Genomic DNA, 109292 nt, shown 5'->3' with positions numbered 1-109292 from the left:
GGTCCATCTCTTCCTGGGCGACGAATTCCGCCTCACCCCAGTATACGGTTTCTGACTGCTCTTCCGGCGTCACCGGCTGGGCAGCTTCGCCGATCTTGCCGGTCCACAGCCGCCGTCCGCGCACGAATGAGACATAGCTGCCCTTGGGGCTCAGCGCGGGGTTGAGCTCGTCTTCCTGGGTATCCGAGAGGCGCTGGATAGTCCCGTCGAGCTTGGCCAGGTAAAGGTCGCCATCAAGCGGCACGAGGATCGCCTTGCTGTCGGCCGCCCACTCATAGGTCACGATGCCCTTGAGGTCGCCGATCCGCAGCCGCTCACGCTGCATCTTCTCGGCCTCGGACAGGTCCTTGCCCGAACCCAGTTTCAGCGAATCGACCAGCATGGTCCATTGGCCAGTGGTGCGATCAAACCCCCACAGATCATAGCGCTCGCGGTCATCGGCCCGGTTGCGCAGCAGGGTCAGGTAGCGGCCATCTGGCGATAGCTTGACCCCGCGCGGGACCGTCCCGTTCAGACTGGGGCTGGCAAAGACGCGTTCGATGGTCAGCGGCTGGACGGCAGGCACGGGGCTCTCCGAAGAAGTCTGGGCAAGAAGCGGGGCGGCAGGAACGAGCGCGGCGAGCGCGCAGGCGGCAAGCAATCGGGCAATCGGCGACACAGCAAACTCACGCAGCGAAAAGGGCGCCCCGGCCAGCCGGGACGCCCCTCTCTAACCAGCTTTGCGGCCAGCGCCAGAGGCTGGATCAATCCACCACCGGCAGGCGCCGGAAGGGCTGCTTCTTGCAATAGGCCAGGCTGCGCCACAGCCACTCAAGCGGGCCGCTGGCAAACCAGCGCATCCACAGATTAGCCAGGATCAGCTGGAACAACACCACCGCGCTGGCAAGGCCCGCCAGCCAGGCCCAGCCCGGCGCCATTGGCCAGTGCAGGCCAGCCGGCGAGTAGAGGATATGGACCCCGATCACCTGCTGCATCAGGTAGAGCGTAAACGCCATCTGCCCGGCCGCCAGGAACGGCCACATGATCTTGCGACCGATGGCGCCGCGCATCAGCAGGTTGATCAGCGCAACATGACCCACGGATACTGCAATCCGCGCCAGTTCGCTGGTCATCCAGATCGTTTTCGGGATTGGCATGAAGGTCATCCGTTCCAGCCCGCCGACATAGCGCGCGGTCAGGCCGAAGCCATAGGCAACAATCAGCGCAATCCAGTAATCGCGGGTGGAGCGCTGCCCCTGGATGAAGCCCAGCTTCCAGGCGGCGATCCCCAGCAGCATCACGCTGAAAGCCTCAGCCACTCCGCCCAGCAGCGATCCCTTGCCGACGATCATGATATAGGTCGAGATCAGGAAGCCGGCATAGTCCATGAACGAGCCGGACCGGGCCTTGACCTCATCCTTCGTCAGCTTCTCGACGACCGGCTCCTTGCCGTTGATCCGGTCGATTTTCTCCTGCCATTCCTTGACGGCTTCGCTTTCCGCCTTGGTCAGCTTTTCGCCCTTGGCCTGCTTTTCGGCGGCCACGGCCTGGGTCTGCTGCATTTCGGTGCGGCTGGCATATTCGAACGCCCCACCGACCACCTGGACCGAGGCAAGCAGCAGCCCCAGCGGGATCAGCCAGCGCACGCCGAGTTTGCGGAACGGAAACAGCGCCAGCGCGCAAAGCGCATAGACGTGCAGGATATCGCCCGGCCAAAGCAGGACGAAGATGTTGATCAGGCCAAAGGCCAGCAGCCACAGGTTGCGGCGGATATAGAGATCGGCCACGGCCACCGGACCATCGGGCTCCATCGCCTTGGCTGCGGTGACCATCAGCCCGGCCCCGAACAGCATTTCCAGCATCCCGCGCTGGGTGCCTTCCAGGAAGGTGGTTGTGAACAGCCAGACCTGCTGGTCCAGCGGGGCCCAGCCCATCGCCCGGATATCGCCGAGGAAAGCCGAGATCGGCCCCGACATCGCCGGCACGTTCATGTAAAAAATGCCCAGAATGGCAAATCCGCGCAGTGCATCGAGCACGGCGATGCGGTCCCTGCCGCGCACGGGCGCCAGGGCCGGTACGGCCCCCTGTTGGCCTGTCATCATAGTTCTCCCCATCCCAAAGGATGGAGTGAACCTAGCACGGTGTATGATATATGCAATACACTTCGGCAGTCACCATGCAGAAGGGGCCCCAACCGCAGTTGGAGCCCCTTCGCAATTCAGCGCTGGTCCGACGCTTAGGCGTCGTTGCGCACGTCGCGGCGCTCGGCGATGCGAGCGCGCTTGCCGGTGCGGCCGCGCAGGTAATAGAGCTTGGCCCGACGCACCACGCCCTTGCGGACAACGGTGATGCTGTCGATGGTCGGCGAGTAGAGCGGGAACACGCGTTCCACGCCTTCACCGAAGCTCATCTTGCGAACGGTGAAGTTGCTGCCGATGCCCTTGTTGGCGCGCGCGATGCAGACGCCTTCAAAGGCCTGCACACGGCTGCGATCGCCTTCGATCACCTTCACGCCGACGCGGACGGTGTCACCGGGGCGAAACTCCGGAATATCCTTGGCGGCCTTGGCAATTTCCTCGGCCTCGATCTGCTGGATCAGGTTCATGATCCTCAGTCCTTCTTTTCACGCCGCGCGCCAGAGGCAGACAGGACCCGAGCGCCCTCATGACGCTCCCAAAGATCCGGCCTGCGTAACCGTGTATCGATCTCGGCCTGTTGCTTTCGCCAGGCCGCGATCTTCGCATGATCCCCCGATCGCAGCACTTCAGGGATCGTGCGCCCTTCCCACGCAGCGGGTCGGGTATAGTGGGGATATTCCAACAAACCGTTCTCGAACGATTCCTCGGACCCACTGGAAGGCGCGCCCATTACGCCGGGAAGCAGGCGAATGCAAGCGTCGAGCAGCATCAGTGCCGCCGGCTCTCCGCCCGATAGGACGATATCGCCGATCGAGACTTCCTCAACCTGGCGTCCGGCGAAAATCCGCTCGTCAAATCCCTCAAATCGGCCGCACAGCGCGGTAACGCCCGGCCCTGCCGCCAGCTCGCGCACCCGGGCCTGGGTCAGCGGCTTGCCGCGCGGGGTCATGGCGATCACCGGGGCGTTCGGACTGAGGCTGCGGGCATGGTCGATTGCGGCAGCCAGCACATCGGCGCGCAGCACCATCCCGGCCCCGCCGCCAGCCGGCGTGTCATCAACGGTACGGTGCTTGTCGATCGCAAAGTCGCGGATCTGCACGGTAGCGAGCGACCACTTCCCCTCCTCGCGCGCGCGTCCCGCCAGGCTGACGCCAAGCGGGCCGGGGAACATCTCCGGGTAAAGGGTCAGGACGGTGGCGGCGAAAGTCATGGCCTGCGCCTTTCCCAGATCGCCGCGCCTCGTGCAATTGGACTCTTGCCTGCGCAGCGCTGGCGGGGAACACTGCGGCAATGAAGCTGCTGCTGGCCCTCCCTCTGCTCCTCCTTGCCACCCCAGCCCAGGCCGAGGAAATCGGCGAATGCCGGTTCAGCCGCGAGACGCTGACTTTTGCGGGTAGCCGCGTCGAACAGGCGGAGTGCCTGCTGCGCAAGATCGAGCTGCTAGCGGTGCGAAAGCCCCAGCCCTTGCCCAAGGTGATCCGCCACTTGATGGAGCGCGAGGACGGACCAAGCGCCGCGCAGAAGGCCGCCGCGCTGGCCGCCTTCCCCGAACCCTATCAGACTTTCGCAGAGCAATGGGCCGACACCCCGCTATCGCGCACCGAGGAAGGCCTGCCCGCGCTCTATTTCGTGATCCACGATACCTCGACGCCGTTTTACGCGAACGATCCGTTCCCCAAGCGGCTTAACCAGGACCTCAGGGTCAACGACTTTGCGCCCTACATGGACGGCACCCTCGCACGTGAGCCGGTGGCGCATATCTTTCTCAACCGGGTTGGGCAGATCTGGGCCGGACACGATTTCCAGGAAGGCTGGCGCGCGACCAAGCTGGAGAGCCGGGTGGTCGGTCCGCGCGCGCGGGGGCGGATGGTCCATATCGAAACGGTCCAGCCGCGCCGCTTCCTGCCCGGTGCCACCAGCCGCGGGCAGACGGAAGGACCCAAGCCCGGCTTTACCAAGGAGCAATACCGGATGCTGGCCGCGCTCTATGTTTATGCCAGTGCGCGGGCCGGGTACTGGCTGATCCCGGCGCAGCACAACACCGTCGATGCCGGCATTCCCGATGCCCACGACGATCCCCAGAACTTCGAGCTTAAGCAGTTTGCCAAGGAGCTGGAAAAGCTGGTGGGCAAGCCGCGCTAGGCGGGAAAATCGCACCGCGTGGCGCGGATCGCGACCGGCAGGCCGACCAGCAAGGCAATCAGCACGCCAATCAGCAGGATCGCGACCACGGCGATCAGGCCTTCGGGGTATTCCACGTCAAGCACGGAGATGAGCGGAACGGTAACCGGCAAGAGGCCTGCCAGGACGGCGGCAAGCGCCACCCGGCGGCGCCGGCTGCTTGATGGGCTCAGCACCCGCATCCCGCTGCAGATCCCCCAGGATAGCGCGGCCGGCAGCAGCACACAGACGATCAGACCGAGGACAATTCCCATAGCCTCAGCCTAACGCATTAATCCGCTTCGGCAAACTGTGCGGCAATAACCACCCGTGCCGCATCCCACTCCGGCACGGCCTCGATCCGCATCGGCACCATGAAGCGCTTGCCGGTCGGTCGCTTGATCTCCAGCACGTCGCCCGCGCCGTAGTTCTCAACCGCGATGACTTCTCCCAGGTCCGTGCCATCAGTCGAAACGGCGGGCAGTCCAAGCAGGTCGGCGTGGTAATACTCACCCTCGTCAAGCGGCGGCAGGGCCGAGCGCGGCACAGTCAGCAGCGTGCCCCGCAAAGCTTCTGCGGCATTGCGATCGGTCACTTCGGCAAAGCGGGCAACCGCCCCGCCTTTGCCATCATCGCGCAGCTTCGAAAGCGTCAGCGCGGAATCGTTGAAGGCGCGGAACCGCTGGAGCGATTCCACGCCTTCACCGAACAGTTTCAGGCGGACTTCGCCCGTCACCCCATGCGCGCCGACAATGGCGGCGAGAGTGACAGGCTTGTCGCTGGCCAAGGCGGCTTAGCCTTCGGCCTGTTCTTCGCTGGCTTCGGCAGCCGGAGCTTCCTCGGCAGCAGCTTCTTCAGCCGGAGCGGCATCTTCAGCGGCCGGGGCTTCGACAGCAGCTTCTTCGGCAGCCGGGGCTTCCGGAGCGGCTTCTTCGGCCACTTCTTCAACCACCGGAGCGGCGGCAGCGGCAGCAGCAGCTTCTTCAGCTTCGCGGGCCTTTTCGGCCTTTTCTTCGGCGCGCTCCTTGGCCTTCTTGCCCGGCTCACCCTTGTTCGGGTTCACGGTCGGGGCGCGTTCCTTGATCCCGGCCTTGTCGAGCAGACGGGCAACGCGGTCGGTCGGCTGGGCGCCAACGCCGATCCAGTACTTCACGCGGTCTTCGACCAGACGGACGCGGTTTTCGTCGTCCTTGGCGAGCAGCGGGTTGTAGGTGCCAACCTGCTCCAGGAACTTGCCGTCACGCGGAGCGCGGCTGTTGGCAACGACGATCTTGTAGTACGGGCGCTTCTTCGAACCACCACGCGAAAGACGAAGGGAAACAGACATTTGAACTACCTTTCAAACAAATTAGATTAAAATTCGAAAATCACTTTTTCTTGAGCAAATCGTTGAGGTTGGATGGCAGGCCGCCGCCCGCTCCAGGTCCGCCCAGCCCCGGCATGGCAGCGCCCAGGCCGCCCCCGCCGAACAGCTTGCCCAGACCGGCCAGGCCGCCCATCTTCTTGATCTGCTTCATCGCGCGCTCCATTTCCTGGTGCATCTTGAGCAGCTTGTTGACGTCCTGAACCTGGACGCCCGAACCCTTGGCAATGCGGATCTTGCGCTTGGCATTGAGCAAGTCGGGACGGATCCGTTCCTTGGGCGTCATCGAACCGATGATTGCATCCATCCGCAGCAGCACGCGGTCGTCCATGCCGGACTGTTCCATCGCCTGCTTGGCCTTCTTCATGCCCGGCATCATGCCAGCGAGCGCGCCGAGGCCGCCCATCTTCTGCATCTGGCGCAGTTGTTGGCGCAGGTCGTTCATGTCGAACTGACCCTTGGCCATCCGCGCGGCCATACGCTCGGCCTCTTCCTCTTCGATCGCAGCGGCGGCGCGCTCGACGATCGAGACGACATCGCCCATGCCGAGGATCCGGCCAGCAACGCGGCTGGGCTGGAACACCTCCAGCGCATCAAGCTTTTCGCCGGTGCCGGCAAACTTGATCGGCTTGCCGGTGACCGCGCGCATCGACAGTGCCGCACCGCCGCGGGCATCGCCGTCCATCCGGGTCAGCACCACGCCGGTCAGCGGGACCTGCGCGGTAAAGCTCTGCGCCACGTTAACGGCATCCTGGCCGGTCAGCGAATCGACAACCAGCAGCACTTCCTTGGGGGTCGAGATCGCGGCCACGGCCTGCATCTCGTCCATCAGCTGCTGATCGACATGGAGCCGGCCAGCGGTATCGAGCAGCAGGACGTCGATGGCCTGCAGCTTCGCCGCCTGGAGCGCGCGAGTAGCGATATCGACCGGCTGCTGGCCGGCAATGATCGGCAGGGTGGCAACGTCCACCTGCTCGCCCAGCACCTTGAGCTGCTCCTGCGCGGCCGGACGGTTGACGTCGAGCGAGGCCATCATGGCCTTCTTGCCGTGCTTTTCCTTGAGCAGCTTGGCGAGCTTGGCGGTCGTGGTGGTCTTGCCCGAGCCTTGCAGGCCGACCATCATGATCACGACCGGCGGCGCGGCGGCAAGATCGAGACCCGGGACATCGTCCCCGCCCAGCATCTCTACAAGAGCGTCGTTGACGATCTTGACGACCTGCTGGCCCGGCGTGACCGACTTCAGGACCGACTGGCCAACCGCCTGCTCGGTCACCGAATCGATGAAGCGGCGAACTACCGGGAGCGCAACGTCAGCTTCGAGCAGGGCGATTCGCACTTCGCGCATCGCCTCGCGCACGTCCGCCTCGTTCAGCGCACCGCGCCCGCGCAGCTTGTCAAAGACGCTGCCTAGCCGGTCTGAAAGACTGTCGAACATACGGTCCTAAACCTCGAAACGCGAAAAAAGCCGGTGGGCGAAACCTCGCCGACCAGCTTGCCGCTCAGATACTCAAACTCTTCAATGATGGTGGAGCCTAGCGGGATCGAACCGCTGACCTCCTGCATGCCATGCAGGCGCTCTCCCAGCTGAGCTAAGGCCCCTTATCCATCATCCAGCAAGCCCCGGGAGACTTGCCTTTCCCGCCCGACCAGCGAGCGAGGCCGCCCCTCTAGTGGCGGCTCCCGCTCTTGGCAAGAGCGTTTTTGCGTCGCTTAGTTCTCGTCGCCGTCGTCGTCGCCAACGCCCACGCCAAGGTCATCGTCGCCGCCCAGATCGACGTCGTTGTCAGGCGAATCGCCATCTTCGTCGATATCCAGATCCGGATCGGCCAGATCGACATCCTCGACCTCTTCGACCTTGGCCTTCTGGACTTCTTCATAAGGGATCGGCTGCTTTGACTTCAGCACCGGATCGGCATGCCAGGCATAGCCGCATTCGATGCAGGTGATCGGGTCATCCTTGCCCAGATCGTAAAAGCGGGTGCCGCACTTTGGGCAACCGTGCTTGGCGCCCCATTCAGCCTTGACCATGTCAATTCCTCAATGCTGCCCTTCGCCGCGGCGACGGGCTGAAAACTCTTCATACGTATTGGAGACGGCTTGCGCCTGTCCCAGCGCGGCGCGCGCCTTGCCATAGCCCGCGCCCGCTGTCAAAAGCCGCGCGCAATTGCCGCTCTATCCGTGAAAGTGCCGCCGTGTCCAACGCCGATCCCGCTGCGATGAAGCCGCGCCGCTTCATGCCATCCGGCCCGCTGCGGGGCACGATCCGCGTGCCGGGCGATAAATCGATCAGCCACCGCTCGATCATGCTGGGGGCACTGGCCGTGGGTGAGACGCGCGTGACCGGTCTGCTGGAAGGTGAAGACGTGCTCTCCACCGCCGCCGCGATGCGGGCGATGGGGGCATCGGTAGAGCGCCTGGGCAATGGCGAATGGTCGGTCCACGGCGTGGGCGTCGGCGCGCTGCTGCAGCCACAGAACCCGCTCGACATGGGCAATTCCGGCACTTCTACGCGGTTGCTGATGGGCCTGGTGGCCAGCCATCCGATCACCGCCACCTTCATCGGCGATGCCAGTCTCTCCAAGCGCCCGATGGGCCGGGTGATCGAACCGCTGAGCCAGATGGGCGCGGCGTTCGAGGCATCCGAAGGTGGCCGTCTGCCGCTTACTGTGCGCGGTGCCCTCCCCGCCGTGCCAATCGAATACCGCCTGCCGGTCGCCAGCGCCCAGGTCAAAAGCGCCTTACTGCTGGCCGGTCTGAACGCCCCCGGCATAACGACCGTGATTGAGCCCGTTCCTACCCGCGACCATTCCGAACGGATGCTGCGTGGTTTCGGCGCTGACCTCTCAGTCGAAATCGCCGCCGATGGCGCGCGGGTGATTCGCCTGGTTGGCGAGGCCGAGTTGAAGCCCCAGACGATCGAGGTACCGGGCGACCCTTCTTCCGCTGCCTTCTTCATTGTCGCCGCGCTGGTTGTGCCGGGGAGCGAGCTGACCATCCAGAATGTCGGCCTGAACCCGACCCGCGCCGGGCTGATCGAAGTGCTGCGCCAGATGGGCGGGCAGATTGACGAAGTGGACCGCCGCGAAGTGGGCGGTGAGCCGGTGGCCGATCTGGTGGTGCACCATTCCGCGCTGAACGGCATCGAAATCGACCCGGCGGTGGTCCCCAGCATGGTCGACGAGTTCCCGGTGCTGTTTGTTGCCGCCGCCCTCGCCGAAGGGACTACGGTGACCACAGGGCTTGAGGAACTGCGGGTGAAGGAAAGCGACCGGATCTCGGTCATGGCAGCGGCCCTCGCTGGGGCCGGAGCGCGCGTTACCGAAACCGAGGACGGTCTGACCATTGAAGGCTCTGGCGGCGGGCCGCTGCGCGGGACCAGCAACTCGCGAACCAAGACCCACCTCGATCACCGCATTGCAATGAGCATGGCGGTCGCCGGCCTTGCCAGCCGCGACGGGGTGGAAGTCGATGACACGCGTCCCATTGCGACCAGCTTCCCGATGTTTGAGGCCCTGCTCGACGGGCTGTCCCGGTGACGGTCACGCTGATCGATGCGGTTGGCTTTGCCGGGATGGCCTGCATCATCTTCGCCTATGGTTACGTCACCCAGGTTGAACGCCCCAACCCCTTCCTCCAGCACGGCGTGAATCTGGCCGGCGCTGTCCTGCTGACAATCTCGCTCTTGGTGAATACAAACCTCGCATCGCTGGTGCTCGAAGGATTCTGGGCAGCCATAGCGATCTGGGGGTTGGCCAAGGCCATCAGGGCAAGGAAGCAGGCGCAATGATCATCGCCGTCGATGGTCCGACCGCATCGGGCAAGGGCACGATTGCCAAGGCACTGGCCGCGCATTTCGGCCTGCCGCACCTCGATACCGGACTGCTCTATCGTGCGGTCGGACGGCAAGTGGCGCTGAATGGCGGCAATCCGGACGATCCGGCTGATGCCCTTGCGGCCTGCACCTTCCACGAACACCTGCTTGACGATCCCGAATTGCGCAGCGAAGCGACTGGTGGCCTGGCCAGCCGTGTCTCGGTCCATCCTGGCGTGCGCCAGGCGCTTTACGAACGCCAGCGCGCCTTTGCGGCGCAGCCCGGTGGCGCCGTGCTCGACGGGCGCGACATCGGCACGGTGATCGCGCCAGAAGCCGAGGTGAAGCTGTTTGTCGTCGCCTCGGTCCCAGCCAGAGCCGAGCGGCGCTTTAGGGAAATGCAGAACCAGGGTCGCGCTGTTGCGCTGGCGGAAATCGCCGCCGATTTGGAGGCCCGTGACGAACGCGACCGCACCCGGGCCGAAGCGCCGCTGGTGGCTGCCGCTGATGCGGTACTGCTCGACACCAGCGACCTTGGCCGCGACGCAGCGATTGCCGCAGCGATTGCCATTGCCGAGGAGCGGCGCTGATCATGCCAAGGCTTTACCTTGTCGCCCTCGCCGCACTGGCCGTTGCCACGGCTGCATTCAGCCAGCCCAAGCCTGTCGAGGAACGCCGGATGGCCGAAGCCGAGCGCGGCCGGGTCGTGGCGGAAGCCCGCTGCGCGGCCTGTCACGCCGTGACTGTCAACAGCAGCTCACCCAATCCGGAAAGCCCGGGGTTCGAGGATATCGCCAACCGCAAGGGCCTGACCAGCGCCACCCTGCGCCAGTATCTGCGCAATGCGCACAACTATCCTGATGCGATGCAGTTCAAGCTCGACCGTGGGCAGGTGCGCGATCTTTCGGCTTACATCGTCACGCTCAAGCGGAGCGGCTATAAACCGGCGATCTGAACCCGCATCCGGTCGCAAATTCCTTGCTTTAGCGGTCTCTTGCGCCTAAGCGCCGCCGGTCCCGGAGGGCTCAAGCCCAAGGGGATGTTGTGGACGGCATTCGGCCCCCATGACGCTCGGCCCACTTTTGGCCCGCCAAGGCAATGGTGCTGCGGCGGAGAAAAGACCAGCGGATACAACCGCTTGGCCGGAAACATCGATAGACAGGAAACTGTACATATGGCTTCTGCAGCCAACCCCACGCGCGACGATTTTGCCGCGCTGCTCGACGAATCCCTCGGTGGCGCCGCTGATGGCGGCTTTGAAGGCCGGGTCGTCAAGGGCACCATTACCGCGATCGAAGGCGACAAGGCCGTGATCGACGTCGGCCTCAAGAGCGAAGGCCGCGTTCCCCTCAAGGAATTCGCCATGCCGGGCCAGCCGCATGGCCTCAAGGTCGGTGACGAAGTCGAAGTCTTCGTTGACCGCGTCGAAAACGCCGATGGCGATGCCATGCTCAGCCGCGACCGCGCCCGCCGCGAAGCCGCCTGGGACAAGCTCGAAGAAGAATTCGGTGAAGGCAAGCGCGTCGAAGGTGTGATCTTCGGCCGCGTCAAGGGCGGCTTCACGGTCGACCTCAACGGCGCCGTTGCCTTCCTCCCCGGCAGCCAAGTCGATATCCGCCCCGTGCGCGACGTGCAGCCGCTGATGGACGTGCCGCAGCCGTTCCAGATCCTGAAGATGGACCGCCGCCGCGGCAACATCGTCGTTTCGCGCCGCGCCGTGCTGGAAGAAACCCGCGCCGAACAGCGTTCGGGCCTGATCATGAACCTGGCCGAAGGCCAGATCATCGACGGCGTCGTGAAGAACATCACCGATTACGGTGCCTTCGTCGACCTCGGCGGCATCGACGGCCTGCTCCATGTCACCGACATGAGCTACAAGCGCGTCAACCATCCGAACGAAGTCATCAATATCGGTGACACCGTGAAGGTGCAGATCATCCGCATCAACCAGGATACCCAGCGCATCAGCCTGGGCATGAAGCAGCTGGAAAGCGATCCGTGGGAAGGCGTTGCCGCCAAGTACCCGGTTGGCGCCAAGCTGCGCGGGACCGTCACCAACATCACCGAATACGGCGCTTTCGTGGAGCTGGAAGCCGGAATCGAAGGCCTGGTCCACGTTTCGGAAATGTCCTGGACCAAGAAGAACGTCCACCCCGGCAAGATCGTCTCGACCTCGCAGGAAGTCGACGTGCTGGTGCTGGAAGTCGACAGCGACAAGCGCCGCATCAGCCTGGGCCTCAAGCAGGCCCAGCAGAACCCCTGGGAAGCCTTCGCCGAGAAGCACCCGGTCGGTTCGACCGTGGAAGGCGAAGTCAAGAACGCGACCGAGTTCGGCCTGTTCATCGGCCTCGATGGCGACGTCGACGGCATGGTCCACATGTCGGACATCGCCTGGGGCATCTCGGGCGAAGACGCGCTGGCCCTGCACCGCAAGGGCGAGCAGGTTTCGGCCATCGTGCTCGACGTCGATGTGGAGAAGGAGCGCATCTCGCTCGGCATGAAGCAGCTTGAAAAGGGCGCTCCGGCCGCTGGCGTGGCTGCTGCCTCTTCGGGCCTGAAGAAGAACGAAGTCGTCACCGTCACTGTCCTCGAAGTCCGCGATGGCGGCCTCGAAGTGCAGGCCGGCGAAGATGGCGCCACCGGCTTCATCAAGCGTTCGGACCTGGGCCGCGACCGCGACGAGCAGCGGACCGACCGCTTCCAGGTTGGCCAGAAGCTCGACGCCATGGTGATCGGTTTCGATCGTTCGAAGAAGCCGAACTTCTCGGTCAAGGCACGTCAGCTGCACGAAGAAAAGGAAGCCGTGGAACAGTACGGTTCCTCGGATGCCGGCGCTTCGCTGGGCGACATCCTGGGCGCCGCGCTGAAGGCCAAGAAGGACTAATCCTCCTTCGCCAGCCTCAGGCTAAACCAACAAAGGCCCGTCCGGAGCAATCCGGGCGGGCTTTTGCTTTGCCCATTTTGCTTTGGGGGGCGAATAGGTTTATCCTCGGTCGATGCTCGAAATTCATCAGTTCGCCTGCCTGTCCGACAACTATGGTTACCTGCTCCACGATCCGGACAGCGGGGAAACCACCTGCATCGATACCCCTGATGCCGATGCCTATCTGCGCGAAGCCGGGCGCAAAGGCTGGCAGATCACCCATATCTGGAACACGCACTGGCACCCGGATCATGCCGGCGGAAACGCCGCGATCAAGGCGGCGACGGGTTGCACTGTGATCGCACCCGCGGAAGTTGAGCGGATCGCTGCGCCGGACCAAGTGGTGACGCATGGCAGCAAGGTGACCCTGGGTGCCTATACTGCCGAGGTGATCGACGTATCAGGCCATACCAACGGCCATATCGCCTTCCATCTCGCCGAAGCTGGCGCTGCCTTCGTTGGCGATGCCGTCTTTGCGCTGGGCTGCGGGCGGATGTTCGAAGGCCAGCCGGACCAGTTCTGGGCCAGCCTCTCGCGGATCAAGGCGCTGCCGCCGGAAACCCTGCTCTACTGCGCGCACGAATACACGGCATCGAATGCCCGCTTCGCCCTCCATGCCGATCCGGACAATGCTGCACTGCAGGACTACGCCGCCCAGATCGAGAAGGCGCGCGCGGCCGGCAAGCCAACGGTGCCGACGCCGCTATCGCGTGAGCTGGCCACCAATCCATTCCTGCGGGCCGACGATCCCGCTTTGGCAGCCCGTTGGGGCGGCGGCGATGCCGTGTCCACCTTTGCCGCGCTGCGTGCCGCCAAGGACACCTTCTGACCGCAATGCAGGCGCTCCAGATTCAGACGCTTTCGACCGACCTATCTGGCTGTGCGCTGGTCGATCTGCCCATTCCGAAGCGCGAGCCGGGCGAGGTGCTGGTCAAGGTCCACGCCGCCTCGCTCAATTTCCCTGACCTGCTGATGACGCGCGGGGAATACCAGTTCAAACCGGAAGTGCCGTTCATCGCTGGCCTCGAATTTGCGGGCGAGGTGGTCGACGCTGATCCCGACAGCGGCTTCAAACCCGGCGACGGGGTCTATGGCGGCAACAAGACCGGTGCCTTTGCCGAATATGCGGTGGTGCCGGCCCGCGCGCTCTCGGCCATGCCGTCGGGGATTGGCATGGTCTCCGCCGCCGCCCTCGGCGCGGCCTATGGCACGGCCTATACCGCCCTCGTCGAAATCGGCGCACTGAAGGCCGGGCAATGGGTGCTGGTCCACGGTGCCAGCGGCGGCGTGGGCCTGGCCGCAGTGGAGCTGGCCAAGCGGCTGGGTGCCCATGTCATTGCCACTACCGGCTCGCCTGCCAAGCTCGCCGCCCTGCGCGCAGCCTGCGATGCCGAGGCCGTGATCCTGGCCGAGGGCCGGTTCCGCGAGCAGGTGGCCGAACTGACCGGCGGGCGCCTGTGCGATCTGGTCTATGATCCGGTCGGCGGTGACGTGTTCGATGAGAGCACCCGCTGCGTCGCCTTTGGCGGCAAGCTGCTGGTGATCGGCTTTGCCAGTGGCCGAATTGCCGAAATCTCGACCAATATCCCGCTGATCAAAGGCTTCTCGGTGGTCGGCGTGCGCGCGGGTGAATATGCCCGCCGCTTTCCCGAGCGCGGCAAGGCCATCCGCGAGGCCGTGGCGACACTTGCCGCCGATGGCCGGCTCAATCCGCACATCGACCGGATCCTGCCGCTCAGCCGCTGGGAAGAGGCCTATGCAGCGATGGCGACGCGCGGGATAGTCGGCAAGGTCGTGCTCGAACCCGGCAAATGAAAAGGGCGGCTGTTAGGCCGCCCTTTGCAAGTGCAAGTCTGAGAGCCGGGATCAGATCCCGCCAATCGCCTCGTCGACCAGGCTCTTGTCGGCCTTGGCGTTATGGTTGGCAGCAATCAGCTGGCGCGCGGCGCTGGCCGCGGCATTGGCCGCCTTGGCGCGCAGTTCGGCAATTGCACCGCGTTCGGCAGCGGCGATCTTGTCTTCGGCCATCTTCTCGCGGCGCTTGATCAGCGCCTTGGTATCGACCTCAGCCTTGGCGACGATCGCGTCGGCTTCCGACTTGGCGTGCTCGATCATCGCGGCGGCATCCTTTTCGGCGCCCGCGATCTTGTCAGCATATTCCTGGCGCAAGGCTTCTGCCTCGGCACGCAGGGCCTTGGCTTCGTCGAGCTGCTTGCGGATCTCGGCAATGTTGTTGTCGAGACCCGAAGTGATCATCGCCGGGACCTTCTTCCAGATCGCGACAAGGATCAGCACGGTCATCGCCAGAGCGACCCAGGTGACCGGGCCCAGGCCAAAGGCCTCTGGGGCAGCGTGGGCTGCGCCGTGCTCGGCCGCTTCGGCAGCTTCGGCCGCAAGAACGAAGAGATTAGCCATTGAGCGCTTCCTTCACCGCAGCCGTGGCGGCCTTGGCATCGACCTTAAGGCCGCCAGCCACGCGGGCAACGATATCCCCGGCAGCTTCGGCGGCGACCTTTTCGATTTCCTTCAAGGCACCGCTGCGCGCAGCGGCAATCGCAGCTTCGGCTTCGGCCAGCTTGGTATCCAGCTTGGCATTGGCCTTGGCCAGACGGGTTTCGCTGGCCTTGGCCGCTTCGAGCTTGGCCTTGGCGATCAAGGCCTGGGCTTCGGCACGCTGGCGGTTGGCCTGGGCGCGCCAGGCCTCTTCCTCGGCATCGGCTGCCGCGCGGGCAGCTTCGGCCGCGGCCAGATCGCTGGCGATCTGCCGGTCACGCGTCTCGACGGTCGCCATGACCTTGGGGACCATGCCCCGGCCAATGACGAAGAAGATGAAGCCGAAGAAGATCAGCATCCAGAAGATCTGGCTGGACCAGGTTTCGGCAAGTTGCGCGATTTGAGGCATTGGGGCGTCCGCAGTCTGCCCGGCCAGCCCCGTCCAAAGGACGGAAGCCAGCCGGTCGGTCAGTCAATCGTAGGTCTTAGGCGACGAAGATCAGGATCATCGCGACGACGAACGAAAGCAGGCCCAGAAGTTCCGCGGCGGCGAAGCCGATGAACAGGCGGCCCTGCTGGCCGTCAGCCGCGCCCGGGTTGCGCAGCGCGCTTTCCAGGAACGAACCAAAGACGTTGCCCACGCCGATGGCGGCCATGCCGGCGCCGATGGCAGCGAGACCAGCACCGATCAGCTTGGCGCTTGCAGGTTCCATTTCGATAACTCCTTTTACGAATATTCGTGTGGTTGGATTGGACTTAGTGAAGGTTTTCGGCGTCGTTGAGATACAGCGAAGTCAACAGCGCAAAGACGTAGGCCTGGATCCCGGCAACCAGGATTTCCAGGGCGCAGATCGCGATCATCAGCGCGAAGCTGAGGATCGAGACCACCGGGCCGATGCCGAGGCCGGCATTGACACCGTTGATCACGAAGCCCGACAGCACTTCCAGCAACACGTGCCCAGCCATCATGGCCACAAACAGTCGCAGGCCGAGGCTGAAGGGCCGCACCAGGAAGGATACCAGCTCGATCGCGAAGATCAGCGGGATCATTACCAGCGGGGTGCCATGCGGCACGAACAGCGAGAAAAAGTGCAGCTTGTGCTTCCAGAAGCCGACGATCAACACGATCGCGAAGCTCATCACCGCCAGCACGCCGGTGGCGGTGAAATGGCTGGTGAAGGTGAAGGGGTGCACGCCAACCAGGCCCAGCGGCATCAGGCCGAGGATGTTGGCAAACAGGATGAACATGAACAGCGAGAAGATGTAGGGCACATACTTCTTGCCGGCCGGGCCGATATTGGCGGCCAGCAGGTTGTCGATGAAGCCGGTGAAGCCTTCGACCGCCATCTGCCAGCGGCCGGGAACCAGCTCCCGCTTCATCCCGCCGGCGACGAAGATCAGCAGCGCAACGGCCGCGATCGCCATCCACAGCGAGGAATTGGTGAAGGCAATATTGTAGCCCGCGATCTGCCAGTGATCGGTGCCGAACATCGGCTCGATCGTGAACTGGTGCATCGGATCGACTTTAGCCGCTTCGGCCACGCGACGTACCCTTCTTGCTCAATTCATATGCAACCAGCGCCCCTCTGGCCTAAAGCAAGGTCAATCAGGGCGCCGGGACGAAATCCGGATGATGTTCCTGAAGGCGACGAAGATCCCGAGGGACATCACCGCCAACAGACCCCAGGGGGTGGTTCCGGCAAACTGGTCAATGACCCAGCCGATAAACGCACCGCCACCGATTCCCCCGATCAACTCAGCCAGGACACGGTTGCCAAGGCGATAATTCGCATCGGTTTCCGTGCCCAGACCTGGCTTGTTGCGCTGCTCTTCCCGCTCGCGTGCAGCCTTGAGCCGCGCTTCGAGCGCGTTGACCCGCGCATCTTCACCAATGGGGTCTCGGGCAGGTGGCTCGTCGTTCATGCCAGTCTCCTAATGCGGGAGCGATGGACAAGGGCAACGGCTGCCCGCCGAGGGCACCGGCCCCTTAGGTGGGGGCAAGCCCTGAGTCAACCGCCGCCGAAGGCGGTATAACCGGCTCCGGCGGCTTAAAGTTTAGCCCTGTGGCGAGGCCGAGACAGAATCAGGGACAGCGGGGGTCGCGCAAGGGCGCTGCAGCGGTACGGGTCTGCCAGGATCCGTCCGGTGCCTGGTACTTTTCACCCGCGACGGTGCGAGCAATCGCCTGGCAGCCGGCCGAGAAGGCATATTCCTCGATCGTGGCGCCGTTAGCCTGAGCGCGCTCGGCATAGACGGCCTTGCGCTTGATGTTGATATCGTCGGCCAAGCGGCGCACTTCTGCGCTTGGCGCGCTGGGGAAGCCAAGATAGCCATCGACCTTCTCACCCACCTGGCCGCTGGCGCGTGCCGCGGCATAGGCCGGGTCGCGCTGCTGTGCAGAAGCGGGCGCGACCAGCGCCAGTGCGGCAAGCGCGGCCCAGCCCGCCCCGGCCAGGGCGCTGCGTTCGATACGGGCTGCAATCTTGATCATCATAAGGTCCTTAGAAGATATTGGGATTGTCCTTGATCGTGTTCCCGGCATCGGCCGCGAGACGATAGACAACCTCCTGCTTGATATTGATATTCAGCTCGATGACGATCGGCTTGTCCGGCGCATTTACCGAAATGCAGCCCGCCAGCGTCATCGCTCCGCTAATCAGCATCAATCCTTTCATTCCGGCAGTCCGGACCATTCCGAACAGCCCTGACCGCCCCTGCCGTGATGCCCCTTGTTCCATCGCGGAACTTGTCGCAGCCCGGACCGGCTTGGTCAATTGTTGTGGCTTCATGGCACTTTCCTGCTGTCTGGGGGCTGAATATCGGGAGGTAACGGTGGGGGAATTACAGGCTGGGTTATCGGCTTGCCATCCTTGTCAACCAGCCCCAACTCGCGCGGATCGCGGACATAGGTCGGGTCGTAAAGCGAGCGGAACGAATGCAGCAGCCGCTGGAACGGCGCGCGGATGTTGATGTTGAAGCGGATCGGCAAGCGCCCCACCTCCCGCGTGACGAAGTTGCGCTTGGCTCCCTCGCCCTGCGTCACCCCGTCAATTCGCAGGCGCGTGAAGATTTCGCCATCAAGTTCGCCGTCGAGCCCGATCGTCATGCCCTTGAAATCGAGCGAGCGCAGCGACTGGAAGGCGAAATTGGCCATCGCGCCCATGTCCTTGTAGGTCAGCGCACCAATGTAAGACAGGTTCCCGCCCGGCGCGCGGGCAACCAGCAGTCCGCCTTCGATCCGCCCGCCATCCTCGTCGAACACCAGCGGCAGCTCGCCATCGAAGACTCCTCGAGCCGCCATGTTCGACATTTCAAGCTGCTGGACGAACTGGGCGGCATCGGCCCCCACCACCTTCAGCGTAAAGCGCCGCTGTTCGGCAGCGCCCAGCGTCAACCGGGTTGGCAAAAGGTGCAGCTCGCCATCAACGAATGGCCATTCGGCGCCATTGACCACCAACAGGCCATCAGGTTCCAGCTGGAAACTCAGCTCGCCTTCGAAAACCTCGATCCCGGGATTGATCGAGGCGATTTTGAGCCGTTGGTTGGGCGCGGTCACCAGTCCCAGCAGATCGGTGAATTCAACCGTGCCGCTGACCCCGTCAACCGGGCCAAACGCGGCCGCGAAATTGAACTTGTCGGTCGTGAAGCGCCCGGTCGAGGTCACGCCGTCGCTGGTCCAGTCGATCCGGCCAGCCCCGTTGACCAGGCCCTCGGCATTGGCAATCACACCCAGCGCCAGGTAGGTTAGCGTGTCGGGTTGGAGCTTTTCGTCAAAGACCAAGTTGCGAACCGCGAGATCGGCATGGCCGCGCCCGCTCGTAAGGTCATGGGCAATGATCGCCTCGGTCACCACTCGGTCGGACTGAGGTTCGCGCAGCGCGGCGAAGGCGGCGATGCGGTTGTTCTCAAGCGTCAGCGTGGCGTCCCGAGCGATGACGGGGCGGAAGCGGTCATCGACCTGCCGATCCTCAAGCCGGAACAGTCCCTCGCCCAGGCTGAGCCTGCCATCGGCATAGCGCCAGGTTCCACTGGCAGCGAGAATGTCGAGCGGCACGGCGGCCAGGCGGGCCTCAGCCCCGGCGAACGTGCCTGACTGGACATCGCCGAGGCGACCCGTGAGCGACGCGATGGTGAACCGGTTCGCAGCGCTGATCTGGCCTAACGCAACATCGACATTGCGCGCCACCAGCGCACCCGGCCAGGCGAACCCGACCGCGGCGGAATTGAGCAGGATCGGGGTCTGGCCAAGCCGGCCCGACAGCGCCAGCCGTGGGACCCCGGCGGCGAAGCGGGTGCCGGCCGCATTGCTGGTCAGGATTGCGCGACCGGGCGCCGGGCACAGCGTCAGCGCCTTGGCGTCAAGCGTCAGACTGGCATAACGCAAAGTGTCAAACCGCAGCGGCGTGCAGCCACGCCACAGGGCCAGGCCCCGACGCGACGACCAGTTGCCGTCGACCGGCAGGATCAGCCCATCAACCCTGCCCCCCGGCAGCGCGCCGGAAACTGTGGCCCGGCCCGCCAGCCCGGTCCCGCCGTCGGCGCGGCGGACCACGATCAGTTGCGGCAAGGCGACGGCAGCATCGCCGTCGCGGTATTCCGCCATTGCCAGCCGCGCCTCAATCACGCCGCCGGGTCGACGTTCGACCTGGCCCGACAAGCGCGGCAAGCCCTGCCCGCCCGTGCGCAGGTTGCCGGTCATCCGCAGGCCGCCCCGCCCGCCCAAGGAAAGTTGCCCGCGCGATAGGACCAGCAGATCCTGCCCGCTGGTGCCGGTTAGCTCCAACTCGGGCACGATCAGGCTGGTCAGATCGCCGTTGCGGCGGAGCGTGAACTCAGCAGCGAGCCGGCTGTCAGCCCCTTCACGGCGCAGCCCGGCACGAAGCCTGGCCAATAGCGGCGCGCCCAAGGTTCCTGCGGCGGACTGCTCCAGCTCGACAAGCATGCGTTCCAGTGCCGGTCCCGGTCGCAGCCCCTGGCCGCCAAACTGCCCCTCGCCCTCGAAGCGCCCCAGTGTGCCGCGACTGCGGGCTGAACCAGCAAGCGTCAGCCTGCGCGCTGCGAGCTGCCCGCTCAGGTCGCTCGCCTGCAGGTCGTATCTTGCCGCTAGCGCCGTGGCACTGGCCGAGAGTGCAAGGTCTCCGCCGAGCCGGGCGACCCGTTGCCCTGCCCAGTCAAGCGGGCCGCCCGCCAGTTTGCCACTGGCGGTCAGGCTGGAAAGATCGGCTGGCGCCTTGAGCTCCGCCTGCAGTGCCAGTTGGCCAATTGCCAGATCGCTGCACCGGGCCCCGCCCAGCCGCAGCGGACCGCTGAACTGCGGCACGCCGGCATCGCTCATCACCTTGCCAAAGGCGCTGACATTCGTGAGCCGACAGCCGTCCAGCCGCAATTCGGGCGCGATTGCCGCCAGCTCCCCGGCAAAGGCCTTGCGCAGGTTCCCGCGCCCCTCTGCCTTGATCCCTATGGGGCCATAGTCGGAGTCGATCCGCGCGCGGCCATCTTCCAGCCGCAAGTCGAAGTCCGGCAGCCCCGGCGCGCGTTGGGGGCCAGGCGCGAACAGCACCTTGTCGAGACTGCCGAAGCTGAGTTTCCCGGCCTTGTAAGATCCGTAGAGCCGTGGCTTGACGAGCCGGACCGAGCCGATGGTGGGCAGGCCCAATGTTGGGACGATATGGATCTCCACTCGCTCGGCGGTGAAGTCCGGCTGAGCTGGATCGCCGACGACTACGCCGCTGATCACCTGGGTTAGCGGCCCTACCTTCTCCAGCTTATAGGTGGCCGGGAGACTATACTGTTCAAGCTGCTTGCCGATGATTCGGTGGGCCAGGTTCTCGCGCTGCAGCCAGAGCGCGACGAGGCCAAGGGCAAGCACGGCAAGAACAATTGTCAGGATCAGGGGCCGGCGCCGGGTTCTGGACGCCGGGGCAGCTTCCGCCGCATTTTCCGGTAGTTCGTCCTCGGCCGTCGGCATCGTTCCTGCTTGCGCGTTCGGGCAGCGAAAGGCAATGCAGCATCGACAAAGGGAGATGGCGTGAGCGACGAAGAGTCCGCCGAACCGCATCACGGTACCGGCCACCGGGCCCGGCTGCGCGCGCGGCTGCTGGGTGGCGGGGCCGAGGCGCTCGCCGATCACGAGGTCATCGAATACCTGCTCATGCTGGCGATCCCGCGCAAGGATGTGAAGCCGCTGGCCAAAAGCCTGCTTGCGCGGTTCGGCAGCCTGGCCGGCGTGCTCAATGCCGATGCCAAGGCCTTGGCACTGCATCCCGGCATGGGTGAAACCAGCGCGGCGGCGCTGAAGATCGTGGCGCTCGGCGCCCGCCGCCTCGCCCGCGCCGAGCTGTCCGAGGCGCCGGTGCTGGCCAGCTGGCAGACCCTGATCGACTACCTGACGATCGACATGGCGCACCTCACGCATGAGCGGGTGCGGGTGCTCTATCTCGACACCCGCAACAGGCTGATACTCGATCATCTGGAAAGCGAGGGCGCGCTCGATGAGGCGGCGATCCACCCGCGCAATGTGGTCAAGCGAGCGCTTGATGTCGGGGCAGCGGCGCTGATCCTGGTCCACAACCACCCGTCCGGCTCACCCGAGCCGAGCCGCGCAGATATCCAAATCACCAATCGCATCGCCGAAGCCGGGCGGCTACTCGGGATCGTGGTCCATGACCACGTGATCGTCGGCCGTCACGGCCATACCAGTCTGCGCGCCAAGGGACTTGTTTGAAGCGATGCCTGAGAATGCTGCTCTACCGATGCTGACGGGCGTCAAGGTCGTCGATCTGACCACCGTGGTCTTCGGCCCCTATTGCACCCAGATCCTGGCCGATCTGGGGGCCGAGGTGATCAAGGTGGAAACCCCCAGCGGCGACGTGCTGCGCTGGGCGGCAAAGAGCGCCAAGACCAAAGGCATGGCGCCGATCTTCTTTGGCTTCAATCACGGCAAGCAGTCGATCACGCTCGACCTGAAGCAGCCGGAAGACAATGCCGTGATCAAGGCGCTGCTGGCCGATGCCGACGTGTTTGTCGCCAATGTCCGTGGCAAGGCGCTGGAGCGGCTTGGGTTGGACTACGAGGCCGTCAAGGCGATCCGGCCGGACATCGTCTATGTTCACTGCGTCGGCTTTGGCCAGGACGGCCCCTATGCTGATCTGCAGGCCTATGACGATGTGATCCAAGCGGCAGGCGGGGTCACCAGCTTGCTGCCACTGGTCGATGGCAATCCGCAGCCGCGCTTCATGCCATCGCTGATTGCCGACAAGGTCTCCGGCCTCCACGCGGCTTATGCGACAATGGCCGCATTGTTCCACCGCGAGCGGACTGGCGAAGGGCAGAAGGTTGAAGTGCCAATGCTCGAATCCTTTGCCAGCTTCATGATGAACGAGCATCTGGGCGGACTGACCTTCGATCCGCCGGTCGGCCCGCCCGGCTATGCCCGCCAGCTCGACCCGGAACGCCAGCCGTTCCGGACCGCGGACGGATATATCGTGATCGTCGCCTATACCTATGAGTCCTGGGACGTGATCTTCGCGATCCTGGGTGAGCCAGACTATATCATGGACCCGCGCTTTGAAGGGCCGGCCAATCGTGCTGCCGCCATGCCCGAACTCTATCGTCATATGGCCGAACTGACCCCGAATTTCACCACGGCCCATCTGCTCAAGGCCTGTCATGCCGCGCAGATTCCAGCCCAGCCGGTCAACGACATTGCCGGCGTGCTGGCAGACGAACATCTTAACGCGGTTGGCCTGTTCCGGCAGCGCGAGCACCCCACTGAAGGTACCTATCACGAGATCGGCCAACCGGTCCGGTTTGGCGCGATGCCCAAAACCAAGCGCCGTGCGCCGCCGCGGCTCGACCAAGACGGTCAGGCGATCCGCCGAAAGCTGGACGGCAAGGCCGACTGACCATGTGCGTCGCCGCTCTTTCCTGGGCCGCGCATCCGCGTTGGCGGTTGGTCGTGACAGCCAACCGCGACGAGTTTCACGCGCGCCCAACCGCGCCGCTGGCTCGCTGGGACAATGGGGTAATCGCCGGGCGCGATCTGGAGGCAGGCGGGACCTGGCTCGGACTGAACGAGGCCGGGCGGCTTGCACTGGTTACGAACTTCCGGCTGCCGGGTTACCCCAAGCCAGGCCTGGCCTCGCGCGGCGGGTTGGTAGTGGACTGGCTGCTGGACCGGCCGGATCCCGATGGTGCAAGGCTGAACCCGTTCCACTTGCTGCGGATAGGACCGGGCGGGGCCAGTCATGTCACCAACCAGCCGCAAGCCGGCTCCCAGGCCCTTGCGCAGGGCCTGCACGGGGTTTCCAACGGGCACTTCGATCAGCCTTGGCAGAAAACCCAGCGGTTGACTGGTGCGCTGGGCGATTGGCTGACAGCGGGGAGCGATGATCCTGCCGGTCTTTTCGCCGCACTGGCCGACGAGACCGAGCTCCCGCCCGAGGTCGACAGCGAAGGCCCAACATCGCCCTTTAGCCCGGTGTTCATCCGCAACGCAACTTACGGAACGCGCTGCTCAACCGTCGTTCTGGTTGATGCTGCCGGGCATGGCACGATCATTGAGCGCCGCTTCAGTGCCGATGGCGAAAAATGCGGTGAAACCGCGCTCGAATTTCTCTGGCCCTAGGCGAAGTGCAAGCGGCGGTACTTGCCGCGGAAGTACAGCAAAGGATCGCGGCGCGGTTCGAACTGGGCGCGGACCACTTCGCCAACCAGGATGAAGTGATCGCCGCCATCGTGGATCGCATGGCGCTTGCACTCGAAGGCGCCCAGCGCCCCGTCGATCAGCGGCATGCCGGTTTCGCCTTCGGTCCAGGCAGTGGCGGCGAAGCGGTCCTCGCCCTTGCCGGCAAAGCGGTTGGAGGTGGCCTGCTGGCTGACTTGCAGCATGTTGACCGCAAAGTGCTCGGCCTCGCGCAGCACGGGCGCCGAACCGGCCGTATTGGCCACGCAGACCAGCAGCAGCGGCGGATCGAGCGAAAGCGAGGTGAAGCTGTTGGCGGTGAGGCCGATCGGCGTGCCATCCCCGTCGCGCGAGGTGATGATAGTGATGCCGGTGGCAAAACAGCCCATCGCATCGCGCAGGGTGCGGGCATCCGATCCGGCGCGGAATTCCGGCGCGGCGCGCGGTTGCTTGCGGTCCAGGAAATCGAGCAGGTGCGAGAGGAACGCCTCGGTCCGGTCGGTCACGACCAGCAGGTCGGCATCGGCCACCTCGACGCTTTCGGCATTGGGCAGCGCCGCGTCGAAGGCCGCGCTAGCGGGGGAGCGCTCCATCCACGGCAGGCCGCCACGCACGACCAGGGTCGGCAGGTTGAGCTTGGGTGCGGCCTCGGCCAGGCGGTTCTCCAGATCGTCAAGGTCGATCTGGCCAAGCACCCGCTCATCCCACAGCTTCTGGTCATGCCCGCGCAGCGCCGCCAGCCGCTCCGCAATCGCCTTGGCCAACCCCGGATCGCGCCGCGCTGGCATGTCCACCAGCACCAGACCGGCCGCGAGGTTCGCCGCATCGGTTGCAAGCGCGACCGTTGCGATCCAGCCGCTGCTGGTTGAGGTGACGACCACCGGCCGCGTGCCGAGCTGGGCGAGGACAGCGCGCAGGTCCTCGATATGGGATTCCAGGTCATAGCGCCCGCTCTCCGGCCACTCGCTGCCGCCATGGCCGCGCAGATCGAGCGAAACGACGCGGCGCCCCGCCTGGACCAGGGCTTCGGCCACGGTGCTCCATTCGCTGCGGGTCTGGCCGGCGCCGTGGACTAGCAGGATGGTCGGATCATTCTCGTCGCCGATCGCTTCGGCCTCAAGCCGGACGCCGCCGAAGCCCTTGAAGGTCAGGATTGTCATTGCGGGTCTCCGGTTCGGCCCTGCCAACGGGGCGGGCGTTTTTCGGCAAAGGCGCGCGGGCCTTCGCGGGCATCGTCGCTGCTGCGCCAGGCGGCAAAGGCGGGATAGTGTTCCTGGCCAGACATGGCCGCGGCCAGGCTTGGCTCTTCAAGCCCGCGCAGCACGGTTTCCTTCGAAGCGCGGACCGACATCGGCGAGCACTTGAGGATCTCACCGCACCAGCGGCGCGTAACATCCAGCAGCTCTGCATCGGGCACGACTTCGTTGACGAAGCCCAGCGCCAAGCCTTCCGCCGCCGAAGCACGCTTACCGGTCAGGATCATGCCCATCGCCGGCTTCATCCCGATCTGCCGCGCCAGCCGGTGCAGCCCGCCGCCCAGCGCCACGGCGCCGACGAGCGGCTCCGGCAAGGCAAAGCTGGCGCTCTCGGCAGCGATGATCAGATCGCAGGCCAGCGCAATCTCGAACCCGCCGCCCATGGCCACGCCGTTGACGGCCGCGATGAACGGCTTGGGGCAATCGAACCGTTCGATCAGCCCGGCATAGCCATGCGCCGGGTAGGAACGGTGCCCGCTCGCTGCGACGGCCTTAAGGTCGGACCCGGCGCAAAAGCCCCGCCCCTCCCCCGTGATCACGCAGATCTCCTGCGCGGGATCGGCGGCAAAGGCGTTGAAGGCCGCCTCCAGCTCATCATGCATGTCGGGCGTGATCGCATTGAGCGATGCCGGGCGCGCCAGGGTGACCGTAGTCACGCCGCCTGCCCTGTCGATCCGGATGTTCTCCATGTCCGCTCCGATGCAGCGCCGTTTGACCGGGAGCAAGCCCGGACAAGGGCGGTCCTCTCAATTATCTCTGTCCAGCGGTGGACATATGCCCGCAATTATCGACAAGGGCAATCTCCTGCGGCTATCGCACCACAAACTTCAGGAGCTTGCCGCATGACCTCTGTCCCCCAGTTCGATCTGACCGGCCGCGTAGCGCTGGTGACCGGCGCGTCCTCGGGCTTTGGCGCACATTTCTCGCGCCTGCTGGCAGCTGCTGGCGCGGCCGTAGTGATGGGCGCGCGCCGGGCAGACCGGCTGGCCGCGCTGGAGGCCGAGATCAAGGCTGCGGGCGGCAAGGCCCTCGCCGTATCGCTCGACGTCGCCGACGAAGCCGCCACTATCGCCGCCTATGACGCTGCCGAAGCGGCCTTTGGCACGGTCGATACGATCGTCGCCAATGCGGGCGTCGCGGATGACCAGATCGCGCTGAAGGTCGACATGGATTCGTTCGATAATGTGGTCGCCACCAACCTGCGCGGCCCCTTCCTGACCGTGCGCGAAGGGGCCAAGCGGCTGATCGCGGCGGGCAGCGCCGAAAAGGAACACGGCCGGGTAGTGATCATCGGCTCGATCACTTCCAAGAAGGCTTTCCCCGGCTCTACCCCCTATTCGGCGACCAAGGCCGGGGTGACCCAGATGGGCAAGCTGATGGCGCGCGAATGGGCGCGCAAGGGGATCAACGTCAACGTGATCGAGCCCGGCTATTTCCCGACCGAGATCACCGGCGATCTGATGGAGAGCGATATGGGCGGACTGCTGCTCAACACTTTCGTCCGCCGCCGCTGGTGCGAGATTCCGGCGCTGGACGTGCCGCTGCTCTACCTCTGCTCGGACCACTCGCGCTACGTCACCGGCAGCACGTTCACGGTCGACGACGGGCAGCTGCTCTAGATTTTCGCCAGCGCTTCAAAGACCGGCTGGGCCCATTCCTGCCGGCAGATCAGCAGATCGGGCAGGTAGGGGTTGGCCTGGTTATAGACCAACGGACTGCCATCCAGCCGCGAGACGTGGAGACCATGCGCCTGGGCCACGGCGGCTGGCGCGCAATTGTCCCACTCGTACTGGCCGCCGTTGTGGAGATAGATTTCGGCCTGGCCCAACACCACGGCCATGGCCTTGGCCCCGGCGCTGCCCATTGGCACCAGTTCCGCCCCCAGCAGTTCGGCAACGGCCAGCGCCTCGCGTGGCGGGCGGGTGCGGCTGACCAACATCCGCGGCGGGTCCTGCAGCGGTGGCAGCGGCAGCGGCGCGCCGCTCGACAGGGTCACCCCCTGCCCCGGCAGCGCCACTGCGCCGACCGTCGCCACGCCATCGACCGCCAGCGCGACATGGACCGCCCAGTCAGTGCGGTTCTCGCCATATTCGCGGGTGCCGTCGAGCGGATCGACGATCCAGACGCGCGACCTGGCAAGTCGCTCCGGATTGTCCTTTTCCTCTTCGGACAGCAGTCCATCATCCGGCCGCTCGCGCCGCAGCGCCTCGACCAGCAGCGCATTGGCCAGCCGGTCGCCTTCGGCCCCGATCTTGAAGCCCAGTTCAGCCCGGTCCAGCCCCATCAGCAATTCACCGGCCTGCGTGGCAAGCGCGGTTGCGAGTTCGGCGTCGGTCATTTGAGCGGCAGGATCGCGCGGATGATCGCATCCGCGGCTTCATCAACTGTCATCTCGACCGTGTTCACGCGGATCTCCGGATGCTCAGGCGGCTCATAGGGGCTGTCGACCCCGGTGAAGTTCTTGAGCGCGCCGCTGCGGGCCTTCTTGTAGAGCCCCTTCACGTCGCGGGCCTCCGCCACTTCGAGCGGCGTGTCGACGAAGATCTCGATGAACTCACCCTCAGGCAGCATGGCGCGGACCATGTCGCGTTCGGCGCGGAACGGGCTGATGAAGGCAGTCAGCACGATCAGTCCAGCATCGGCCATCAGCTTGGCCACTTCGCCGACGCGGCGGATGTTCTCGATCCGGTCCGCCTCGGTAAAGCCCAGGTCCTTGTTGAGGCCATGACGAACATTGTCGCCATCAAGCAGGAAGGTGTGGCGGTTCATCAGGTTCAAGCGCTTCTCGACCGCATTGGCGATCGTGCTCTTGCCCGATCCCGACAGCCCGGTGAACCACAGCACGCGCGGCTTCTGGTTCTTCAGCGCGGCGTGATCCTCACGCGTAATGTCGGTCGGCTGCCAGTGAACATTCTGGGCGCGGCGCAAGCTGAAATTCAGCATGCCGGCCGCAACCGTGCGGTTGGTCAGCTTGTCGATCAGGATGAAGCCGCCCAGCGCCTTGGACTGGACATAGGCTTCGAACACGATCGGCTTGTCCGTCGCCAGTTCGGCCACGCCGATGCCGTTGAGTTCAAGCGTCTTGGCCGCAAGGTGCTCCAACGTATTGACGTTGATCGTATATTTTGGCTGCTGCACCGTCGTAGAGACAGTCTGCGTCCCAAGCTTGAGCCAATAGCCGCGGCCGGGGATTAAGGCCTGGTCATCCATCCAGACCAGCGTCGCCTCGAACTGGTCGGCCACTTCGGGCGGCGCATCGGCTGCCGCGATCACATCGCCGCGCGAACAGTCGATCTCGTCGGCGAAAGTTAAGGTAACGGATTCGCCAGCGACTGCCTGGTCTAGGTCCCCGCCAAGGGTCACGACCCGGCTGACCGTAGTCGTCCGGCCCGAGGGCAGCACCCGCACCGCATCGCCCGGCCGCACTGTGCCGCTGGCGATCTGGCCGGCAAAGCCCCGGAAATCGAGGTTGGGCCGATTGACCCACTGCACCGGCAGCCGCAGCGGCGCAGCCTGCTCAGCCGCACGGTCAAGTGACACGGTTTCGAGCTGATCGATCAGCACGGGTCCCTTGAACCAAGGCGTATTCGCCGACAGGGCCGTGATATTGTCGCCCTTGAATCCGGAGATCGGGATCGCCGCAAAATGATCGATGCCGATCGAAGCGGCGAAGCGCTGATAGTCAGCCACGATCTCGTCGAACCGGTCCTGGCTGTAATCGACCAGGTCCATCTTGTTCACTGCCAGCACGAAGTGGCGGATGCCCAGCAGCTTGCACAGGTACGAATGCCGCCGGGTCTGGACCAGCACGCCTTTGCGCGCATCGATCAGGATCACGGCAAGGTCGGCGGTGCTCGCGCCGGTGACCATGTTGCGGGTGTACTGTTCGTGCCCCGGACAGTCGGCGACGATGAACTTGCGCTTTTCGGTCGTGAAGAAGCGGTAGGCCACGTCGATCGTAATGCCCTGCTCACGCTCGGCGGCCAGGCCATCGACGAGGAGGGCAAAATCGATCTCCTGCCCTTGCGTGCCGACCCGCTTCGAATCCGCTTCAAGCGCGGAAAGCTGATCGTCGAAGATCATCTTGCTGTCGTAAAGCAGCCGTCCGATCAGCGTGGACTTACCGTCATCAACCGAGCCGCAGGTGATGAAGCGCAGCAGCTCCTTGTCGCGGTGGCTGGCGAGGTAGCCCTCGATATCCTCGGCAATTGCGGCTTCGGGGGTGTAGGCAGGACGGGTCATCAGAAGTACCCCTCCTGCTTCTTCTTCTCCATCGAGGCGTCACCGCCGTCCTTGTCGATCACCCGGCCCTGCCGTTCGGACGTGGTGGTCAGCAGCGTTTCGCGGATTACGTCGCTCAGGGTCGCCGCCTCGCTCTCCACCGCGCCGGTCAGCGGGAAGCAGCCAAGCGTGCGGAAGCGGATCGAGCGTTCGGTGGTGGGCAGCTTGCGGCCGAGCACCCGTTCAAGCCGCTCAAGGTCATCGGCCATGAACAGCTGCCCATCCCATTCATAGGTCGGGCGCGGCGCGGCGAAATAGAGCGGGACGATCTCTATCCCCTCCTGCTGGATGTATTGCCAGATATCGAGCTCAGTCCAGTTGGAGATCGGGAAGACCCGGATGCTCTCCCCCTTGTGCTTGCGCGCGTTGTAGAGGTTCCACAGCTCGGGCCGCTGGTTCTTAGGGTCCCAGGCATGGCTGGCCGTGCGGAACGAGAAGATCCGTTCCTTGGCCCGGCTCTTTTCCTCATCGCGCCGCGCGCCGCCAAAAGCCGCGTCGAAACCATAGTGGTCCAGCGCCTGCTTCAGCCCTTCGGTCTTCCACATGTCAGTATGAAGCGGACCGTGGTCGAACGGGTTGATCCCGCGCTCCCTGGCTTCCGGGTTCTGCCAGACATGCAGTTCCATGCCCGCTTCATCCGCCGCCTTCTGGCGCAGGCCGTACATGTCGCGGAACTTCCAGGTAGTGTCGACGTGCAGCAGCGGGAACGGCGGCGGCGCGGGATAGAAGGCCTTCTTCGCGAGATGCAGCATCACCGCGGAGTCCTTGCCGATCGAATAGAGCATTACCGGCCGCTCGGCCTCGGCCACCACTTCGCGCATGATGTGGATCGCCTCGGCCTCCAGCCGATCGAGGTGAGTCAGGGACTTGGTCATGCCGGCTCCCCTGTCAGAGCCCCTGGGCCCTAGCAACGAAGATCATCTTTGCCCCTGCCTATCGCCATTTGCCAGCCCGGTTGCATGGCGCTCCACAACCGGGCAGTCTTTCCGATCAAGGGAGAGAGAAGCCAGATGATGGATCCACTGTTCGATTTCACCGGCAAGGTCGTGCTCGTTACCGGGGGCAGCCGGGGCCTAGGCTACCACATGGTCAAGGCCTTTGCCCAGCGGGGCGCCGATGTGATCATTGCCAGCCGCAAGCTGGAGAACTGCGAAAAGGTGGCGGAGGAATGCCGCGCGCTGGGTCGCCGGGCCATGGCCTTTGCCATGCATGCGGGGCGCTGGGCCGATTGCGATGCCCTGGTCGAGGCAGTCTATGCCGAATTCGGGCGGATCGACATTCTGGTCAACAATGCCGGGATGTCACCCGCCTGCCCCAGCCACGAAATGTCCGAAAGCCTGTTCGATTCGGTGCTGAACCTCAACTTCAAGGGGCCGTTCCGGCTTGCCAGCCAGGTCGCGCACCGGATGAACCAGGGCGAAGGTGGCTGCATCATCAACATCAGCTCGATCGCTTCGCTCCAGCCCGCGCCGCAAGTGGTGCCTTATGGCGGCGCTAAGGCCGCGCTAAATCAGATGTCGGTATCACTGGCGCGCGAATATGCGCCCAAGGTGCGGGTCAACACGATCGCCCCCGGCCCCTTCCTGACCGACATCGCCGAAGCCTGGGCCGAGGAAAAGCGCGTGAAGCAGCCTGTCGCGATGGGCCGCCCGGGCTATCCGGAGGAAATCGTCACCGCCGCACTGATGCTGGCCAGCCCGCATAGTTCCTATACCACCGCCGCGCTGGTCCGCGTTGACGGGGGGCAATAGCGCATGAGCGAAGCCGCCCTGCCCAAGCACCACGCCGCCACCCAAAGCGAACGCAAGGTGATCCTCGCCTCGTCGCTCGGCACCGTGTTCGAATGGTATGATTTCTACCTCTATGGGCTGCTGGCGACGGTTATCTCCGCCCAGTTCTTCTCGGGCGTCAATGAAACGACCGGATTCATCTTCGCCTTGGCCGCCTTTGCCGCCGGCTTTGCCGTGCGGCCGTTCGGGGCGCTGGTGTTCGGGCGGATCGGCGATCTGGTGGGGCGCAAGAATACCTTCCTGGTGACCATGGGGCTGATGGGTCTGTCCACATTCGTGGTTGGCCTGCTTCCGTCCTATGCCGCGATCGGCGTGGCCGCTCCGGTGCTGCTGATCGTGATGCGACTGATCCAGGGGCTGGCGCTGGGTGGCGAATACGGCGGCGCGGCAACCTATGTGGCCGAACATGCCCCCAACGAGAAGCGCGGGCTCTATACCAGCTTCATCCAGACCACGGCCACGCTCGGCTTGTTCGCGGCGTTGCTGGTGGTGATCGGCACCCGGATGCTGGTGGGCGAAGAAGCGTTCAAGGACTGGGGCTGGCGGGTGCCGTTCCTGGTCTCGATCCTGCTGCTGGCCGTTTCGATGTGGATCCGGATGCAGCTGGCGGAAAGCCCGGTCTTCCAGAAGATGAAGGATGAAGGCACCACCTCCAAGGCTCCGCTGACCGAGGCTTTCGGGCAGTGGCGGAACGGGAGATGGGTGCTGATCGCGCTGCTGGGCGCCGTCGCTGGCCAGGCGGTGGTCTGGTACACCGGCCAGTTCTACGCGCTGTTCTTCCTTGAAAAGACGCTGAAGGTTGATGGTGCCACGGCCAATATCCTGATCGCTATCGCGCTGGCGATCGGCACGCCGTTCTTTATCTTCTTTGGCTGGCTGTCGGACCGGATTGGTCGCAAGCCCATTGTTCTGGTCGGCTGCGCACTGGCCGCGCTGACCTATTTTCCGGCGTTCCATGCGCTGTCCGAGGCCGCCAACCCGGCGCTGACAGAGGCCCAAGCGCGCGCACCGGTGACGGTTAGCGCCGTGCCGGAGACCTGCTCATTCCAGTTCGATCCCGTCGGCAAGCAGAAGTTCGACCAGACCGGGTGCGATATCGCCAAGTCGGCGCTGGCCAAGGCCGGCATTCCCTATTCCAGCGTCGAACTGGCGGACGCTGGAACCCAGGCCGTGGTCAAGATAGGCGCTGAGGAGCTGGTAATCCACCCCGGCGCCGAAGACATCGCCAAGATCGGCCCGGCGCTTGAACAGGCCGGCTATCCGGGCAAGGCTGATCCGGCGAGGATCGACAAGCCCAGGGTAGTCATGATCCTGACCTACCTCGTCTTGCTCGTGACTATGGTCTACGGCCCGATCGCAGCACTGCTGGTGGAGCTGTTCCCCAGCCGGATCCGCTATACCTCGATGAGCCTGCCCTATCACATCGGCAATGGCTGGTTCGGCGGCTTCCTGCCAACCACCGCCTTTGCCATGGTAGCGGCGACGGGCGATATCTACTACGGGCTATGGTACCCGATCGTGGTCGCCGCGGCGACTGTCGTGATCGGGCTGCTCTTCCTGCCGGAAACTTTCCGGCGCAATATCGACCAGTAAGCCGGCCTCGGCCGCAACCCGAGGACAACCCGCGAATGCGTCTGCGCCAGATCACTGATTCGATCGTCCAGAAGTTCAACGAGGCGCTGCGCTTCCTGTTTGTCGATCTGCTGAAGTCGAAGGCCTTCGTCGACTTTTACCTCCATGAATACCGGTCCTACGAGGATTACCGCGAGGTCCAAATTTATCACAATTACCGCAAGCTTGGCCGGGTCTGGGCCGATGCCGGGACGATGGACCTGCTCGCCGCGTCGCTTCGCGAACTGTTGGGTGCGGGCCCGATCACAGGCATCTGCCATGGCACGCGCAACGGATTCGAACAGAACCACCTCAATGACCAGCACGCCGGGTTCGCGGTTATCGGCACCGACATTTCCCCCAGCGCGCGGGACTTTCCCAACTCGGTCGAATGGGACTTTCACGATGTGAATCCCGAATGGCAGGGCCAGTTCGATTTCGTCTATTCGAACTCGCTCGACCAGTCGTGGCAGCCCAAGGTGGCGCTTGAGGCCTGGCTTGATCAGGTCCGACCCGGCGGGGTGGTCGTGATCGAATACAGCGAAGAGCAGAGCCCACTTGCCGCTGGCGAGATGGACCCGTTCGGAGTGCGCCCGGTTGCCGTGCCCTATGTCCTCGCTGACTGGTTCGGGCACAATGTCTCGGTCTCGTTCCGCCAGAGCTACAAGGCAAACATCAAGAAGCCAAACTGGCTATTCTTCATCCGCCGCAATACCGCCACGGTCGCTCCCGCCTGACGGAACCGCGCCTGCAGATCCAGGTTGGCTGCTCCTGCTTCAACCAGGAGAGCACACATGCCCGCATCCGCCATTTTCGATAGCCACGCCGAAGCCGAGCGCGCCGTCAGCGAACTGCGCCGCCTCGGCGTTGACGACGCCCGCCTTTCCGTAATTGCGCACCACGGCGGCACGACTACTACCACCAACGCTGATGGCGACGTCACCGACGAGGAACACCGCAATGTCCTGCGCGGCATCCTGGGCGGTGGCGCTCTGGGAGCGGGCCTGGGCGTTGCAGCCTTGGCTATTCCGGGGGTAGGCCCGCTGGCCGCCGCCGGCGCGATTGCCGCCTCAGCCGTGCCTGAAGCAATGGGCATCGGTGCGGCAATTGGCGCGATCGGCGGAACGCTTAACGAGACCCTGACCAAGCACGGGATCAGCGACGAGGACGCCCATTACTATAGCGGCCGGATGAAGGATGGCGCGGTTGTGGTCACCGTTGAGGACGAGCTGGCCGACCAGGCTCTGCAAGACTTGCTCTACAAGGCCGGCGGTCACAACGCCGCCAGCCCGCGCGACGGCATCGGCTAACCGTTCCGGCACGGGAAAACCCTTGTTGCTATGGGGGGCGGCGTATAGTCTCCCCCCATGACATCAGGCCAGGCAACCGGGGCGGGGGGCAAACCGAGCACCGTTTTCGTCAGCTACTCGCGTGCCGACCAAAAACGCGCGCTACCGGTTATCGAGTTGCTGGAGCAAGCCGGGTTTGCCGTCTGGTGGGATGGCCTGATCGGAGGTGGAGAGCGGTTCTCCCGCACCACCGCAACGGCGCTTGAAACGGCCCGGGCCGTGGTGGTGCTTTGGTCCCAGACATCAGCAGAATCGCACTGGGTTCACGATGAGGCGACCAGCGGCCGCGACCGGGGTGTGCTGGTGCCGCTCTCGCTTGATGGAACCGAGCCGCCCCTTGGTTTTCGCCAGTTCCAATTCATCGACATTTCCAAGGGCCGACTGCGGGCCGAAAGCGAGCGGATCATCCGGGCGGTCGCCGCACTCCACGATGCGCCTCCACCGACGCCAGAGGCCAAACCGCGACAGGTCGACCGCCGCATGGTGCTGGTTGGCGGCGGCGGACTGGTACTGGCCGGAGCGGGGGCTGCCTGGTGGAGCGGACTGATCGGGGGCTCCAGCGCGGAAGCGAACAGCGTCGCGGTGCTACCCTTTACCAATATGAGTGGCGATCCTGAACAGACCTATTTTTCCGATGGTCTGGCCGCTGAAGTGCGCGCCGAGTTGGCCCGCAATTCCCTGCTGCAAGTGGCCGCGCAAGCCTCGTCCAACCAGTTCCGTGAGCGGACCGAAGACGCCAAGACGATGTCGCGGAAGCTGGGCGTCACCTATCTGCTCGACGGCAATGTCCGAAAGTCTGCGGATTCGGTCCGCATCGCCGCCGAACTGATCGATGGCCGCACCGGCTTCAGCCAATGGAGCCAGAGCTTTGAGCGGCCGTTGACCAATGTCTTCGCCGTCCAGGACGAGATTGCCGAAACCGTCGCCGCCGCGCTGACTGCGCGGGTGGCCAATCCGGGCAGGCGCAGGTCGGCCGAACTAGGCGGGACTACCGATGTGGCCGCCTATGATTCCTTCCTGCGCGGCAAGGACCTGTTCGATCAGGCAGCCAACGAAGCCACTGATCGTGCCGCACTGGGACAGTTCGAAGCTGCAATTGCCCGCGATGCGAAGTATGGCGCGGCCCACGCCTACCGGGCGCTGGCATTGGCGGTAATCGCCAACCAGTATGTCCCGGCCGCACAGCGCCCGGCGCTGTTCAAGGAAGCCACCACGGCGGCGCGGCGTGCGACCGAGCTGGCTCCGAAGCTGGCCCTGGCTTTTTCCGCGCTGGGTTTCGTGCTGCACAGCGGCTTGCTGGACTGGAAGGCTGCACGTGCACCCTATGACCAGTCCTATGCGCTGGGCGCCGGCGATGCCGACGTGCTGACCCGATTTGCACTGTTCTGTGCCCGTACTGGCCGCTTTGACGAAGCCGCCAGCGCGATGGATCGGGCCATAATGCTCGACCGGCTCAATCCCCGCACGTACCGTCAACAGGGCCAGGTCGCTTATGCCGCGCGGCGCTATGCTGATGCGCTTGCCCCGCTCGACCGGGCGCTGGAACTGAACCCTAGGATGGGCACGGCCAATTCGGTCAAGGGTTCCTGCCTGCTGTTCCTGAACCGACTGGACGAAGCCCGGGCTGCATTTGAACGCGAACCATCGCTTGTGGTCGGCCTGCCCGGCCAGGCCGTGGTTGCCCTGCGGCAAGGCCGCCAGGCCGATGCGGAGCGGCTGTATAGCCGCCTGGTCAGCGATTTGGGCGATATTGCGCTTTACCAGCAGGCTCAGGTCCTGGCCCAGTGGAACAAACCCGCCGAGGCGCTTGCCACGCTGGAGCGAGCGCGGGCCCAGAACGATGCCGGCCTGATCTTCATCCGCAACGATCCATTCCTGGATCCGCTGCGCCAGATGCCCGAATTTTTGCGATTGCTTAAGACGCTAGGCTATGCGTAGTTTTGCGCACTGCAACCGAGGGGACATTACAATGCGCAAACTCACCATCGCTGCGGCTGTGGCTCTGCTGGGCCTGACTGCCTGCCAGAAGGCCGAAGCGCCCCCAGCCGAACCGGCCACCGAAGCCGCGTCTACTGAAGCAGCCGCCACCGAAGCAGCCACGGGCACAGTTGCTGACGATGCAGCGGCAACGGCGACCGACGAGGCCAAGGCTGGCGATGGCGCTGATCGGGCGAATACTGATCGGGCCAACACTGATCGTGCAAATACCGACCGTGCGAACACCGATCGGGCCAATACCGATCGCAGCACGACCGAACGCTGAACCTTATTTGACGCGCGCCACCTTGCCGGGTGGCGCGTTTTTCTTTGCGCGCTCGATCCATTTCTGGATCGCCGGTTCAGTAACATTGGCGTAAAGGCCCGGGCGGCCTTTGATGCCGCAGCCGACGCCCCACGATACCAAACCGACCAAAACGCGTTCGCGCCCCTGCATTCGCGTCATCGGGCCGCCGCTGTCGCCAGAGCAACTGTCCTTGCTTTCGTTGGCCCCGGCCCCGGCGCAGATCACGCCGCTGCCCAGCCCACCGCGTGACGCGGCACCGGCCACCTTCTCGCGGCAATCGGCCTGCGGTTTCACCTGCAGCCCAACCTCCAACAGCTCGGGCGAAGCGCGCAGGGGCCGTTTGGCGAGGTCCCGGACGTCGCCATCCTCATGCGCCCCGGTAATGCCCCAGCCGGTCACCGTGACCTTGTCCTGCAAGGCCAGCGGGCGATCGCCAGCCTTGGAGCCAAGCAACCGGATCGGCTGGGCGCGGGCGGCAATCGCAGCATTGGTTCGGCCGGGGATCTGTTCGATCTTGACCAGCGCCACGTCGTTCTTCTTGCTGCCTTTGCGGCTATAGCTGCCGAACACGGCCACCCGCTCGATCCGCATCGGAGTGGTAAAACGCAGGTCCTGGCCGCCAAGGTTTACGGCGCGTTCATTGAGGGCGCGCAAGCCGTCGTTCTTGTCAACAAAGCAATGCGCTGCAGTGAGCACCCAGCCCGGCTCGATCAACGCGCCGCCACACAGGTGCTGGGTTTCCCAAAGCTGTCGCTTGATTCCCAGCGCGCGGTCCTCTTCCAGCTCGGTCGGGGTGATCGCATTCGTGGTCACGATCTCGACCTGCCAGGGCACGGTGCCAGGCAGTGCGGGAGTCCCGCCAACGATCCGGCCGCCATCATCGGCTTCGGCTGTGGCTTCGGTTGCTTCCGGCTGATCAGGCGGAGGAGATGGAGGAGCCTCTTGGGCAATGGCCGATCCGGCCAGACCAAGCGCGAGCGCGGGTAGGATATATCTCATTTGACCTCCGCCAGAGTGAGAGTTGCCGCCCAGGCGCTGACCCAGACCAGGGCAGGATCGCGCGCGCGCGCGGCATCCGCGCAGGCCTGACGGCTCAACCGGGTCAGACAGACCTCCCGGTCCACCGTCGCCAGGCCGGTCTGTTCAAGCGCCTGCGCCGGAATGCGGGCATTGGTGGAAAGGGTGACGAAACGGTACGAACCCGGCGCATCAGGGCTGATGTTCTGTCCTTCCGGCACGACCAGGATGTTCCCTGCTCCAATCGGATCGTCGAGCGCGCCATTTGGCGGCAGCAGGAGCGTGATGCCAAATTCGGGATCAATCCCAAGGACATAGAGATAGCGCTGTTCGGCAGCGCTGTTCTTCCCAACAATCAGTGCTGGTTGATTCAGGGCCAGCTGACGCACACCATTGGGTGCCTTAGGGCACACCTCAGGCTGATAGTCCGGGTGCATGTTCTGTATGCAGAGTTCCGCTTGCCCAGACTGCGGCCGGCCGGCCAGCGCGGTCAGGGCATTTACCCGGGCTACCTTGCCGAGCGCGCGGTCAAGCAGAAAGGCGAAGGCCGGATCGCTTGGGGTCGGTAACCGGGCCAGCACCGTACCGCGCGGCGAGAGCAGCTGGGTCACTTCCGGTCCGGGGACGACCACGATCTGCGGCCGCGGCGCAATCCGGGCATGGGCGATCCCGGCAAGCGCCGCGTCGAGCGCCGGATCGCTGCCTCGGACGGCAATCGGCACAGTGGTTTCGAAACGGTGCACCAGCTCGCGGGCCACCAAGCGCCCGGGCAGGTCGACCGGATTGTCGAGTTGCAACTGGGTGCGACCCGGTTCGACCACAGTGGCCATGCCGGTAGCCAGTGGCTGGGTCGTCCCCGGCAGCGCCGCGCTGACGCTGGGATAGAGCACAAAGGTCGAGCCCGCCGTAATGCCGGTCAGGCTGCCGCCGATGATGTTCACGCCATCGCGCCCGCGCACAGCATCGAAGATCGGCACGCGGACTTCGTCGCCGCCTAGCGTCGCCCGCAGCGCGCCTTCGGCATGCGGCGTCTGACGGGTCTGCCCTGCCGCGAGCATGCCTTCGCGCGCCGCCACCGCCAGATCGGCGAAGCTCGATCCGGGCTGCGATACCAGCGCCTTGGCCAATGCTGCAGTAAAGACCCCACCGCGCTTGCCGACACCACCGGTCTCGAAGGCCTCCTGCCCGTCTTCGGCGGCGGCGAGGTGGACCCGGTATGCACCAAGGTTGCCGGTCGAGGCGGGCGGCGCGCTCGGTTCCACCCGCGCAACCAACAATGGCGGGGCAGTGCGCGCCTCTGCATCAAGGTTGCGGGTCGCTGTTCCGGAATTGCAGGAATCGAAAATCGTCACCACCCGCACCCCGGCCGCAGTCGCGCGATCGATGATCGGGCGGATCTCGCGATCAAGGATGTCGGCGGGGGCCAGTGCTCCGGGTTCGCGAGCATCGGTAGCCATGATGGTGGAATTGAATCCGCTGGCCTGCTCGGAGCCGGTAGCCTCGATAAAGCGGGAGCCGTGTCCGGCGTAATACAAGATCACGGTATCGCCCGGGCGCGAGGCATCGATTTGGCGGTTCCAAGCCTGCAGGATCGCGGCCTTGGTCGCGCAATAGTCGGTTAGTGTGATCGAAACCTGGTTGGCGGATTCGCATTGCCCCGGCAGCTCGCGATCCAGATCGAGTGCGTAGGCGCGGCGGAGTGCATCCTTGATCGTGCCGACATCGCGCACAGCACCGCTCAGATCGCGGAAGTTGGCTTCCGGCGTTTCGGGGTTGGCGCGCGAGAACCGGTATTTGTCGATCCCGACGAAAACCGCCCGTATCTCGGCGTTAGCCGGTGCGGCTACTGCTGCAAGCAGCGCTGCAAGGATAAGTCGCTTCATGGCGTTCCCCGCAGGATGACCGGACTGACCGAATTGGTGAAGTCGAACAGCGCGGGCTCTTGCACGGCCGATTTCGCCGCCGCTGCCGTCGGGCGCTGGGTGATGGTAAAGCCGCGCGCGACACCCGCGCCTTTGGCCAGCCGGGGTAGCTCCTGCACGGCATAGCGGAGCCATTCATCCAGTGTGATCCGGCGATCGCTGTTGAGATCGGCCGGCCCGCCTTGCGGCGTCAGCCCCTTGCCAAGCGCCGCAGTCAGCAATCCCTGTCCGAGCTGCGCGTTCTCTAGCGCAACGTCCTTAGCCTGCGTTGCCGCCAGGATGCGGATTCCCTTGTCAAAGGCGAGCTGCCCCAGGCCGGAGTCTCCCATTGGCCCAGGCTTGAACGTGCCGGAGTCGACGCTGGCGCCAGAGTGGCAGGCGTCGATGATGAAGGCGATTTCGCCCGCCTTGATCGCCCGCAACCACATAGTCAGCGTAGCGGCCGAGACCAGGCTGGATTTATCGGGCGTTCCTTCGCCATCTGCCCATTTCCCGTCCGACGGCACGAGGTAGAAATTACCCCTGGGATCGGCCCAGCCGTGACCCGAGAAGGACACGATCACGATGTCATCAGGTGTCGCATTGTCGAGCGCTGATGCATCAATTCCAGCCTGCGCAAGCTCCTGAATCGCCGGCCCGGGCTCCATCCCGGCCAGTATCCCAAGCGCGGAATTGATGATCTCGCGTGTCACCTGCTGGCGCGAGCCATCTGGGCGCTTTGCCCCGGCCAACATGGCATGGCGCATCTCGTACCCTGCGATTGCGGCCAGCCGATCGGCAATCAAGCGTGCATCGGCGACCGCATAGTTCAGCTCCAGCCGCGGCTCGTCATAAGCATCGACGCCGATAGTCAGCACGAAGGCGCGCGGTTTGCGCTTGGGAATCGGCGGACGGATATAAGTAAATGTGGCCGTATCGCCCTTCACGCGGTCCTCGTTGAAGGCATATGCCGAAAACGTCAGCCGGTCCGCGCCGCCGGTGGGGATCGGTTCAACGAAGATGTAGCGATAGACACCGTCGTCGCCCTGCCTGGGAATACGATTCAGCTCGCGCCATTGCTCCAGCGTTTCGGTTTCGGTGAAGGGCTCGTCAGGAGTATGCGAGGCGAACCGGTTGTTCAGGAACAGCCGGGGATTGTAGATCCCCGACCGCTTCCCATTGGCGGTGCCTTCGCGAAGCTCGAACCGCACCTCCACCGTCCCGGGCTTTTCCCCGGGCTGGACCCCGGTGATCCGGGTCACGGGCAGAGCCCGATTCAGCGAAGCGATCGACGGAATTGGCTTCAGCACCTGATCGCAGTTACGTGCCGTGGTACAATCAGTCAGCCTCTGCGTCAGCCGCGGTTCGAAATAGTCCCGCATGAAGGTTTGGGCGGGGAGCGACTGAAATGGCGCATCGGACACGATCCAGCGGAACTGGTCGGCATCTGGCCCAAGGTTGGTGTCGTATCGCCCGTCAGCGGTAACGGCGACAAACTTCGAGCCGCTGAACAGGTAGGTGGTAAGGAGCGGCGACCAGTCGCGCGTGTCCCACAGCTTGAGCGACCCCAAGCCCGAGGCTGCCCAGAAGATCGGTCGGTTGGGCAGGAAGCCGCCCGACATGGCATAGCTTAGTTCGAGCGGCGGCAGCGCCTGGTTGCCGGCCAGATCGACCCGGCCAACCCCGTCCTGCAGTGGACCGGCGAGCAGCAGGTTGCGGCCATCGCTGGCAAAGAAGCTGGGCATCAGGGCCGCCCCGGCCAGCTGGCGGAGACTGTCCTTGGCCAGATCCCATTCGGTCACAACACCATTGCTGCCGATGAACAGTTTCTGCCCATCGTTGGTGAAGCTGAGCTGGGTAACAATCGTGCCGCGATCAACGGCGCGGCCAATGTCCAGGTTTCCGTCGCCCGTATCGACCGCATAGATCGTGCCAGAAGTATCGGCATGCGCCACAGCAAAGGCCACTCGCCCGCTTGGTTGATGGGCCGTTATAACGGTGATCGTGTCGTCAGCTTTGAGCCCAAGGTCCGGGATTGCTTCCCATTTATTTGCCACAGGATCGAACACGGATAGCGCCCGGTCCCGGCTTAGCGGCGCTCGGCAATTGCCGATCCCCGCCCCGACAAACACGCCCTGTCCAAGACTCACCGGGAAACACCGCGCCTCGATGGTCTTGGTCAGTTGCCCGGTGGTGCCATCAACGATCGCAAGTGGCGGCAGCGGGGTTTTGGCATCCTCGTCGTCACTCTCCGTAAGATAGGCTTCGTTCCCGTGCGCCAGAAACTCGCGCTCGTTCAGCCATACGACCGATTGGTAATCGCCCTCAAGCGTGACGGGTGCGCCATACCGCGCGGTCAGGGTATCGAAGATCTCAATGGTGGTGTTGACCTGGTCTTCGGCCGTGCGGATGAAGGCGATGCGGCGGCCGTCGGGTGCAAGGGCAGCAGATGCCACGTCGGCTGGCATGGCGGTGGATGCAAAGGGCAGCCCCTGCCCTTGTTCAACAAATTCAAAGCCCTTGTCGGTCCGTCGCAAAGTGTAGCGTCCACTTGGCGAAACCGGCAGCTGCGGTAACAGGGCTGTTGCCTGTTCGATCGACATCTCGGGCGACGCCTCTTGCGAAGCCAGCACGCCGATTGCCATGAACCAGCTTTGCACATCCTCCAGCTTCGCGCCGGCCGGTGCCGCTACCCGCTCGGTCGTGATGGCTCGGGTCGCCAAGTCGATCCGGTAAACCCGGCCAGCTACACGGCTTTCCGCTTCCGTATCGGCCACCAGGCCGCCGATCACGGCCGTTCGGCCATCGGCAGAAACAGTCATGGTGGTTAGCCGCATCATGTCGGCGCCTATGGCGTTGACAGTTCCGGGCAGGCGCAACCGGTCAATAATCAGCCGCCGGCTGACGTCCCAGATCATGAACTCGCGCGTTACACCCGATGCGGTCAGGAGATAGCGCTCGTCGGGTGTCCAGGCAGCCACGTCGATCGACCCCGGCAAGGTCTGGATCACGATCTTGGGCTGGACAGTTGCCTGGCCTGACGCGGGTGCCGCTACAAGCACGCCAAGCAACAAAGCCAGATGCGTGATCGTGGATCGCCAGTAAGCCATGCCGCCACCTCCCCAAGATCAGAGGCTTGCAGGACTCATAGGCCGAGTCAATCTAATGCCACGCGGGGGGCCAGGTGGCCTAGGCGGCAACTAGCTCTCCCCGCCGCACCAGCCGCCCTGGCAGTGCACCGGTATGTTGCCCGTTGCGGTATGTCACCTGACCCGAAACGACCGTAGCGACGATCCCGTCGGCCTTCTGGTGCATTCGCTTGCCGCCGGCCGGTAGGTCATACTCGATAGTCGGCACGTGCAGCTTCAGGCCATCCAGGTCGATGACGTTGAGATCGGCCTTGAGACCTGGTGCGATCCGTCCGCGGTCGGTGAGGCCGATGAGGCTTGCCGCGCGGCTGGTCAGCTCCGCGATCGCCTCTGGCAGGTCGATCCGCTCGTCCGGCGCGGCATCGCGGGCCCAGCGCTGGAGGTAGAAGGTGGGGAAGCTGGCATCGCAGATCAGCCCATAATGTGCGCCGCCATCAGCCAGAGCCATGACCGTGTGCGGGCTGCCCAGCATCTCGCGGACCGGCTTCAGGTTGCCACCGGTGTAGTTGGCGGCGGGGAGGTAAAACACGGTCCGCCCATCGTCCCCCAGCAGCGCCTCATAGGCATATTCGTCCAGCGAGAGCCCAGCTGCCTGGGCGCGAGCATCGACCCGGTCTTCGCGGCTCGGCTCATAATTCGGCTGGTCGTCCCATTGGTAAGTACCGCGGAAGGTGCCAATCAGCATCAATGTGGTGGGGTTGGTATCCTCCGGGCTTTCGGCCAGCAGCTTCGCCTTGAACGCAGGATCGCGCATGATGGCCACCCGCTCGGCCAGCGGCAGGTGCGCGATCGCCTTGTAGCTGGGGTGGCTGCTGAAGTGGTGCAGCGACAGGTCCAGCCCGAAGAACATGCCCACCGGCCTCGGCGCGACCTGACCGCGCATCTTGAGGCCGTCGGCCGCGGCCTGCTCCAGTCCAGCCAGGTGATAGCGCCAGCCCTCGCCCGGCTGATTGGGCACATCAAGCAAGGTGAAAGATACCGGGCGGCCCGAGGTTTCGGCAACTTGCCGCAGGATCGGAAACTCGACCTCAGCTGGCTCGGCCGGGGCCGGAATGATCTGGAACACCCCGCCATCGGCATCGTTGAGACCGGCGGCCAGCGCGCAGAGTTCGTCAACGTCGGAATAGAGGCTGGGCGCGAGGTCCCCGGCGCGGGTACGGTGCATGACGTTGCGCGAAGTGGTTACGCCAAAGCCGCCTGCCGCGATGCCCTCGGCCACCAACCGACGCATTTCCGCCAAGTCCTTAGCCGTTGGCGCTTCCTTGCGCGCCGCGCGCTCCCCCATCACATAGACCCGGAGCGCCGAATGCGGGATCTGCGCAGCAATATCGATGTCAAGCTGCCGCTCTTCCAGCGCGTTGAGGTATTCGGGAAAGGTCTCCCAGTTCCACGGCAGGCCTTCAACCATCACCACTTCGGGTATGTCCTCGATCCCCTCCATCAGCTTTACCAGCGTGTCGCGTTGATCCGGGCGGCATGGGGCGAAACCGACCCCGCAATTGCCCATGACGGCCGTAGTCACACCGTGGCCGGACGAAGGCGAAAGGCGGTTCTCCCAGGTCACCTGGCCATCGAAATGAGTATGGACGTCAACAAAGCCAGGGGTGACGATCTTGCCTGCCGCGTCGATTACTTCGGCGGCATCGCCCTCTACCCGGCCGACGGCGACGATCCGGCCGTCCTTCACTGCGACGTCGCCAACTATGGGCGCCGCGCCGGTTCCGTCGTGGATCGTCCCACCGCGAATGATCAAGTCATAGTGCGCCACTGCCGCATCCTCTCGTTTACTGGCGGACTCGCGTGCGGTCCGCCTTATGAAGGATAATCTCAGAGAGCGGTGGCCGCGGCAAGCATTGGCGGCGCCACCTGGCGCAATCGACAGGTGCCGGGCTAAACCAGCGCCGCCTTGGTCAGAGCCTGTTGCAGCGCCCCGGCGTCGGGCGCAGCTTTGGCAACCCACTCCTGCGCCTCGTCAATGTCGCCAGCAAGCGCACGCGAAAGCTGGTCGCGCCGCTCAAGCCGCGCGGCGTTGTCGAATGCCACTTCAGGACGCTTGGAATAGGTCGAGAACAGCGGTCCAGCGACCAGCGCGGCCACAGCCGCCGCCGGTGCACTCACGCCCAGCAGCTTGGCTGCGGCCGTCAGGCTAGCGGCTGGATCACCGAAGAACCGTTCGGCATCAAGCGTTCGCGCATTCGGCATCTGCTCCGCCGCAAAAGCAAAGCGGCGCATCTGCCCCAGCCACAGCGCGGCTGCAGCCTGTGCATCGCTTATGCTTCCGGCTAGACCAAGTTCGCCGGCAAATTGGCTGACAATATTGCGCAACCACAGTCGATGCTGATCGCTGCGCAGGATTGCGAGCAGATAGTCCGGCAAGTCCAGCATCAGCAGGATCACGGGTGCTGCCGCATCACGTGCGACGATGTTCGGCAGGATGAAGTTCACCGGGACATTGGCTTTGATCAGCGTGGGCCCGCCACCCGGGTAACGCCGCGCCAGCGATGCGAGCACGATCGATAGTTTGCTCTCGTCACGGGTAAAGCTCAACTGTCGCAGCGCCAGCGGCTCACGCAGCACCAGGTTGCGTCCCGCTGCCAGTTCATCAAGGGCCCGCGCCAACAGGGTCGACCCGCAGTGTGCTACGTGGAAAATCCAGCCGAGCTGCGGCGGATTGGCTGCAGCGGGCCCAAAGGCCGCAAAGGGTACCCGGAACCCACCCTCGCCAGCTGGAGAGATCCGGCGGTCCAGAAAGATTGAGCGCTGGTAGGCCGCCTGATCCATCGGCACGATGATCGCCTCATCGCCTTCGATCGAGTGGAGATAGAAGTCCGGCGAAGCACGCAATTGATCGATGGAAGGCGACATGGCGCGGGCTATAGCGCGGCCCTGCCGCTTGCGCTATCGCCGCCATGCAATGGCCAGAATTCTCCCGCCCGCGCCCGGCCGCCCACTGACAATCATCGAACCCACAGGCGAGACCAGTCTGTTGGAGGTCGATGAGGAAGCGATCATTGCGCACTACAAAGCGCACGGCGCGCTGCTGTTTAGCGGGTTCGGCGCAACGCTCGATCAGTTCCATGGCCTGGCGCGCAGGATGTGCAGCACCTCGGTCGTGAACGAGAGCCCGGGGCGCGAACTGCTCGATCCCGGCAAGGCAATCTACGCGGTTGATGGCGGCACCAACGCCTTTTCGCTGCACCCCGAACTGTCGCGCGAACCGTGGAAGCCGGATCTTGCCATGTTCGGCTGTCTTTCCGCGCCAACCGAAGGTGGCCGGACAACGCTGTGTGACGGCGTTGCCCTGGTAAAGGCCCTGCCCGAAGAGATCCGGCGCGGTCTGGAAGGACGGCGGCTGGTCTATCCGATGTCCACCTGGCCCACCCTGCTCGAATACTGGCTGGGGACGGCCGAGCCGAATGACGACCAGCTGCGCAATCCCCCAGAAGGCTGCCCCTATCAGTTCATGCGGCTGCACGATGGCCGGATCGCCCGCCTGTTTTCGCGGCCCGCGCTGCACAAGCCGATGTTTGCCGATGAGCTTGCTTTCGGCAATTTCCTGCTGTTCGCCCGTTTCAACAACAAGCGCCAGGGCTTTCCGCTGTTCGATGATTTCACGCCGGTGCCTGACGAATGGCTGGAGACGATCCGGCAGATCGGCGACACTCTGACCCTCGCCGTGAAGTGGCGGCAAGGTGATGTACTGATGCTGGACAACACCCGCTTCATGCACGGCCGCACCGCGATCCTCGACAATGCTGAGCGCCAGATCGCCACCTATTTCGGCTACCTGAAGTTCGCCCTGCCCAATCCCGAAGAGCCGGTCGACCCGATCTGGCGCCGGACCGACTTTGATCCGCCGCGCCCGCCGGAACACCTGGTCCGGCAGGCGCGCGAGCGGCTATGATCCCAAGAATGCCTTCAATCGCTGGTGAAAGTGCCGGATCTTGGTCTCACCATAGTTGGCAAAGACGATTTCCTGCGACTTGATCGACTTCATGCCTTTCTGGACGTGCGGCAGGTTGACCACGTCCTGGTTGAAGACCTTGGCCAACATGCCAAGCTCGGGCGCGTCGCAATAGTCATCGTCGAAGTCGAGCCAGTGGACCTTCGCCGGGGCCGGGCGCGGCTCACCCTTGGCGACGGGCAGCATGAACATGATCTCGTGGATGCACTCCTCCGGGTTGTCGCCGTGCGGGCGGAACCGGTAGAATATCGGGTTGAAGCAACCCCACGGGCTGATGTTGGGAAACAGGTTGTAATAGATCGTGTCGACGAATTCGGCATCGCTGACCTGATCAACCTCGTCACCCAGTACTTCGCGCCATTTCTCGCGCGCGGCCTGGGCCATGGCCTTGCGGCGTTCGGGGATCGGGCCGCTGGTGGTGGGATCGGGTTCTTCCTCCCAGCCATCGGGTAGCCGCCCGCCGACCCAGTCGCATAGCTGGATATCGGCATGGTCCAACTCGCCTTCGAGGTGATGGGCCTGGTGATCGAAAATCCCGCTCCGGCCATCGCGGGCGGTCACCCGTACCCGGTCCTCGCTTAGCCGTTCATAGACATTGCCCGATAGCGCGTGGCGGACGCGGGCATAGGTTTTGGCACCTTGCAGTGGCTCGGCCACCAGCGCGGGATTGACGTGCGGACTCAGCAGGCCGTTGGGCGAGATCGCCCGCGACATGTTGCCAAACACGTCATACTTCGAATTGGCATCGCCCATCGTGTCAAGCAGCGTCGGATGGGTCGCCACCACGTGATAGGCCTCCATGAAGGCTTCCTGCGCCACCTTCCAGTTGCAGCGCAGCTTCTTGGCGACATGAACAGCCTTGTAGCGTCGCTCGAACGGGATCGGCTCGAAATGGCGATCGATATCGCCGAGGAATTGCTCGAAGGGTTCGGCCTTGTCATCCGGGTTGATGAACACGAAGCCGCCCCAGCGGCCAACCCGCACCGGCGGCAGACTGTGGGTCTTTTCGCTGACTGAGGGAAAGTCCCACTGGCACGGCACTTCCTTTAACGTGCCGTCGATCTTCCAGCCCCAGCCGTGGAATGGGCAACGGAATTCCTTGAGATGCCGCGCGTCCTCGGTCAACAGTTGTCGGCCGCGGTGGAGGCAGGCATTCGGAAAGGCCTTGATCTCATCCGGCCCGGTGCGGACGACGATGTAGGAGAGGTTGGCGATGTCATAGACGTGGCTATCGCCAACGTTTGGGATGTCATCCTCGTGGCAGGCCATTTGCCAGACGCGCTTCCACAGCCGCTCAACCTCCAGGTCGAAGAAGTCGCGTGAGTAATAGATGCTGGGGTTCACGATCGTCGGCCCCGGCGGCATCGGACAATCCTCGCGCAGCTTGGGCGGCACGGCATGGGTGTCCATGTCTAGCAGCTCGTCATAGCTGATCCCTTTGGACCGGTTGGTCCCTGTCAAGGTTTCGACCATATGCGTCCTCCTCCCGCAGCGACGGCCAAGCCGTGCCCAAGGACAAGCTAAGCAGCACACAGCCGGTGGCCTTGACCTGCGTCAATTGCCGTCCTCTCAAATTGGCTAGCGGGCGGCAGCATTTTGGTGAGGTGCGAGTTGCTCGACAGGGCACTAACCCTGAAGTCATTATGATAGATCTTGCCGACCTTTTCGCCGAAGCAGGCATCCGCCGCGCGCTTTATCGCTATTGCCGCGGGGTCGATCGTGGCGATGCCGATATGATCGCCAGTGCTTATCATGAGGATGCCGACGAGAACCACGGCGCCTTTCACGGCACTGGCCGCGAATTTGCTGAACATCTAGTACCGTTGATGGACAAGGCTCCGGAAAGCAGCGGCCATCACATCACTAACGCACTGATCGAACGGCAGGGCGAAGAGGCCAATGTCGAAAGCTACTTCATCGCCTTTCACGCGCAGGACTATGGCGGGCGAGCTTTCGTGACTGGCCGCTATCTGGATCGGTTCGAATGTCGGAACGGCGAATGGAAGATCGCTCGGCGCCAGGTGGTGATCGATTCCGATAGCCCTGCCACGCACAGCATGGATCTTTCTGCCTATCCGCGCGGCGGGCGGCGCGAGGCCGATCTTTCGCACCTCTGGTTCCGGTGACACACGAGAAGGATTGACGATGCGATTGCAAGGCAAGAGGGCGCTAATCACCGGGGGCTCATCCGGCCTGGGCAATGCCATGGTCCGGCGCTTTGTGGCAGAGGGTGCGACTGTGATCATCGCTGATATCGACGATACGGGCGGGCATGCCCTGGCCGCCGAACTGGGTCAACAGGCCAGCTTCGTGCACCTAGACGTTGCGCAGGAAGCGGAATGGCAGCGCGCCCTTGGCAATGCCGCCAGCATCGACGTGCTGATCAACAATGCCGGGATCACCACCTATGGCTCGATTGAGGACGTGACTCTCGAGCAGTTCCGGCACGAGCTCGATATTGATGTGATCGGCGTGTTCCTGGGCTGCAAATATGCAGTCGCCAACATGAAGGCGCATGGGCGCGGCGGATCGATCATAAACATGTCCTCGCTCGCTGGGCTGCGCGCCAACGGGAGCCTGGCGGCGTACAACGCGGCCAAGGCGGCGGTAACCCTGCTGACCAAGTCAGTTGCCATGCATTGCGCCACTAGCGGCTATGACATCCGCTGCAATTCAATCCACCCGGGCGTGATCCATACCCCGATCCTCGACAAGGTGCTGGCCCAGGTGCCCAACCCGGATGAGGTCTATGCCGGCTGGGTCGGGACTCATCCGATCGGTCGGATCGGCAAGCCGGAAGAGATCGCGGCCATGGCGGTCTACCTCGCGTCAGACGAGGCCGGGTTCACTACGGGCGCCGAGTTCAAGGTCGACGGGGGCAGCTCAATATGAACCCGATATCCTTCGCCGCCGGTATCGTCCCCGGCGCGGGCCCGGTCGAGACGATCCGCGCGGCGGCAGAAGGTGGCTTCGACATGACCGGGCTGTGGATCGAGCCAGAGCAATGGACCAACGCCCTACTGCGCGAAGCTAGGGCGGCGCTAGCCGATACCGGGCTGCCGCTACTCGATGTCGAGGTCATCTGGATCAAGCCGGGCGACGACCTGTCGGCCCACAAGGCCTGTATCGACATTGGCGCTGAACTGGGTGCCTGCAATGTGCTCTGTGTCTCCTCCGATCCGGACATGAGCGCCACCGCCGCCCGGCTTGCCGCGTTGTGCGAACATGCCGAGGGCCCCGGAATGCACGTCGCGCTGGAGTTCGGGATCTTTACCGAAGTCAAGAACCTGACGATAGCGTTGGACGTGCTTAGTACAGTCGCCCATCCCCTGAGCGCGCTGTTGATCGATCCGATCCATGTCGACCGATCCGGGAGCGCTATTGATGCCATCGCTCAGGTGCCCCGTGAACTGCTGCCTTATGCTCAGTTCTGCGATGCACTGTCAGAACGCCCCGACCCAGCTGATTTCAACGCGATCATCACCGATGCCATCGACCTACGAGAGCAATGCGGTGAAGGTGGACTGCCGCTCGGCGCGCTCTATCACGCACTTCCGGCTGGCATTCCGCTGAGCATTGAACTGCGTTCCAAAGCGCTGCGCGATACGTATCCAGCCCTGGGTGAGCGCGCCAAAGCAGTGGCAACGGCAACGCGCGGCTGGTTGCAGGCCCGTTAGCCAGCCTCGCCCAGCAATTCCGCCCGAAGCTCCGACTTCAGGATCTTGTTCGCCCCGCTCAGCGGCATCGGCTTGTTACGCAGGTCAACACTGCGCGGGCACTTGTAGTGTGCGATCAGGCTCCGGCAGTGGGCAATCAGCTCTTCTTCACTAGCGCTCATCCCTTCGCGCAGGTTGACCACGGCATGGACCGCCTCACCCCAATGCGGGTCAGGCTTACCGATTACCGCGCACTGCGCAACCGCTGGGTGCGAAGCCAGCGCGTTTTCAACTTCTTGCGACCAGACGTTCTCACCGCCTGTGATAATCATGTCCTTTAGCCGGTCGACAACGTACAAATAACCGGCCTCGTCGAGAAAGCCGATATCGCCGGTGTGCATCCAGCCGCTGCGCAGAGCGTCTGCGGTCAGGTCCGGCCGGTTCCAGTAACCCTGCATCACCATCGGCCCCCGAGCGACCACTTCGCCATGCGTTCCGCAGGGTACCGGACGATCCTCTGCATCAACCACCGCGACTTCGGCTAGCATCGCCGGGCGCCCGGCAGAGCGGAGCCGGCCGCTGTCCGCCGCCTCAGGCAAGTGATCCCGCCAGCCCAAGATCGTCACCACCGGCGATAGCTCGGTCATGCCATATGACTGGAGCATGAGGACACCCGGGAGTGCCGCCATGAATTCGCGCAGCAGCGGCTCGGGCATGGCCGCTGAACCATAAGAAACATAGCGCAGGCTAGAAAGATCGGAGGTCTGCATGATCGGCTCATCCAGCATCATCCGGAACATGGTCGGCACAAAGGTGGCATGGGTCACCCTGGTCCGGGCAATCTCAGCGATTACCTCGGCGGCTACGAAGCGCGGCAGGAATACGTGCGTTCCAGCAACATGCGTTGTCGAAAACAACCGCGCCGCCGAGGCGACATGGAACAGCGGACCGTGGTGCAGGTGCACTGTGTTCTCGTCCATCGCCAGTTCGGGGACGACGTTGGCGGTGTTGGCGCAAAAGTTGGCGTGGCTCAGCATTACGCCTTTGGCCGCGCTGGTCGTGCCGCTGGTATAGAGCAGGCAAGCTAGGTCATCACCGGTGCGACAAGCATCGTGCACTGGTTCATGCCGGCCAATCAGTTCCTCAAAGGCAGCGAACCCGTCGGGCGCTAGGCCTTCGGCGCTATGCACCAGCGCCCGCGTCTGCCCTTCTGGGCCTTTACCAAGCGCATCAGCCAGGTGGACGAAGTCTGAGCCGAGGACCACGGCGCTGGGCGAGCAATCGTTTGTCTGCGCCACGATCTCACTCAGACCCAGCCGGTGATTGAGCGGCACGATCACTGCGCCGGCCCACATCGCCGCATAGAAGCATTCGAGTGAGCGGTGGCTGTTGAAGGCTAGCAGCACGATCCGGTCACCCGGCTGCACGCCCAGTTCGATGAAGGCCGCTGCTAAATGCGCCACCCGGTCAGCGAACTGCCGCCAGCTAAAGCGCGCCGCGGCGTCGATCACTGCGACCTGATTAGGCCTGATTGCCACTGCCCGGCGAATGGCCTGGGTCAGACTGAAACCCTGCATTACTATCCTGTCAGCCAAATCCTCTGCCTGGCAGCCGGAGGCGATTATTGCGCAATTGTCCAGACCGGACCGCAACACTAGTGTCGCGGGCTTTCAAAGCGGTCAATTGGGGGCAGCGAAAAACGGCGATCGCGGCCCGGATATTCGTTCAGGGTTCGCGTCGACTAAGGCAAAGTCTGAGTTCCTTTAGAACAGTTAGAGCCAATGGCTGGGTAACTTATAGCCGCTGCGATTATTGCAACGCTGGTTTGCTCTCGGCTGAAGGTCAAATCCGGTGCTGATCACGTGTGGCCTTCCACGGCGATCATGCGGATGTCGTTGACATTGGTGCGGGTCGGCCCGGTTCTGACGAGGCCGCCCAGTGCAGCGAACAGGTCATAGGTGCGGTTGCTTGCCAGGGCCTGCTCAGCTGCTGTGTGGTCTGCCCAGCCGGCGGTCAGGTAGCCCCCGGCATTGTCTTCGGTCCCGTCAATCCCGTCGCTGTCGCCGGCAAGAGCCTCGATTGGATCGGTTCGATCAAGGCCCGACAGCACTCCGGCGAGGTATTCCAGGTTCGGGCCGCCGCGACCGTCCTGACGGGCGCGCAGCACGGTGAGTTCTCCGCCCGACAGCAGTAGGTGCCGACCCGGGAGCATAGCATGGTCCCGGGCGATGTCGGCGTGCGCCCGGCCCATTGCGCCGGCTGGGCCGGTCAAGGAACCTCCGAGATCCACCACGTTCCAGCCATCTTCCTTGGCCCGTCTGCTGATCGCTGCCAAGGCATCGGCATTGGTTGCCAAGGTGTGGACCGGGTGAGTTGGAACTGCCGGTGGCCGGTTGGCCCGGATCGTTGCTGCCAGGTCGCTGCTGACATCCCAGCCTGCCTGCCGGAGGATGGCGATGGCCGCTTCCGGTTCAAAAGCGGCACCGATACTTGGACCAGAGGCGACCAAGGCAGGATCATCCCCGGCGACATCGGAGACGACACAGGTCAGCAGCTCTGCCCCGCGCGCGCCAGCAACGGCGGCCAGCCGCCCACCTTTGATGCGTGAGAGATGCCGGCGGACTAGATTGATCTGCTCGATCCCGACGCCGGAGCGGACGAGCCATTCGCCGATCGCCTGCTTCTGCTCGAAATCGATGCCGTGGGCCGGCGCGCAAAGCAGCGAGGAGCCGCCACCTGAGATAAGGAAGATGACCCTGTCATCTGGGCCGACTTCAGCCGCAAGGTCGAGCAAGCGTGTACCAGCCCGCAGACTGAGTTCGTCGGGCACGGGATGGCGAGCCTCAATGATCTCGATGGCGGGAGGGGGCGTTGCGACATTATGGCCGTGGCGGGTCACGACGCAGCCAGTGACGGGACCCGCCAAGCATTCGCTCGCAACCAGCGCCATCTCGGCGGCCGCCTTGCCGCAACCCAGCACCAGAGTGCGCCCGCACGGCGCACCGGTCGGCAGGACAGCGGGCAGGGTCAGCCGTGGGCTGGCGGCGGCGACGCCGTGAAGGAAGTAGTCGGTCAATAGTTGGCGATTGCTCATGATCGCATAATCCCTGCGTTTGAGGGGCGACGCAACCTGCGCCACGGCACAGCCAGCGGGATTGGCTGGACACCTCGTCCGCTGCACGCCCTCCGTTACGTTGGAGAGTTGACCGCCAGGCGGCAGGTGACCTTGCGCGTGAGGCTCAGGCTGCTTGTTCTCTCAGTTAATTGCTTCAGAATCTCCCGCATCCGTCGTTCTTAAGGTTAAGAGATCGAGGATGCGCTGATGGCTAGATATGATTTCGTGGTTCTGGGCAGCGGCCCGGCGGGGCGGCGCGCCGCGATCCAAGCGGCGAAGCTTGGTCAATCGGTTCTCGTTATTGATGATCGCAGCAAGGTCGGTGGCGTTTCGGTTCACACCGGAACCATTCCATCGAAGACCCTGCGCGAGACAGCGCTCAATCTCTCCGGCTGGCGCGAGCGGGGTTTTTATGGGCGCAGCTTTCGGGCCAAGGAGAACATTGGGTCAGACGATCTCGCCGTGCGCATGGCAAAGACTTTTGATCACGAAGTTGCCGTGCTCGAGCATCAGTTTGCGCGCAACGGCGTCGCGGTCTGCGTGGGTCGCGGCCGCTTCGAAAGTCCAAACTCGCTTGTTGTCGAACGCGAAATGGCCGGAAATGTGGTCGAAGAGCGGATCGAAGCGGACAAGATTCTCATCGCCGTGGGCACCGCGCCACATCGCCCTGCGCACATTCCGTTCAACGGCAAGAACGTCATCGACAGTGATGACTTCATCCTCAATCCCCGGCTTCCGCGCAGCCTGGTCGTAGTCGGCGGCGGCGTGATCGGAGTAGAATACGCAACGATTTTCAGCGTTCTCGATATTCCGGTCACCTTGATTGACCCGCGTCCCAGCCTGCTCGAATTTCTCGATCGCGAGGTGGTCGATCATCTCGTTCACCTGATGCGCGACCGTGGTATCGGGCTGCGCCTAAACGGCGACGTCGAGAATATCCGGTTTGCCGCCAACGGTGACCCAGTCTGCGTTCTAACCGATGGACGCATGGTTTCTGGAGAGCTTGTGCTGTTCACAGTTGGACGGGTCGGCGCAACCGAGCATCTCAACCTGGCCGCCGCCGGCCTTACCGCCGATGCGCGTGGCCGGCTTGAGGTCAATCGCAAGACGTTCCAGACGGTGCAGCCGCATATCTACGCAGCCGGCGATGTTATCGGCTTTCCAAGTCTTGCATCGACCTCCCTTGAGCAGGGACGGGCCGCGGCTTGCCATGCATTTGGCAGGCCCACCTCGATAGAAGACCAGAGCCCTCCTTATGGGGTCTATTCCGTTCCCGAAATGTCATGTGTCGGCCTGTCTGAAGAGGAAGCCAGAAAGCAGGGGCTTAGCTACGAATGCGGTGTCGCTCGTTTCCGCGAGACCTCACGTGGTCACATCATGGGAATGGACTACGGCATCCTCAAAATGATCTGCGACCGCTCGACGCGCAAACTGCTTGGGGTTCACATTGTTGGGGAAGGCGCCAGCGAGCTCATCCACATCGGCCAAGCCGTTCTGAATCTTGGCGGAACACTCGACTACTTCATCGAGAACAGCTTCAACTACCCGACTTTAGCCGAAGGCTACAAAATCGCCGCGCTGGATATCTGGAACCGTCTGCAGGCTCAATCGGGAGAGGTCATTTCATTGCAGGTAGGGTCAGTCGCAGCCTCAGCTTAGATTCTTCCGCCGCTTGCATGACGTTCGCCCTCAGCTTCATTTGCACTACGCTGGAAATGGCCATGCGCACATGCCTGGGACTGAACCCCAACCGAAGAACAAATCGCTGGACTAGGTCTAGCATGTAAGCATTGGTGTTCTTCGACAGGCAGTTCCAGTCCGCAATCACCCTGACCGATCGAAGCGGCAGGGCCTTGGTCAGTGGGAGCAGCGACGGTTGCGGCTCTCTAATCAAGGAGACCCAATATGCCTCGCAAGATGGCACGCGAACCGCAGGTGAACGCAGCAACACCAAAATCGCAAAAACCAGCTGCCACCAAAGTTGAGACACCAGCCCAAGTTGGCAGCAAGATCGACCAAGTTCTGATCCTGCTCCGCCGTGAAAGCGGCGCGACGCTTACGGAACTCACCGACGCGACCGGTTGGTTGCCGCACTCAGCCCGCGCTGTCCTGACCGGCCTACGCAAGAAGGGCCACGAGATCGAACGGTTCAAACGAGACGGTGCCAGCTGGTACCACCTGCTGAGCACGAAGTCGTGAAGACTGCTAGATTCGAGGAAATGGTAGCTGCGCTGGCGGAGCAATCGCCAGCGCAGCTGCGCGCGCAATGGCTGAACCTTAAGGGTGCCCCTGTGCCGCGAGTAAGCCCTGCCCTGCTCCGCCTGGCGCTAGCCTGGGAAATCCAGGCCAAGTCACTTGGTGGCCTTTCGCGCAAGACCAGCCAGACGCTCCAACAGGTGGCGAATGACAAAAGCGAAACACGGGCGGCTTCCCCCGGGATGCGGTTGGTCCGCGAGTGGAATGGAACGGTTCACGTCGTCATGGTCAACGAGACCGGGACGATCAGCTGGAATGGCCGGCAGTGGAACTCGCTGAGCGAGGTGGCCCGGGCGATCACCGGTACCAGGTGGTCCGGCCCGGCCTTCTTCGGCCTCAAGCAGAAGCGTGCGGCATGACGGTCGTTCGCTGCGCGATCTACACCCGTAAGTCGAGCGAGGAGGGTCTGGAACAGGACTTCAACTCGCTCGACGCGCAGCGCGAAGCTTGCGCAGCCTATGTCCTGAGCCAGGCCTCAGAAGGCTGGAAGCAGGTGGGCGAGACATACGACGACGGCGGGCTGTCTGGCGGGACCCTCCAGCGCCCTGCCCTCCAACGGCTGCTTGACGACGTGAAGCTCGGCAAGGTCGACATCATCGTCGTCTACAAGGTCGATCGGCTGACCCGCTCGCTGCTCGACTTTGCGAAACTGGTCGAGGCCTTTGACGCAGCCGGGGTCAGCTTCGTGTCCGTCACCCAGTCGTTCAACACGACCACCAGCATGGGCCGGCTGACGCTAAACATGCTGCTCTCGTTCGCCCAGTTCGAGCGCGAGGTCACCGCCGAGCGCATCCGCGACAAGATTGCAGCCTCCAAGGCCAGGGGCATGTGGATGGGCGGTCTGCCGCCGCTGGGCTATCGGCCGGATGGTCGCAGCCTGGCGATCGTCGAAGAGCACGCAGAGCTCGTGCGCAGCATCTACCGGCGCTACCTTGAGTTGGGCACGGTCAGGCTTCTGGCCGATGCCCTGGCACATGAAGGCGTCATGGCGCCCGCTCGCCAGACCGAGAAGGGCTTCGCCTATGGCGGCCGTGGGTTCAGCCGAGGCCAGCTCTATCACCTGCTCAAGAATCCCATTTATGCCGGCAAGATCTCCCACAAAGGCAAGGTCTGGGACGGAAACCATCCAGCGATCATAGACCAGGTAACCTGGGACAAGGTGCAGGCACAGCTTGCCGACCACACCCAAGGCGCAAGGATCGTACGGAAGCGCAGCGGGAGTTTGCTCGCAGGCAAGCTGTTCGATGCCGGCGGTACTTTCCTTACACCTTCCCATACGACCCGGGGCACCCGGCGTTATCGGTACTATGTCAGTCAAGCTGGGCAGGACAGGGAGGCCAGCTTCGCCACGCAGATCCGGCGGATCCCCGCGTCCGAAATCGAGCCAGTGGTCATCACTGCGCTTGCCACTGCGCTTACCCAGCCGCTTGAGCTGCTTCAGAAGGCGCAAATACCTCTCAGTCTTGATGCTCTGCCATCCTTGGGCTCGAAGTGCGCCGCGATCAGTGCTCGGCTCTTGTCAGACCAAGCCGTCATCCGTCAGCTCTTGAACCGGGTGGTGGTCCATCGCGATCGCATTGAGCTCTACATCGCTGCTGCGGGCTTGGCAGACCTGCTAAGCATGCCCCGGCCGCATGACCCTGCTCACACTGTCTGCCGAACGGTCCGGGTCCGACTGCGGCAAGACAGGAAGGTCGGCCGACTGGTCGAAGAAACTGGAGCAGCTGCTATCTCCAAGCCCGATCCCCGGTTGATCCGCTATCTGCTCAAAGCGCGATCGTGGTGGCAAGAGCTTGCCAAGGGCGAGCTCGACATAACTACCCTCGCCAAACGTGAGGGCGTCACGGCCTCCTACATGACGCGAGTTGTCCGACTGCAGTTTCTTTCGCCCAAAGTCACTGAAGCGATCCTGGCAGGCAAGATCCGCGAAGAGGCAGGGCCAAGGGCCCTAATTAGGACGGATGCGATTGCGCCTTTGTGGGGCGATCAGGAACGGCAGTATCTGCCCCGCTGATGTCGGCTTTGTGGGACGATCCGGAACGGCTCCTCTCAGCTGCGCCTATTAGGATAGCGGACATTCCGGGCAGCGAACCGGCGCGTCGGCTGGCCAGCTTTGGGATGAGCAGTGCCATTAGGAATTGAGCCAAACGAACGTGTAGTGCGTGCATCCGCTGGAATGGAACAAGCAGCGGATCGCCAGATCCTGCCCTAACAATCCTTTCGCATGGCCTGCCGCTGGGAGACCAGGCGACAGGCCATGCGCTAGTCCATCAAATTAGTGCGTGTTGGTCTAGACCGCGTGACATCAGAATCGGTAGTTTGCGACCACGCGGAATGCGTGGTGATCGAACCGGTCGCTAGCGCGTTTGAAGTCGACGCCGCCGGCCAGCACGAAGGGATTGGTTGCGCCTGCCATGCCCTGGGAGACCCGCACTAGCGCATCGCTATCGCTGTATCGGCTGTAGAGATATTCGGCTCCGATCGAGAAGTTCTTGCCGATGCGGTGCTCCAGTCCCGTGCCGGCCTGCCAGCCCCACACGTTGTCGTCCCCCAGCACAGCGAAGGCGTTAACAGTGTTGCTTGTCACGAACGTGTGATCAAGCTTGGCATAGGCGGCACCGCCGGTCACGTATGCCAACGTTTTCGAACCGACCGTGGTGCCCAGACGCAGCCGGAGCGCAGCATCGAGATCAACCTCGCGGGTCATCGTATAAAAGGCCGGGGTGGTGCTGAACGCAGCGACACTGTCACGCAGGTTCGACTTGCCGATCTCGCCAATCAGGCCGACCACCAGCCCGCCCATCTGACGGTCGTAACCGAGCCGGAAGTGGTACGAGCCGCCGTTGGAATCCTTGCGGCAATCGGCATTCTGCGGCGAGGTTGCGGCTCCGCTGCAGAAGCCGGGCGAGAAGGCGTTGGCGCCGGTCGCAGTTGTAACAGTCTCGCCGAAGCTGCCGTTGGAGCCGCGGTCGAAGGTGATGGTCTCGTCGCGGCCCTGCAGGGTGGCATAGCCTGCAGATGCACCCGCATAGAATCCATCGAAGGTATCCTGCGCCAGGGCAGGGGCAGGCAGGGCTAGGGTGCATGCCAGCGGCACGAGTAGTTTACGCATGTAAGCCTCCATTCAACTATCAAGTCAGAATTCGGTCGCTGCAGCCGGGCTCACCGACCCGGCTGCGGTTCACGGCAGCAGGACCGTATCGATGACGTGGATCACGCCATTCGATTGCATCACGTTGGCGATGGTAATCTTTGCATAGTTGCCCTTGGCGTCCTGGACCTGCCAGCCCATGCCCTTCTTCCAGAAGGTCAGCTTGCCGCCGCTCACCGTGACAAAAGTGGCCTTGCCGCCGCCGCGCTTCGCTGCAGCCGCGACGTCCTGGGCGGTTATGCGTCCGGGGACGACATGATAGGTCAGGATTGCCGTCAACGTTGCCTTATTTTCGGGCTTTAACAGACTCTCGACCGTGCCTGCCGGCAACTTGGCGAAAGCGGCATTGGTTGGCGCGAAGACCGTGAAGGGACCTGGGCTCGAAAGTGTTTCGACCAAACCCGCAGCCTTGACTGCGGCGACCAGCGTAGTGTGGTCCTTGGAATTAACGGCATTTTCAACGACCGTGCGGGTCGGATACATCGCGGCACCGCCAACCATCGGATTGGGCTTTGCATAGGCATTGTTGCCAAGCATAGTGGCCGCGGCCAACGCCATTGCAAGGCGCGCATAATTCTTCGACATATCTGAAGCTCCCAGCAGCGCATCCGGGGCGGATGCACAGGAAGCTACGGAGCAAGCGGCAGCGTGGATGCAGCCGCTGGCTAGATTGTCGAAATTTTCCCTACCGCGATCGGCGTGCTGGTTGGTGCCTTGTGCGGCGCGGTCTCAGCCCGTTCGAGCGAAACTGCGAGCACTGCCCCATCGGTCAGATAGGCCCGCAAGGCCAGTGGCACGTCGATCTTGGTAGTGCCGGTGGTTCCGATCAGCCCAAGCGAGCGCGGCACGCCGTCGGCCGGGATCAGCCAAAGTTCGGGCGAGAGCTTGCTGTCCGGAAGATCGACCGGGCGGATCTGCAACTGGCCTGCTTGAGGCGTGTAGCTGGCAGCCAGGATGGCACCGGCTTCGCCGTTCAATTGCGCTATCGCAGACTGTGATGGCGGCAAGACGAGGGTGCGCACAGTGGGTGTGTCGGGAAGCAAAAGGACGACCGCAAGCGCAGCCGCAACTGCTCCGCTGGCCCAGGCCGAGCGCTGCCAGAAACGCAGCTTGTCGACCGTTTCCGCGTCATCAGCAACGCTAATTCGCGCATCGATCGCGGACCAGACTCCGGACGGAGGCAGCTCATCGGCTCCAGTTTCGTGCAGGACGCCCAGCTGTAAGCGCCAATCTTCGACCGCTGCGGCAAAGGCCGGATCTGCGAGGCGAATCCGCAGGGCCTCAGCGCGCTCGTCGCCTTCGAGCACACCCAGTGCCAGCTCTGCGGCCAATGCATCTTGTTCGGGGGTGAGACCGCTACGCATCGCCCAGGCACTCCCGCAGATGCAGCAACCCGCGCCGGACCAAGCTTTTCATGGTGCCAAGCGGCACGGACAGGCGGGCGGCCAGTTCGCTGTGCGTGAAGCCCTCAAGGAAGGCTGCCCGGATGGCCCCGCCCTGTTGGGGGCCAAGCTGATCAAGGCAACGCTCCAGCCGTTTCCGGGTTTGCGCGGCTTCAAGTGTTTCGAACGCGCCAAGCTCTTCGTTCGTTTCTGCCGATTGCCAGTCGGTGAGCTCTGGTGCACCAGCTGCTCCGAACGGGGCATTGGCGCGAACCCAGTCGATCGAAGCATTGCGGGCAATTGCGCTGAGCCAGGTGATCGGACTAGCGCGCTCGGCATCAAAGCGTCCCGCGCGGTTCCAGATCTTGAGGTAGACGTCCTGAAGCACGTCCTCTGCGCCTTCCCGATCGCGGCAAATTCTCAGACAAATTCCAAAGAGCTTGCCGGCGGTGAGATCATAGACCTCCCGCAGTGCGGCACGATTTCCCCCGGCTGTGCGGGACAGCGCCGCCACGAGCCTGGCGCGGTTGGCCGCATGCGGATCAGGATCAAGCACGACAATGACTTAGAGGACTGCGGCACCGGCCACAAGCATTGTGATCCGGAAATTCGGTATCTGCAGGACGGAGATGGCACTGCTCACCGCCATGATCAGCGCGCCGTTTCCAGATAGCCGATGATCGCTGTGCGCATCGCCGGGTCAGGTACCGTCACGATCATCTTTGTGCCCGGCACCAGCTTGCGCGGGCCTTGCAACCACTTGTCGAGTGTTGCCCGGCTCCAGACAATGCCGGCGGCCTTGAGGGCGGGCGAATAGGGATAGTCAGGCACCGTTCCGCTCTTGCGGCCCATCACGCCGCGGTGCTTGGGCCCGGTGCGGTTCTGATCGAGGTCGTGACAAGAACCGCACCGTGCCTTGTAGGCTTTCGCGGCGTCGACTGCAGGGGCCCCGGGAGGTGAAGAAGCCCCTGCAGGCTTCGCCAGTGCAAGCCCGACCAGCGCGATGGGGAGTAATAGCCGGGCTAGCACGGGATCACTTTCCGATGATATCGCGGTGCATCGGCGCCAGCGCCGCCAGCAGGCGGTTCTGGGCGCGGAACGGGATTTTCCTGGCATTGAGGGTCTTTTGCAATTCCTCCACCAAGGCATAGAAGCTGCCTTCGTTCACGTTCATACCCATGTGGGATTCAGCCATTGTCCGGCCGCTATAGGTGCATGGGCCCTTCATGATCACGCAGAACTGCTCGACCAAGTGACCCTTGAGCTTCGCTTGGTCGGCGCCTTCAAAAAACGGCCGCGTGCGCGGATTGGCCAGCCAGCGGACCATCACGTCGTCCATGATCTGGACTAGCCCACCGCGTTCCCCGAAGGTCTTGTAGAGGTTCTCGTCGTCAGTAATGATCGGCAGGGTCGGGGCTTTGGGTTTGGTCGACGGATCCGAAACGGAGGGCTCCGCTTGGGCCGCAACGGCGGTTTGCGGCGTGACAATGGCTGCCAGCAGCAGGGCAAGGGCAAGTTGACGCATAGTTGTAATCCCGGGTTTTGGGTCAGTACCCAATTTGAAGCGAAACATAGGCGGCGTTCTGGCGGCGCAGTGCGATTTGGCCGAGCCGGGCATAGGCCACGGTGATCGAGACATTCCGGCTCGGAGCGTAGGCTGCGAACAGGTCCCAGGCATCCTCCTCACGGAATGTTGTTCCGCCCAGGGCGCCTTCCAGCCGGTTCGACTTTGTCCGGTATTCGCCGCCAACTGCGATTTTTCGGCTGAGCAGGAGGGCCGCAGATCCCTCGAACTGGGCCTTGTAGCCCTGATCCTGTCCACCCAGGCCGCCAAAGCCTAGAATGCCGTACTGGTTGGCTCGGGTCAGCCGGACAGTTCCGTTAAGCAGCAGGCTCTGCGACAAGATGACCTTGGTCGCCGCAGCATAGAAATCGACGTTCTTGCGCTTGAGGCCAAGCACCGTCCCAACCACCAGCGCGTTGTCGTTGATCTTGTACTGCGCGCCGACCGAAACCTGCGGGAGGATCGTATCCTGATCGAGCACGGCATTACCGAACAGGCGGACCTTCGCACCGATGATGGTCTGGCTTATGGTGTAGCGATTACCCAGCCCCAGTGCATTGCCAACTTCGCGCAGGTTGAAATTCTGCCGTGCGATCGACAGCTCAACCCGGTTGTAGAGGTTCAACGCCCCACCATAGGATGCAAGGGTGAAGTCCTGGCTATCCACGCCAGTGGCAAAGGCCTGGAATCCGATCTCGTCGCGCGTTCCATAACCACCAATCAGTGCCCAGGGCACCAGACCGCCGCCGCCTGCACCTTCGATCGTCGAGACCCCGCCGGTGAGTAGCAGACGCCCGCCACCATCAATGAATGAACGTTCTGCAGCGGTCCTATCCGTAGCGCTGATTCCAACACTTTCGGGCTGAGCTGCGTTAGCCGCTTCGGCCCCATCGGCATTGACGCTATCCTCTGCCAATGCCCCGACGGGCGAAATCGCCGCCAGTGCCACTATGAGGCGAAAGCCGAACCGGTAGCCGTCCCTTCGTCGCATGATTTATACTCCCTGTCTGCGTGTTTGCAGGGGAGATACGCAGACAGTCGCTCACCGGATGCACAGACAGGAAAAAATACGGCGTCGGGCCAACGAAAAAGCGCCCGGTGCTCGCCTACTGTTCCAAAGAAAGGCCCCTGCTGTCAGGGAAGGAGACGGCAGGGACAGGCTGCGGGCAGACTGGGAGGCTACGGCGCTTGGTGCAGAAGATTTACCTAACTGAGCGAATTGCGGGCCACATCCTCCTGATCAAGCCCGTACGTGCCCTCTGAACAAATGACAGCTTTTGGCGAGGTGAGGTGGATCACTGAATGTCCGCTCTGTTGGCGCAAGCGGCCTGCGACTTGGGAGATTAGCAGCACTACCGTGCGCGACGGATCGGAGCGCCGGGCGGGCGCCGATCGCCTTTCGGGCGCTTGCTGCCACTCGGCCGCGTCCGCAGCGATGCAGCAAAACGTGCCTGCAGGTAATCCAGTGCTTGGCTTGTGCTGTCTACTTGATCGTCTTTGACCGAGTTGGGGAACGAAAGAAGCTCCTCAAGGAAGGGTCCAAGCCATGGTGCTGCCTGCGGAACGAATACCAGCCCGGTCTCGAACATCACTGCGCGCGCCTCCATTCGCGCCAGCTTCTCATAGCGCGGCTTGATCGCGATCGGCCGGCAGGCCCCCGAAGTGCGCCGGAGGTCCTGGACGATGGCGCGGCCGATGCCGTCATCTTCGATAATCGTGACGTCGGCCCGATGACGGCGATGCGTTGCTTCGATCTCGCGGCGCAGGTCCGGGGTCTCCAGGCGGTCGCGAATGACCTCGAGCAAATAGAACTTGGCTTGGTGCACTCCCCAGACTGTGCCGACAGACCAGTCGGCATTCTCGGCCAGGGTCGAGGCGGTATCCCAGCTGACCAGGGTAAATTCGAGTGGATCGGGGACTTGCTCATAGTATTGGAGCCAGCGGCGCTTGACCACGCCGCCCTCAGACGGAACCGGGTGCTGCTGGTACTGCGCTTCGAACGCGAGCATCCCCATGTTGCGGCGCTTCAGATCAAGCTCGGCCTGACCAATATGGAACTCCTGCAGCAGGTCACCAGGCTCGCGCACCATGGTCTCGCCATTGCCGAGGTCCCAAACCTCGTGCTCCGTGGCGATTGCCGGCATGATCACTTCGTCCCAGGGTTCCAGTGCAAGCAGGTGCCCAGCAAGATCGCCAGGATGAAGCCGCTGCATGCAGCAGATGATCGCGCCCTTCTTGGGTTCGTTGAGGCGTGTCGAAATGACCTGATCATACACTGCGGTGACCTTGTCGCGGCTTACCTTGGAGTGAATCTCCTGGCCTTTGTTGGGATCGTCGAGGATGATGATGTCGGCCCCGCGCGAAAGGATGCTGCCCTGGATCGAGGTCGCTAGCCGGTTCCCGCCTTTAGTCGTGTACCAATCCATCAGCTTGTTGGGCCGCTCCGGCCGGCACTCCGGGAACGCCTCCTGATTCCACTTGCTGCGCATGATCTTGTTGAACAGCTTGGCCTGGGTCTTGGCGACCTCGTTGCTGTAGGTGACGCAGATGATCCGCTTGGTCGGGTCGTGCCCGAGGACCCAGGCACAAAAGGCGACGCTGACGATGTGGGTCTTCAAGGAGCGCGGCGGCAGATTGATCATCAGCCGCCGGCATTCCCCGCGCTGCACTCGCTCCAGTCTCGTTGCCAGAACCAGAATGTGCCAGTTCTCGACATAGGTTGCGGCCGGATCGATGGTCTCGATGCATTTCGCCACAAAGCTCAGGAAGTGCAACCGCAGCAGTGCGGCATACATCTGACGCATGTGCCTCATTGCGGTGCCTCACCATCGACTTCGTCAGCGCCTGTATCGGTCTCCTCTTCGCGGGGGGAAGCGGGCTTTGACTGCTGTTTGAGGATCTGCGCCAGGGCCCGCGCGACGATCGTGATATCGGTCTCGCTGAAGTCAAATTCCTCCTTGGGCGCGGATGGCGCCAGGAACCCCTTGAGCCGGCGAGGATCCCTGTCATCCATCGCCCCCTTGATCGAAGCTTTCGCCAATGCCTTGCCCTTGGGGACGACTTGCTCGACGCCATTCTCGATGATCCGCATCGGTTCGTTGAGCTCTTCCGCAAGAAAGTCCTGGAAGGCGCGCGGAGCCTGCTCAGCCTTGGGCTTGCGTGGGGGACGAGGCTGTCCCTTCTTGAACCGGGTTGCGACGGGCGGCTTGGCATAGCCCACTTCGTAATCCGCACTGCCGCGCTTGGGACGCTTGCGCTCAGTCATCGCCATCCTCCTCATGCGCGAGGTCGGCTTCGGCATCCAAGTGACCGTTGCCGAGCGCGTCATTACCGCGCGCGGACCCGTGACCAAGACGTTCGGCCGCAACCTCAGCGAAGCTCTGGCCAGTGGCTGCAAGCACCGCCTCGAGCCCGAAGCGCTTCGCCGCGCGGTGAATGGTCACGTCGACGTAGCCGGGATCGATCTCGATCAAGCGGGCACGCCGCCCCGTCCAGTGCGCCGCCAGTACAGTGACGCCGCTCCCGCCCCAGGGGTCGAGCACGATCCCGCCGCGGCGCGAACAATCCCGCATCAGGTCGGCGAACAGGCTCACGGGCTTCACCGTAACGTGATCCGCCAGATCCTCGTCGCGGGTAGGCCCGAAGCTGTTGCAGCCGGCCTGGACAATGACGTTCGAACGCCACCGGGCGCCCTCCTCGATCCCGAACGTGCAAATGTGCGGCGCTGTGCCCGATTTGAACACAGCGATCATCTCGTGCTGACTACGATAGAACCCCCGGGAGGCGTTCGTTTTCATCCAGATCAGGATGTTCTTGAGCTCGTCGTACTCAGCCCTCCCGGCGGCGAGCAGCTCGCAGGCGAAGTGCCAGCTGATGAACGCGTAGTGGATCGACCCGTCGATGCTGTAGTCCGCCATCAACCGGAAGGCCTGGCGCTGGAAGGCAATGAACTCCTCACACGACTGTTCGCCGCTGGCAAAGGCGAACTCCTTCGCGTCCTTGCGGCTGCTGACATTGCCCTTGATCGCAACATTGTAGGGGCCATCCCCAACCACCATCTGGGCAAGTTCTTCACCCATCAGCGCCGCATAGGTCTCCCGCTCGAGCGAGTTGCCACAGATGACCTTGTGAACGCCGTCGATCACCCAAATGTCGCCAGGGCGGGTAACGGGCGAACCCTTAGGCTCGAGATCTTCGTCCTCGACGCCGTCCACGCCCCCGCCGTCGGCAGCGACCTGGGGAACACGCAGGGTGACATCGTCAACTTCCTTCGACGAAAACCCGGTGACTTCGAGGTCCACATTGATCTTCAGGTCGATCGAAGTATCGGTCAGTTCGATAAATTCGAGCCGGAGCTCTTCCGCGACGAACTCGCCCATCTGCAGCTTGTTGTCGGCAATCCGATAAAGCCGGATCTGTTCGGGCGAGAGGTTCTCGAGCCGGATTAAGGGGATCGTCTTGAACTTGAGTTCCTTTGCAGCGCGCCAGATCGCCACGCCGGCGATGATGGTATTGTCCCGATCGACAAGGACCGGGCGGACCATGCCGAACTCGGTGAGCGAAGCCTTCAGACCGTGGAGGTGGCGCTTGCTGTATCGACGCAACTTTCGGGTGGGCTCGCGCAGCTGACCAATGGCAAGATATTCGACCGAGAGCACGGGACGGTGCTCGGATCCTTCGAGAACTTTGTGAACGACCGGCGTCGATGACGAAGTCAAAGCAGCGCCGCGAGTGCGGCGCCGGATGGCGATTTTGTTGGAGTGCATGATGCAGCCTCGTTCCTGGCCCTAAGACGGCAGGCAGGGGAAACGGCACGCTCATCGGGAACGATGAAAGTGCGGGTCCGTGCTGCTGCGCTCACAAAGGAACGATAGGTCTGCTGCTCAGGGCGCCGGGCCTTGAACGGCGCAATACAGCGATAGCATCTTGCCTAGAGGATATGCAATATGTTATTGATTAAAATTATAAAACTTGACGAAGGCTTGGCGACCCGGCTTCCATCCTGGACCAAAGCACTGTCACGAAACCGGTAAAAATTCCCGTCAAGTGGCCGCGGGAAATTGCCGTAAAGACGTGTCGGGCCAAATGGTTGTGTCGACCCCGGGGGCCTTTCACCGCTCATTAGAGGCACATTTCCCGTTAAAATTCCCGTGCAACGGGAAACTTGGAGGGCCCGTTTAGCAAACCGTACTGCAGTCAATGGGCGCAGAGAATGACAGCTCAAAAAGGGCATGAACGCCAGCCGCTGGGATCCTCCTGGTACCGTTGGGTCGCCTGAGACGCGCCGAAACGCCGGGAATTGACGGTCCGCTTGCGGCAAGAGTCGACAGAGACAGACTATCTGGCGGAGAGGGTGTCCGCCAAACAGGGTTTCACGCAGGAACGCAGGGGCTAGAAAAATCCCTGAAATATCGTGATCCGATAGGCGGGTCTGCCGCCACCTGTTCACTGTCCGCCGCTTGCGTTCATGGGCAATCACTATATTATCGTGGGCAGGGAAGTGGGCAAAGGGACTACCATGCCACGCAAGGTTCACAACGCATTGACGCCGATGGCCGTGAAGGCTGCGGGTGCAGGCCGGCATGCTGATGGCGGCGGACTCTATCTGCGCGTCCAGCAGGGCGGGGCTCGGTCCTGGCTGTTCCGTTCACTGGTTGGGGGCAAGGCTCGGGATGTTGGGCTCGGCCCTGCGGCTGGGCCGAATGCGCTGTCACTGGCGGCAGCGCGGGAAATGGCGCGCGAACTGGCTGCGCAGGCCAGCAAGGGCGAGCCGATCGAAGGCAAGCGCAGCAAGGCCCGGAAGGCGGCGGCGGCGATCGAAGCGGCGGGCAAGGCCAAGCGGACATTTCGGGAGGTGGCAGCGGCTTACATCGATCTGCAGGAGAATGGCTGGAAGAACGACAAGCACCGCGCCCAATGGCGCGCCACCTTGGAGGCCTATGTCTATCCGCACTTTGGCGATCTGCCGGTCTCGGAAATTGAGACGACGCACGTCCTGAAAGTGCTGCAACCGATCTGGACCGTGAAGCCCGAGACTGCCAGCCGCGTTCGCGGGCGCATCGAGAACATACTGGACGCGGCGCGTGTGCAAGGCCTGCGATCTGGCGAGAACCCGGCGCGCTGGCGCGGGCACCTGAAAAGCCTCTTTCCTGAACCGGCGAAGGCAAAGGCAGAGCGCAACCGCAAACTGGATCGCACCGGGCATCATGCCGCAATGCCCTATGCCGAACTGCCGACATTCATGGCTGATCTGGCAGGGCGCGAGGCGCTGGCAGCGAGGGCGCTGGAATTCACCATCCTGACTGCGGCCCGCTCTGGGGAGGTGCTTGGGGCAACCTGGGGCGAAATCGATCTGGAGGCCGCTATCTGGACGGTTCCCGCTGCCCGCATGAAGGCCAACAAGGAGCATCGCGTCCCGTTGTCCCCTCGTGCCGTCGCTATCTTAAAGGCGGTCCAGCCGCTCAATACCAAGGGCATCGCGAGCGCACCTGTCTTTCCCGGCACCAAGGGCGGCGGCCTCTCCAGCATGGCAATGGGGATGCTGATGCGGCGGCTGGACCGCAAAGAGACGGTTCATGGCTTCCGGTCTGCGTTCCGCGACTGGTCTGCCGAAACAACCGGCTTCGCCCACGAGGTCTGCGAAATGGCGCTGGCCCATGTGATCGGAAACAAGGCTGAGGCTGCATACCGTCGCGGCGATCTGTTCGACAAGCGGCGCAAGCTCATGGAGGCCTGGGCATCATACTGTGGCAGTGCGGCTGCGGATCGCGCCAACATCGCGTCCATTCGCAAGGTCAATGGGTAACACCGCCCTGGAGTCTGCTATGAAGAATGAATCTTTCCCGGCACCATCGCCTGCAATGTTGGGGTTAGCGGACGCTTAGCGTTCAGGCTTCGGCATTTCGTACATTTGGTTGCGTACGCTTGAAAGGGTGGTTTGGCCGGTAGCCTGCAAGGCTTTTAGGACGCAGGCTGTTACCTCGACATCGGACGCTTGATTGATGGTTAGAGAGCCATTTTCGACGACTGCCATGCCCATATTACCACCGCACTCTTCGACAATTGCGTCAACTTGCTCCTGCGTAAGATTTCCAGACGTCGTTATGAACGGTCCGTAAGGGTCTTTGCAGCCGAACAGCGACAGCAAGCCAGCAATCAGAGGAAGGAATCGTGGCCTCACCATGTTAGTATGGCGGCAAGCACTAAGGTCCGCAATGTCGTCGATCCAGGACCGGCACCATCGCCTACAATGTTGGGGTAAGCGGACATCAGCTAGCTCTCGTAGAGCAAGCAGCATCTGAAGACCGGAAGTAGCTTGCGATAGTCCAGTCGTGCCCGAGGGTCGTAAACGCGTTCAAGCCGATCTCGTCGATCACTCCATACCGCTGCCCATCGACTTCGTGGAAAAAGTTCCAATTCGTGCCGCCAGCGGAGCGGCCAATTGAGTAAGCAAGTCCTGTCCTAGTGCGCCTAAAGGTTATCGACTGATCTAGAGTCACGGCGTATCCCGTTTTATATTTAACTAGGTCAAACGGAACAGTCGGTAGGCCGGGCTGCATGATATGAACTCCCGCGGAGTCTATCAATATTGGCGGGCCGCTCTCTGCCGTGTAGCAGCCAAAAACGACTGCCTTATTGGGCGGTGGGGGCTGCTTTGGCGGATTTAGCACGCGGAACGTGAACGCTCCAATTAATGCAAGGGGCATGGCCACAAACAGCCACCAAAACCCGGAATCGTCGTCCTTGTCATAAAACACTACGACAAATTATGCCGGATTGCCGCCGCCCGCAATGTCACCCTGCCTTAACGGGCTCAATAGGCTGCAATGTTGGGGCTATCTGTCGTCGTTTTCAGTGTCTGCCTTCGACTTCTGTCGAAAGATATCGATTACCGATAGGCAACCGTGGGCAAGAAGCCCTAAGCAAGCAGGAACTATGATCCACAACCGACCATCCGTCTCAGGAGGGTGCATGATAGCTAGGCTAATCGACACGCCTATTGCTAGCGTCACAATGGCGAAGCATCGAATTTGGGATAGGGGCCAATACCTATAATCAAAACTTACAAACTTTGACGCTACGCTCGTGACAAACAAGTAGTCCCAGAAGGGGAAGCCTATCGCAAGCGTCATCGCATCTGTCGCGATTTCCATAACGAGTTCTTATCACTTGCCATAAACGTCCGCAATCTCGTCGTTCCAGGACCGGATCGATCGCCTGCAATGTTGGGGAAAGCGGACATTCAATCTCTTCTAAGACTGGTCGAAGGGTATAATGCCGCGGGTTTCAAGGATCGCCCTCTGCGTGTCTGCATACCGGTGCGCAAACGCCTCTCGCTCAGACTTTGGTCTGGCAAAATAGGCTCTCTCCAAGGCGTCTCGATCACCGCCTTTTGCAGATGGCTCTTCAACCTTCGACAGCCAGTCAAACCAATGGCCTATTTCATGTAGAAGTGTCCGGTAGAGCTGAGTGTTGCGCGCCGAGGCAGCGTTAATCGAGATACTAAATTTCCGACCTGATCTCTGGACATCGTGACCATCACTGCGAAGTCTTTCCAATTCTTGACTTAGGTCTGGATCCAAAGACGTGCTCCAAACCATGACTTTGTCCACTTGAACCGCATCAAGACAGATGACCGGGCCAACGGCAAGTGTCTCGCCATTGGCCTTTGCAACAGTGGTGTCGTAGAGCAATCGCCCCCAAGCAGGTCTCAGGATCAATTGCTTACGCGTAGGCTGTCGAAAGACGATCGTCCGAAGCCCGGCCCAGTCGCTTTGAGGCAACGCTTCTAGGACACGCAAAACGTCGGGCACCGTGGAGGGATGGACACAGCCGAGAGCATTCGCCTCAATCACAAACCGGATCATCCAGCCACCGATGGTGTGTTCCTCTACTCGGCAATCGCCCACCCGACTAAGCCAGTATGGGCGATTCAGCTGATCGGGAATGACAAGCTGGTTGGCCTCGCCGTGTCCCTGCTTAGCTGTGCCGATGTTTCGATTGCGCCTTGTTGGATTGCGATGCGACTGCATCAAAGCAAAATGCCATAAGTCCCATACGCGTCCAAGGACCGCTTTGGCGCGCCCCTTAGACCGGGGAATTTAGTCTCCGAAATCGGGGTTAGCGGTCACACCGGATCGTCATTTCGGCCATTAGAGGCTCAGATGTCTGAGTGCCCGCTTCCACCAGGAAGCCTGGCCTGACGATTTCGCTGCCAAGAGTCTTTTCGCTAGCGATGGGCTAACACCGAGGAGAAATGCGATCTCTTCCTCTGATATTTCAGGCCTCTCACGACGTAAATCTTGTGCAGTCAACACCAGCGAGAGAGACAGAGGCTCGAAGAAGATAAAGGGTTGGAAGCGCAAAGCGTGGCCAGTCTTGAGCACGCGCTCGTAGCTAAGAAACTCATCTGGCCAATTTGCATTGCCTATGATGCTTTTGGCCTCGTCCTCAGTCAGCCGCCGCATGAAGTAGATATCGAAGATGCGCTCCTCTTGCGCTATCATCCAATGCTGTCTGCAGGCACGACACTGCGAAAGGTGCAACCACCAAGCGTCTCCGCCATGATCCGCGACATACTCGATGGTTGCGAACACTCGTTCGTCGAGACCGTCTCCGCCCATTGGAACTGCCGCCAAGTCGGACAAGGATGAGCAACAGCAGGGAGTAGCTCCTTCATTCATTGCTGGATGATGCAGCCAGCAACGAATGGCGGCAATGCTGTTGTGCCCAGAAGGGTTCGGTCGCCTGGAATGTTGGGGAAAGCAGACCAGCACTTTGCCATATTGGCTAGAACCTCACGTTGGTTTCGCCCGAGCCGATCCCGTGTGCCCTGATGGAGTAGACTGTCCGACTGTTTGCAGAAAGTCTGACCACTTCTTGCCAGCCTGGGGGAACCTCTCCAATCATCACTGACGCGAGGTCAAGACACTGCATCTCACCCTTCGTTTCGATAAGCCAAGCAGCCTTAGACCGGTCGTAAGAATCTCTTTCGTAAAGCCCGATCTCGCGAACGCAAGGCATCCGCTTGTCACTGAAGATTACACCCCAGTCCTGTGAGAGACGGAGTAGCAAACGGCCGCCAGACTTCTGAACAGCGACGTCGATTTCCGGTGGTGAACACGAGGACAATAGCGCCAACGCCCCAATCATCGACAGCAACTTGACTGCGGCATTCATGTGCTGAATTTACATCCAAACCCAATGTCTGCAATGTTGGGGATAGACGACAGGCGGCTTTGGAGCGCCAAACCGGAATGAACAGCCATTCGTTCAGGCTCCGGTGGTTGGCAGCTTCCCGATTCGGTTTCGAGCTTTCATTGGCCAAGGAACGACACATGCAACCAGACATTCTTTTGACTGAGTATCTGTTCGAGTAGCTCGGGCCGAGGCGGGGGATGTAAGGCTAATCAAACTCGATGACCGGGGCCGTCACCTCACCCTTGCGCGCGACGAAATACAGCCCGGTGCCGAGTGCCAGCAGTGCCGCGAGCAGAGCAAACGCGCTGGTTGGGGCTTGCACAATCGTGAACACCGCAAACCCTGCGGCTATCCCCATCGCCGGCCACCACCGTAGGGGCAGCGTTCCGTCATTCGCTTCGCTAAAGCGCCGCATGAGCACCGCGAACGCACACACGTAGCACAACACCACAAGTTGTGAGCCGAGCGATGTCATGGTGGCGAGGAAGGCGAATGCGCCGCTCGCCAACATCAGCGCAATGATAGCCGAGAACAGCAGGATCGCGCGGTCGGGCGCGCCAAACCGACGCGACACAAGCGCAAAACGCGCGGGCAACAAGCCGCGCTCCGCCATTCCGAATATTACGCGGGGCCCGGCAATACTGTAGGACAGCGCATTTGTGGCGATCGAGAAAATCGCCGCGATGCTCAGCAGCAGCGCGCCATGATCGCCCATGACTGCCTTCGCAGCCATTGCCAGCGGAGTCGTATTGCCAACGGCCTGCGGCGCGCCAGCTGCAATGTAAGCCCATTGCACCACCATGTAGAATAGGATGATGATGCCCAGCGAACCGAGCATCGTCAGCGGTAAGTCACGGCGCGGGTTCTTGAATTCGCCGGCAGCGAAGGCCGAGCTATTCGCACCTGAAAAGGCGAAATAGACCAGCAGCGCAACGCTTTCAAAAGCGCCGAAACGTGGCAGGGCAAATGTGGCTGCAATCCCGCCCGAGGCAAATGCCATCGCACACAGAGCCACGATAGGCGACAGCTTGATAACGGTGCCCACGGCAAGACCACCGATGCTGTTTATCATTCCCGAGAGGCTAATCGTGGTCAGTGCCGCCAGAATGAACGAAAGCGCGGCGGCGCGCGCGAAGGCCTCGTCAAACACCGGGAAGATCACGGCGAGATAGGACACCAGCACATAAAACGTCGCAGCACGACCCGCCCCCATAGCGATCACCATGATCCAGCCGACCTGAAAGCCGACGAATGGCCCGAAAGCCGCCTGTGACCACAATTGAGGCCCGCCGGATGACTGGAACATGGTCGAAAGGCGGGCGGAAATCACGATGCTGCTCGAAAACAGCAGTCCGAAAATCAGAAACATCCAAGGCGCAAAGTTGCCGACTTCGGCATAGAGCAACGCCGGCAAGGCGAAGATCCCCGCGCCGACCATACCGTTGATGCTCATGAGTGTCGCACCAATGGGTCCTACGACCCGCGGCGGCTTCTGCATTTTGTCCAAGCTGCACCCCCCCGATGCTCGGTCTGGCAAGCAATCACGTTCAGTGAGTACTGACCGTGCATACTAGAATCAGGACCTATCGAATTGCTTGTATGAAGCATTGAGGGTTGATTCAATGGCGGCACGGGGAGGTTCTTTTCGTGGAGCGCGCGTGCTTCCTCGCCAGTCGCGAACGGCGGGTTTCAGGAAGCTGGAGACCGCCGTTGAACGGCCGAAATGTCGTCGTGTCCGGACAGTCCTCTGTGGATGGCTCCCGCGTTGCAAGTGTAAAGTGATGATCTGGCCGTTGGTCGGGTGCAGTCGTCTGTCCGGCCTGTTGATGCAGTCGGTGTAGACTGCTGGCCCTGATGGATTCCGCGAACAAGGTCCGATCGGCTTTGCAGGCTATTACGCCTATGACTGTCCTTGGGTTGTCCTTGTTCCCGGTCCGACCGGTTTTGCCATCACATCCTTCGCTCTCACAACATCGTGAAGCTGATCTCCTCAGCTAAGCTCTTGATCTAGGCTACCGCCAGCATAGGCGCATGCCCGCGTTCGAAGACGCCGCCGCGCGCCATGATCGCCCAAGCGATCCGCGCCATCTTGTTGGCGATGGCGACCGTGGCGACGCGCGCGGGCTTTCTGGCGAGCAGAGCGACAAAGCGCGGATCGACCGTGCTGGGTTTCTCCTTGGCGTATCGGACCAGCGCGGTTGCGCCGACAACCAGGAGCTGCCGCAGATATCTGTCGCCCATCTTGGTAATGCGCCCCAGTCGCTCCTTGCCGCCACTCGAGCTCTGCCGCGGGGTCAGCCCCAACCAGGCGGCGAACTGGCGTCCTGACGAGAACTGGCTCGGATCGGTCACCGACGCGGCGAGCGCGGTCGCGCCGATCGGCCCGATACCAGGGATCGTCGCCAGGCGCCGGGCCCTGTCGTCGCTCCGCTGCAGAGCGGCGAGACGCAGATCGAGCTTGCGCAACTGGGCGTGAAGCTGAAGCAGTTGCCCTGCCATGATGGCGACGACGTTCGTCGCCTCGGTTGGCAGATCGAGTTTGGACTCGCCGTCAACGATATCCCGCGCAATCTGCAGTGCCTTCACGATCCCGACCGGGATAGCGATCCCCAGTTCGGCGAGCACGCTTCGCATCATGTTGACCAGCTGCGTGCGTTGCTTGATCAACAGGCTGCGCACGCGATGCAGCGACAATGCCGCCTGCTGCTCGCGCGACTTGATAGGCACGAACCGCATCGTCTGACGTGTGACCGCTTCGCAGATCGCCTCGGCGTCGGCGGCATCGTTCTTACCACGCTTCACATATGGCTTTACGTAAGCCGCCGGCATCAGTCGCACCTCATGACCCAGCTTGGTCAATTCGCGCGCCCAGTGATGCGACGTCCCGCAGGCCTCGGCGCCTACCATGCACGGCGGCAACTTCTCGAAGAACGGCAGCATCTGCGATCGCCGCAGCGCTTTGCGAATTACGACCTCACCGGTCGCGCTGATACCGTGAACCTGAAAAACGTTCTTGGCCAAATCCAGGCCGATCGTGCTAATCTCCATGGCGGGTGGCTCCTTTGCTCGGGTTTGCATGACAGCAACCCATCTTGGCACTCAGATGCCGTGAGCGGGAGCCATCCACCCCATCCGCTTTCCAACTAAAACTGCGAATAGCTGCCGCTATCTGCGCTTTCCAGGCGCTGACATCAGTTGCTCCAATGATGTAAGGTAATCGGACGGGGATAGGCCGGCCAGCCGACAAGCACGCTTCCCACGTGCTTCCCCGTTCCCCTCTGGGAACCGCTCGGGAGGCGGCATGGCAGAAACAAGCCAGAGAGACATTGCGCGATTAGAGAGGCTAGTTTCCGCATCTGATGCGTTTGAACTACTCGCCTCGGAGTATGATCGCCGGGGCAAGTATGTGAGTTGGGAGGCATGCCAACGTGCCGCGCTCGATACGATTTTGGCTCGGCTCATTGATGGTGTGCTCGATGCTTGGACTGCAAACTGCCGGATCGATTCCAGTCTAGATACAGGGGCAGTAAGTGTCGAAAGCATTGTCTCACCGTATGACTACTTCCACTGCGACACCCCTTGCAAAATTCCAGTCGAATTTTGGTGGCACTTCAAAAGAGCAAATCCAGAACTGAGGTCTGCTGATTGGGTGACAGGTGACTTTCGGTTCGACTACTTGGACGACGAATATTCTCGGCGTGCGGGCAGTGCATTTTCCGTCCATTTTGATCCGACTGGATTGCCCGCATTGGCGGTCCCTAACCAGTCATTCACGACTGGAGGCGATGCTGCCGTGACGCATCAATTGCCAAAACCAAGTATGTCCGGCGGAAGGAGGCCAGCGAACTGGTGGCCTGATTTTGCGGAGGAGTTGGCAATTTACTGCCTCAAAGAGGATCCTCCTGAGGGGGAAGGAACCGACGGGCAATCAGCGATGATTGAGGCGATTTTCAAGCGGATGGCAGAGCGCGGTAAGCCGGAGCCGTCGCGCTCCACTGTCCAACCGGTGATAAACGCGATCCTGCGCCGCTGGCGATCGGCCGGAAACTAACTACCCTCAATTTCCGGCCCCAACCGGCTCTATTCGGCTGACAGGATCCGAGCGGCAATCGACAAACTGCACCGTTCCCCATCGAACGGAGCAGAATAGATGACAACCGTAACCCAATCCCCCGAACCGCTGGCCTATTCCGTTGCTGATGCCTGCAAGGTGTCCAGCATCGGCAAAACCAACCTCTACAAGCTGATTGCAAACGGCAAGCTTGAGGCACGCAAAGTCGGCAAGCGCACCTTGATCCCAGCCGCTAGCTTGCGGGCGCTGATCGAACCGGGGGCCTGAGCGATGCCGGGGCCAACCGTAGTCCAGCTATCGCAATGGCGAGATCGGCGAATGCGCGAACGCGAGCGGCTGGCCCGAGAGGCAGAGCAAGCGAGGCAAAAGCGCGAAGCGAGGCAAAAGCGCGAAGCGAGGCAAAAGCGCGAAGCGAGTCAGTTGCTGCACCGCCTGTTTGATGGTGACTGCCCCCCGCCAGAGGGGCATGCAGCATGAGCGCGCAAGACGACCCAGCCGCGGCTGGTCTGCAGCGCTTCATTCGAGTGAGCTATTTCCCGAAAGGCTATTGGCGCGCGCGGCTTGTCTGCAGGATGCGCAACCGGGTATTCATTGGCCAGCCCAAATCGACGAGGTCTAATGCCATTCGGGACGCCTACCGAGCGGCCGGAGATCCGAGGGGCATGGAGCTCCCAGTGCTATGACGCGGCTGGACCTGGATGCGATCCGCCGCGCCAACCCTTTGCCGGCCATTGCGGGCAAGCTGGTGAAGCTCAAGTTGGCCGGGGCCGAATTCAAAGGCTGTTGCCCGTTCCATGCCGATCGCACACCCAGCTTCACCATCTACAGCGGCGGGCAGCGGTTCCAGTGCTTTGGCTGCGGCGCGGCTGGTGACGTGCTCGACTTTGTGCGGCGCGCATATTCTGTTTCGCTTCCCGAGGCCGCCCAGATTTTGGAAGCCGGCAATGTGCCGAGGGCAGCGGTTTCAGGATCGAAACTTGCGGCACTAGAAAAAAGAGATCGTTCGCCCGAGGCGCTGGCTGTCTGGCAGCGGGCGGAAGCAGCGGCAGGAACGCTCGCTGAGGCCTATCTTCGGTCCCGGGGCATCAATCCGCCGTATCCAGCCGCGCTGCGCTTCCTGAGGCTTCCCTGCGGCAATCTGGGGCAAACGCCCTGCCTGATCTGCGCCGTGCAGGACGTTGGTGGCGCTGTGACCGGTATTCAGCGCATTTTCTTGGCGCAGGATGGCCAGGGCAAAGCCGATCTGCCCAAGCCCAAGCTGTCACTGGGTGCGATCAAGGGCGGTGCGATCCGGCTGGGCGATCTGGACGGCAGCGGTTGCCTGACAGTGTGCGAAGGGCCGGAGGATGGCTTGTCGCTGCTGGAGATCATGGGCGGGCCGGTCTGGGTATCTGCCGGGACCACGTTTCTGCCTGCTATGCAGTTCCCGCCGGAGGTCCGCTCAATCGTAATCGGCGCCGACAATGATAGCGCAGGACGCGAGGCTGCCGACAAGGCGGCGCGAGCTTTTGTCGAGCGCGGCCTGTCCGTTCGCATCATTCGCCCACTGCCGGACTGCAAAGACTTCAACGACGAATTGAGGAGTGCCGCTCATGGCTGCTAACCCGAGCCTGCAAGCAAGGTTCGACGGGGCCGAAACCTTTGACGCTTGGCCCGATCCGGTGCCGCTGCGGGACGAGCTTGCGCCGGTGCTGCCTTTGTCGCCGGAACTGCTGCCAACGCAGTTGCGCGGCTGGGCGATGGACATTTCGGAGCGGATGAACTGCCCGCTCGATCTGGTGTCGATCCCGGCGTTGGTGTCTGCTGGTGCCTTGATCGGCCGGCGAATTGGCATTCGTCCCCAGCAACGCACCTCATGGCTGGAGGTCGGCAATCTCTGGGGATGCGTTGTCGCGCGTCCGGGCAGCCTGAAAAGCCCAGCCGCAAGCGAAGCGCTCGCCCCGATCAAGCGCATTGAAGCGCTGGCAGCCGAGGCTAACCGCGAGGCGCAAGCTGCGTTCAAGGTTGGCGAGGCGCTCTACAAGCTGGAGAAGGAAGAGGCCGACAAGGCCGCGCGGAGGCGCCTGAGCGGAGAGGGAAAGGAATCGGCGCGGGCCATGCTGGAAAGCGTGACGGCCCCGGAACCGCCGACCGAGCGGCGGCACCTGACAAGCGATGCCACAGCGGAGAAGCTGGGCGAGATATGCAAGGCCAACCCGTTTGGCATCATGATGCACCGGGACGAGCTCATATCGCTTTTCGACGATTTGGACGGCTCCGAAAAGGCATCGGCAAAGGGCTTTTTCCTGTCCGCTTGGAGCGGAACCGAGGGCTACACCTTTGACCGCATCGGGCGCGGGACGGTGCATATTCCTGCCGTGAACCTTTCGGTATTCGGCACGACCCAGCCCGCGCGGCTGGCAAGTTACATGCGCGAGAACCTGCGGCGGCATGATGACGGGATGGTGCAGCGGCTTCAGCTGATCGCGTGGCCTGATTCTACAGGCCAATATCAGGAGGTGGACCGCTATCCTGACAGCGATGCGCGACGGCTGGCCCATGAATGTTATCAGGGCCTGGCCGCGCTCGATCCACGCGAACTGAAGGCCGATTGGGACGAATTCGACGGACCGCACGGTGTCCCTTTCCTGCGATTTGCCGGGGATGCGCAGGAATTGTTTTCGGAATGGAGGGCGGTGCTAGAGGCGCGGCTTGCAGGCGATGAACTCTCCGCTCCATTGGCCTCGCACCTGTCCAAATATCGCGGACTAGTCCCCCGCCTGTCGCTGGTCTGCCACCTAGCGAACAATTCTTTCGGGCCTGTCTCACTGGAGGCTGTCCGGCAGGCGCTACGCTGGGCGGAATATCTCGAAAGCCATGCTGTGCGGGCCTACGCTTCAACCTCTCTCGACAATGCCGAGGCGGCCCGCGCGATCTGGCGGCACGTCCGCAAGGGCGATCTGGGCGACCCATTCACCCTGCGCGATGTGCAGCGCAAAGGATGGTCCGGCTTGCAGGCAAACGAGCGCATTGCGGCTGGGCTAGAGGCGCTCAGCGATGCCGATTGGCTGCGTCCGGCGCCAACCGAAGCGGGAGAGAAGGGCGGGCGACCCTCAACCCCCTATCAGATCAACCCCAAGGCATTGCGAGCCTGATATGCCCCAGAGGCCTACCGACAAAACCGACGAAACCGCGTTCTGTCAGTTTTGTCAGTGCCACCCCCATGCGTCTGGACAATCCGCACACCTCGCGCGTGGGCGCGCAATGACGGAAAAACTGAGGAAGGCGAACTAATGACGGCAAAGCAGCGAAAAGGCCGAAAAGTTGAAAGTGACGAGGATCGAAAGAAGCTCGCGACCACTATCGTTTTGCCGAGCACTCGGCACGGGCTGGCAATCCACACAGTCACGAAAAGCGTTCTCGGCGACACCGCAATGGATTTCATGGACTGCGCTGATGCCCTGATTGAGCGAGCAAAGGGCATTGGCGCGGGCGATCCGGAAAAGATTGGGCGAATGCTCGCTATGCAGGCGACTACCCTTGATGCGATCTTTACCGAAATGGTGAGGCGGATGGCGCTCAACATGGGGGAGTATCTGGGCGCGACCCAAGCCTATGCAGGCATCGCCTTGAAGGCCCAAGCCGGGAGCCGAGCCGCACTTGCCGAGATAATCAAGCTACACCAGCCGCGCGAGCAAACCGTCCGACACGTGCATGTAAACGAGGGCGGGCAAGCTGTGATTGCCGACCAATTCCATAACCACAACGGGGGGGCAGAAAATGGACGACCAAGCGAACAACCCCATGCAAAGTGCGCACCTGGCCCAGCGCTGCCTGGCCCACACCCGATCGGGCCGACCGTGCCAAGCCCCGGCATTGAGGGGCAAACGGCGGTGCCGGATGCACGGCGGCAAAGGAAGCGGCGCTCCTAAAGGCAACCGCAACGCTTGGAAGCATGGGGCCCGATCAGCTGAAACTGGTGAGGTTCTGGCATTAGCCCGCAAGTTAGGGCGGCTAATGGATTGGCGAACGTGACTGACACCGATCAAGAGAAAGAAGACGAGGTTCTAAAGCGGATGCTGAAGACCCCTCATAAGCCGCACAAGGAAAAGGACCCTGCGGCCTACCGGCGATAAATGGCAGGCATCGTAGCCACCAGCCTGCCATCTTTGTGGACTGAGCGCGGAAGCTGGTGGGTCAGAAGCCGTTCGGGCTTCAGTTCAAGGCGATCCGGTATCAATTCCCCAAGCTCGCGCGCTTCACCTGCGCGACCGGGCGGAAACGCGAGCGTTAGTGAAATGTGATCCATTTGCCGCAGCGCTCGTGCCGTCGGAATCTGGTCGCTATCAGCTGTAACAAGAATCATTCTTTGGGGTTGCCCGCCAGAGGCATCGACCAGCATTCTGACTGCAATGCCAACGTCAGTCTGTTTCTCTTCCCGAAATTTGCAAAACCTTTCGTGGGTCGCACACCATTTCTTTGGTTTGCCGAAATCGCCTTGGTGAACTTGGACGCCATACGCATCTAGCGCTGCGATAAAGTTTTCGTGGCGCTTTTGCTTGGTCGTTTCGAAGCGCCATACTGCTGTGAAGAAATGCACCGCGTCTAGAGTTTCACCGGGCCGCAGCAGACTTTGCGAAAGCTGCCAGTAGTTGAGCCATTTTAGGCGGGGATCGCCCTGCTGCTCAATTGCGTGGTAAACGTTGAAGCCGTCTATGTAGACCCGAACGATTGTCATTCACGTTGACTTAACGTCAAATGATCCATAGACAATGGATATCCACCCGGTGCGTTTCGACAATCCGGAAAAGGGGGCTAAGCTGCGGCTGGCCCCCTTCTTATTTCACGAAACGTTTGCGGTATTCTCCGCGGTTTTTGGGCAGTTGAGCGCCTTAGTCGGCGACTGCACCTATCGCAGCAACGACGCAGCCCACCAGGAAAGCCACGAGTGACAGCCAGCCACAAATGGTGGGCAAGCGCACCTTCTTTCGCTCAGCCTCAGCGTCTTCGGCAAGGCTTTGTTCCAAGTTGCTGTCGCGGATCCCATCGTATTTCACGCTCAGCCAATACCCCAGCGCCTGATTTAGCGGTACCATCTGTGTTGGAGTAGACTGTGCGCCCAGGTGGGCCGAGAGTAGCGCGAGAACGATGCCGGTAACGAAGGCGGCACACGCGCCGACCTTCCATGCCGGCGATATCTCGAGCCCCCACATGGCGACGGCGGCTGCGCCGCTTATGGCCAAGAGCGACGTCAGAACCCATTTGGCCATAGAGGTGGCTGTGTCGATCGCCTTCAGGACTACATCCCGGTGAAGCTCGGCCATGAATGTTCCAAGAGCCCGGTTTTCGTCGGGGTCTCCGTTAACGTCGACTGCCGGCGCATTGTCCTGGTCCGCCACCTGTCACCCCAAGTCACTTAGTTAATGGCGACAGGCTAAGAACACGCGCCTGACTAGTCCACTAGATCGGGCCCGCTATCGACCGTTGCCAGCCGCAGCCGACCGCGCCTCTATCGTGGGCTAAGTCGTGGGCAAAAGTCGCTATCTGCGAAAAAATACTGTAAATTCAATGATAACTGGCGGAGAGGGTGGGATTCGAACCCACGTTACGGTTGCCCGTAAACCGCATTTCGAGTGCGGCGCATTCGACCTCTCTGCCACCTCTCCGCAGAAGTGATCGGGGCGTGCGCGGTGGCTGGCCCCCGGTCGGGAAGCGCGCGGTTAGCCGATGATCCCGGCCTTGCCAAGCCCCTGCAACGCGAAAATGGGGGATCGGAGCAAAGCTGCCGTTGTTTCGCGTCTGCACAATCCCTATATTGCCACCTATGGAACGGGCGACCTTTTTCTCACCCCAGGCTGGTAAGACCGTCGATGCCCCGCAGCGGGCCCAGGCACGGTTCGGGATCGGCGATGTCGTGCGGCACCGCGTGTTTGATTTCCGCGGCGTGGTTTTCGATATCGATCCGGTCTTCGCCAACAGCGAAGAGTGGTACGAATCGATCCCCAAGGAAGTGCGCCCGCACCGCGAGCAACCGTTCTATCACCTGCTCGCCGAAAATGGCGACAGCAGCTATGTGGCCTATGTCAGCCAGCAGAACCTGCTCGCCGATGGCGATGGCGGGCCGGTAGACCACCCCTCGCTGGACGAGCTGTTCGAGGATTTCCGCAACGGGCGCTATCGCCTGCGCCGCTCGATGACGCACTGATCCGGGCGGATCAGCCCTTCAGCTTCCAGCCGCTGCGCAGTAGCCCATAGACCAGGCCTGCGAGCGCCAGGTTGAGCACGCCCAGCCCCAGCGCGCCGTGCAGCACGGCCAGGTTGGTATCGCCGATGTCGCTCTGCCCCAGGAAACCGAAGCGGAAGCCTGAGATGACGTAGAAGAACGGGTTCAACCGGCTGACCGTCTGGAACACCGGTGCCAGGTTGTCGATCACGTAGAAGGTGCCCGACAGGAGCGAGAGCGGCGCGATCACGAAGTTGGTGACGGCCGCGTTGTGATCGAACTTTTCCGCCCAGAGCGAGGTCAGCAGGCCAACCGTGGCCAGCATGATCGCCCCCATCAGGCCAAACCAGACGATCGCCCAGGGGTGCGCCAAGGTCAGGTGGACGCCGGGCCAGAGCAGCATCGCGCCATAGAGCGCCAAGCCGACCAGCACCGCGCGGGTTACGGCGGCACCGATCAATGCCAGCATAAGTTCGGCATTGGACAGCGGCGGCATCAGGTAATCGATGATCGTGCCTTGGATCTTGCCGGCCAGGAAACTGAAGCTGGAATTGGCAAAAGCGTTCTGCATCATACCCATGACGATCAGGCCAGGGGCGATGAAAGTGGCAAAGTTGACACCCAGTACCATTCGCCCACCGCGCCCCATGGCCACGGTGAAGATCACCAGGAACAGCAGCGTCGTGATTGCCGGGGCCCAGATCGTCTGGGTCTGCACCTTGAAAAACCGGCGCACTTCCTTCATATAGAGGGTCCACAGCCCAAGCCGGTTGAACCGGTGGAATACGGGCACTCCCTGGGCCGGAAATGTGCTTTGCCCCAGACCCGCTACGGGCATCTGGGGGGTGGCGTTGACGCTTGGGGATACAGGTTGATCGGCCATGTCTTGGCGACTATCGGCAGGTCACACGAATGGCAAGCGCAAGGCCCCACAGAAGGGGTGACAGGGAAGTGACACGGGCATGAGCTGGACCGACGAACGGATCGAAAGACTGACCAAGATGTGGGAAGGCGGCGCAACCGCCAGCCAGATCGCCGAGGAGCTTGGCGGGGTCAGCCGCAATGCCGTGATCGGCAAGGCGCACCGCCTCGGCCTCAAGGCCCGTCCCAGCCCGGTCAAGCCGAACGAGAAGGAAGCTGCTCCTGCACCGGCACCGCGCGCGCCCAAGGCAGAGGCTGCGCCGCGACCGGCCCCCGCCCCACGCCCGGCTCCGGCCGCCGCGCCCCGCGCGCCGGCTCCCGCGCCCGCCGCTGCCGCGCCGACTGGCGATGCGGCACCCGCGCCCGCCGGCCCGCGCATTGTCTCGGTAGGCCCCGGCGGCTTCCTGCGTCAGGGCCCTGGCGACCAGCAGGCTCCGATCCCGCCGGCTCCGCCGCGCCGCCTGGTGCCAGCCAAGCCCAGCCCGGAAATGGCCGACAAGACCAGCCTGCTCGATCTGAATGACCGGATCTGCCGTTGGCCGATGGGCCACCCGGGCGAGCCGGACTTCCACTTCTGCGGTGAGAAGGTGAACCCAGGCTTCCCCTATTGCGTCGAGCATTGTGGACGCGCCTTCCAGGCCCAGCTTCCGCGCGGCCACCGCCGCCCGCCGCCGCCACTGCCGTTTGGCGGTCCGCGCGTTCGCTAAACGATTTTCCGCGTCTTCGCGTCGCGGACCTTAAAATGTGCGGAAGCGTACCGTTAACCATGGTATGACCGCACACGATCCTTCGCTCAACCGCCGTGGTGGGCTGCTTGGCTGGTTTGGCCTTGGCAGCCGCGACGACGGAGCTTCGCCCGCCACCCAATCGACCCGTACGGTCGACCGGCGCCAGTCCGCCCGCGATCGCCATCTTGACGAGATCGGCGCGTTCCTGAGCTATCATCAGCTCGAGGCGAACGCCCAGACGCTGGTCGTGGCGAGCAATTACCTGACCGGTAACGACCCCCAGGTCGTCCGCCTGATCGACCGCCGCGTCCAGGCGCGCGAGCCGGTAACGCTCGACTGGCTGGAGGACGCGCTGGCTGAAGAAGGCATGGGCGAAGAGGCCGAAATGCTCGAACGGCTGATGCAGCGGCTCGAACAGGGGGTCGAGGAATTCGGCAAGACCAGCCGCGCCGCGCGTGAGGCCACAAGCGCCTATCACAATGAACTAACGCGCGAGGCCGGCAAGCTTGAAGCCGTACCCAACACCGGGGCCGTAATCACCGAGCTTGCCAGCATTACCAAGGCGATGCTGAAGCGCACGGTCGAGATCGAGAAGGCCATGCACCGCAGCGAGGAGCAGACCCGCAACCTCAAGCACAAGCTTGAGGAAACGCGTCGCAGTGCCGAAGAAGACCATCTGACCGGCCTGCCCAATCGCCGCGCCTTCGAAGCGCGCTATGATGCCGAATACCGCGCCGCTCGCGCTGCGGCCGAGCCGCTCTGCGTTGCCTTCTGCGACATCGACCACTTCAAGCGGGTCAACGATACCCACGGCCACGATGCCGGCGACCGCGTCCTGAAACTGGTGGCAGAAAACCTAGCGCGAATTTCGAACGAGCGCTGCCATGTTGCCCGCCACGGCGGCGAAGAATTCGTGGTGTTGTTCCGGGATTCGACAATCGAGGAAGCTTTTGAAAAGCTCGACCGGCTGCGCGCGCAACTGGCCGACCGCCATCTGGTCAACCGCGCTACCGACGTGCCGATTGGCCAGGTGACCTTCTCGGCCGGGATTGCCGATGTCTTTGCCTGCGGGGATCGCCGGCTGGCCCTGAAAGCGGCCGATGCCGCGCTTTACCGGGCCAAGACCGACGGCCGCAACCGCATCTGCGTGGCGGAACCGGACGAAGCCAAGCCTAGCCAGCTGGCGGCCTGAACCGGCACACGAAAAAGGGGGCTGCGCCCAAGGCGCAGCCCCCTCTTTTATTCAGCCTTTCAGGCGGGACTTAGTCGTCGCCCTTCAGGAAGGCCGGGATGTGATCGGGGTTGCCGCCCTCTTCCCGGTCCCGACGCGGGCCGCGATCACGATCGCCGCCACGTCCGCCACGGTCACCGCCGCGGCCACCGCGGTCGCCATCACGGCGCGGGCGCCGGTCGCCGCCACGGTCACCACGATCGCCCCGCGGTTCGCGCGGTTCGCGCGGCGGGCGGGTGTCTTCCAGCTCGGCCCCGGTTTCCTGATCGACGACGCGCATCGACAGGCGGACCTTGCCGCGCGGATCGATCTCGAGGACCTTGACCTTCACGGCCTGGCCTTCCGAAACCACGTCGGTCGGCTTTTCAACGCGCTCGTTCTTCATTTCGCTGACGTGGACGAGGCCGTCCTTGCCGCCCATGAAGTTCACGAACGCGCCGAAGTCGACAATCGTCACAACCTTGCCGTCGTAGATCTTGCCAACTTCCGGCTCTTCGACAATGCCGAGGATCCACTGCTTGGCAGCTTCGATCTGCGACAGGTCAGACGACGAGATCTTGATGATCCCTTCGTCGTCGATGTCGACCTTGGCGCCGGTGGTGGCAACGATCTCGCGGATCACCTTGCCGCCGGTGCCGATCACGTCACGGATCTTCGACTTGTCGATCGAGATCGTTTCGATCCGCGGCGCGTGGGCCGACAGTTCGGTGCGCGAGCTGCCGAGTGCCTTGGTCATCTCGCCCAGGATGTGAGCGCGGCCGCCCTTGGCCTGGTTCAGCGCGGCTTCGAAGATTTCCTTCGTGATGCCGGCCACCTTGATGTCCATCTGCATCGTGGTGATGCCTTCGCTGGTGCCGGCCACCTTGAAGTCCATGTCGCCCAGGTGATCTTCGTCACCCAGAATGTCGGACAGCACGGTGAACTCGTCGCCTTCGAGGATCAGGCCCATGGCGATACCCGAAACCGGGCGCTTCAGCGGCACGCCGGCGTCCATCATCGACAGTGCGCCGCCGCAGACGGTAGCCATCGACGACGAACCGTTGGACTCGGTGATGTCCGAGACCACGCGGATCGTATAGGGGAACTCTTCATGGCTGGGCAGCACGGCCTGCAGCGCACGCCAGGCCAGCTTGCCGTGACCGGTGTCGCGGCGGCTGGGGGCGCCGAAGCGGCCCACTTCACCGACCGAGTAGGGCGGGAAGTTATAGTGCAGCATGAAGCGGTGGTACGAGAGGCCTTCCAGCCCATCGACCATCTGCTCGGCATCCTTGGTGCCCAGGGTGGTGGTGCAGATCGCCTGCGTTTCACCGCGGGTGAACAGTGCCGAACCGTGGGTCCGCGGCAGGAAGCCGACGATCGATTCAATCGGGCGAACCTGATCGACCTTGCGGCCATCGATGCGGGTGCCGTCCTTGAGGATCGCGCCGCGTACAATGTCGGCCTCAACCTTCTTGACCGACTTGATCGCAACCATCTGGGTCTGCGCATCTTCGCCCGCAAAGGCTTCCTTGGCCTTGTCGCGGGCAGCGTTCAGCGCGGCCGAGCGGGCCGACTTGTCAGTCAGCTTGTAAGCGGCGGCGATGTCCTTGCCGATCAGGTCCTTGAGCTTCGCCTTGATCGCCGAATTGTCGGAGATCGCGATTTCCCACGGATCCTTGGCGGCCTTTTCGGCCAGGTCGATGATCAGGTTGGCGACCTTCTTGCACTCTTCGTGCGCGAACATCACGGCGCCCAGCATGACCTCTTCCGAAAGCTCCTTGGCTTCGGATTCGACCATCATCACGGCATTGCCGGTGGCGGCGACGACAAGATCAAGCTCGCCTTCCTTGATCGCAGCTTCTTGCTTCGGGTTGAGGAGGTATTCGCCATCCTTGTAGCCCACGCGAACCGCACCGATCGGACCCATGAAGGGCACGCCCGAAATGGTCAGCGCGGCCGAGGCGGCGATCATCGCCAGCACATCGGGCTCGCACTCGCCGTCATAGGACAGCACCTGGGCGATCACGTTGATCTCGTTGTAGAAGCCTTCGGGGAACAGCGGACGGACCGGACGGTCAATCAGACGGGAAACCAGCGTTTCCTTTTCCGTGGCGCCGCGTTCGCGCTTGAAGAAGCCGCCCGGGATGCGGCCGGCTGCGAAATACTTTTCCTGGTAGTGGACGGTGAGCGGGAAGAAATCCTGCCCTTCCTTGACGCTCTTGGCGGCCGTGACGGCGCAGAGCACGACAGTTTCGCCATAGGTGGCGAGGACCGCGCCGTCAGCCTGACGGGCAATGCGGCCGGTTTCCAGGGTGAGGGTCTTTCCGCCCCACTCCATGCTTACGGTTTTGACGTCGAACATTCAGTTTTCCTTTGCCCACCGGCCCTATTGCGCGGCGGGTTTTGCTGCCGGGGATTCCGTCCCGGTCCGGTGTGGGGCGCTTCTGGCCCCGGGGCGCCGTTCGCCGAATTGCGACTGGCGCTGATAGCAAAAGCGGCCCGCTAGGGGCCGCTCCGCTGGTTACTTGCGCAGACCAAGCTTGGCGATGAGCGCGTTGTACCGATCGACATCCTTCTTCTTCAGGTAGTCGAGCAGTGAACGGCGCTTGTTGACCATCATCAGCAGGCCGCGGCGCGAGTGATTGTCCTTGTGATGAGCCTTGAAGTGCTCGGTCAGGGTCTGGATCCGCGAGGTGAGGATCGCGACCTGGACTTCCGGCGAACCGGTATCACCCTTGGCGCGGGCGTTGTCGTTGATGATTTCAGCCTTCTTTTCGGCGGTAACCGACATAGTACTTACTCCGCGACATCGGAAAGATTGAACCCCCGAACCACCGTTGCGGCTCCACCGGAAAGCTCCACCAGCGCAATGGGAATAGGTCCCAGTCGCGCCCAATGCAGCCCGTCGGTGTGGGGCAGTCCGGTCAGAACCCGGCCCTGGCGGACCATGCTTGCCTGTTCCGGACCGAGGTCAAGAGCCGGGATGTCGACCAGCCCTGCCTCCAGCGGCAAGAGTACGTTCTCAAGAGGCGCGCCCTTACCCACTTCGTTCAATTTGTCCAGTGAAATCGCCTGATCGATCCCGAACGGCCCGGCTTTGAGGCGGCGCAGCATGGTGACATGGCCGACCGTGCCAAGCGCCAGCGCAATGTCGCGGGCAAGGCTGCGGATATAGGTGCCCTTTGAGACTGAGGCGATCAGGGTGACGCTATCAGCCTCTGCGGCTTCGCGATGCAGCGAATGGATCGTCACCGCCCGCGATTGCAGTTCCACCGCCGCGCCCTTGCGCGCCAGGTCATAGGCGCGCATCCCATCGACCTTCAGCGCGGAATAGGCCGGCGGAACTTGTTCGATATGCCCGGTAAAGCGTGGCAGCACGGCTTCAATATCGGCCAGGGCCGGGCGCACCGGGCTTTCCGCGATCACCTTTCCTTCAAGGTCCAGCGTATCGGTCTCAGTCCCAAACTGCACCGTGAAGGCATAGACCTTGCTGGCATCGAGCATCCGTCCGCACAGCTTGGTCGCCTCGCCCAGCGCAATCGGCAGGACGCCGCTGGCCAGTGGATCGAGCGTGCCGCCGTGGCCGACCTTGACCTTGCCCAGTCCCGCCTCGCGGCAGACGCGCTTTACCGCACCAACCGCCTGGGTGCTGCCAAGCCCAAGCGGCTTGTCGAGGATGATCCAGCCGTGCGGCAAGCGCCTCAGCCCCCGGCAAAGGTGGCGGCGAGCGCCATGTACTGGCCGATCACCCACTCGACCGGCGGCACCACCAGCCAGCTCACCACGCTAAGGCTGGGTGAGAGCCAGGGCAGCACGACCAGCAGCAGGATCATGATCAGCAGCGCCTTGCTGTGCATTCCCGCCCACTTGCGCGCCAAGCGCGGCGGCAGCAGGCCTTCGACGATATGGCCACCATCGAACGGCGGGATCGGCAAGAGGTTGAACAGCGCCAGGAAGACGTTGATCGTGATGAAGTTGACCAGGTTCAGCGCCACGAACCGCGCCACCAGCGAAGGTTCCTGCAGCGCCTGGTAACTGCCCAGCAGCAAGCCCAGCAGCACGGCCCCGATCGCAGCCAGCACAAAATTGCTGCCCGGCCCAGCGGCGGCCACGATCATCATGTCGCGGCGCGGGTTACGCAGCCGCTCTTTCACCACCGGCACCGGCTTGGCCCAGCCGAACACCGGCAGGCCGGTGAGCTTGAGCAGGCCGGGGAGGATCACCGTGCCGAAGGGGTCAACATGGCGCAGCGGGTTGAGGCTGAGGCGCTTCATCTGCGCCGCAGTCGGATCGCCCAAAGCCCGCGCCGTCAGTCCGTGCGCCACCTCGTGAAAGACGATGGCAAAGATCAGCGGCAGGATCAGCGCTGCGGCCTGGAACAGGGTTTCGTTCATTCGCCAAGCGCCTCGCTGAAGTGCTTGCGGCAGAGCGCCACATAGCGGTCGTTGCCGCCGATCTCGGTCTGGGCGCCTTGCTTCACCGCCGCGCCGCTCTCGTCGACCCGCAGGTTCATGCTGGCCTTGCGACCGCAGTGGCAGACGCCCTTTAGCTCGACCAGATTGTCGGCAATGCCCAGCAGCGTCGCCGAGCCGGGAAACAATTCACCCTGGAAATCGGTGCGCAGGCCATAACAGACCACCGGAATACCGGCCTCATCCACTACCCGCGCCAGTTGCCAGACCTGCGCTTGCGAGAGGAATTGCGCCTCGTCGACCAGTACGCAGGCCAGTGGTTCGACCCGATGCGCCGCGCCGATCCGCTCCCACAGGTCGGTCGCGGCATCAAACCGGTGGGCATCGGCGTGAAGGCCGATCCGGCTCTCGATCGCCCGCTCCCCCCCACGGTCGTCAAGTGCGGCAGTCCACAGCATCGTGGTCATCCCACGCTCGTGGTAGTTGAAGTTCGCCTGGAGCAGCGTGGTCGATTTGCCTGCATTCATCGAGGCGTAGTAGAAATAGAGCTTGGCCATTGCGGCAGAGATAGGGTCTTTCCTGCCAAAGGCCAGAGCGAACGACCCCGGCGTTGACTTCCCGGCCAGCGGCGCGCACGGTCAGCGACGGCAGGGGTTGAGAGGAGAGCGCGTTTGCGCCGGTTGATATGCCTGCCACTTGCGGCCTTGGCCCCGCTGCTGCTGGGGGCCGCGCAGCCCACCTACCGCTATCAGATCGATACCGCGCGCAGCATGGTCAGTGCCAAGGTCGGCTTCTTCGGCATCGCCAGCAAGACCGCGCGCTTTCCGCAGATGAGCGGGCGGATCGCGCTATCGCCCGAGCAGCTCGATACGATCGACCTTGATGTCGAGCTTGATGCCCGGCGGTTGCAGGCGGGGGATTCGGTCACGCTGGCTCGCCTTAAGGGCAAGGACTTCTTCGATGTGGAGCGCTATCCGACCGTCCGCTTTGCGGGCAAGCGGATGCAAATGACCGGCGCCACGACCGCCATGGTCGCGGGCGAAGTGACCGCGCGCGGCGTGACCCGCCCGGCACAATTGGCGGTAACTTTCCGCGATCCGCCGGCCCGGGTGACCGGCCGCGATGCGGTGGAGCTTTCAGCGCGCACCGTGATTGACCGGCGTGAATTCGGGATGACCGCCTATAGCGCGATTGTCGGCAAGAAAGTCACGATTACCATCCAGGCGCGGATGGTGCCGAACTAGGCCTCGTCTGTTTCCTCACCCAGGTCGCGCTTGACCTTGGGATCGGCCAGCAGGGCATCGATCTTGCTGGCAACGTCAAAGCTCTCATCGCCCTGGAAGCGGATCTTGGCGGCATATTTCAGGCGCAGCTTGCCGGCCACTTCCTTCTGGAAAAAAGCGGTATGGGTGCGCAGCGCCTTCAGCACCAGCTCCTCGTCCGCGCCCAGCAGCGGCTTCACAAAGACCACGGCGTGGCGCAGGTCGGGGCTCATCCGCACTTCGGTGACCGAGACCGAATGGGCGGTCAGCACTTCGTCATGCACCATCTGCCGGGTCAGCAGATCGCTGATCACATGGCGGACCTGTTCGCCAACCTTGAGCAGACGGACCGAGCGGGTTTCGGGCGTGGCAGGGGGGCGGGCCATCATGCCACCTGCGGCGGAACGGGGGTGGGAATCGCGGTCGAAGTGGCGCGGGCATAGATCACCTCGCCGCTCGGATCGTAAAGTTCGCCTTCCAGGAAGATCGCCCGCTTGCCGCGGCGCAGGACGCGGCCCTTGGCCAGCATCGGCCCCGGCGGCACCAGCTTCAGCAGGCTCATCGAAATATCGAGGTTGAGCGGGGCTTCGGTGCCCTTGGTGGCATGGACATGGGCACGGCCCATCACCTCGTCCAGGAAACCGGCCACCAGCCCGCCCTGCACGCCGCCCCGCCCGGTGATGAAGCAATCGGGCGCGACAAAGCGCATGGTCACGGTTTCGCTGACGGGATCGAAGTCGACGATCTCCGATCCCATCAGGTCATAGTAGTTCGGCTGCGGCGCGGCGTCTGCCATCACAGCGTCCGTTCACGCTCCTCGACTTCAAACACTTCGAGCATGTCGCCCGGCTTGATGTCGTTGGTATCCTGCAGCACCACGCCGCACTCCAGGCCAGCGCGGACTTCGGGGACATCGTCCTTGAAGCGGCGCAGGCTGGCGATGACGGTCTTCGAAACGATGACGTCCTGGCGCGTGAGGCGCGCGAACAGGCCCTTGCGGATCCCGCCTTCGAGCACCAGCAGACCAGCCGCCTTGTCGCGCTTGCCGGCCGGGAACACTTCCTTGACCTCGGCGCGGCCGACAACGTTTTCGATCCGCTCCGGACCCCAGATGCCGGCCATTTCCTTGGCGACATCCTCGGTCAGATGATAGATCACGTCGAAGTACTTCATCCGCGTCTTGTTGCGGTCCACCAGTTCGCGGGCCTTGGCATTGGGACGCACGTTGAAGCCGATGATCGGTGCGTTCGAGGCCGAAGCCAGCGAAACGTCGCTTTCGGTGATCGCACCGACGCCCGAGCTCAGCACCTTCACCTTGATCTCGTCGTTCGAAAGGCGGTTGAGGGCATTGACGATCGCCTCGGTCGAACCCTGGACGTCGGCCTTGATGACCACCGGGTATTCGATCACGGTCTGCTTGGCCGAGAGCGCCGAGAACATGTTCTCGAGGCTGGCGGGAGCAGTCGTCGTCCGCTTGGCAGTTGCCTTCTCATGACGGAAGGCGGCGACTTCGCGGGCACGAGCCTCGCTTTCAACCACGGTCAGGGTATCGCCGGCCATGGGTACGCCCCCGATCCCGAGCACTTCGACCGGCAGCGCCGGCGGCGCTTCCTTGATCTGGCGGCCCTTGTCATCAAGCATCGCGCGGACGCGGCCTGAATGAACCCCGACCACCAGGATATCGCCGACCTTCAGCGTGCCGCGGTTGATCAGCACGGTCGCGAGCGGACCCTTGCCCTTATCGAGCTTGGCTTCGATCACGGTCGCTTCGGCGGGACGGTCCGGGTTGGCCTTCAGCTCGAGCAGTTCGGCCTGGAGCAGGATCTTCTCGATCAGCTGGTCGAGGCCAGCGCCAGTCTTGGCCGAAACCTCGACGTCCTGGACGTCACCCGACATCGCCTCGACCACGACTTCGTGTTCTAGCAGGCGTTCGCGGATCTTCTGGGCGTTGTATTCGTTGCGGTCAGCCTTGGTGATCGCCACGATCATCGGCACGCCAGCGGCCTTGGTGTGATTGATCGCCTCAATCGTCTGCGGCATGATTCCGTCGTCACCGGCCACCACCAGGATGACGATGTCGGTGACATTGGCCCCGCGCATGCGCATTTCGGTGAAGGCTTCGTGGCCCGGGGTGTCAAGGAAGGTAACCAGGTCACCGCCCTTGGTCTTGATCTGGTACGCGCCGATGTGCTGCGTGATGCCGCCGGCCTCGCCCTTGACTACGTCCGTGCCGCGCAGGGCATCGAGCAGGCTGGTTTTGCCATGGTCGACGTGGCCCATGATCGCCACGACCGGGGGACGCACCTGCAGCGTTTCGGGCGCATCGACGTCCTCGCTGGTGTCGATATCGACATCGCTTTCCGAGACGCGCTGGATGTTGTGGCCGAATTCCTCGACCAGCAGTTCAGCCGTGTCCTGATCGATCGTCTGATTGACGGTGACCATCATGCCCAGCTTGAACAGCGCCTTGACCAGGTCTGCGCCCTTTTCCGCCATGCGGTTGGCCAGTTCCTGAACGGTGATCGCCTCGGGCACCACAACGTCCCGGACCTGCTTTTCGCGCGGCTGCGACTGGCCGGCGAAGTGGGCACGCTTTTCCTTTTCGCGCGCCCGCTTGAGTGCGGCGAGGCTGCGGGCGCGGGCGCCTTCGTCCTCGTTGAGTGCGCGGGTGACGGTCAGCTTGCCGCTGCGCCGCTCGTCCCCGCCCTTGCGGTCGCGGGTCGGGTGCGCGGGCTTCTTGGCCGGTTCGGCGCGCTTGGGCGCAGCAACCGGCGTGAAGCGGCGCGGCGCAGGTGCGGCGTTGTCGGCCTGGCGCGGTGTTTCGTCTTCGTCTTCGCCTTCGCTTGCGGCGGATCCGGCCTCAGGCTCAGGGGCTGGCGGCGCGGCGGCGGCGGCTTCCGCCTCGGCTTCGGCCTTGCGGTTCTGTTCGGCGCGGCGACGCTCTTCCTCAAGCGCCTTCTGGCGCTCTTCGGCCTCGCGGCGGGTCTGCTCTTCGAGCATGGCCAGGCGGGCTTCCTCAGCCTCGCGCTGCAGCCGGGCGACGCGTTCCTGCGGCGTTTCGCCAGCGGGCGCGGAAACCTTCTTGGGCGCCGGGGCCGGAGCGGCAACCGGAGCAGGCGCCGGGGCGGGCGGCGGCGGCGGCGCGGCGACCGGCGCTTCACCCGGCTTGCGGATGAGCTTGCGGCTCTTCACCTCGACCACCACCTTGTTGGTGCGGCCGTGGCTGAAGGTCTGCTTGACCTCGCCCGCTTCGACCGACTTCTTGAGGCCCAGCGGCTTGCGGCCCAGAGTCGGTTTGTTGTCGCTATCGCTCATGTTCGTACCAATACCCTTCGTTCATTCCGTCGTCGACTGCGGGCCGACCTTGCGGTCTGCCGCCGGCAGCCTGTTGTATTCACCAGTCAATTCCGCGCGGCCCAGAAAACGGAGCAGGCGGCGCAGGGGGGCGCCAATCCGCTCGGCCGCGGCATGATCGGTCAGTGCCAGATGGACGACGTTGTCGCGGCCCAATGCCACAGACAGCGCCGCCCGGTCCAGTGGCAAGGTGGTGCCGGTCATGCCGGTACCCTCTTGCTCCATCCCGACCCGCCAGGCCTGGTCCAGCTTGCGCGAACCATCTTCGCTGGCATCAGCCGCATGGGCCAGCCAGGCGACCTTGCCCATCCGGGCGTTCTCGGCAATCCGGTCTGATCCGACCAGCAGCCGGCCGGATTTGTACTCCAGCCCCAGGCGGTCAGTCAGCGCTCGGATCAAGGCGGCTTCGATCTTGGCCGGCAGGTCGGCCGGGATCTCCAGCGACGCCCCCTTGAAGGCCCGCGCCAGCGCGCCCTTCAATTTGCCCTTGGCGATTGCTTCTTCCAGCGCGGGCCGGCTGACGCCGATCCAGGCCCCCCGTCCCGGCGCGCGGGCCAAGGCATCGGGGAGGACCAGGCCATCGGGCGAGATCGCCAGGCGCAGCAGATCATCGCGGGAACCATGGTCCCCGGTCAGGATGCAGCGCCGTTCAGGATCGTTCCCGGCGGGCTGCCCAGAGGTGTCGGAACCTAGCGGCTCATTGTGAGGAATCCGCATCAGCGGCCTCCTCTACGGCTGGCTCGTCTTCGAACCAGTGAGCGCGCGCGGCCATGATGATCTCGTTGCCCTGCTCTTCGGTCAGGCCATATTCGCCGAGCACACCGCCCTTGTCCTCGTCGCGCGCGGAGCGGCGCGGAGCGCTGCCGTCGCGGCGGCGCTGTTCGGTGCGCTTCTTGGCGATGAGTTCGTCGGTGGCGAGGTCTGCCAGATCGTCGAGCGTCTTGATCCCGGCCTTGCCGAGGGTCACGAGCATGGCTTCGGTCAGGTGCGGCAGTTCGGCCAGGTCATCCTCGACGCCCAGTTCGCGGCGGGCAGCGCGCGAGGCTTCCTCGCGGCGTTCCAGCGCTTCGGTGGCGCGGCTCTGCAGTTCCTCGGCCAGTTCGTCGTCGAAGCCTTCGATCGCGGCCAGTTCGGCCATGTCGATGTAGGCAACTTCTTCGAGCTCGCTGAAGCCTTCGGCGACCAGCAGCTGCGAAAGGGTTTCGTCGACGTCGAGCTCTTCCTCGAACATCTTCGAACGCTCGGCGAATTCCTTCTGGCGCTTCTCCGAAGCTTCCGCCTCGGTCATGATGTCGATCTGCGAGCCGGTCAGCTGGCTGGCAAGGCGCACGTTCTGGCCGCGGCGGCCGATCGCCAGCGACAGCTGGTCATCGGGAACGACCACTTCGATGCGGCTTTCTTCCTCGTCGATCACCACGCGGCTGACGGTGGCCGGCTGCAGCGCGTTGACCACGAAGGTCGCGGTGTCTTCGCTCCAGGGGATGATGTCGATCTTTTCGCCCTGCATTTCCTGGACGACCGCCTGGACGCGGCTGCCCTTCATGCCGACGCAGGCACCGACCGGGTCAATGCTGCTGTCGCGGCTGATCACGCCGATCTTGGCGCGGCTGCCCGGATCGCGGGCGGCGGCCTTGATCTCGATGATGTTGTCGTAGATTTCGGGCACTTCCTGCGCGAACAGCTTCTTCATGAATTCGGGGTGCGCGCGGCTGAGGAAGATCTGCGGACCGCGGTTCTGGCGCTCCACCTTCATGATCCAGGCGCGGACACGCTCGCCAACGCGGGCAACTTCGCGCGGGATCTGCTGATCGCGGCGGATCACGCCTTCGGCGCGGCCAAGGTTGACGATCACGTGGCCAAACTCGACCGACTTGATCACGCCGGTCACCAGTTCGCCGGCGCGGTCCTTGAATTCCTCGTACTGGCGCTCACGCTCGGCATCGCGAACCTTCTGGAAGATCACCTGCTTGGCCGACTGGGCATCGATACGGCCCAGGTCCACGGGCGGCAGCGGATCGACGATGAAATCACCGATCTTGGCACCCGGCTGCAGCTTTTCAGCCTGCTTCAGGTCAACCTGCTTGAAGTAGTCCTCAACCACCTCGACCACTTCGACCACGCGCCACAGGCGCAGGTCGCCGGTGCGCGGATCAAGCTTCGCGCGGATGTCGTTCTCGGCGCCATAGCGGTTGCGCGCGCTCTTCTGGATCGCTTCTTCCATCGCCTCGATGACGATGGACTTGTCGATCAGCTTTTCGTTCGCAACCGAAGTGGCGATCGCGAGCAGTTCAGCGCGGTTGGCGGAAATCGGACTGGCCATGTTCAGTCTTCCTGTTCTTCTTCGATCAGATCGTCGGCGCCCGAAGAATCCAGCGGGCGGGTGGCAGCAATCAGCTTGTCCGTCAGGACCAGCTTGGCGGAATGGATATCGGCGCGCGGGAAGGAAACCCGGCCCGACTTCTTGTCTTCGATGGTGACGACATCGTCTTCGATGCCGATCAGGTCACCCTGCAGGCTCTTGCGGTTGCCATCCACGGGGTTCTTCAGGCTGACGCGGGCTTCATGCCCGGCCCAGTTGCTGAAGTCCTTGGCGCGGGTCAGCGGGCGGTCGATTCCGGGCGAGCTGACTTCGAGCCGGTAGGCCTCTTCGATCAGCACTTCGCCGGCTTCTTCCAGCGCATCGAGCGCATCGGAGACGCGGCGCGAGAGTTCGGCGCAGTCCTCGATCACCAGCTGGCCGGTCTCGGGCCGCTCGGCCATGATCTGGAGCGTGACTTCCTCGTCACCCACTTCGCTCTTGCCGAACACGATCACGCGCACGAGATCAAAGCCCAGGGCCTGAGCCTCGGGCTCAACAATCTCAATCAGGCGCGCGATATCCGCCAAGTGGGGTTCTCCGTGTGTGGCCGGTCATGCAAAGCGGTTCAGCGCCGGCCCCTTTCGGCGCCAGCCCCTCCGTTGCTTCACAATGTCGGGATGGCGGCCAAATAGGCTGTGTCCCTGCGAAATGCAAGGACTATCCGCCCCGCTCCATCAGCCCGTGCTTCTTCATGCAGTGGCGCAGCTGGTCATAGCTGAGGCCCAGCGCCTTGGCGGTCTGGCGCTGGTTGTAGCGGTGGCGGTTGAGCGCCTGTTCGACAATCGCCCTTTCGTGCGCATCGACCGCGGCCTTGAGATCGCTGATCGCATCGAGCTGGACCGAGGGTGCCGGGGCCGAATGGGTCGGCGATGGCGCACCCGGCGCCCGGCCGCTGTCCGCCGTCACCATAGGTGCCGGCTTCCACGGGCTGTCGAACGGATCGAACACGATATGCGAGACGGGCGTGCCCCAGTCATCCCAGCGATAGACCGCACGTTCCACCACGTTGCGCAGTTCGCGCACATTGCCAGGCCACTGGTAGTTTTCGAGCTGCTCCATCGCCGCATCGGAAAAGCCCGGCCAGTCTTCCCAGCGCAGCTCGCTGGCCATGCGGCGGCCGAAGTATTCGGCGAGGACGCGGATATCCCCCTCGCGCACCCGCAGCGGCGGCAGGGTGATCACCTCAAAGCTCAACCGGTCAAGCAGGTCGGAGCGGAACCGGCCTTCTTCGGCCAGGCGCGGTAGGTCTTCGTTGGTGGCGGCAACGATGCGGACATCGACCCGCACCGGCTTGGATGCTCCGATTCGGGTTACCTCGCCATATTCGACCGCGCGCAGCAGCCGTTCCTGCGCGCCCATGCTGAGCGTCGCCAGTTCGTCGAGGAATAGCGTGCCTTGGTCGGCTTCCTCGAACCGCCCGGCCCGGGCTCTGGTAGCACCGGTGAAAGCACCCGCCTCATGACCGAACAATTCCGCCTCGATCAGTGTTTCCGGCAGCGCCGCGCAGTTCAGCGTGATCAGCGGCTCGGCCCAGCGCTTGCTCAGCTGGTGGAGGCGTTCGGCGATCAATTCCTTGCCGGTGCCGCGCTCACCAATGACCAGCACTGGGCGGCGAAGCGGGGCAGCTCGGCTTGTGCGTTCCACCGCGTCGAGGAAGGCTCCGGACTGGCCAATGAACTGGGTGTCACGCTCCATTCCCAACACATAGCGAAAATTCCCAACATCGCGCAATATCCACTACACGTCGTTCGTCGATTTGCCGCGGAAGGCCCGGAAATCAGCCACTCGCGCAAATTGGCACGCGGCTTGCTGAAAGGTGAACAACACCAACGAAGGACACCTACCATGTTCGGCAAGCCCCTCTCCCAGCGCTCCAAGCTCGACAAGGCCATCCTGGCATCGGTCGCGGCCATGCTGGCGATGAACGTCTTTGTCCTGGCCCAGCAGATGGATCGTGCGCCGGTTCTGGCCGCCGCCGATCAGCCGGCTGCGGCGCAGCAGGCCTGACGCGGTGACCGACCCCGTGAACGACCCCCTTTCCCCCCTTGGGCCGGATGCTTCCGATCCCCCCGCCGGCGGTTCCCAGTCCCCCCGCCGCGAGGCTCCGGCCCAAACCCTGTTTGGTACGGCGCATCGCGCCTCCCGCTTCGACAGCGAAGTGGAGCGCCTGCGCCGTTCCCCCACCCCGACCGCATCGTCTTCTTCTTCCTCCATCGGAGTTCCCTGGATGGGCATTTTCAGCCGCACCCGTGACATCATCGCCGCCAATTTCACCGACCTGCTCGACAAGGCGGACGATCCCGAAAAGATGATCCGGATGATCATCTTCGAGATGGAGGAAACCCTGGTCGAAGTGCGCGCCAGCGCCGCTCGGACCATTGCCGACCAGAAGGAAATGCACCGCCACACGGTGAAGCTTGACCGGCTTCAGGCCGACTGGGCGGAAAAGGCCCAGCTCGCCCTGTCGAAGGACCGTGAGGACCTGGCCCGCGCCGCGCTGATGGAAAAGAAGAAGGCCGGCGATATGGCCGACCAGCTCAAGGCCGAGATCGCCGTGCTCGACGATGCGCTGCGCGCCTATGAGCTTGATATCGAGAAGCTGCAGAACCGTCTGCGCGAAGCCCGCAGCCGCCAGACCGCAATCGCCGCGCGCCTCGAAAGCGCTGAGAACCGCGTCAAGCTGCGCACGCTGCTGGCGAGCGAGCGGGTCGACGAGGCAATGGCCCGCTTCGACCAGCTGGAACGCCGGGTCGACTATGCCGAAGGCCGCGCCGATGCGCTGAGCCTGGCCGATGGCCGCAGCCAGCCGAGCCTGGCAGACGAAATCTCGGCGCTCGCCGGTCAGGACAAGATCGACGAGGAACTGGAAGCGATGAAGCGGGCTCTGTCGGGCAACGCTGACGACAGCAAGGAGGCCTGAGCCGTGGACGAACTTATTCCGCTAGTCGCAATCCTGTCGATCTTCGTCGGGCTGCCTTGGGTGATCCTGCACTATGTTACCCGCTGGAAGACCGCCGCCACCTTGACCACCGACGATGAAGCCATGCTGGAGGAACTCTACAGCCTGGCCCGCCGGCTCCAGGACCGGGTTGAAACGGTCGAGCGCCTGGTCGCTGCCGATAACCCGGGGTTCCAGCCGCAGCGCCTGGCCGATGAACGCGAATTCGGCGGCCAGCTGAGCGATCGCAGCCAGCGCGATTTCGACCGCATGATTGCCAGCAAGGGGAGGACCGGCCAGTGAACACGCCGCGCACCAAATTCTATCGCGACAAGATCAATGGCAAGATCATGGGCGTCTGCGCCGGGATCGCCGATTACACCGGGGTCGACGTGCTGTGGGTTCGCCTGGGCGCGGTTGCCCTGACCCTGATGGGCGTGGGCATCATCCCGCTGGTCTACCTGGGCCTGGGCATGTTCTCGGAGCGCAAGCCGCAGCACCTTTATTACACCGACCGGCAGGAGCAGCGCTTCTGGCAGGGGGTGCGCCAATCGCCCGCCCGCACGGCCCGCGAAGTGCGCGCCAGCTTCCGCGAACTGGACCGCCGCCTGGCCGACATCGAGCTGCACTACGTATCATCCAACCCGCGCCTGTCCGAGGAAATCGAACGCCTGCGCTAACCGTTTCCTGGATGGGGGAGAATACCAATGGGTGAACTTGCAATCCTGATCCCGCTGGCGCCGTTTCTGATGGTCAGCTTTATCGTCTGGACCAAGCATCAGTCCAAGATGGCTGAACTGGCTGCCCAGGCCACCGCTGAGAAGGCTGCACAATACGCTGCCAGCAACACCGACCTTGAGGAGCGGGTCCGCGTTCTGGAGCGGATCGTCACCGACAAGGGCTATGACGTGGCCAGCCAGATCGAAGCGCTGCGCGATGCCCGCAAGGTCGAGGCCCTGCTGGAGAACCGCGAAAAGGAGGTCCGCTGATGGAATTCGGGGGTCCCGCCTTTGTCATCCTGATCGTCGCCATCTCAACCGGTGGCTGGCTGATCAACAACTGGATCCGCGCCAAGCACGGCTATGCCCTGGAAGACGAATGGGGCGGCAAGACCGCCCGCGCCGACCACAAGGCCAATGAAGCGCTGAAGGCCGAGAACGCCGAACTGCGCGAGCAACTGGCCCACTTCACCGACCGCGTGAAGGTGCTGGAGCGGATCGTCACCGACAAGAGTGTCAATGTCGCCGCCCAGATCGAGGCGCTGCGCGATACCGATACGAAGGAAAATAACTGATGGATTTCGGGGAATTCATGGGCCTTGCCGTGGCGATGGGCACCGTCGTCGCAATCTTCGGCATTCTGACCAAGACCTATCTGCGCCGGCTGGAGCACAAGGAACGGATTGCCGCCATCCGCGCCCAGGGCACCGTGTCGGTCGCGGCTGACCGCAGCGATGTGATCGAACGGCTGGAGCACCGCATCCGCGTGCTGGAACGGATTGCCACCGACAAGAGCGAGAACGTCGCCGCCCAGATCGAAGCCCTGCGCAATGAACGCGCCGCCCTCTCCGCCCCCGCCAAGGAGGCCGTGTGATGGATCCGGCAAAGCTCGAACTGATCCAGACGGTCCTGCCAATGATCTCGACCATTGCCATCGCCGGCGTGGGCGGCTGGGTGATCACCACCTGGATGCGGATCAAGAACGGCTACCCGCTGGACGGGGCCTGGGGCCAGGCGGTCTACCCGCGCAAGAACGAAGAGGCGATGGAGCGGGTCAAGCTGCTCAGCCAGGAAAACGCGCAGCTGCGTGCGGAACTCGGCTCGGTCAAGGACCGGCTCGCCAATGTCGAACGGATCGTGACCGACAGCGGCTATGGCCTGACCAGCCAGATCGAGGCGCTGCGGCAGTTGCCGGACGGCGTGAAGAACTAACTGCCGGAAACGGGAAGGGGAAATTTGATGAACGGCGGCCAAATGATGATCGTGCTGATCGTGCTGATTGTGACGATCGCCGGAATCTATCGCTCCAAGCACGGGCTGGATCGAAACGCGTGGCGCGAAGCCCGCAGGATGCGCCGCGATGGCCTGATGGGCGATGGTTCGGCCGAGCCCGCCCGGCTGGTGCCCAGCCAGCGCGAAGAAGAGCTGCTGCGCGAGGTGAGCGACCTGCGCGAAAGGATCAAGGTGCTGGAACGCATCGCCACCGACGGTCGCTCTTCAGCGGCCCTTGCCAACGAAATCGAAAGCCTGCGCGAGCGCAAGGATTGAGTGAGATAGTCCGAGGAGAACCGCCATGTTCACCGAAAACCTCATGATCGCCGCCATCTTGCTGGCCGCCACGGCCATGGTCACGGCTGCCACGCTGAAGGGCTGGCAGGGCTGGCTAAGTCTCAAGGCCCGCGAGCTTGATGCCCAGCGCGGCGGGCCTGACCAGGGCCACCCCGCCGGCATGGCCCGGATCGAGATTGCCGACTTGAAAGAGCGGATCCGCAAGCTTGAAGCCATTGCCGCAGGGGTCGACCTGTGAGCGAAGTCCGCGGCCACGCCGCCCGCGCCGGCATCGGTCTTGGCAGCGCAATCGCTGTCGCGGTGTCATGGAGCCTCCACAAGTCGCTGGTCTGGGCGATCATTCACGGCTTCCTGGGCTGGTTCTATGTGATCTATTACGCCCTCACCCGGCCCGGCGGGATTGGCGGCTGAACGCTCACTCCCCCACGTCATCCCAGTGAAAGCGGGGACCCATCTCCTGACATTGCAGCCCGCGCGCTATCGGCCATCACAGGTGATGGGCCCCCGCTTTCGCGGGGGTGACGGACTAGGTAACAAGGTCGGGCTTGTGTCAGGCCGCCCAGCCCCTAAATGCGCCCCATGCGCAGCCTGACCGACATCCTTGATGAGTATGAGTTCCTGGAAGGCGATGAACGCTATCGCCTGCTGATCGAGCTGGGGCGCGAGCTGGAGCCGATGCCCGATGCATTGAAGACCGACGCCACGCTGGTGCGTGGCTGTTCGGCTTCGGTCTGGGTCTATCCCACCCGCACAGATGAAGGCCGGCTGCACTTCCTGGCTGACAGCAACGCCGCGATCACCAAGGGGATCATCGCCCTGGTGCTGTCCGCCGTGCAGGACCAACCGCCCGCCGCAGTGGCCGCCATGGATATGGCCGCAGCGCTTGAACCCTTTGATCTGAGGAACCAACTCAGTTCCAACCGGACGCAAGGGATTCCCAACATGATCGCGCTGATTCAGGATACCGCCAGCCGCTATACGGGCGCCTGAAGTGATCGCGCGCCCGCTTTACATGGCGGGGGGCTTCATCGCCCTGGCACTGGGGGCGATCGGGGTGGCCCTGCCGATCATGCCGACCGTGCCGTTCCTGCTGCTGGCGGCCTTTTGCTTTGCCCGCAGCCATCCGGAGTGGGCACAGCGACTTTACGAACATCCCACTTACGGCCCGGGCTTGCGCGACTGGCGCGATCGCAGCGCAATCAGCCGCAAGGCAAAGGTATCAGCTATCCTGGCGATGACCGCCGGGGTTGGTTTTACCTGGCTGACCGTGGGCTTTCCCTATGTGTGGATTTCGCTGGCCGTCCTGACCATTGCCGGCAGCTGGATCTGGACCCGCGCGGAATAGCCTGTTGGATTTGCGCCGGCGGGCGCACGGGGACAGACAACGGGTGCGGCCGGTGCGCTGCTGCCCGTCTGGCCTGATCGGGCTGAGGCCGGTGTCTATTCCATGCGAACGGCAGCGGGGGGACAACCTGAAACCCGACTGCGCGGCCCTGCGGTCAGCGGAGCTGGCGGGACGGGCTCGCTCCCCTGCCGCCTTGCTTGATTTCCGCGATCCGGGGTGGTGCCTGAAGCACCGGCCCTTGCCGGGTTCGGGCGGCACGCGTTACCGATCCCACACCCGTTGCTGGTGGGGCCTATAACCGATTTGGTTATTAATGTCAACAAAAATGTGCCAATACGCCAACTAGGGGTGCGGCGCTTCGCTATAGTGGCGGGCCAACCAGTCTTCGCCATAGTCGTTGCGCGGATCACGGACGATCGCGTGAACGTGGTTGGCTCCTGAACCATCGGCCTGTGGTTCACGGACATATTCGATCAGGATCGACGGCCCAGCAATCCGGTACATGAACCGTTTGGTACGATCGTCGGACGAGCCCCACCAGGCAAAGTGCAGCTTGGCCGGTCCGTCGGCCCGGATCGCCGCGATCTGCGCGGCAGCGGCCTCACGGTTAGCAAAGCCAACGAATTCTTCGACCAGCGCCATCAGGCGCTCGCGCTGAGCCGGTGAAAGGCGATTGGCGGCAATCCCAACTGGTAGTTGCGGTTTGTCCTTCTTACCCTTGCCCGTGAACTGCGCCGGATCGACTGCCGCCCCGGCCAGCGCCGCTTTGCGCTGATCCGGATCGAGCGCAGCGATCAATGCAAAGCCGCCGGCGATCTCGTGATCCAGCACGCGCCAGCCGGCATAGGGGCCTTGCCTTACGATCTGCGGATTGGCGCCCAGGAACAAGGGTGTAAAGGCGATGCGCCCATCAACAACGGTGAAGTTTGCAGCAAAGTGATGGCCGTTGATCATCCAGGCCCAGCTGCGCGACCCCGGTTCGCCGAACAGGCTGATCCAGTAATTGCCAGAGCCCCGAGCAGCGACCCCACGCTCGGCCGCTGCACGGCGCTCGGCTGGGACGTTAGGCAGATTGGCGGCTTCGATCCCGTGTAGAATATCGTCGATCCACATGATCGTTGCGGCTTCACCATAGCCCTCACCGCTCATCGCGGCGGCCATCAAGTCGTGCAGTGCCACCCGCTGGACATCGCTAAGTTCGCTTAGCGCCAGCGCGGTTCGGGGATAGGCCGTCGCGGGCAGGTTGCTCCAGTCCGTTCGCGCGGCATTGTCATCAAGCGCGCGGATGAACTTCTTGCGCTGTGCCGGATCAAGCGTCGCGACAAACCGCGTTGCTGCATCACTCATGGCCGCGGCACGGGCAGCGCTACCTGCGCTTGAATGAACGGCCGCCGGATGCGCAAGTGCGGTGCCGGGCAACGCCAAGGCCGCCGCACAAAAGGCAATTGCTGTCGTGAACCTGTTCATTCCGCCCCCACTTCGCTGCCGATCGAAGCGCCCCCTGGGGCGAAGGCTAGGTCAATTGGCTGTCGCGCACAATCGCAATCCCGGCCTCGCGCTGGGCTTTCAGTTCCTGCTTCAGCTTGGCCGGATCGCGCGCCAGGACGAAGCCGAAGCTTACCCCGCCTTCCTTGCCGATGGTCGCATGGTGCAGCTTGTGCGCCTGGACCAGCCGCTTGAGGTAGCCGTGCTTGGGCACCCAGCGGAAATAGCGCTGGTGGACCAGGCCATCGTGCACCAGCGTATAGATGATGCCGTAGAACAGGATCCCCAGGCCAATCCACAGCCCCGGCGCCCAGGCATCGGCACCCATGATCAGCGGGCTGCTGAGCGCGAACATCGAGATCGACATGGCCGCGCCGACCACGGCGTAGAGGTCGTTCTTTTCAAAGGTGTTGTCGTGCGGTTCGTGGTGGTCGCGGTGCCAGCCCCAGCCCCAGCCGTGCATGATGTACTTGTGGCTCGCCCAGGCGACCCATTCCATGGCGGCGACCGTGGCAATGACAATGGCGATGGCAGCAAGCGGATGCATGGTCGCCAGATAGTCGCTTGGCGAAGGAATTGACAGCCCCCGCCTTGCAAAACGCGGGGCCAGGCGTAAGGGCCTGTGCTTGTCATGACCGCACAGCCCCGCACCCTTTACCAGAAGATCTGGGACGCCCACACCGTCGAAACCCGTGACGATGGCACGGCGCTGATCTTCATCGATCGCCACCTCGTCCACGAAGTGACCAGCCCGCAGGCGTTTGAGGCGCTGCGCGTGGCGGGCCGCAAGGTGCGCCGGCCGGACCTGACCCTGGCAGTCCCCGATCACAACTTGCCAACCACCGCCCGCCGCACGGCCAGCGGTGCGCGCGTGCCGATTGCCGATCTGGAAAGCGCGGCGCAGCTTGAAGCGTTGGAAAAAAACGCGCCCGCCTTTGGCATCCGCTATATCGGCGATGCCGATGTCGAGCAGGGCATCGTCCACGTGGTTGGCCCGGAACAGGGCTTCTCGCTGCCCGGTGCCACCATCGTCTGCGGCGATAGCCATACCGCCTGCCACGGCGGCCTGGGCGCGCTGGCCTTTGGCATCGGCACCAGCGAGGTCGAGCATGTGCTGGCCACGCAGACCCTGCTGCTCAAGCAATCGAAGACCATGGAAGTGCGGGTTGAGGGCGATCTCGCCCCCAGCGTCAGCCCCAAGGACCTGATCCTGCACATCATCGGCGTGGTCGGCACGGCCGGCGGCACCGGGCACGTGATGGAATACCGCGGCAAGGTGTTCGAGGAGATGTCGATCGAAGGCCGCCTGACCGTCTGCAACATGAGCATCGAAGCAGGTGCCCGCGCCGGCCTGATCGCTCCGGACGAGAAGACCTTCGCCTTCCTCAAGGGCCGCCCCTATGCGCCCAAGGGCGCCGACTGGGACGCCGCCGTCGCCTGGTGGAAGAGCCTGGCGACCGATCCGGGCGCGACTTACGACAAGTCGGTCACGATCCAGGCCGCCGATGTCCAGCCGACCGTCACCTGGGGCACCAGCCCCGAAGACGTGGTCGCAATTGGCGGCGTGGTGCCCGATCCGTCGAGCTTTGCCGAACCCTCCAAGCAGGACGCCGCCCGCGCCAGCCTGGAATACATGGGGCTCGAACCCGGCCAGCGGATGGATGAGATCGAAATCCAGAACGTCTTCATCGGTTCGTGCACCAACAGCCGGATCGAAGACCTGCGCGCCGCCGCTGCGGTGCTGAAGGGCAAGACCAAGGCGCCAAACGTGCGCTGGGGGATCGTCGTTCCGGGTTCTGGCCTGGTCAAGCGCCAGGCCGAGGAAGAGGGTCTGGACAAGATCTTTACCGCCGCCGGCCTCGAATGGCGCGAACCGGGTTGCTCGGCCTGCCTTGGCATGAACCCGGACAAGATCCCGGCCGGCGAACGCTGCGCATCCACCAGCAACCGCAACTTCGTCGGCCGCCAGGGCCCGGGAGCGCGGACGCATCTGGTCTCGCCCGCCATGGCCGCCGCTGCGGCGGTGACCGGGCGGCTGACGGACGTGCGGAAGCTCTAATAAACGGTCCGCTTCTGGACCTTCTGCTTACTCGCCAGGCTGAAGCGCGGCTCCACCGGCAGTGCACTATCTACCACGTGCCGTGCCACCAGCGCGCCGACCGCCGGGCCATGCTTGAAGCCATGGCCCGAGCCGCCGCCGACCAGCCAGACCCGGTCAAAGCCTGGCAGCCGGTCGATCAGGAAATCGCCGTTGGAGCTGTTCTCATACTGGCAGACGCGGCTGTGGACCAGGGGCGCAGCGGCCAGACCGGGGAAGCGCTGGGCGAGATAGGCGCGCGCCGCATCGACCCCTTCGCTGGATACGCGGCGGTCCTGCGTATCCGGGTCAACCTCTGCCCCGTGGCGATCGAAGGCGATCTTGAAGCCCTGCCCTTCCAGCCCCGGAAAGCCATAGACAATGTCCCCGGCGTTGAAATCGGCCCAGACCGGCAAGGCGGGCGGGGAGAAACGGCCATCGCCCGCCGCCGGGCCGAAGTGATAGACTTCCTGCCGGGTCGCCACGATCCGTCCGCCCAAGAGGTCCGGAAACAGCTTGGGCAGCCATGGCCCGCAGGCATAGACCACCGAGCGCGCCAACACTCCGCCAACCCGCAGTGTGCCGTCGGACAGGCGCTCTGGCAGGTCGGCCTGCACCCGCAACGGCGTGAGGCCGGCATCAGCCACCACGGTCTGCACCCCGCGCCCCGCAATCAGCGCGCCGCTGGCGTCCTCCAGGAACCCGCTTTCGCCATCCTTGAAGGTGATCTGCGGATAGCGCGCCCGCAGCCAGGCGGTGTCGCCCGCCAGATGGGCAATGCCGTTGGCTTTCAACCAAGCCATCGACCGCGCCATGTATTCGTCCCCGGCGGGGGAGAACCACAGCACCCCGGTGCGGTGGAGCAGCGGCAGCGTCTGCTTCGCGGACAGCGCCGCCCAGGCCGCCAGCGAATCCCGCGCCATGCCGGAATAGAGCGGATCGTCGCCATAGGAGACGCGGATCACCCGGCTCTCCCCGCCGGATGACGAGCGGGCATTGCCCGGCGCGTATGCTTCCAACAGCGCCACCTTGAGCCCGCGCTGTTTGAGGTGCCAGGCGGTCCAGGCGCCGAACACCCCGGCACCGACCACGGCGACATCGGCGGTGGTCCGGCTATCCGCCGCCTGCGCCCTGCCGCCGGCCAGTGCCCCGGCCAGCAGGCTTGCCCCGGTTGCTGCAACCGCCTGCCTGCGTGTGATCCCCATGCTACCCTCCTCGCTTGCTGCGCAGTCAGTCTATCGCGTGGCGGAGAACAGGCAATTGCTGCATCGGCCCCATGAAAAATCCGCCAACGGGCTTGAAGAGGCGGGCCGCGATGGACATAGGAAAGCCATGAGCGACAAGAACGACAAGTCCGACAAGAGCTGGTCCGGCAAGGCGGCCCTGGCCGGTGCCGCGATCGGTTCGGCGGCTATCGCCGCGGCCCTCCTCTATGCCTCGCGCCGCAAGGAACGGGCGGAAAAGAAACAGCCCTCGCCCGAGGACGCGCCGGAGACAGACTGATGGAACCGATCAAGCAGGTGGAAGGGCGCGCGATTCCGTTCGGGCGCAAGAATGTCGATACCGACGTGATCGTGCCGTCGAAGTGGCTCAAGACGATCACCCGCGAAGGGCTGGGCAAGGGCGCGTTTGAATCACTGCGCCAGGATCCGGACAACCTGTTTGACTGCGCCGAGTTCAAGGGCTCACCCATTCTGATCGCAGGCGACAACTTCGGCTGCGGCTCCAGCCGCGAGCATGCTGCCTGGGCGCTGCTGGACCTTGGCATCACCTGTGTCATCGCGCCGAGCTTTTCAGACATCTTCTCGGGCAATGCCTTCAAGAACGGCATCCTGACTGTGGTCCTGCCGCAGGACCAGGTCGACCGGCTGCTCGAAGTGGCGAAGACCGACCCAATCGCGATCGATCTGGAAACGCAGACCGTCACCACCCCCTTCCAGGATCGCTTCACTTTCGAAATCGATCCCTTCCGCAAGCATTGCCTCTTGAACGGCCTCGATGAGGTCGGCCTGACCCTGGCGCGTGATGCGGCGATCAGCACGTATGAACAAAAACACCGCGCGGAGCTGCCCTGGCTCGCCGCGGGAACGGGAGTAGCAGCATGAAGGCCCTTCGCAGCCACGCCATTGGCGGACCGGAATCCCTGACCCTTGACGAGCTGGAAAGCCCGATCCCCGGCCCCGGCCAAGTACGGATCAAGGTCAAGGCCTGCTCGATCAACTATCCCGACGTGCTGATCATCAAGGACATGTACCAGTTCAAGCCGGCGCGGCCGTTCGCCCCGGGCGGTGAGCTGGCCGGCGTGGTCGACGCAGTTGGCGAAGGCGTGACGCAGTGGAAGGCGGGCGACCGCGTGATCGCAATGATGGGCAACGGCGGGCTGGCCACCGAAGTCCTGGCCGATGCGGCGCGGCTGTTCCCGCTGCCCGATGGCGTCTCGTTCGAAACCGGCGCCTCGCTGCTGATGACCTATGGCACCAACATGCATGGCCTGCTCGATCGCGGGCACCTGAAGGCGGGCGACACCCTGCTGGTGCTGGGCGCGGCTGGCGGCGTAGGCCTTTCGGCCGTCGAACTGGGCAAGGCCTATGGCGCCAAGGTGATCGCCGCGGTTTCGACCGAGGAAAAGGCCGCTGTCGCGCGCGAACACGGCGCCGACGACGTGGTGATCTATCCCCGCGCGCCGTTCGACAAGAACCAGTCCAAGGCCCTGGCCGAAGCCTTCAAGGCCGCCTGCGGCCCCGAAGGCGCCAACGTGATCTATGACATCGTCGGCGGGGACTATTCCGAACCGGCGCTGCGCTCGATCGCCTGGGAAGGCCGGTTCTGCGTGGTCGGCTTCCCGGCCGGGATTGCTCGCCTGCCGCTCAACCTGACCCTGCTGAAGAGCTGCGATGTCTGCGGCGTGTTCTGGGGCGCCTTCACCGCCCGCGATCCGGCAGCCAATGCCAAGCACATCGCCAAGCTGTTCGATCTGCTCAAGGAAGGGAAGATCAATCCGCGCGTTTCGGCGACTTTCCCGCTGGAGCGTGGCGGCGAGGCGATCAGCCTGCTCGAATCGCGTGCAGCGATCGGCAAGGTCGTGGTAACAATGGACTGAAGGCTGCGCCACGCGGCCAGGATTGGGAGACGGATCATGAAGACTGCCCGGATCATTGCCCTT

Annotated in this window: 118 protein-coding genes and 2 tRNA genes (2 of these 120 running past the window's edge); 55 read left to right on the top strand and 65 right to left on the bottom strand. The window is 63.3% G+C overall.

Going from position 1 to position 109292, the window contains the following annotated elements; all coding sequences use genetic code 11:
• The 4 genes from FRF71_RS10395 to trmD form a co-directional block, all read right to left on the bottom strand.
• Window positions 1–649: the start of a S9 family peptidase gene (locus FRF71_RS10395; RefSeq protein WP_147091621.1), read on the bottom strand. It extends 1589 nt beyond the left edge of the window; the window shows 649 of its 2238 coding nt (coding positions 1–649); the start codon lies at window positions 647–649; the stop codon falls past the left edge of the window.
• Between the two features lie 94 nt (window positions 650–743).
• A complete protein-coding gene (locus FRF71_RS10390) occupies window positions 744–2078 on the bottom strand; it encodes a DUF418 domain-containing protein (RefSeq protein ID WP_147090585.1) in 1335 nt (444 codons plus the stop codon).
• A gap of 137 nt (window positions 2079–2215) precedes the next feature.
• The gene (gene rplS / locus FRF71_RS10385; RefSeq protein WP_147090584.1) at window positions 2216–2584 is read right to left on the bottom strand and encodes a 50S ribosomal protein L19; all 369 of its coding nucleotides are present in this window, start codon (window positions 2582–2584) and stop codon (window positions 2216–2218) included.
• Window positions 2585–2589: 5 nt separating this feature from the next.
• Window positions 2590–3327: a tRNA (guanosine(37)-N1)-methyltransferase TrmD gene (gene trmD / locus FRF71_RS10380; RefSeq protein ID WP_147090583.1), complete on the bottom strand. Its 738-nt coding sequence runs from the start codon at window positions 3325–3327 to the stop codon at window positions 2590–2592.
• An 80-nt stretch (window positions 3328–3407) separates the two neighbouring features.
• Here trmD and FRF71_RS10375 point away from each other — a divergent pair, with 80 nt between their 5' ends.
• Complete coding sequence (locus tag FRF71_RS10375) at window positions 3408–4259, top strand: hypothetical protein (protein ID WP_147090582.1); 852 nt, start codon at window positions 3408–3410, stop codon at window positions 4257–4259.
• Here the strand turns inward: FRF71_RS10375 and FRF71_RS10370 are convergent.
• The 6 genes from FRF71_RS10370 to FRF71_RS10345 form a co-directional block, all read right to left on the bottom strand.
• On the bottom strand, window positions 4256–4552 hold the full coding sequence (locus FRF71_RS10370) for a hypothetical protein (RefSeq protein ID WP_147090581.1): 297 nt from the start codon (window positions 4550–4552) through the stop codon (window positions 4256–4258). The two genes, FRF71_RS10375 and FRF71_RS10370, sit on opposite strands and share 4 nt — an antisense overlap.
• A gap of 17 nt (window positions 4553–4569) precedes the next feature.
• Window positions 4570–5064 (bottom strand): ribosome maturation factor RimM, encoded by a 495-nt coding sequence (gene rimM / locus FRF71_RS10365; protein ID WP_147090580.1) that lies wholly within the window; start codon window positions 5062–5064, stop codon window positions 4570–4572.
• Between the two features lie 6 nt (window positions 5065–5070).
• Window positions 5071–5604 (bottom strand): 30S ribosomal protein S16, encoded by a 534-nt coding sequence (gene rpsP, locus FRF71_RS10360; RefSeq protein ID WP_147090579.1) that lies wholly within the window; start codon window positions 5602–5604, stop codon window positions 5071–5073.
• A 40-nt stretch (window positions 5605–5644) separates the two neighbouring features.
• Window positions 5645–7075 carry a signal recognition particle protein gene (gene ffh, locus FRF71_RS10355; protein ID WP_147090578.1) on the bottom strand — a complete coding sequence of 477 codons (1431 nt, stop codon included), beginning with the start codon at window positions 7073–7075 and terminating at the stop codon, window positions 5645–5647.
• A gap of 88 nt (window positions 7076–7163) precedes the next feature.
• A tRNA-Ala gene (locus FRF71_RS10350) sits at window positions 7164–7239 on the bottom strand.
• A 111-nt stretch (window positions 7240–7350) separates the two neighbouring features.
• The gene (locus FRF71_RS10345; RefSeq protein ID WP_147090577.1) at window positions 7351–7668 is read right to left on the bottom strand and encodes a TIGR02300 family protein; all 318 of its coding nucleotides are present in this window, start codon (window positions 7666–7668) and stop codon (window positions 7351–7353) included.
• A gap of 188 nt (window positions 7669–7856) precedes the next feature.
• On the opposite strand from FRF71_RS10345, the gene aroA reads away from it, so the two are divergent.
• The 7 genes from aroA to FRF71_RS10310 all read left to right on the top strand — a co-directional run bounded on the left by aroA (window position 7857) and on the right by FRF71_RS10310 (window position 14189).
• On the top strand, window positions 7857–9176 hold the full coding sequence (gene aroA, locus FRF71_RS10340; RefSeq protein ID WP_147091619.1) for a 3-phosphoshikimate 1-carboxyvinyltransferase: 1320 nt from the start codon (window positions 7857–7859) through the stop codon (window positions 9174–9176).
• Window positions 9173–9427: a CBU_0592 family membrane protein gene (locus FRF71_RS10335; protein ID WP_420359381.1), complete on the top strand. Its 255-nt coding sequence runs from the start codon at window positions 9173–9175 to the stop codon at window positions 9425–9427. The genes aroA and FRF71_RS10335 overlap by 4 nt, the downstream gene beginning before the upstream one ends.
• Window positions 9424–10041: a (d)CMP kinase gene (locus FRF71_RS10330; protein WP_147090576.1), complete on the top strand. Its 618-nt coding sequence runs from the start codon at window positions 9424–9426 to the stop codon at window positions 10039–10041. Before FRF71_RS10335 ends, FRF71_RS10330 begins: the two co-directional genes overlap by 4 nt.
• A gap of 2 nt (window positions 10042–10043) precedes the next feature.
• Window positions 10044–10406: a c-type cytochrome gene (locus FRF71_RS10325; RefSeq protein WP_147090575.1), complete on the top strand. Its 363-nt coding sequence runs from the start codon at window positions 10044–10046 to the stop codon at window positions 10404–10406.
• Window positions 10407–10625: 219 nt separating this feature from the next.
• Window positions 10626–12335 carry a 30S ribosomal protein S1 gene (rpsA, locus tag FRF71_RS10320; RefSeq protein WP_147090574.1) on the top strand — a complete coding sequence of 570 codons (1710 nt, stop codon included), beginning with the start codon at window positions 10626–10628 and terminating at the stop codon, window positions 12333–12335.
• Between the two features lie 112 nt (window positions 12336–12447).
• Complete coding sequence (gene gloB / locus FRF71_RS10315) at window positions 12448–13203, top strand: hydroxyacylglutathione hydrolase (protein ID WP_147090573.1); 756 nt, start codon at window positions 12448–12450, stop codon at window positions 13201–13203.
• Between the two features lie 5 nt (window positions 13204–13208).
• Window positions 13209–14189: an NADPH:quinone oxidoreductase family protein gene (locus tag FRF71_RS10310; protein WP_147090572.1), complete on the top strand. Its 981-nt coding sequence runs from the start codon at window positions 13209–13211 to the stop codon at window positions 14187–14189.
• A gap of 51 nt (window positions 14190–14240) precedes the next feature.
• Here FRF71_RS10310 and FRF71_RS10305 read toward each other — a convergent pair whose 3' ends face one another.
• From FRF71_RS10305 to FRF71_RS10270, 8 genes are all read right to left on the bottom strand, one after another.
• Window positions 14241–14789 (bottom strand): F0F1 ATP synthase subunit B family protein, encoded by a 549-nt coding sequence (locus tag FRF71_RS10305; protein ID WP_147090571.1) that lies wholly within the window; start codon window positions 14787–14789, stop codon window positions 14241–14243.
• The gene (locus tag FRF71_RS10300) at window positions 14782–15276 is read right to left on the bottom strand and encodes a F0F1 ATP synthase subunit B family protein (RefSeq protein ID WP_147090570.1); all 495 of its coding nucleotides are present in this window, start codon (window positions 15274–15276) and stop codon (window positions 14782–14784) included. Before FRF71_RS10300 ends, FRF71_RS10305 begins: the two co-directional genes overlap by 8 nt.
• Window positions 15277–15352: 76 nt before the next feature.
• Window positions 15353–15580, bottom strand: coding sequence for a F0F1 ATP synthase subunit C (locus tag FRF71_RS10295; protein ID WP_054122335.1), 228 nt, complete (start codon window positions 15578–15580; stop codon window positions 15353–15355).
• 43 nt (window positions 15581–15623) lie between these two features.
• Window positions 15624–16409 (bottom strand): F0F1 ATP synthase subunit A, encoded by a 786-nt coding sequence (locus tag FRF71_RS10290; protein WP_147090569.1) that lies wholly within the window; start codon window positions 16407–16409, stop codon window positions 15624–15626.
• A 60-nt stretch (window positions 16410–16469) separates the two neighbouring features.
• A complete protein-coding gene (locus FRF71_RS10285; protein ID WP_147090568.1) occupies window positions 16470–16790 on the bottom strand; it encodes an AtpZ/AtpI family protein in 321 nt (106 codons plus the stop codon).
• A gap of 160 nt (window positions 16791–16950) precedes the next feature.
• Window positions 16951–17358 (bottom strand): YdbL family probable chaperone protein, encoded by a 408-nt coding sequence (locus FRF71_RS10280; protein WP_147090567.1) that lies wholly within the window; start codon window positions 17356–17358, stop codon window positions 16951–16953.
• A 10-nt stretch (window positions 17359–17368) separates the two neighbouring features.
• Window positions 17369–17656 (bottom strand): YnbE family lipoprotein, encoded by a 288-nt coding sequence (locus tag FRF71_RS15790; protein WP_420359380.1) that lies wholly within the window; start codon window positions 17654–17656, stop codon window positions 17369–17371.
• Window positions 17653–20835, bottom strand: coding sequence for an intermembrane phospholipid transport protein YdbH family protein (locus FRF71_RS10270; protein ID WP_161597944.1), 3183 nt, complete (start codon window positions 20833–20835; stop codon window positions 17653–17655). Before FRF71_RS10270 ends, FRF71_RS15790 begins: the two co-directional genes overlap by 4 nt.
• Before the next feature lie 60 nt (window positions 20836–20895).
• On the opposite strand from FRF71_RS10270, the gene radC reads away from it, so the two are divergent.
• Genes radC through FRF71_RS10255 form a run of 3 tightly spaced genes read left to right on the top strand, consistent with a single transcriptional unit; the run spans window position 20896 to window position 23493 of the window.
• Complete coding sequence (gene radC / locus FRF71_RS10265) at window positions 20896–21591, top strand: RadC family protein (RefSeq protein ID WP_238339183.1); 696 nt, start codon at window positions 20896–20898, stop codon at window positions 21589–21591.
• Between the two features lie 28 nt (window positions 21592–21619).
• On the top strand, window positions 21620–22771 hold the full coding sequence (locus FRF71_RS10260) for a CaiB/BaiF CoA transferase family protein (RefSeq protein ID WP_238339180.1): 1152 nt from the start codon (window positions 21620–21622) through the stop codon (window positions 22769–22771).
• Between the two features lie 2 nt (window positions 22772–22773).
• A complete protein-coding gene (locus FRF71_RS10255; protein WP_147090563.1) occupies window positions 22774–23493 on the top strand; it encodes an NRDE family protein in 720 nt (239 codons plus the stop codon).
• Here FRF71_RS10255 and FRF71_RS10250 read toward each other — a convergent pair.
• The gene (locus FRF71_RS10250) at window positions 23490–24710 is read right to left on the bottom strand and encodes an alpha/beta fold hydrolase (RefSeq protein ID WP_147090562.1); all 1221 of its coding nucleotides are present in this window, start codon (window positions 24708–24710) and stop codon (window positions 23490–23492) included. The genes FRF71_RS10255 and FRF71_RS10250 overlap by 4 nt on opposite strands.
• Window positions 24707–25495, bottom strand: a complete 789-nt coding sequence (locus tag FRF71_RS10245; RefSeq protein ID WP_147090561.1) for an enoyl-CoA hydratase-related protein — start codon at window positions 25493–25495, stop codon at window positions 24707–24709. Before FRF71_RS10245 ends, FRF71_RS10250 begins: the two co-directional genes overlap by 4 nt.
• 153 nt (window positions 25496–25648) lie before the next feature.
• Here FRF71_RS10245 and FRF71_RS10240 point away from each other — a divergent pair, with 153 nt between their 5' ends.
• A complete protein-coding gene (locus tag FRF71_RS10240) occupies window positions 25649–26425 on the top strand; it encodes an SDR family NAD(P)-dependent oxidoreductase (protein ID WP_147090560.1) in 777 nt (258 codons plus the stop codon).
• Here FRF71_RS10240 and FRF71_RS10235 read toward each other — a convergent pair.
• The 3 genes from FRF71_RS10235 to cysD are packed head-to-tail and all read right to left on the bottom strand — an operon-like array spanning window position 26422 to window position 29962.
• Window positions 26422–27144, bottom strand: a complete 723-nt coding sequence (locus FRF71_RS10235) for a 3'(2'),5'-bisphosphate nucleotidase CysQ (protein WP_147090559.1) — start codon at window positions 27142–27144, stop codon at window positions 26422–26424. The two genes, FRF71_RS10240 and FRF71_RS10235, sit on opposite strands and share 4 nt — an antisense overlap.
• Window positions 27141–29048 carry a sulfate adenylyltransferase subunit CysN gene (gene cysN / locus FRF71_RS10230; protein ID WP_147090558.1) on the bottom strand — a complete coding sequence of 636 codons (1908 nt, stop codon included), beginning with the start codon at window positions 29046–29048 and terminating at the stop codon, window positions 27141–27143. Before cysN ends, FRF71_RS10235 begins: the two co-directional genes overlap by 4 nt.
• On the bottom strand, window positions 29048–29962 hold the full coding sequence (gene cysD, locus FRF71_RS10225) for a sulfate adenylyltransferase subunit CysD (protein ID WP_147090557.1): 915 nt from the start codon (window positions 29960–29962) through the stop codon (window positions 29048–29050). Before cysD ends, cysN begins: the two co-directional genes overlap by 1 nt.
• An 84-nt stretch (window positions 29963–30046) precedes the next feature.
• Here cysD and FRF71_RS10220 point away from each other — a divergent pair, with 84 nt between their 5' ends.
• The 6 genes from FRF71_RS10220 to FRF71_RS10195 are packed head-to-tail and all read left to right on the top strand — an operon-like array spanning window position 30047 to window position 36100.
• A complete protein-coding gene (locus tag FRF71_RS10220) occupies window positions 30047–30838 on the top strand; it encodes an SDR family NAD(P)-dependent oxidoreductase (RefSeq protein WP_238339178.1) in 792 nt (263 codons plus the stop codon).
• Window positions 30839–30841: 3 nt separating this feature from the next.
• Window positions 30842–32470: an MFS transporter gene (locus FRF71_RS10215; protein WP_147090556.1), complete on the top strand. Its 1629-nt coding sequence runs from the start codon at window positions 30842–30844 to the stop codon at window positions 32468–32470.
• 35 nt (window positions 32471–32505) lie between these two features.
• Window positions 32506–33225: a class I SAM-dependent methyltransferase gene (locus FRF71_RS10210; protein ID WP_147090555.1), complete on the top strand. Its 720-nt coding sequence runs from the start codon at window positions 32506–32508 to the stop codon at window positions 33223–33225.
• Between the two features lie 57 nt (window positions 33226–33282).
• Window positions 33283–33798, top strand: a complete 516-nt coding sequence (locus tag FRF71_RS10205; protein WP_147090554.1) for a hypothetical protein — start codon at window positions 33283–33285, stop codon at window positions 33796–33798.
• A gap of 57 nt (window positions 33799–33855) precedes the next feature.
• On the top strand, window positions 33856–35775 hold the full coding sequence (locus FRF71_RS10200; protein ID WP_147090553.1) for a TIR domain-containing protein: 1920 nt from the start codon (window positions 33856–33858) through the stop codon (window positions 35773–35775).
• 31 nt (window positions 35776–35806) lie between these two features.
• On the top strand, window positions 35807–36100 hold the full coding sequence (locus FRF71_RS10195) for a hypothetical protein (protein WP_147090552.1): 294 nt from the start codon (window positions 35807–35809) through the stop codon (window positions 36098–36100).
• A 3-nt stretch (window positions 36101–36103) separates the two neighbouring features.
• On the opposite strand, the gene FRF71_RS10190 is transcribed toward FRF71_RS10195, so the two are convergent.
• From FRF71_RS10190 to FRF71_RS10170, 5 genes are all read right to left on the bottom strand, one after another.
• Window positions 36104–37120 carry a S1 family serine peptidase gene (locus FRF71_RS10190; protein WP_147090551.1) on the bottom strand — a complete coding sequence of 339 codons (1017 nt, stop codon included), beginning with the start codon at window positions 37118–37120 and terminating at the stop codon, window positions 36104–36106.
• Entirely contained in the window at window positions 37117–39021 is a 1905-nt protein-coding gene (locus tag FRF71_RS10185) for a caspase family protein (protein WP_161597943.1), read from the bottom strand. Before FRF71_RS10185 ends, FRF71_RS10190 begins: the two co-directional genes overlap by 4 nt.
• A complete protein-coding gene (locus FRF71_RS10180; protein ID WP_147090549.1) occupies window positions 39018–42149 on the bottom strand; it encodes a caspase family protein in 3132 nt (1043 codons plus the stop codon). The genes FRF71_RS10185 and FRF71_RS10180 overlap by 4 nt, the downstream gene beginning before the upstream one ends.
• A 79-nt stretch (window positions 42150–42228) precedes the next feature.
• Window positions 42229–43956 carry an N-acyl-D-amino-acid deacylase family protein gene (locus FRF71_RS10175; protein WP_147090548.1) on the bottom strand — a complete coding sequence of 576 codons (1728 nt, stop codon included), beginning with the start codon at window positions 43954–43956 and terminating at the stop codon, window positions 42229–42231.
• A gap of 122 nt (window positions 43957–44078) precedes the next feature.
• A complete protein-coding gene (locus FRF71_RS10170; RefSeq protein ID WP_147090547.1) occupies window positions 44079–45053 on the bottom strand; it encodes a hypothetical protein in 975 nt (324 codons plus the stop codon).
• Window positions 45054–45102: 49 nt separating this feature from the next.
• Here FRF71_RS10170 and FRF71_RS10165 point away from each other — a divergent pair, with 49 nt between their 5' ends.
• Complete coding sequence (locus FRF71_RS10165; RefSeq protein ID WP_161597942.1) at window positions 45103–46092, top strand: TauD/TfdA family dioxygenase; 990 nt, start codon at window positions 45103–45105, stop codon at window positions 46090–46092.
• Here the strand turns inward: FRF71_RS10165 and FRF71_RS10160 are convergent.
• Window positions 46087–47625 (bottom strand): aromatic ring-hydroxylating oxygenase subunit alpha, encoded by a 1539-nt coding sequence (locus FRF71_RS10160; protein ID WP_147090545.1) that lies wholly within the window; start codon window positions 47623–47625, stop codon window positions 46087–46089. The genes FRF71_RS10165 and FRF71_RS10160 overlap by 6 nt on opposite strands.
• Window positions 47626–47795: 170 nt before the next feature.
• Between FRF71_RS10160 and FRF71_RS10155 the strand changes: the two genes are divergently transcribed.
• Genes FRF71_RS10155 through FRF71_RS10145 form a run of 3 tightly spaced genes read left to right on the top strand, consistent with a single transcriptional unit; the run spans window position 47796 to window position 49829 of the window.
• A complete protein-coding gene (locus FRF71_RS10155) occupies window positions 47796–48278 on the top strand; it encodes a nuclear transport factor 2 family protein (RefSeq protein ID WP_147090544.1) in 483 nt (160 codons plus the stop codon).
• A gap of 19 nt (window positions 48279–48297) precedes the next feature.
• Window positions 48298–49044 (top strand): glucose 1-dehydrogenase, encoded by a 747-nt coding sequence (locus tag FRF71_RS10150; RefSeq protein WP_147090543.1) that lies wholly within the window; start codon window positions 48298–48300, stop codon window positions 49042–49044.
• Window positions 49041–49829: a sugar phosphate isomerase/epimerase family protein gene (locus tag FRF71_RS10145; protein ID WP_147090542.1), complete on the top strand. Its 789-nt coding sequence runs from the start codon at window positions 49041–49043 to the stop codon at window positions 49827–49829. The genes FRF71_RS10150 and FRF71_RS10145 overlap by 4 nt, the downstream gene beginning before the upstream one ends.
• Here the strand turns inward: FRF71_RS10145 and FRF71_RS10140 are convergent.
• Together FRF71_RS10140 and FRF71_RS10135 are read right to left on the bottom strand one after the other, a co-directional pair.
• Window positions 49826–51385: a class I adenylate-forming enzyme family protein gene (locus tag FRF71_RS10140; RefSeq protein ID WP_147090541.1), complete on the bottom strand. Its 1560-nt coding sequence runs from the start codon at window positions 51383–51385 to the stop codon at window positions 49826–49828. The two genes, FRF71_RS10145 and FRF71_RS10140, sit on opposite strands and share 4 nt — an antisense overlap.
• Before the next feature lie 281 nt (window positions 51386–51666).
• A complete protein-coding gene (locus FRF71_RS10135) occupies window positions 51667–52902 on the bottom strand; it encodes a glycerate kinase type-2 family protein (protein WP_147090540.1) in 1236 nt (411 codons plus the stop codon).
• Between the two features lie 228 nt (window positions 52903–53130).
• Between FRF71_RS10135 and sthA the strand changes: the two genes are divergently transcribed.
• The 4 genes from sthA (at window position 53131) to FRF71_RS10115 (ending at window position 57193) form a co-directional block, all read left to right on the top strand.
• Window positions 53131–54582: a Si-specific NAD(P)(+) transhydrogenase gene (gene sthA / locus FRF71_RS10130; RefSeq protein WP_147090539.1), complete on the top strand. Its 1452-nt coding sequence runs from the start codon at window positions 53131–53133 to the stop codon at window positions 54580–54582.
• A gap of 246 nt (window positions 54583–54828) precedes the next feature.
• A complete protein-coding gene (locus FRF71_RS10125; protein ID WP_147090538.1) occupies window positions 54829–55122 on the top strand; it encodes a DUF3489 domain-containing protein in 294 nt (97 codons plus the stop codon).
• On the top strand, window positions 55119–55538 hold the full coding sequence (locus FRF71_RS10120; protein WP_238339176.1) for a DUF2924 domain-containing protein: 420 nt from the start codon (window positions 55119–55121) through the stop codon (window positions 55536–55538). The genes FRF71_RS10125 and FRF71_RS10120 overlap by 4 nt, the downstream gene beginning before the upstream one ends.
• Window positions 55535–57193 carry a recombinase family protein gene (locus tag FRF71_RS10115; RefSeq protein ID WP_147090537.1) on the top strand — a complete coding sequence of 553 codons (1659 nt, stop codon included), beginning with the start codon at window positions 55535–55537 and terminating at the stop codon, window positions 57191–57193. The genes FRF71_RS10120 and FRF71_RS10115 overlap by 4 nt, the downstream gene beginning before the upstream one ends.
• A gap of 291 nt (window positions 57194–57484) precedes the next feature.
• On the opposite strand, the gene FRF71_RS10110 is transcribed toward FRF71_RS10115, so the two are convergent.
• The 10 genes from FRF71_RS10110 to FRF71_RS10065 form a co-directional block, all read right to left on the bottom strand.
• Complete coding sequence (locus FRF71_RS10110) at window positions 57485–58291, bottom strand: outer membrane protein (RefSeq protein WP_147090536.1); 807 nt, start codon at window positions 58289–58291, stop codon at window positions 57485–57487.
• A 69-nt stretch (window positions 58292–58360) separates the two neighbouring features.
• Window positions 58361–58888, bottom strand: a complete 528-nt coding sequence (locus tag FRF71_RS10105) for a fasciclin domain-containing protein (RefSeq protein ID WP_238339536.1) — start codon at window positions 58886–58888, stop codon at window positions 58361–58363.
• A gap of 107 nt (window positions 58889–58995) precedes the next feature.
• Window positions 58996–59694: an anti-sigma factor gene (locus FRF71_RS10100; RefSeq protein ID WP_147090534.1), complete on the bottom strand. Its 699-nt coding sequence runs from the start codon at window positions 59692–59694 to the stop codon at window positions 58996–58998.
• Window positions 59687–60226, bottom strand: a complete 540-nt coding sequence (locus FRF71_RS10095) for a sigma-70 family RNA polymerase sigma factor (RefSeq protein ID WP_337678511.1) — start codon at window positions 60224–60226, stop codon at window positions 59687–59689. Before FRF71_RS10095 ends, FRF71_RS10100 begins: the two co-directional genes overlap by 8 nt.
• Before the next feature lie 137 nt (window positions 60227–60363).
• Entirely contained in the window at window positions 60364–60564 is a 201-nt protein-coding gene (locus FRF71_RS15810; protein ID WP_238339174.1) for a c-type cytochrome, read from the bottom strand.
• A 181-nt stretch (window positions 60565–60745) separates the two neighbouring features.
• Entirely contained in the window at window positions 60746–61237 is a 492-nt protein-coding gene (locus tag FRF71_RS10085) for a group I truncated hemoglobin (protein WP_147090532.1), read from the bottom strand.
• 22 nt (window positions 61238–61259) lie between these two features.
• Window positions 61260–62267, bottom strand: coding sequence for a DUF3034 family protein (locus FRF71_RS10080; RefSeq protein WP_147090531.1), 1008 nt, complete (start codon window positions 62265–62267; stop codon window positions 61260–61262).
• 361 nt (window positions 62268–62628) lie between these two features.
• Complete coding sequence (gene terL / locus FRF71_RS10075; protein ID WP_161597941.1) at window positions 62629–64080, bottom strand: phage terminase large subunit; 1452 nt, start codon at window positions 64078–64080, stop codon at window positions 62629–62631.
• 5 nt (window positions 64081–64085) lie between these two features.
• Window positions 64086–64541 carry a hypothetical protein gene (locus FRF71_RS10070; protein WP_147090529.1) on the bottom strand — a complete coding sequence of 152 codons (456 nt, stop codon included), beginning with the start codon at window positions 64539–64541 and terminating at the stop codon, window positions 64086–64088.
• Window positions 64534–66042 (bottom strand): site-specific DNA-methyltransferase, encoded by a 1509-nt coding sequence (locus tag FRF71_RS10065; RefSeq protein WP_147090528.1) that lies wholly within the window; start codon window positions 66040–66042, stop codon window positions 64534–64536. Before FRF71_RS10065 ends, FRF71_RS10070 begins: the two co-directional genes overlap by 8 nt.
• A gap of 752 nt (window positions 66043–66794) precedes the next feature.
• On the opposite strand from FRF71_RS10065, the gene FRF71_RS10060 reads away from it, so the two are divergent.
• Entirely contained in the window at window positions 66795–68081 is a 1287-nt protein-coding gene (locus FRF71_RS10060; RefSeq protein ID WP_147090527.1) for a tyrosine-type recombinase/integrase, read from the top strand.
• Between the two features lie 75 nt (window positions 68082–68156).
• Here the strand turns inward: FRF71_RS10060 and FRF71_RS10055 are convergent, their stop codons facing one another.
• The 5 genes from FRF71_RS10055 to FRF71_RS10035 form a co-directional block, all read right to left on the bottom strand.
• Window positions 68157–68423: a hypothetical protein gene (locus tag FRF71_RS10055; RefSeq protein WP_147090526.1), complete on the bottom strand. Its 267-nt coding sequence runs from the start codon at window positions 68421–68423 to the stop codon at window positions 68157–68159.
• Window positions 68424–69528: 1105 nt separating this feature from the next.
• Window positions 69529–70308, bottom strand: a complete 780-nt coding sequence (locus tag FRF71_RS10050; protein WP_147090525.1) for a hypothetical protein — start codon at window positions 70306–70308, stop codon at window positions 69529–69531.
• A gap of 120 nt (window positions 70309–70428) precedes the next feature.
• The gene (locus tag FRF71_RS10045) at window positions 70429–70782 is read right to left on the bottom strand and encodes a hypothetical protein (RefSeq protein ID WP_147090524.1); all 354 of its coding nucleotides are present in this window, start codon (window positions 70780–70782) and stop codon (window positions 70429–70431) included.
• 899 nt (window positions 70783–71681) lie between these two features.
• On the bottom strand, window positions 71682–72974 hold the full coding sequence (locus tag FRF71_RS10040; protein ID WP_147090523.1) for an APC family permease: 1293 nt from the start codon (window positions 72972–72974) through the stop codon (window positions 71682–71684).
• A 509-nt stretch (window positions 72975–73483) separates the two neighbouring features.
• Window positions 73484–74524: an IS110 family RNA-guided transposase gene (locus tag FRF71_RS10035; protein WP_147090086.1), complete on the bottom strand. Its 1041-nt coding sequence runs from the start codon at window positions 74522–74524 to the stop codon at window positions 73484–73486.
• 253 nt (window positions 74525–74777) lie between these two features.
• On the opposite strand from FRF71_RS10035, the gene FRF71_RS10030 reads away from it, so the two are divergent.
• The 6 genes from FRF71_RS10030 to FRF71_RS15780 all read left to right on the top strand — a co-directional run bounded on the left by FRF71_RS10030 (window position 74778) and on the right by FRF71_RS15780 (window position 79562).
• Window positions 74778–75527, top strand: a complete 750-nt coding sequence (locus tag FRF71_RS10030; protein ID WP_147090522.1) for a hypothetical protein — start codon at window positions 74778–74780, stop codon at window positions 75525–75527.
• A 99-nt stretch (window positions 75528–75626) separates the two neighbouring features.
• Complete coding sequence (locus tag FRF71_RS10025) at window positions 75627–75815, top strand: helix-turn-helix domain-containing protein (protein WP_147090521.1); 189 nt, start codon at window positions 75627–75629, stop codon at window positions 75813–75815.
• A gap of 412 nt (window positions 75816–76227) precedes the next feature.
• Window positions 76228–77151: a DUF7146 domain-containing protein gene (locus FRF71_RS10020; protein WP_147090520.1), complete on the top strand. Its 924-nt coding sequence runs from the start codon at window positions 76228–76230 to the stop codon at window positions 77149–77151.
• A gap of 154 nt (window positions 77152–77305) precedes the next feature.
• Window positions 77306–78682: a YfjI family protein gene (locus FRF71_RS10015; protein WP_161597940.1), complete on the top strand. Its 1377-nt coding sequence runs from the start codon at window positions 77306–77308 to the stop codon at window positions 78680–78682.
• 138 nt (window positions 78683–78820) lie between these two features.
• Window positions 78821–79459 carry a hypothetical protein gene (locus FRF71_RS15470; RefSeq protein ID WP_161597939.1) on the top strand — a complete coding sequence of 213 codons (639 nt, stop codon included), beginning with the start codon at window positions 78821–78823 and terminating at the stop codon, window positions 79457–79459.
• Window positions 79404–79562, top strand: coding sequence for a hypothetical protein (locus FRF71_RS15780; protein WP_420359400.1), 159 nt, complete (start codon window positions 79404–79406; stop codon window positions 79560–79562). The genes FRF71_RS15470 and FRF71_RS15780 overlap by 56 nt, the downstream gene beginning before the upstream one ends.
• A gap of 88 nt (window positions 79563–79650) precedes the next feature.
• On the opposite strand, the gene FRF71_RS10000 is transcribed toward FRF71_RS15780, so the two are convergent.
• The 3 genes from FRF71_RS10000 to FRF71_RS09990 form a co-directional block, all read right to left on the bottom strand.
• Window positions 79651–80265 carry an NYN domain-containing protein gene (locus FRF71_RS10000; RefSeq protein ID WP_147090516.1) on the bottom strand — a complete coding sequence of 205 codons (615 nt, stop codon included), beginning with the start codon at window positions 80263–80265 and terminating at the stop codon, window positions 79651–79653.
• 154 nt (window positions 80266–80419) lie between these two features.
• Entirely contained in the window at window positions 80420–80851 is a 432-nt protein-coding gene (locus FRF71_RS09995) for a hypothetical protein (RefSeq protein WP_147090515.1), read from the bottom strand.
• Window positions 80852–81103: 252 nt separating this feature from the next.
• Window positions 81104–81193, bottom strand: a tRNA-Ser gene (locus FRF71_RS09990).
• Between the two features lie 158 nt (window positions 81194–81351).
• Here FRF71_RS09990 and hspQ point away from each other — a divergent pair.
• On the top strand, window positions 81352–81732 hold the full coding sequence (gene hspQ / locus FRF71_RS09985; RefSeq protein WP_147090514.1) for a heat shock protein HspQ: 381 nt from the start codon (window positions 81352–81354) through the stop codon (window positions 81730–81732).
• A gap of 10 nt (window positions 81733–81742) precedes the next feature.
• On the opposite strand, the gene FRF71_RS09980 is transcribed toward hspQ, so the two are convergent.
• On the bottom strand, window positions 81743–82633 hold the full coding sequence (locus tag FRF71_RS09980) for an ABC transporter permease (RefSeq protein ID WP_147090513.1): 891 nt from the start codon (window positions 82631–82633) through the stop codon (window positions 81743–81745).
• Between the two features lie 79 nt (window positions 82634–82712).
• On the opposite strand from FRF71_RS09980, the gene FRF71_RS09975 reads away from it, so the two are divergent.
• The gene (locus FRF71_RS09975; RefSeq protein WP_147090512.1) at window positions 82713–83378 is read left to right on the top strand and encodes a GcrA family cell cycle regulator; all 666 of its coding nucleotides are present in this window, start codon (window positions 82713–82715) and stop codon (window positions 83376–83378) included.
• A gap of 64 nt (window positions 83379–83442) precedes the next feature.
• The gene (locus FRF71_RS09970; protein WP_147090511.1) at window positions 83443–84591 is read left to right on the top strand and encodes a GGDEF domain-containing protein; all 1149 of its coding nucleotides are present in this window, start codon (window positions 83443–83445) and stop codon (window positions 84589–84591) included.
• A gap of 70 nt (window positions 84592–84661) precedes the next feature.
• On the opposite strand, the gene pnp is transcribed toward FRF71_RS09970, so the two are convergent.
• The 5 genes from pnp to FRF71_RS09945 form a co-directional block, all read right to left on the bottom strand.
• A complete protein-coding gene (gene pnp / locus FRF71_RS09965; protein ID WP_147090510.1) occupies window positions 84662–86971 on the bottom strand; it encodes a polyribonucleotide nucleotidyltransferase in 2310 nt (769 codons plus the stop codon).
• Between the two features lie 159 nt (window positions 86972–87130).
• Window positions 87131–87400 (bottom strand): 30S ribosomal protein S15, encoded by a 270-nt coding sequence (gene rpsO / locus FRF71_RS09960; RefSeq protein WP_147090509.1) that lies wholly within the window; start codon window positions 87398–87400, stop codon window positions 87131–87133.
• A 5-nt stretch (window positions 87401–87405) separates the two neighbouring features.
• A complete protein-coding gene (gene truB / locus FRF71_RS09955; RefSeq protein WP_147090508.1) occupies window positions 87406–88305 on the bottom strand; it encodes a tRNA pseudouridine(55) synthase TruB in 900 nt (299 codons plus the stop codon).
• A 5-nt stretch (window positions 88306–88310) separates the two neighbouring features.
• A complete protein-coding gene (locus FRF71_RS09950) occupies window positions 88311–89003 on the bottom strand; it encodes a site-2 protease family protein (protein WP_147090507.1) in 693 nt (230 codons plus the stop codon).
• Window positions 89000–89578: a thymidine kinase gene (locus FRF71_RS09945; protein WP_147090506.1), complete on the bottom strand. Its 579-nt coding sequence runs from the start codon at window positions 89576–89578 to the stop codon at window positions 89000–89002. Before FRF71_RS09945 ends, FRF71_RS09950 begins: the two co-directional genes overlap by 4 nt.
• Window positions 89579–89692: 114 nt before the next feature.
• On the opposite strand from FRF71_RS09945, the gene FRF71_RS09940 reads away from it, so the two are divergent.
• The gene (locus FRF71_RS09940) at window positions 89693–90265 is read left to right on the top strand and encodes a YceI family protein (protein WP_238339171.1); all 573 of its coding nucleotides are present in this window, start codon (window positions 89693–89695) and stop codon (window positions 90263–90265) included.
• Here FRF71_RS09940 and rbfA read toward each other — a convergent pair.
• The 7 genes from rbfA to pspF form a co-directional block, all read right to left on the bottom strand.
• A complete protein-coding gene (rbfA, locus tag FRF71_RS09935) occupies window positions 90262–90669 on the bottom strand; it encodes a 30S ribosome-binding factor RbfA (protein WP_147090505.1) in 408 nt (135 codons plus the stop codon). The genes FRF71_RS09940 and rbfA overlap by 4 nt on opposite strands.
• Window positions 90669–91079 (bottom strand): PaaI family thioesterase, encoded by a 411-nt coding sequence (locus FRF71_RS09930; RefSeq protein WP_238339169.1) that lies wholly within the window; start codon window positions 91077–91079, stop codon window positions 90669–90671. The genes rbfA and FRF71_RS09930 overlap by 1 nt, the downstream gene beginning before the upstream one ends.
• On the bottom strand, window positions 91079–93598 hold the full coding sequence (gene infB / locus FRF71_RS09925; RefSeq protein WP_147090504.1) for a translation initiation factor IF-2: 2520 nt from the start codon (window positions 93596–93598) through the stop codon (window positions 91079–91081). The genes FRF71_RS09930 and infB overlap by 1 nt, the downstream gene beginning before the upstream one ends.
• Window positions 93599–93619: 21 nt before the next feature.
• The gene (locus tag FRF71_RS09920; protein WP_147090503.1) at window positions 93620–94354 is read right to left on the bottom strand and encodes a DUF448 domain-containing protein; all 735 of its coding nucleotides are present in this window, start codon (window positions 94352–94354) and stop codon (window positions 93620–93622) included.
• Window positions 94335–95957, bottom strand: coding sequence for a transcription termination factor NusA (gene nusA, locus FRF71_RS09915; RefSeq protein WP_147090502.1), 1623 nt, complete (start codon window positions 95955–95957; stop codon window positions 94335–94337). The genes FRF71_RS09920 and nusA overlap by 20 nt, the downstream gene beginning before the upstream one ends.
• Window positions 95958–95959: 2 nt before the next feature.
• A complete protein-coding gene (gene rimP, locus FRF71_RS09910; RefSeq protein WP_147090501.1) occupies window positions 95960–96523 on the bottom strand; it encodes a ribosome maturation protein RimP in 564 nt (187 codons plus the stop codon).
• Window positions 96524–96653: 130 nt separating this feature from the next.
• On the bottom strand, window positions 96654–97691 hold the full coding sequence (gene pspF, locus FRF71_RS09905) for a phage shock protein operon transcriptional activator (protein ID WP_147090500.1): 1038 nt from the start codon (window positions 97689–97691) through the stop codon (window positions 96654–96656).
• A gap of 150 nt (window positions 97692–97841) precedes the next feature.
• Between pspF and FRF71_RS15465 the strand changes: the two genes are divergently transcribed.
• The 13 genes from FRF71_RS15465 (at window position 97842) to FRF71_RS09850 (ending at window position 102567) form a co-directional block, all read left to right on the top strand.
• Window positions 97842–98003, top strand: a complete 162-nt coding sequence (locus FRF71_RS15465) for a hypothetical protein (RefSeq protein ID WP_161597938.1) — start codon at window positions 97842–97844, stop codon at window positions 98001–98003.
• Window positions 98004–98154: 151 nt separating this feature from the next.
• Complete coding sequence (gene pspA, locus FRF71_RS09900; protein WP_420359378.1) at window positions 98155–98916, top strand: phage shock protein PspA; 762 nt, start codon at window positions 98155–98157, stop codon at window positions 98914–98916.
• Between the two features lie 3 nt (window positions 98917–98919).
• A complete protein-coding gene (gene pspB / locus FRF71_RS09895; protein ID WP_147090498.1) occupies window positions 98920–99237 on the top strand; it encodes an envelope stress response membrane protein PspB in 318 nt (105 codons plus the stop codon).
• A complete protein-coding gene (gene pspC / locus FRF71_RS09890) occupies window positions 99234–99614 on the top strand; it encodes an envelope stress response membrane protein PspC (protein WP_147090497.1) in 381 nt (126 codons plus the stop codon). The genes pspB and pspC overlap by 4 nt, the downstream gene beginning before the upstream one ends.
• A 27-nt stretch (window positions 99615–99641) precedes the next feature.
• Window positions 99642–99923 (top strand): hypothetical protein, encoded by a 282-nt coding sequence (locus tag FRF71_RS09885; protein ID WP_147090496.1) that lies wholly within the window; start codon window positions 99642–99644, stop codon window positions 99921–99923.
• Window positions 99923–100228 carry a coiled-coil domain-containing protein gene (locus FRF71_RS09880; protein ID WP_147090495.1) on the top strand — a complete coding sequence of 102 codons (306 nt, stop codon included), beginning with the start codon at window positions 99923–99925 and terminating at the stop codon, window positions 100226–100228. The genes FRF71_RS09885 and FRF71_RS09880 overlap by 1 nt, the downstream gene beginning before the upstream one ends.
• Window positions 100228–100527: a hypothetical protein gene (locus FRF71_RS09875; protein WP_147090494.1), complete on the top strand. Its 300-nt coding sequence runs from the start codon at window positions 100228–100230 to the stop codon at window positions 100525–100527. Before FRF71_RS09880 ends, FRF71_RS09875 begins: the two co-directional genes overlap by 1 nt.
• Before the next feature lie 41 nt (window positions 100528–100568).
• A complete protein-coding gene (locus FRF71_RS09870) occupies window positions 100569–100865 on the top strand; it encodes a hypothetical protein (RefSeq protein ID WP_147091612.1) in 297 nt (98 codons plus the stop codon).
• Window positions 100866–100892: 27 nt separating this feature from the next.
• Entirely contained in the window at window positions 100893–101201 is a 309-nt protein-coding gene (locus tag FRF71_RS09865; RefSeq protein WP_192900004.1) for a hypothetical protein, read from the top strand.
• Window positions 101202–101226: 25 nt separating this feature from the next.
• Window positions 101227–101460 (top strand): hypothetical protein, encoded by a 234-nt coding sequence (locus FRF71_RS09860; RefSeq protein ID WP_147090493.1) that lies wholly within the window; start codon window positions 101227–101229, stop codon window positions 101458–101460.
• Window positions 101457–101633, top strand: coding sequence for a hypothetical protein (locus tag FRF71_RS15515; RefSeq protein WP_192900003.1), 177 nt, complete (start codon window positions 101457–101459; stop codon window positions 101631–101633). The genes FRF71_RS09860 and FRF71_RS15515 overlap by 4 nt, the downstream gene beginning before the upstream one ends.
• 168 nt (window positions 101634–101801) lie before the next feature.
• Window positions 101802–102212 carry a SufE family protein gene (locus FRF71_RS09855; RefSeq protein WP_147090492.1) on the top strand — a complete coding sequence of 137 codons (411 nt, stop codon included), beginning with the start codon at window positions 101802–101804 and terminating at the stop codon, window positions 102210–102212.
• Window position 102213: 1 nt separating this feature from the next.
• Entirely contained in the window at window positions 102214–102567 is a 354-nt protein-coding gene (locus FRF71_RS09850; RefSeq protein ID WP_337678483.1) for a YbaN family protein, read from the top strand.
• Window positions 102568–102909: 342 nt separating this feature from the next.
• Here FRF71_RS09850 and FRF71_RS09845 read toward each other — a convergent pair whose 3' ends face one another.
• The gene (locus tag FRF71_RS09845; protein WP_147090491.1) at window positions 102910–104034 is read right to left on the bottom strand and encodes a DUF3500 domain-containing protein; all 1125 of its coding nucleotides are present in this window, start codon (window positions 104032–104034) and stop codon (window positions 102910–102912) included.
• A 46-nt stretch (window positions 104035–104080) separates the two neighbouring features.
• Window positions 104081–104599: a sterol desaturase family protein gene (locus tag FRF71_RS09840; RefSeq protein ID WP_147090490.1), complete on the bottom strand. Its 519-nt coding sequence runs from the start codon at window positions 104597–104599 to the stop codon at window positions 104081–104083.
• 84 nt (window positions 104600–104683) lie between these two features.
• Here FRF71_RS09840 and leuC point away from each other — a divergent pair, with 84 nt between their 5' ends.
• On the top strand, window positions 104684–106111 hold the full coding sequence (gene leuC / locus FRF71_RS09835; RefSeq protein ID WP_147090489.1) for a 3-isopropylmalate dehydratase large subunit: 1428 nt from the start codon (window positions 104684–104686) through the stop codon (window positions 106109–106111).
• On the opposite strand, the gene FRF71_RS09830 is transcribed toward leuC, so the two are convergent.
• Complete coding sequence (locus FRF71_RS09830; RefSeq protein ID WP_147090488.1) at window positions 106108–107334, bottom strand: FAD-dependent oxidoreductase; 1227 nt, start codon at window positions 107332–107334, stop codon at window positions 106108–106110. The two genes, leuC and FRF71_RS09830, sit on opposite strands and share 4 nt — an antisense overlap.
• A 127-nt stretch (window positions 107335–107461) precedes the next feature.
• Here FRF71_RS09830 and FRF71_RS15510 point away from each other — a divergent pair, with 127 nt between their 5' ends.
• The 4 genes in view from FRF71_RS15510 to FRF71_RS09815 are tightly spaced (at most 36 nt apart) and all read left to right on the top strand, a layout consistent with a single transcriptional unit that may run on beyond the window.
• Window positions 107462–107632, top strand: coding sequence for a hypothetical protein (locus tag FRF71_RS15510; RefSeq protein ID WP_192900002.1), 171 nt, complete (start codon window positions 107462–107464; stop codon window positions 107630–107632).
• Window positions 107632–108234, top strand: a complete 603-nt coding sequence (gene leuD / locus FRF71_RS09825; RefSeq protein WP_147090487.1) for a 3-isopropylmalate dehydratase small subunit — start codon at window positions 107632–107634, stop codon at window positions 108232–108234. The genes FRF71_RS15510 and leuD overlap by 1 nt, the downstream gene beginning before the upstream one ends.
• The gene (locus tag FRF71_RS09820; RefSeq protein ID WP_147090486.1) at window positions 108231–109229 is read left to right on the top strand and encodes an NADPH:quinone oxidoreductase family protein; all 999 of its coding nucleotides are present in this window, start codon (window positions 108231–108233) and stop codon (window positions 109227–109229) included. The genes leuD and FRF71_RS09820 overlap by 4 nt, the downstream gene beginning before the upstream one ends.
• A gap of 36 nt (window positions 109230–109265) precedes the next feature.
• Window positions 109266–109292, top strand: partial view of a cytochrome c gene (locus tag FRF71_RS09815; RefSeq protein ID WP_147090485.1) — the 5' end (the start) only. Its footprint extends 477 nt past the window's final position; the window shows 27 of its 504 coding nt (coding positions 1–27); it begins with the start codon at window positions 109266–109268; its stop codon lies beyond the right edge, outside the window.

Source organism: Novosphingobium ginsenosidimutans (assembly GCF_007954425.1).
GTDB classification, from domain to species: Bacteria; Pseudomonadota; Alphaproteobacteria; order Sphingomonadales; family Sphingomonadaceae; genus Novosphingobium; species Novosphingobium ginsenosidimutans.
Note: the sequence above shows the minus strand (reverse complement) of the source record. Positions and strands in the feature narration are given on the sequence as shown.

Excerpts from the sequence above, each read along its gene's own strand:
- FRF71_RS10390 (WP_147090585.1), bottom strand. The coding sequence starts at position 2,078 with ATGACAGGCCAACAGGGGGCCGTACCGGCCCTGGCGCCCGTGCGCGGC.
- rplS (WP_147090584.1), bottom strand. The coding sequence starts at position 2,584 with ATGAACCTGATCCAGCAGATCGAGGCCGAGGAAATTGCCAAGGCCGCC.
- trmD (WP_147090583.1), bottom strand. The coding sequence starts at position 3,327 with ATGACTTTCGCCGCCACCGTCCTGACCCTTTACCCGGAGATGTTCCCC.
- FRF71_RS10375 (WP_147090582.1), top strand. The coding sequence starts at position 3,408 with ATGAAGCTGCTGCTGGCCCTCCCTCTGCTCCTCCTTGCCACCCCAGCC.
- FRF71_RS10370 (WP_147090581.1), bottom strand. The coding sequence starts at position 4,552 with ATGGGAATTGTCCTCGGTCTGATCGTCTGTGTGCTGCTGCCGGCCGCG.
- rpsP (WP_147090579.1), bottom strand. The coding sequence starts at position 5,604 with ATGTCTGTTTCCCTTCGTCTTTCGCGTGGTGGTTCGAAGAAGCGCCCG.
- ffh (WP_147090578.1), bottom strand. The coding sequence starts at position 7,075 with ATGTTCGACAGTCTTTCAGACCGGCTAGGCAGCGTCTTTGACAAGCTG.
- FRF71_RS10345 (WP_147090577.1), bottom strand. The coding sequence starts at position 7,668 with ATGGTCAAGGCTGAATGGGGCGCCAAGCACGGTTGCCCAAAGTGCGGC.
- aroA (WP_147091619.1), top strand. The coding sequence starts at position 7,857 with ATGAAGCCGCGCCGCTTCATGCCATCCGGCCCGCTGCGGGGCACGATC.
- FRF71_RS10330 (WP_147090576.1), top strand. The coding sequence starts at position 9,424 with ATGATCATCGCCGTCGATGGTCCGACCGCATCGGGCAAGGGCACGATT.
- FRF71_RS10325 (WP_147090575.1), top strand. The coding sequence starts at position 10,044 with ATGCCAAGGCTTTACCTTGTCGCCCTCGCCGCACTGGCCGTTGCCACG.
- rpsA (WP_147090574.1), top strand. The coding sequence starts at position 10,626 with ATGGCTTCTGCAGCCAACCCCACGCGCGACGATTTTGCCGCGCTGCTC.
- gloB (WP_147090573.1), top strand. The coding sequence starts at position 12,448 with ATGCTCGAAATTCATCAGTTCGCCTGCCTGTCCGACAACTATGGTTAC.
- FRF71_RS10310 (WP_147090572.1), top strand. The coding sequence starts at position 13,209 with ATGCAGGCGCTCCAGATTCAGACGCTTTCGACCGACCTATCTGGCTGT.
- FRF71_RS10305 (WP_147090571.1), bottom strand. The coding sequence starts at position 14,789 with ATGGCTAATCTCTTCGTTCTTGCGGCCGAAGCTGCCGAAGCGGCCGAG.
- FRF71_RS10300 (WP_147090570.1), bottom strand. The coding sequence starts at position 15,276 with ATGCCTCAAATCGCGCAACTTGCCGAAACCTGGTCCAGCCAGATCTTC.
- FRF71_RS10295 (WP_054122335.1), bottom strand. The coding sequence starts at position 15,580 with ATGGAACCTGCAAGCGCCAAGCTGATCGGTGCTGGTCTCGCTGCCATC.
- FRF71_RS10285 (WP_147090568.1), bottom strand. The coding sequence starts at position 16,790 with ATGAACGACGAGCCACCTGCCCGAGACCCCATTGGTGAAGATGCGCGG.
- FRF71_RS10280 (WP_147090567.1), bottom strand. The coding sequence starts at position 17,358 with ATGATCAAGATTGCAGCCCGTATCGAACGCAGCGCCCTGGCCGGGGCG.
- FRF71_RS15790 (WP_420359380.1), bottom strand. The coding sequence starts at position 17,656 with ATGAAGCCACAACAATTGACCAAGCCGGTCCGGGCTGCGACAAGTTCC.
- FRF71_RS10270 (WP_161597944.1), bottom strand. The coding sequence starts at position 20,835 with ATGCCGACGGCCGAGGACGAACTACCGGAAAATGCGGCGGAAGCTGCC.
- FRF71_RS10260 (WP_238339180.1), top strand. The coding sequence starts at position 21,620 with ATGCTGACGGGCGTCAAGGTCGTCGATCTGACCACCGTGGTCTTCGGC.
- FRF71_RS10255 (WP_147090563.1), top strand. The coding sequence starts at position 22,774 with ATGTGCGTCGCCGCTCTTTCCTGGGCCGCGCATCCGCGTTGGCGGTTG.
- FRF71_RS10250 (WP_147090562.1), bottom strand. The coding sequence starts at position 24,710 with ATGACAATCCTGACCTTCAAGGGCTTCGGCGGCGTCCGGCTTGAGGCC.
- FRF71_RS10245 (WP_147090561.1), bottom strand. The coding sequence starts at position 25,495 with ATGGAGAACATCCGGATCGACAGGGCAGGCGGCGTGACTACGGTCACC.
- FRF71_RS10240 (WP_147090560.1), top strand. The coding sequence starts at position 25,649 with ATGACCTCTGTCCCCCAGTTCGATCTGACCGGCCGCGTAGCGCTGGTG.
- FRF71_RS10235 (WP_147090559.1), bottom strand. The coding sequence starts at position 27,144 with ATGACCGACGCCGAACTCGCAACCGCGCTTGCCACGCAGGCCGGTGAA.
- cysN (WP_147090558.1), bottom strand. The coding sequence starts at position 29,048 with ATGACCCGTCCTGCCTACACCCCCGAAGCCGCAATTGCCGAGGATATC.
- cysD (WP_147090557.1), bottom strand. The coding sequence starts at position 29,962 with ATGACCAAGTCCCTGACTCACCTCGATCGGCTGGAGGCCGAGGCGATC.
- FRF71_RS10220 (WP_238339178.1), top strand. The coding sequence starts at position 30,047 with ATGGCGCTCCACAACCGGGCAGTCTTTCCGATCAAGGGAGAGAGAAGC.
- FRF71_RS10215 (WP_147090556.1), top strand. The coding sequence starts at position 30,842 with ATGAGCGAAGCCGCCCTGCCCAAGCACCACGCCGCCACCCAAAGCGAA.
- FRF71_RS10210 (WP_147090555.1), top strand. The coding sequence starts at position 32,506 with ATGCGTCTGCGCCAGATCACTGATTCGATCGTCCAGAAGTTCAACGAG.
- FRF71_RS10205 (WP_147090554.1), top strand. The coding sequence starts at position 33,283 with ATGCCCGCATCCGCCATTTTCGATAGCCACGCCGAAGCCGAGCGCGCC.
- FRF71_RS10200 (WP_147090553.1), top strand. The coding sequence starts at position 33,856 with ATGACATCAGGCCAGGCAACCGGGGCGGGGGGCAAACCGAGCACCGTT.
- FRF71_RS10195 (WP_147090552.1), top strand. The coding sequence starts at position 35,807 with ATGCGCAAACTCACCATCGCTGCGGCTGTGGCTCTGCTGGGCCTGACT.
- FRF71_RS10190 (WP_147090551.1), bottom strand. The coding sequence starts at position 37,120 with ATGAGATATATCCTACCCGCGCTCGCGCTTGGTCTGGCCGGATCGGCC.
- FRF71_RS10185 (WP_161597943.1), bottom strand. The coding sequence starts at position 39,021 with ATGAAGCGACTTATCCTTGCAGCGCTGCTTGCAGCAGTAGCCGCACCG.
- FRF71_RS10180 (WP_147090549.1), bottom strand. The coding sequence starts at position 42,149 with ATGGCTTACTGGCGATCCACGATCACGCATCTGGCTTTGTTGCTTGGC.
- FRF71_RS10170 (WP_147090547.1), bottom strand. The coding sequence starts at position 45,053 with ATGTCGCCTTCCATCGATCAATTGCGTGCTTCGCCGGACTTCTATCTC.
- FRF71_RS10165 (WP_161597942.1), top strand. The coding sequence starts at position 45,103 with ATGGCCAGAATTCTCCCGCCCGCGCCCGGCCGCCCACTGACAATCATC.
- FRF71_RS10160 (WP_147090545.1), bottom strand. The coding sequence starts at position 47,625 with ATGGTCGAAACCTTGACAGGGACCAACCGGTCCAAAGGGATCAGCTAT.
- FRF71_RS10155 (WP_147090544.1), top strand. The coding sequence starts at position 47,796 with ATGATAGATCTTGCCGACCTTTTCGCCGAAGCAGGCATCCGCCGCGCG.
- FRF71_RS10150 (WP_147090543.1), top strand. The coding sequence starts at position 48,298 with ATGCGATTGCAAGGCAAGAGGGCGCTAATCACCGGGGGCTCATCCGGC.
- FRF71_RS10145 (WP_147090542.1), top strand. The coding sequence starts at position 49,041 with ATGAACCCGATATCCTTCGCCGCCGGTATCGTCCCCGGCGCGGGCCCG.
- FRF71_RS10140 (WP_147090541.1), bottom strand. The coding sequence starts at position 51,385 with ATGCAGGGTTTCAGTCTGACCCAGGCCATTCGCCGGGCAGTGGCAATC.
- FRF71_RS10135 (WP_147090540.1), bottom strand. The coding sequence starts at position 52,902 with ATGAGCAATCGCCAACTATTGACCGACTACTTCCTTCACGGCGTCGCC.
- sthA (WP_147090539.1), top strand. The coding sequence starts at position 53,131 with ATGGCTAGATATGATTTCGTGGTTCTGGGCAGCGGCCCGGCGGGGCGG.
- FRF71_RS10125 (WP_147090538.1), top strand. The coding sequence starts at position 54,829 with ATGCCTCGCAAGATGGCACGCGAACCGCAGGTGAACGCAGCAACACCA.
- FRF71_RS10115 (WP_147090537.1), top strand. The coding sequence starts at position 55,535 with ATGACGGTCGTTCGCTGCGCGATCTACACCCGTAAGTCGAGCGAGGAG.
- FRF71_RS10110 (WP_147090536.1), bottom strand. The coding sequence starts at position 58,291 with ATGCGTAAACTACTCGTGCCGCTGGCATGCACCCTAGCCCTGCCTGCC.
- FRF71_RS10105 (WP_238339536.1), bottom strand. The coding sequence starts at position 58,888 with ATGGCGTTGGCCGCGGCCACTATGCTTGGCAACAATGCCTATGCAAAG.
- FRF71_RS10100 (WP_147090534.1), bottom strand. The coding sequence starts at position 59,694 with ATGCGTAGCGGTCTCACCCCCGAACAAGATGCATTGGCCGCAGAGCTG.
- FRF71_RS15810 (WP_238339174.1), bottom strand. The coding sequence starts at position 60,564 with ATGGGCCGCAAGAGCGGAACGGTGCCTGACTATCCCTATTCGCCCGCC.
- FRF71_RS10085 (WP_147090532.1), bottom strand. The coding sequence starts at position 61,237 with ATGCGTCAACTTGCCCTTGCCCTGCTGCTGGCAGCCATTGTCACGCCG.
- FRF71_RS10080 (WP_147090531.1), bottom strand. The coding sequence starts at position 62,267 with ATGCGACGAAGGGACGGCTACCGGTTCGGCTTTCGCCTCATAGTGGCA.
- terL (WP_161597941.1), bottom strand. The coding sequence starts at position 64,080 with ATGCGTCAGATGTATGCCGCACTGCTGCGGTTGCACTTCCTGAGCTTT.
- FRF71_RS10070 (WP_147090529.1), bottom strand. The coding sequence starts at position 64,541 with ATGACTGAGCGCAAGCGTCCCAAGCGCGGCAGTGCGGATTACGAAGTG.
- FRF71_RS10065 (WP_147090528.1), bottom strand. The coding sequence starts at position 66,042 with ATGCACTCCAACAAAATCGCCATCCGGCGCCGCACTCGCGGCGCTGCT.
- FRF71_RS10060 (WP_147090527.1), top strand. The coding sequence starts at position 66,795 with ATGCCACGCAAGGTTCACAACGCATTGACGCCGATGGCCGTGAAGGCT.
- FRF71_RS10050 (WP_147090525.1), bottom strand. The coding sequence starts at position 70,308 with ATGCAGTCGCATCGCAATCCAACAAGGCGCAATCGAAACATCGGCACA.
- FRF71_RS10045 (WP_147090524.1), bottom strand. The coding sequence starts at position 70,782 with ATGATAGCGCAAGAGGAGCGCATCTTCGATATCTACTTCATGCGGCGG.
- FRF71_RS10040 (WP_147090523.1), bottom strand. The coding sequence starts at position 72,974 with ATGCAGAAGCCGCCGCGGGTCGTAGGACCCATTGGTGCGACACTCATG.
- FRF71_RS10035 (WP_147090086.1), bottom strand. The coding sequence starts at position 74,524 with ATGGAGATTAGCACGATCGGCCTGGATTTGGCCAAGAACGTTTTTCAG.
- FRF71_RS10030 (WP_147090522.1), top strand. The coding sequence starts at position 74,778 with ATGGCAGAAACAAGCCAGAGAGACATTGCGCGATTAGAGAGGCTAGTT.
- FRF71_RS10025 (WP_147090521.1), top strand. The coding sequence starts at position 75,627 with ATGACAACCGTAACCCAATCCCCCGAACCGCTGGCCTATTCCGTTGCT.
- FRF71_RS10020 (WP_147090520.1), top strand. The coding sequence starts at position 76,228 with ATGACGCGGCTGGACCTGGATGCGATCCGCCGCGCCAACCCTTTGCCG.
- FRF71_RS10015 (WP_161597940.1), top strand. The coding sequence starts at position 77,306 with ATGAACTGCCCGCTCGATCTGGTGTCGATCCCGGCGTTGGTGTCTGCT.
- FRF71_RS15470 (WP_161597939.1), top strand. The coding sequence starts at position 78,821 with ATGACGGCAAAGCAGCGAAAAGGCCGAAAAGTTGAAAGTGACGAGGAT.
- FRF71_RS10000 (WP_147090516.1), bottom strand. The coding sequence starts at position 80,265 with ATGACAATCGTTCGGGTCTACATAGACGGCTTCAACGTTTACCACGCA.
- FRF71_RS09995 (WP_147090515.1), bottom strand. The coding sequence starts at position 80,851 with ATGGCCGAGCTTCACCGGGATGTAGTCCTGAAGGCGATCGACACAGCC.
- hspQ (WP_147090514.1), top strand. The coding sequence starts at position 81,352 with ATGGAACGGGCGACCTTTTTCTCACCCCAGGCTGGTAAGACCGTCGAT.
- FRF71_RS09980 (WP_147090513.1), bottom strand. The coding sequence starts at position 82,633 with ATGGCCGATCAACCTGTATCCCCAAGCGTCAACGCCACCCCCCAGATG.
- FRF71_RS09975 (WP_147090512.1), top strand. The coding sequence starts at position 82,713 with ATGAGCTGGACCGACGAACGGATCGAAAGACTGACCAAGATGTGGGAA.
- FRF71_RS09970 (WP_147090511.1), top strand. The coding sequence starts at position 83,443 with ATGACCGCACACGATCCTTCGCTCAACCGCCGTGGTGGGCTGCTTGGC.
- pnp (WP_147090510.1), bottom strand. The coding sequence starts at position 86,971 with ATGTTCGACGTCAAAACCGTAAGCATGGAGTGGGGCGGAAAGACCCTC.
- rpsO (WP_147090509.1), bottom strand. The coding sequence starts at position 87,400 with ATGTCGGTTACCGCCGAAAAGAAGGCTGAAATCATCAACGACAACGCC.
- FRF71_RS09950 (WP_147090507.1), bottom strand. The coding sequence starts at position 89,003 with ATGAACGAAACCCTGTTCCAGGCCGCAGCGCTGATCCTGCCGCTGATC.
- FRF71_RS09945 (WP_147090506.1), bottom strand. The coding sequence starts at position 89,578 with ATGGCCAAGCTCTATTTCTACTACGCCTCGATGAATGCAGGCAAATCG.
- rbfA (WP_147090505.1), bottom strand. The coding sequence starts at position 90,669 with ATGGCCCGCCCCCCTGCCACGCCCGAAACCCGCTCGGTCCGTCTGCTC.
- FRF71_RS09930 (WP_238339169.1), bottom strand. The coding sequence starts at position 91,079 with ATGGCAGACGCCGCGCCGCAGCCGAACTACTATGACCTGATGGGATCG.
- infB (WP_147090504.1), bottom strand. The coding sequence starts at position 93,598 with ATGAGCGATAGCGACAACAAACCGACTCTGGGCCGCAAGCCGCTGGGC.
- FRF71_RS09920 (WP_147090503.1), bottom strand. The coding sequence starts at position 94,354 with ATGCGGATTCCTCACAATGAGCCGCTAGGTTCCGACACCTCTGGGCAG.
- nusA (WP_147090502.1), bottom strand. The coding sequence starts at position 95,957 with ATGGCCAGTCCGATTTCCGCCAACCGCGCTGAACTGCTCGCGATCGCC.
- pspF (WP_147090500.1), bottom strand. The coding sequence starts at position 97,691 with ATGGAGCGTGACACCCAGTTCATTGGCCAGTCCGGAGCCTTCCTCGAC.
- FRF71_RS15465 (WP_161597938.1), top strand. The coding sequence starts at position 97,842 with ATGTTCGGCAAGCCCCTCTCCCAGCGCTCCAAGCTCGACAAGGCCATC.
- FRF71_RS09885 (WP_147090496.1), top strand. The coding sequence starts at position 99,642 with ATGGGTGAACTTGCAATCCTGATCCCGCTGGCGCCGTTTCTGATGGTC.
- FRF71_RS09880 (WP_147090495.1), top strand. The coding sequence starts at position 99,923 with ATGGAATTCGGGGGTCCCGCCTTTGTCATCCTGATCGTCGCCATCTCA.
- FRF71_RS09875 (WP_147090494.1), top strand. The coding sequence starts at position 100,228 with ATGGATTTCGGGGAATTCATGGGCCTTGCCGTGGCGATGGGCACCGTC.
- FRF71_RS09870 (WP_147091612.1), top strand. The coding sequence starts at position 100,569 with ATGATCTCGACCATTGCCATCGCCGGCGTGGGCGGCTGGGTGATCACC.
- FRF71_RS09865 (WP_192900004.1), top strand. The coding sequence starts at position 100,893 with ATGAACGGCGGCCAAATGATGATCGTGCTGATCGTGCTGATTGTGACG.
- FRF71_RS09860 (WP_147090493.1), top strand. The coding sequence starts at position 101,227 with ATGTTCACCGAAAACCTCATGATCGCCGCCATCTTGCTGGCCGCCACG.
- FRF71_RS09855 (WP_147090492.1), top strand. The coding sequence starts at position 101,802 with ATGCGCAGCCTGACCGACATCCTTGATGAGTATGAGTTCCTGGAAGGC.
- FRF71_RS09845 (WP_147090491.1), bottom strand. The coding sequence starts at position 104,034 with ATGAACAGGTTCACGACAGCAATTGCCTTTTGTGCGGCGGCCTTGGCG.
- FRF71_RS09840 (WP_147090490.1), bottom strand. The coding sequence starts at position 104,599 with ATGCATCCGCTTGCTGCCATCGCCATTGTCATTGCCACGGTCGCCGCC.
- leuC (WP_147090489.1), top strand. The coding sequence starts at position 104,684 with ATGACCGCACAGCCCCGCACCCTTTACCAGAAGATCTGGGACGCCCAC.
- FRF71_RS09830 (WP_147090488.1), bottom strand. The coding sequence starts at position 107,334 with ATGGGGATCACACGCAGGCAGGCGGTTGCAGCAACCGGGGCAAGCCTG.
- FRF71_RS15510 (WP_192900002.1), top strand. The coding sequence starts at position 107,462 with ATGAGCGACAAGAACGACAAGTCCGACAAGAGCTGGTCCGGCAAGGCG.
- leuD (WP_147090487.1), top strand. The coding sequence starts at position 107,632 with ATGGAACCGATCAAGCAGGTGGAAGGGCGCGCGATTCCGTTCGGGCGC.
- FRF71_RS09820 (WP_147090486.1), top strand. The coding sequence starts at position 108,231 with ATGAAGGCCCTTCGCAGCCACGCCATTGGCGGACCGGAATCCCTGACC.